The organism is Kluyvera georgiana, assembly GCF_050990895.1.
GTDB lineage: Bacteria > Pseudomonadota > Gammaproteobacteria > Enterobacterales > Enterobacteriaceae > Kluyvera > Kluyvera georgiana.
The window spans coordinates 3,960,574-4,075,916 of sequence record NZ_CP158865.1 but is presented as its reverse complement, the minus strand read 5'-3'; the positions used below and the strand labels follow the sequence as shown (position 1 = coordinate 4,075,916).

At 55.6% G+C, this 115,343-nt stretch carries 99 protein-coding genes, 2 tRNA genes and 1 rRNA gene (1 of these 102 running past the window's edge); 60 read left to right on the top strand and 42 right to left on the bottom strand.

What is annotated here, in order from left to right; genetic code table 11:
- From lpxC to mutT, 4 genes are all read left to right on the top strand, one after another.
- Positions 1 to 309, top strand: partial view of a UDP-3-O-acyl-N-acetylglucosamine deacetylase gene (lpxC, locus tag ABTW00_RS19400; RefSeq protein WP_064547446.1) — the 3' end only. It extends 609 nt beyond the left edge of the window; only the last 309 of its 918 coding nucleotides appear in the window; its start codon lies beyond the left edge, outside the window; its stop codon occupies positions 307 to 309.
- A gap of 408 nt (positions 310 to 717) precedes the next feature.
- A complete protein-coding gene (gene secM, locus ABTW00_RS19395) occupies positions 718 to 1,224 on the top strand; it encodes a secA translation cis-regulator SecM (protein WP_433636994.1) in 507 nt (168 codons plus the stop codon).
- A gap of 64 nt (positions 1,225 to 1,288) precedes the next feature.
- Positions 1,289 to 3,994 (top strand): preprotein translocase subunit SecA, encoded by a 2,706-nt coding sequence (gene secA / locus ABTW00_RS19390; RefSeq protein WP_065356517.1) that lies wholly within the window; start codon positions 1,289 to 1,291, stop codon positions 3,992 to 3,994.
- A 59-nt stretch (positions 3,995 to 4,053) separates the two neighbouring features.
- Positions 4,054 to 4,443 carry an 8-oxo-dGTP diphosphatase MutT gene (gene mutT, locus ABTW00_RS19385; RefSeq protein ID WP_064547452.1) on the top strand — a complete coding sequence of 130 codons (390 nt, stop codon included), beginning with the start codon at positions 4,054 to 4,056 and terminating at the stop codon, positions 4,441 to 4,443.
- An 81-nt stretch (positions 4,444 to 4,524) separates the two neighbouring features.
- Here the strand turns inward: mutT and yacG are convergent, their stop codons facing one another.
- Genes yacG through coaE form a run of 3 tightly spaced genes read right to left on the bottom strand, consistent with a single transcriptional unit; the run spans position 4,525 to position 6,092 of the window.
- Positions 4,525 to 4,719 carry a DNA gyrase inhibitor YacG gene (gene yacG, locus ABTW00_RS19380; RefSeq protein WP_065356518.1) on the bottom strand — a complete coding sequence of 65 codons (195 nt, stop codon included), beginning with the start codon at positions 4,717 to 4,719 and terminating at the stop codon, positions 4,525 to 4,527.
- 9 nt (positions 4,720 to 4,728) lie between these two features.
- Complete coding sequence (gene zapD / locus ABTW00_RS19375) at positions 4,729 to 5,472, bottom strand: cell division protein ZapD (protein WP_064547456.1); 744 nt, start codon at positions 5,470 to 5,472, stop codon at positions 4,729 to 4,731.
- Entirely contained in the window at positions 5,472 to 6,092 is a 621-nt protein-coding gene (coaE, locus tag ABTW00_RS19370; protein ID WP_433636990.1) for a dephospho-CoA kinase, read from the bottom strand. The genes zapD and coaE overlap by 1 nt, the downstream gene beginning before the upstream one ends.
- Positions 6,093 to 6,316: 224 nt before the next feature.
- Between coaE and ABTW00_RS19365 the strand changes: the two genes are divergently transcribed.
- Entirely contained in the window at positions 6,317 to 7,360 is a 1,044-nt protein-coding gene (locus ABTW00_RS19365) for a GMP reductase (RefSeq protein WP_064547460.1), read from the top strand.
- 32 nt (positions 7,361 to 7,392) lie between these two features.
- Here ABTW00_RS19365 and hofC read toward each other — a convergent pair whose 3' ends face one another.
- The 4 genes from hofC to nadC all read right to left on the bottom strand — a co-directional run bounded on the left by hofC (position 7,393) and on the right by nadC (position 11,490).
- Entirely contained in the window at positions 7,393 to 8,592 is a 1,200-nt protein-coding gene (gene hofC, locus ABTW00_RS19360; protein ID WP_433636987.1) for a protein transport protein HofC, read from the bottom strand.
- Positions 8,585 to 9,970: a type II secretion system protein GspE gene (gene gspE, locus ABTW00_RS19355; RefSeq protein ID WP_433636985.1), complete on the bottom strand. Its 1,386-nt coding sequence runs from the start codon at positions 9,968 to 9,970 to the stop codon at positions 8,585 to 8,587. The genes hofC and gspE overlap by 8 nt, the downstream gene beginning before the upstream one ends.
- A gap of 14 nt (positions 9,971 to 9,984) precedes the next feature.
- Entirely contained in the window at positions 9,985 to 10,422 is a 438-nt protein-coding gene (gene ppdD / locus ABTW00_RS19350) for a prepilin peptidase-dependent pilin (RefSeq protein ID WP_064547467.1), read from the bottom strand.
- A 174-nt stretch (positions 10,423 to 10,596) separates the two neighbouring features.
- Positions 10,597 to 11,490, bottom strand: coding sequence for a carboxylating nicotinate-nucleotide diphosphorylase (gene nadC, locus ABTW00_RS19345; RefSeq protein ID WP_433636983.1), 894 nt, complete (start codon positions 11,488 to 11,490; stop codon positions 10,597 to 10,599).
- Between the two features lie 87 nt (positions 11,491 to 11,577).
- Here nadC and ampD point away from each other — a divergent pair, with 87 nt between their 5' ends.
- Both ampD and ampE read left to right on the top strand, forming a co-directional pair.
- Entirely contained in the window at positions 11,578 to 12,141 is a 564-nt protein-coding gene (gene ampD, locus ABTW00_RS19340; protein WP_065356523.1) for a 1,6-anhydro-N-acetylmuramyl-L-alanine amidase AmpD, read from the top strand.
- Complete coding sequence (gene ampE / locus ABTW00_RS19335; protein ID WP_064547475.1) at positions 12,138 to 12,992, top strand: beta-lactamase regulator AmpE; 855 nt, start codon at positions 12,138 to 12,140, stop codon at positions 12,990 to 12,992. Before ampD ends, ampE begins: the two co-directional genes overlap by 4 nt.
- 86 nt (positions 12,993 to 13,078) lie before the next feature.
- Here the strand turns inward: ampE and ABTW00_RS19330 are convergent, their stop codons facing one another.
- The 3 genes from ABTW00_RS19330 to aroP all read right to left on the bottom strand — a co-directional run bounded on the left by ABTW00_RS19330 (position 13,079) and on the right by aroP (position 16,974).
- Positions 13,079 to 14,029, bottom strand: a complete 951-nt coding sequence (locus tag ABTW00_RS19330) for a glycoside hydrolase family 43 protein (protein WP_433636980.1) — start codon at positions 14,027 to 14,029, stop codon at positions 13,079 to 13,081.
- A complete protein-coding gene (locus tag ABTW00_RS19325) occupies positions 14,029 to 15,438 on the bottom strand; it encodes a glycoside-pentoside-hexuronide (GPH):cation symporter (RefSeq protein ID WP_433636978.1) in 1,410 nt (469 codons plus the stop codon). Before ABTW00_RS19325 ends, ABTW00_RS19330 begins: the two co-directional genes overlap by 1 nt.
- Positions 15,439 to 15,603: 165 nt before the next feature.
- Positions 15,604 to 16,974, bottom strand: a complete 1,371-nt coding sequence (aroP, locus tag ABTW00_RS19320) for an aromatic amino acid transporter AroP (protein WP_433636976.1) — start codon at positions 16,972 to 16,974, stop codon at positions 15,604 to 15,606.
- Positions 16,975 to 17,511: 537 nt separating this feature from the next.
- Here aroP and pdhR point away from each other — a divergent pair.
- From pdhR to ABTW00_RS19295, 5 genes are all read left to right on the top strand, one after another.
- Entirely contained in the window at positions 17,512 to 18,276 is a 765-nt protein-coding gene (gene pdhR / locus ABTW00_RS19315) for a pyruvate dehydrogenase complex transcriptional repressor PdhR (protein ID WP_064547482.1), read from the top strand.
- Between the two features lie 156 nt (positions 18,277 to 18,432).
- Positions 18,433 to 21,096 (top strand): pyruvate dehydrogenase (acetyl-transferring), homodimeric type, encoded by a 2,664-nt coding sequence (gene aceE, locus ABTW00_RS19310; RefSeq protein WP_433636974.1) that lies wholly within the window; start codon positions 18,433 to 18,435, stop codon positions 21,094 to 21,096.
- Between the two features lie 14 nt (positions 21,097 to 21,110).
- Positions 21,111 to 23,003, top strand: a complete 1,893-nt coding sequence (gene aceF, locus ABTW00_RS19305; protein ID WP_065356528.1) for a pyruvate dehydrogenase complex dihydrolipoyllysine-residue acetyltransferase — start codon at positions 21,111 to 21,113, stop codon at positions 23,001 to 23,003.
- Positions 23,004 to 23,209: 206 nt separating this feature from the next.
- On the top strand, positions 23,210 to 24,634 hold the full coding sequence (lpdA, locus tag ABTW00_RS19300; protein ID WP_064547498.1) for a dihydrolipoyl dehydrogenase: 1,425 nt from the start codon (positions 23,210 to 23,212) through the stop codon (positions 24,632 to 24,634).
- A gap of 276 nt (positions 24,635 to 24,910) precedes the next feature.
- Positions 24,911 to 25,195, top strand: a complete 285-nt coding sequence (locus ABTW00_RS19295) for a hypothetical protein (protein WP_163448039.1) — start codon at positions 24,911 to 24,913, stop codon at positions 25,193 to 25,195.
- Positions 25,196 to 25,250: 55 nt separating this feature from the next.
- Here the strand turns inward: ABTW00_RS19295 and ABTW00_RS19290 are convergent, their stop codons facing one another.
- Together ABTW00_RS19290 and ABTW00_RS19285 are read right to left on the bottom strand one after the other, a co-directional pair.
- Positions 25,251 to 26,057 carry a DUF2950 family protein gene (locus tag ABTW00_RS19290; protein WP_065356537.1) on the bottom strand — a complete coding sequence of 269 codons (807 nt, stop codon included), beginning with the start codon at positions 26,055 to 26,057 and terminating at the stop codon, positions 25,251 to 25,253.
- A gap of 11 nt (positions 26,058 to 26,068) precedes the next feature.
- A complete protein-coding gene (locus ABTW00_RS19285) occupies positions 26,069 to 27,724 on the bottom strand; it encodes a DUF3300 domain-containing protein (protein WP_433636970.1) in 1,656 nt (551 codons plus the stop codon).
- A 439-nt stretch (positions 27,725 to 28,163) separates the two neighbouring features.
- Between ABTW00_RS19285 and acnB the strand changes: the two genes are divergently transcribed.
- Both acnB and yacL read left to right on the top strand, forming a co-directional pair.
- Complete coding sequence (acnB, locus tag ABTW00_RS19280; protein ID WP_433636968.1) at positions 28,164 to 30,761, top strand: bifunctional aconitate hydratase 2/2-methylisocitrate dehydratase; 2,598 nt, start codon at positions 28,164 to 28,166, stop codon at positions 30,759 to 30,761.
- A gap of 214 nt (positions 30,762 to 30,975) precedes the next feature.
- Complete coding sequence (gene yacL / locus ABTW00_RS19275; RefSeq protein WP_064547505.1) at positions 30,976 to 31,338, top strand: protein YacL; 363 nt, start codon at positions 30,976 to 30,978, stop codon at positions 31,336 to 31,338.
- Between the two features lie 83 nt (positions 31,339 to 31,421).
- Here the strand turns inward: yacL and ABTW00_RS19270 are convergent, their stop codons facing one another.
- Positions 31,422 to 33,473, bottom strand: a complete 2,052-nt coding sequence (locus ABTW00_RS19270) for a glycoside hydrolase family 36 protein (RefSeq protein ID WP_433636966.1) — start codon at positions 33,471 to 33,473, stop codon at positions 31,422 to 31,424.
- A gap of 18 nt (positions 33,474 to 33,491) precedes the next feature.
- Positions 33,492 to 34,895, bottom strand: a complete 1,404-nt coding sequence (locus ABTW00_RS19265) for a sugar porter family MFS transporter (RefSeq protein ID WP_433636964.1) — start codon at positions 34,893 to 34,895, stop codon at positions 33,492 to 33,494.
- 240 nt (positions 34,896 to 35,135) lie between these two features.
- Between ABTW00_RS19265 and ABTW00_RS19260 the strand changes: the two genes are divergently transcribed.
- Positions 35,136 to 36,131 carry a LacI family DNA-binding transcriptional regulator gene (locus tag ABTW00_RS19260; RefSeq protein WP_433636962.1) on the top strand — a complete coding sequence of 332 codons (996 nt, stop codon included), beginning with the start codon at positions 35,136 to 35,138 and terminating at the stop codon, positions 36,129 to 36,131.
- 27 nt (positions 36,132 to 36,158) lie between these two features.
- Here ABTW00_RS19260 and ABTW00_RS19255 read toward each other — a convergent pair whose 3' ends face one another.
- Positions 36,159 to 36,506: a YacC family pilotin-like protein gene (locus ABTW00_RS19255; protein ID WP_062772020.1), complete on the bottom strand. Its 348-nt coding sequence runs from the start codon at positions 36,504 to 36,506 to the stop codon at positions 36,159 to 36,161.
- Positions 36,507 to 36,650: 144 nt separating this feature from the next.
- Here ABTW00_RS19255 and cueO point away from each other — a divergent pair, with 144 nt between their 5' ends.
- Both cueO and ABTW00_RS19245 read left to right on the top strand, forming a co-directional pair.
- Positions 36,651 to 38,216, top strand: a complete 1,566-nt coding sequence (gene cueO / locus ABTW00_RS19250) for a multicopper oxidase CueO (RefSeq protein WP_433636959.1) — start codon at positions 36,651 to 36,653, stop codon at positions 38,214 to 38,216.
- A 121-nt stretch (positions 38,217 to 38,337) separates the two neighbouring features.
- Positions 38,338 to 38,862, top strand: a complete 525-nt coding sequence (locus tag ABTW00_RS19245; RefSeq protein WP_064547508.1) for a hypothetical protein — start codon at positions 38,338 to 38,340, stop codon at positions 38,860 to 38,862.
- A 76-nt stretch (positions 38,863 to 38,938) separates the two neighbouring features.
- Here ABTW00_RS19245 and ABTW00_RS19240 read toward each other — a convergent pair whose 3' ends face one another.
- Positions 38,939 to 41,329, bottom strand: a complete 2,391-nt coding sequence (locus ABTW00_RS19240; protein ID WP_433636957.1) for a glucose/quinate/shikimate family membrane-bound PQQ-dependent dehydrogenase — start codon at positions 41,327 to 41,329, stop codon at positions 38,939 to 38,941.
- 204 nt (positions 41,330 to 41,533) lie between these two features.
- Here ABTW00_RS19240 and hpt point away from each other — a divergent pair, with 204 nt between their 5' ends.
- On the top strand, positions 41,534 to 42,070 hold the full coding sequence (gene hpt / locus ABTW00_RS19235; RefSeq protein WP_064547513.1) for a hypoxanthine phosphoribosyltransferase: 537 nt from the start codon (positions 41,534 to 41,536) through the stop codon (positions 42,068 to 42,070).
- A 93-nt stretch (positions 42,071 to 42,163) separates the two neighbouring features.
- On the opposite strand, the gene can is transcribed toward hpt, so the two are convergent.
- A complete protein-coding gene (gene can, locus ABTW00_RS19230; protein WP_065356543.1) occupies positions 42,164 to 42,826 on the bottom strand; it encodes a carbonate dehydratase in 663 nt (220 codons plus the stop codon).
- 101 nt (positions 42,827 to 42,927) lie between these two features.
- Here can and ABTW00_RS19225 point away from each other — a divergent pair, with 101 nt between their 5' ends.
- From ABTW00_RS19225 to ABTW00_RS19210, 4 genes are all read left to right on the top strand, one after another.
- Positions 42,928 to 43,854 carry an ABC transporter ATP-binding protein gene (locus ABTW00_RS19225; RefSeq protein ID WP_064547516.1) on the top strand — a complete coding sequence of 309 codons (927 nt, stop codon included), beginning with the start codon at positions 42,928 to 42,930 and terminating at the stop codon, positions 43,852 to 43,854.
- Positions 43,851 to 44,621, top strand: a complete 771-nt coding sequence (locus tag ABTW00_RS19220) for an ABC transporter permease (protein WP_064547518.1) — start codon at positions 43,851 to 43,853, stop codon at positions 44,619 to 44,621. The genes ABTW00_RS19225 and ABTW00_RS19220 overlap by 4 nt, the downstream gene beginning before the upstream one ends.
- A gap of 111 nt (positions 44,622 to 44,732) precedes the next feature.
- Positions 44,733 to 45,173, top strand: a complete 441-nt coding sequence (locus ABTW00_RS19215) for a PTS sugar transporter subunit IIA (protein WP_064547520.1) — start codon at positions 44,733 to 44,735, stop codon at positions 45,171 to 45,173.
- A 63-nt stretch (positions 45,174 to 45,236) separates the two neighbouring features.
- Positions 45,237 to 46,466, top strand: coding sequence for a polysaccharide deacetylase family protein (locus ABTW00_RS19210; RefSeq protein ID WP_433636953.1), 1,230 nt, complete (start codon positions 45,237 to 45,239; stop codon positions 46,464 to 46,466).
- 35 nt (positions 46,467 to 46,501) lie between these two features.
- Here the strand turns inward: ABTW00_RS19210 and panD are convergent, their stop codons facing one another.
- The 9 genes from panD to thpR all read right to left on the bottom strand — a co-directional run bounded on the left by panD (position 46,502) and on the right by thpR (position 53,808).
- On the bottom strand, positions 46,502 to 46,882 hold the full coding sequence (panD, locus tag ABTW00_RS19205; protein WP_035891933.1) for an aspartate 1-decarboxylase: 381 nt from the start codon (positions 46,880 to 46,882) through the stop codon (positions 46,502 to 46,504).
- A 255-nt stretch (positions 46,883 to 47,137) separates the two neighbouring features.
- Entirely contained in the window at positions 47,138 to 47,986 is an 849-nt protein-coding gene (gene panC / locus ABTW00_RS19200) for a pantoate--beta-alanine ligase (protein WP_065356546.1), read from the bottom strand.
- Positions 47,987 to 47,997: 11 nt separating this feature from the next.
- Positions 47,998 to 48,789 carry a 3-methyl-2-oxobutanoate hydroxymethyltransferase gene (panB, locus tag ABTW00_RS19195; RefSeq protein ID WP_064547526.1) on the bottom strand — a complete coding sequence of 264 codons (792 nt, stop codon included), beginning with the start codon at positions 48,787 to 48,789 and terminating at the stop codon, positions 47,998 to 48,000.
- A gap of 121 nt (positions 48,790 to 48,910) precedes the next feature.
- Positions 48,911 to 49,390, bottom strand: coding sequence for a 2-amino-4-hydroxy-6-hydroxymethyldihydropteridine diphosphokinase (gene folK / locus ABTW00_RS19190; protein WP_433636950.1), 480 nt, complete (start codon positions 49,388 to 49,390; stop codon positions 48,911 to 48,913).
- Positions 49,387 to 50,784 (bottom strand): polynucleotide adenylyltransferase PcnB, encoded by a 1,398-nt coding sequence (gene pcnB, locus ABTW00_RS19185; protein WP_206063134.1) that lies wholly within the window; start codon positions 50,782 to 50,784, stop codon positions 49,387 to 49,389. Before pcnB ends, folK begins: the two co-directional genes overlap by 4 nt.
- Positions 50,785 to 50,964: 180 nt before the next feature.
- Positions 50,965 to 51,861: a tRNA glutamyl-Q(34) synthetase GluQRS gene (gene gluQRS / locus ABTW00_RS19180; RefSeq protein WP_433636948.1), complete on the bottom strand. Its 897-nt coding sequence runs from the start codon at positions 51,859 to 51,861 to the stop codon at positions 50,965 to 50,967.
- A gap of 68 nt (positions 51,862 to 51,929) precedes the next feature.
- Positions 51,930 to 52,385, bottom strand: a complete 456-nt coding sequence (gene dksA / locus ABTW00_RS19175; protein ID WP_001155227.1) for an RNA polymerase-binding protein DksA — start codon at positions 52,383 to 52,385, stop codon at positions 51,930 to 51,932.
- Between the two features lie 156 nt (positions 52,386 to 52,541).
- Positions 52,542 to 53,264: a DNA/RNA nuclease SfsA gene (sfsA, locus tag ABTW00_RS19170; protein WP_065356549.1), complete on the bottom strand. Its 723-nt coding sequence runs from the start codon at positions 53,262 to 53,264 to the stop codon at positions 52,542 to 52,544.
- Positions 53,265 to 53,277: 13 nt separating this feature from the next.
- Positions 53,278 to 53,808: an RNA 2',3'-cyclic phosphodiesterase gene (gene thpR / locus ABTW00_RS19165; protein WP_433636936.1), complete on the bottom strand. Its 531-nt coding sequence runs from the start codon at positions 53,806 to 53,808 to the stop codon at positions 53,278 to 53,280.
- 73 nt (positions 53,809 to 53,881) lie between these two features.
- Between thpR and hrpB the strand changes: the two genes are divergently transcribed.
- The 6 genes from hrpB to fhuB all read left to right on the top strand — a co-directional run bounded on the left by hrpB (position 53,882) and on the right by fhuB (position 65,187).
- On the top strand, positions 53,882 to 56,314 hold the full coding sequence (gene hrpB / locus ABTW00_RS19160; protein WP_433636934.1) for an ATP-dependent helicase HrpB: 2,433 nt from the start codon (positions 53,882 to 53,884) through the stop codon (positions 56,312 to 56,314).
- Positions 56,315 to 56,476: 162 nt separating this feature from the next.
- Positions 56,477 to 59,011 (top strand): bifunctional glycosyl transferase/transpeptidase, encoded by a 2,535-nt coding sequence (gene mrcB / locus ABTW00_RS19155; protein ID WP_433636932.1) that lies wholly within the window; start codon positions 56,477 to 56,479, stop codon positions 59,009 to 59,011.
- 226 nt (positions 59,012 to 59,237) lie between these two features.
- On the top strand, positions 59,238 to 61,472 hold the full coding sequence (fhuA, locus tag ABTW00_RS19150) for a ferrichrome porin FhuA (protein ID WP_433636930.1): 2,235 nt from the start codon (positions 59,238 to 59,240) through the stop codon (positions 61,470 to 61,472).
- 48 nt (positions 61,473 to 61,520) lie between these two features.
- A complete protein-coding gene (gene fhuC, locus ABTW00_RS19145) occupies positions 61,521 to 62,318 on the top strand; it encodes a Fe3+-hydroxamate ABC transporter ATP-binding protein FhuC (RefSeq protein ID WP_064547545.1) in 798 nt (265 codons plus the stop codon).
- Positions 62,318 to 63,208, top strand: a complete 891-nt coding sequence (fhuD, locus tag ABTW00_RS19140) for a Fe(3+)-hydroxamate ABC transporter substrate-binding protein FhuD (RefSeq protein WP_433636926.1) — start codon at positions 62,318 to 62,320, stop codon at positions 63,206 to 63,208. Before fhuC ends, fhuD begins: the two co-directional genes overlap by 1 nt.
- Positions 63,205 to 65,187 carry a Fe(3+)-hydroxamate ABC transporter permease FhuB gene (gene fhuB, locus ABTW00_RS19135; RefSeq protein WP_433636923.1) on the top strand — a complete coding sequence of 661 codons (1,983 nt, stop codon included), beginning with the start codon at positions 63,205 to 63,207 and terminating at the stop codon, positions 65,185 to 65,187. The genes fhuD and fhuB overlap by 4 nt, the downstream gene beginning before the upstream one ends.
- A 96-nt stretch (positions 65,188 to 65,283) precedes the next feature.
- Here fhuB and hemL read toward each other — a convergent pair whose 3' ends face one another.
- Complete coding sequence (gene hemL / locus ABTW00_RS19130) at positions 65,284 to 66,564, bottom strand: glutamate-1-semialdehyde 2,1-aminomutase (RefSeq protein WP_163447253.1); 1,281 nt, start codon at positions 66,562 to 66,564, stop codon at positions 65,284 to 65,286.
- Positions 66,565 to 66,745: 181 nt separating this feature from the next.
- On the opposite strand from hemL, the gene clcA reads away from it, so the two are divergent.
- Both clcA and erpA read left to right on the top strand, forming a co-directional pair.
- Entirely contained in the window at positions 66,746 to 68,164 is a 1,419-nt protein-coding gene (gene clcA / locus ABTW00_RS19125; protein ID WP_077248564.1) for a H(+)/Cl(-) exchange transporter ClcA, read from the top strand.
- An 82-nt stretch (positions 68,165 to 68,246) separates the two neighbouring features.
- On the top strand, positions 68,247 to 68,591 hold the full coding sequence (erpA, locus tag ABTW00_RS19120; protein WP_064547553.1) for an iron-sulfur cluster insertion protein ErpA: 345 nt from the start codon (positions 68,247 to 68,249) through the stop codon (positions 68,589 to 68,591).
- A gap of 141 nt (positions 68,592 to 68,732) precedes the next feature.
- Here erpA and ABTW00_RS19115 read toward each other — a convergent pair whose 3' ends face one another.
- The 3 genes from ABTW00_RS19115 to mtnN are packed head-to-tail and all read right to left on the bottom strand — an operon-like array spanning position 68,733 to position 70,862.
- Positions 68,733 to 69,356, bottom strand: a complete 624-nt coding sequence (locus tag ABTW00_RS19115; RefSeq protein ID WP_064547555.1) for a TRIC cation channel family protein — start codon at positions 69,354 to 69,356, stop codon at positions 68,733 to 68,735.
- Positions 69,357 to 69,370: 14 nt separating this feature from the next.
- Positions 69,371 to 70,171, bottom strand: a complete 801-nt coding sequence (gene btuF / locus ABTW00_RS19110; protein ID WP_433636919.1) for a vitamin B12 ABC transporter substrate-binding protein BtuF — start codon at positions 70,169 to 70,171, stop codon at positions 69,371 to 69,373.
- Positions 70,164 to 70,862 (bottom strand): 5'-methylthioadenosine/S-adenosylhomocysteine nucleosidase, encoded by a 699-nt coding sequence (gene mtnN / locus ABTW00_RS19105; RefSeq protein WP_065356557.1) that lies wholly within the window; start codon positions 70,860 to 70,862, stop codon positions 70,164 to 70,166. The genes btuF and mtnN overlap by 8 nt, the downstream gene beginning before the upstream one ends.
- Positions 70,863 to 70,945: 83 nt before the next feature.
- Here mtnN and dgt point away from each other — a divergent pair, with 83 nt between their 5' ends.
- The 3 genes from dgt (at position 70,946) to cdaR (ending at position 75,357) form a co-directional block, all read left to right on the top strand.
- On the top strand, positions 70,946 to 72,460 hold the full coding sequence (gene dgt / locus ABTW00_RS19100; RefSeq protein WP_433636915.1) for a dGTPase: 1,515 nt from the start codon (positions 70,946 to 70,948) through the stop codon (positions 72,458 to 72,460).
- Positions 72,461 to 72,595: 135 nt separating this feature from the next.
- The gene (gene degP / locus ABTW00_RS19095) at positions 72,596 to 74,041 is read left to right on the top strand and encodes a serine endoprotease DegP (protein WP_065356559.1); all 1,446 of its coding nucleotides are present in this window, start codon (positions 72,596 to 72,598) and stop codon (positions 74,039 to 74,041) included.
- Positions 74,042 to 74,199: 158 nt separating this feature from the next.
- Positions 74,200 to 75,357 (top strand): DNA-binding transcriptional regulator CdaR, encoded by a 1,158-nt coding sequence (gene cdaR / locus ABTW00_RS19090; RefSeq protein WP_035891956.1) that lies wholly within the window; start codon positions 74,200 to 74,202, stop codon positions 75,355 to 75,357.
- Positions 75,358 to 75,467: 110 nt separating this feature from the next.
- Here cdaR and ABTW00_RS19085 read toward each other — a convergent pair whose 3' ends face one another.
- From ABTW00_RS19085 to map, 4 genes are all read right to left on the bottom strand, one after another.
- A complete protein-coding gene (locus ABTW00_RS19085; protein ID WP_065356560.1) occupies positions 75,468 to 75,848 on the bottom strand; it encodes a DUF3461 family protein in 381 nt (126 codons plus the stop codon).
- A gap of 108 nt (positions 75,849 to 75,956) precedes the next feature.
- The gene (dapD, locus tag ABTW00_RS19080) at positions 75,957 to 76,781 is read right to left on the bottom strand and encodes a 2,3,4,5-tetrahydropyridine-2,6-dicarboxylate N-succinyltransferase (RefSeq protein ID WP_052285401.1); all 825 of its coding nucleotides are present in this window, start codon (positions 76,779 to 76,781) and stop codon (positions 75,957 to 75,959) included.
- Between the two features lie 33 nt (positions 76,782 to 76,814).
- A complete protein-coding gene (gene glnD / locus ABTW00_RS19075) occupies positions 76,815 to 79,487 on the bottom strand; it encodes a bifunctional uridylyltransferase/uridylyl-removing protein GlnD (protein WP_433636910.1) in 2,673 nt (890 codons plus the stop codon).
- A gap of 59 nt (positions 79,488 to 79,546) precedes the next feature.
- Positions 79,547 to 80,341 (bottom strand): type I methionyl aminopeptidase, encoded by a 795-nt coding sequence (gene map, locus ABTW00_RS19070; protein WP_163447268.1) that lies wholly within the window; start codon positions 80,339 to 80,341, stop codon positions 79,547 to 79,549.
- 332 nt (positions 80,342 to 80,673) lie between these two features.
- On the opposite strand from map, the gene rpsB reads away from it, so the two are divergent.
- The 20 genes from rpsB (at position 80,674) to tilS (ending at position 104,229) form a co-directional block, all read left to right on the top strand.
- A complete protein-coding gene (gene rpsB / locus ABTW00_RS19065) occupies positions 80,674 to 81,399 on the top strand; it encodes a 30S ribosomal protein S2 (protein WP_064547569.1) in 726 nt (241 codons plus the stop codon).
- A gap of 135 nt (positions 81,400 to 81,534) precedes the next feature.
- Positions 81,535 to 82,386, top strand: coding sequence for a translation elongation factor Ts (gene tsf / locus ABTW00_RS19060; RefSeq protein WP_064547572.1), 852 nt, complete (start codon positions 81,535 to 81,537; stop codon positions 82,384 to 82,386).
- A gap of 169 nt (positions 82,387 to 82,555) precedes the next feature.
- The gene (gene pyrH, locus ABTW00_RS19055; RefSeq protein ID WP_000224567.1) at positions 82,556 to 83,281 is read left to right on the top strand and encodes a UMP kinase; all 726 of its coding nucleotides are present in this window, start codon (positions 82,556 to 82,558) and stop codon (positions 83,279 to 83,281) included.
- A 151-nt stretch (positions 83,282 to 83,432) separates the two neighbouring features.
- Positions 83,433 to 83,990 carry a ribosome recycling factor gene (frr, locus tag ABTW00_RS19050; RefSeq protein ID WP_064547574.1) on the top strand — a complete coding sequence of 186 codons (558 nt, stop codon included), beginning with the start codon at positions 83,433 to 83,435 and terminating at the stop codon, positions 83,988 to 83,990.
- Between the two features lie 86 nt (positions 83,991 to 84,076).
- Entirely contained in the window at positions 84,077 to 85,273 is a 1,197-nt protein-coding gene (gene ispC / locus ABTW00_RS19045) for a 1-deoxy-D-xylulose-5-phosphate reductoisomerase (protein ID WP_433636885.1), read from the top strand.
- A gap of 237 nt (positions 85,274 to 85,510) precedes the next feature.
- Entirely contained in the window at positions 85,511 to 86,269 is a 759-nt protein-coding gene (gene ispU, locus ABTW00_RS19040; protein WP_064547625.1) for a (2E,6E)-farnesyl-diphosphate-specific ditrans,polycis-undecaprenyl-diphosphate synthase, read from the top strand.
- A gap of 12 nt (positions 86,270 to 86,281) precedes the next feature.
- Positions 86,282 to 87,139: a phosphatidate cytidylyltransferase gene (cdsA, locus tag ABTW00_RS19035; protein WP_064547578.1), complete on the top strand. Its 858-nt coding sequence runs from the start codon at positions 86,282 to 86,284 to the stop codon at positions 87,137 to 87,139.
- 11 nt (positions 87,140 to 87,150) lie between these two features.
- Positions 87,151 to 88,503 (top strand): sigma E protease regulator RseP, encoded by a 1,353-nt coding sequence (rseP, locus tag ABTW00_RS19030; protein WP_064547580.1) that lies wholly within the window; start codon positions 87,151 to 87,153, stop codon positions 88,501 to 88,503.
- Positions 88,504 to 88,534: 31 nt separating this feature from the next.
- Positions 88,535 to 90,946, top strand: coding sequence for an outer membrane protein assembly factor BamA (bamA, locus tag ABTW00_RS19025; RefSeq protein ID WP_064547582.1), 2,412 nt, complete (start codon positions 88,535 to 88,537; stop codon positions 90,944 to 90,946).
- Positions 90,947 to 91,070: 124 nt separating this feature from the next.
- Complete coding sequence (skp, locus tag ABTW00_RS19020) at positions 91,071 to 91,556, top strand: molecular chaperone Skp (protein WP_064547584.1); 486 nt, start codon at positions 91,071 to 91,073, stop codon at positions 91,554 to 91,556.
- 3 nt (positions 91,557 to 91,559) lie between these two features.
- The gene (gene lpxD, locus ABTW00_RS19015) at positions 91,560 to 92,585 is read left to right on the top strand and encodes a UDP-3-O-(3-hydroxymyristoyl)glucosamine N-acyltransferase (protein ID WP_064547586.1); all 1,026 of its coding nucleotides are present in this window, start codon (positions 91,560 to 91,562) and stop codon (positions 92,583 to 92,585) included.
- A 103-nt stretch (positions 92,586 to 92,688) separates the two neighbouring features.
- Positions 92,689 to 93,144, top strand: coding sequence for a 3-hydroxyacyl-ACP dehydratase FabZ (gene fabZ, locus ABTW00_RS19010; protein ID WP_052285413.1), 456 nt, complete (start codon positions 92,689 to 92,691; stop codon positions 93,142 to 93,144).
- Between the two features lie 3 nt (positions 93,145 to 93,147).
- A complete protein-coding gene (gene lpxA, locus ABTW00_RS19005; protein WP_064547588.1) occupies positions 93,148 to 93,936 on the top strand; it encodes an acyl-ACP--UDP-N-acetylglucosamine O-acyltransferase in 789 nt (262 codons plus the stop codon).
- Positions 93,936 to 95,084 carry a lipid-A-disaccharide synthase gene (gene lpxB / locus ABTW00_RS19000; protein WP_433636880.1) on the top strand — a complete coding sequence of 383 codons (1,149 nt, stop codon included), beginning with the start codon at positions 93,936 to 93,938 and terminating at the stop codon, positions 95,082 to 95,084. Before lpxA ends, lpxB begins: the two co-directional genes overlap by 1 nt.
- Positions 95,081 to 95,677 (top strand): ribonuclease HII, encoded by a 597-nt coding sequence (rnhB, locus tag ABTW00_RS18995; protein WP_065356566.1) that lies wholly within the window; start codon positions 95,081 to 95,083, stop codon positions 95,675 to 95,677. Before lpxB ends, rnhB begins: the two co-directional genes overlap by 4 nt.
- Positions 95,678 to 95,713: 36 nt before the next feature.
- Positions 95,714 to 99,196, top strand: a complete 3,483-nt coding sequence (gene dnaE / locus ABTW00_RS18990) for a DNA polymerase III subunit alpha (protein WP_433636877.1) — start codon at positions 95,714 to 95,716, stop codon at positions 99,194 to 99,196.
- Between the two features lie 12 nt (positions 99,197 to 99,208).
- Positions 99,209 to 100,168 (top strand): acetyl-CoA carboxylase carboxyl transferase subunit alpha, encoded by a 960-nt coding sequence (accA, locus tag ABTW00_RS18985; RefSeq protein ID WP_064547595.1) that lies wholly within the window; start codon positions 99,209 to 99,211, stop codon positions 100,166 to 100,168.
- Positions 100,169 to 100,273: 105 nt separating this feature from the next.
- On the top strand, positions 100,274 to 102,412 hold the full coding sequence (gene ldcC, locus ABTW00_RS18980; protein WP_065356568.1) for a lysine decarboxylase LdcC: 2,139 nt from the start codon (positions 100,274 to 100,276) through the stop codon (positions 102,410 to 102,412).
- A gap of 62 nt (positions 102,413 to 102,474) precedes the next feature.
- Positions 102,475 to 102,864 (top strand): VOC family protein, encoded by a 390-nt coding sequence (locus tag ABTW00_RS18975; protein WP_064547599.1) that lies wholly within the window; start codon positions 102,475 to 102,477, stop codon positions 102,862 to 102,864.
- 57 nt (positions 102,865 to 102,921) lie between these two features.
- Positions 102,922 to 104,229 carry a tRNA lysidine(34) synthetase TilS gene (tilS, locus tag ABTW00_RS18970; protein WP_433641093.1) on the top strand — a complete coding sequence of 436 codons (1,308 nt, stop codon included), beginning with the start codon at positions 102,922 to 102,924 and terminating at the stop codon, positions 104,227 to 104,229.
- Positions 104,230 to 104,245: 16 nt separating this feature from the next.
- Here the strand turns inward: tilS and rof are convergent, their stop codons facing one another.
- Together rof and ABTW00_RS18960 are read right to left on the bottom strand one after the other, a co-directional pair.
- Positions 104,246 to 104,506, bottom strand: coding sequence for a Rho-binding antiterminator (gene rof, locus ABTW00_RS18965; RefSeq protein ID WP_064547601.1), 261 nt, complete (start codon positions 104,504 to 104,506; stop codon positions 104,246 to 104,248).
- Positions 104,493 to 104,693: a YaeP family protein gene (locus ABTW00_RS18960; RefSeq protein ID WP_064547602.1), complete on the bottom strand. Its 201-nt coding sequence runs from the start codon at positions 104,691 to 104,693 to the stop codon at positions 104,493 to 104,495. The genes rof and ABTW00_RS18960 overlap by 14 nt, the downstream gene beginning before the upstream one ends.
- Before the next feature lie 166 nt (positions 104,694 to 104,859).
- Here ABTW00_RS18960 and ABTW00_RS18955 point away from each other — a divergent pair, with 166 nt between their 5' ends.
- The 3 genes from ABTW00_RS18955 (at position 104,860) to nlpE (ending at position 106,553) form a co-directional block, all read left to right on the top strand.
- Entirely contained in the window at positions 104,860 to 105,405 is a 546-nt protein-coding gene (locus ABTW00_RS18955; RefSeq protein ID WP_064547604.1) for a YaeQ family protein, read from the top strand.
- The gene (arfB, locus tag ABTW00_RS18950; RefSeq protein ID WP_065356570.1) at positions 105,402 to 105,815 is read left to right on the top strand and encodes an alternative ribosome rescue aminoacyl-tRNA hydrolase ArfB; all 414 of its coding nucleotides are present in this window, start codon (positions 105,402 to 105,404) and stop codon (positions 105,813 to 105,815) included. The genes ABTW00_RS18955 and arfB overlap by 4 nt, the downstream gene beginning before the upstream one ends.
- A 72-nt stretch (positions 105,816 to 105,887) precedes the next feature.
- Positions 105,888 to 106,553, top strand: a complete 666-nt coding sequence (gene nlpE / locus ABTW00_RS18945) for an envelope stress response activation lipoprotein NlpE (protein ID WP_433641091.1) — start codon at positions 105,888 to 105,890, stop codon at positions 106,551 to 106,553.
- 192 nt (positions 106,554 to 106,745) lie between these two features.
- Here nlpE and proS read toward each other — a convergent pair whose 3' ends face one another.
- From proS to metN, 6 genes are all read right to left on the bottom strand, one after another.
- Entirely contained in the window at positions 106,746 to 108,464 is a 1,719-nt protein-coding gene (gene proS / locus ABTW00_RS18940; protein WP_433636870.1) for a proline--tRNA ligase, read from the bottom strand.
- Positions 108,465 to 108,577: 113 nt separating this feature from the next.
- Positions 108,578 to 109,285, bottom strand: coding sequence for a tRNA (N6-threonylcarbamoyladenosine(37)-N6)-methyltransferase TrmO (tsaA, locus tag ABTW00_RS18935; RefSeq protein WP_433636868.1), 708 nt, complete (start codon positions 109,283 to 109,285; stop codon positions 108,578 to 108,580).
- Positions 109,285 to 109,689, bottom strand: coding sequence for an Rcs stress response system protein RcsF (gene rcsF, locus ABTW00_RS18930; RefSeq protein WP_064547614.1), 405 nt, complete (start codon positions 109,687 to 109,689; stop codon positions 109,285 to 109,287). Before rcsF ends, tsaA begins: the two co-directional genes overlap by 1 nt.
- A gap of 110 nt (positions 109,690 to 109,799) precedes the next feature.
- Positions 109,800 to 110,615, bottom strand: coding sequence for a methionine ABC transporter substrate-binding lipoprotein MetQ (metQ, locus tag ABTW00_RS18925; protein WP_064547616.1), 816 nt, complete (start codon positions 110,613 to 110,615; stop codon positions 109,800 to 109,802).
- A gap of 40 nt (positions 110,616 to 110,655) precedes the next feature.
- On the bottom strand, positions 110,656 to 111,309 hold the full coding sequence (locus tag ABTW00_RS18920) for a methionine ABC transporter permease MetI (RefSeq protein ID WP_064547618.1): 654 nt from the start codon (positions 111,307 to 111,309) through the stop codon (positions 110,656 to 110,658).
- A complete protein-coding gene (gene metN, locus ABTW00_RS18915) occupies positions 111,302 to 112,333 on the bottom strand; it encodes a methionine ABC transporter ATP-binding protein MetN (protein ID WP_064547620.1) in 1,032 nt (343 codons plus the stop codon). The genes ABTW00_RS18920 and metN overlap by 8 nt, the downstream gene beginning before the upstream one ends.
- A gap of 188 nt (positions 112,334 to 112,521) precedes the next feature.
- On the opposite strand from metN, the gene gmhB reads away from it, so the two are divergent.
- From gmhB to ABTW00_RS18895, 4 genes are all read left to right on the top strand, one after another.
- Complete coding sequence (gmhB, locus tag ABTW00_RS18910) at positions 112,522 to 113,085, top strand: D-glycero-beta-D-manno-heptose 1,7-bisphosphate 7-phosphatase (protein ID WP_433636864.1); 564 nt, start codon at positions 112,522 to 112,524, stop codon at positions 113,083 to 113,085.
- 378 nt (positions 113,086 to 113,463) lie between these two features.
- A 16S ribosomal RNA gene (locus ABTW00_RS18905) occupies positions 113,464 to 115,003 on the top strand.
- Positions 115,004 to 115,073: 70 nt separating this feature from the next.
- Positions 115,074 to 115,150: transfer RNA gene (locus ABTW00_RS18900), tRNA-Ile, on the top strand.
- A 39-nt stretch (positions 115,151 to 115,189) separates the two neighbouring features.
- Positions 115,190 to 115,265, top strand: a tRNA-Ala gene (locus ABTW00_RS18895).
- Positions 115,266 to 115,343: the final 78 nt, after the last annotated feature.

Here is a 115,343-nt window from a genome sequence, read left to right as displayed (position 1 = left end):
CGTGGCTTGTGCCTGGGCGGCAGCTTCGATTGTGCCATCGTTGTTGACGATTATCGCGTACTGAACGAAGACGGCCTGCGTTTTGAAGATGAATTCGTTCGTCATAAAATGCTCGATGCCATCGGTGACTTGTTCATGTGTGGTCACAACATTATTGGTGCATTTACCGCGTACAAATCCGGTCATGCGCTGAATAACAAACTTCTGCAGGCGGTCCTGGCAAAACAGGAAGCCTGGGAATTTGTGACCTTCGAAGACGACGCAGAACTGCCTCTGGCGTTCAAAGCACCGACAATGGTTCTGGCATAAGCCTGACCGTTTCGTAAATTCGACTGGCAACCTGGCACTCTCTCCGGTCAGGGAACCAGTCGTTTTTTCTTTTTGCCCTCAACACTCCGTTTTCCTGCCGTTGCCCTCTCTTAAAGATCACACTCCTGCGCAACCGCTGCTTTCTTAACCCGTTTTTAGCTGCGGTTTTCGTCATTCCTGCTGCTGTAGCGCGGCATTAATGGTAATATTCTCGGGCTAAAATAGAATAACGGTACTCAGAGCCTATCCCAGTAGGCGTAATTGTTGAAGCCAGTTTGGGGCCGGACAGCGCGCAGAAACCGGAGCGTACACGTAGTACGTGAGGATTTCGAGCACACTGCCCGGCCCCAAAATGGCGAATAAAATAGCCTAATGGGATAGGCACTTAAACCGAAGGTGGAACTTTACGTGAGTGGAATGCTGACGCGTTGGCGACAGTTTGGTAGACGCTACTTCTGGCCGCATCTCCTGTTGGGGATGGTTGCTGCCGGTTTTGGTCTGCCTGCGCTTGCGAATAACGCCGAGCCAGCTTCCCCCGCCCGCGCAACAACCAGTAACCATAATCCGGCGCAGAGAATCGATTTCTCGCAGCTGGCGCGGCTGGAAAATAACCGTCGTCCCTCCTTCAGCGTCGACTACTGGCATCAGCACGCCATTCGCACCGTTATTCGCCATCTTTCTTTTGCCATGGCGCCTACCGCATCGCCGGTTGCCGAGCCAACATCTCCGCTGCAGGCGGCACAGCATCTGGCGCTGCTGGATACGCTGAATGCGTTACTGAACGTTGAAAGCCAGCCGTCTATCGTCATTGCGCAAGGCGCGGTGTTACCCGCGCTTTCTCCTCCCGCCTTTAGTGTTCCTGACTGGGTCAGTCAGGTGCAGGGTATTCGCGCCGGGCCGCAGCGCCTCGTCTGAAAGTAATTGTTTTAATTCCTTTATTTTTCTGACTCCGCAATGGCGGGGCGTTTGAGATTTTATTATGTTAATCAAATTGTTGACCAAAGTTTTTGGTAGTCGTAACGATCGTACCCTGCGCCGTATGCGCAAAGTTGTCGCTATTATTAACGCGATGGAACCGGAGATGGAAAAACTCTCCGATGAAGAGCTGAAAGCGAAAACCAATGAATTCCGCGCGCGTATCGAAAAAGGCGAAACCGTAGAGAGCCTGATTCCAGAAGCGTTTGCCGTGGTGCGTGAAGCGAGCAAGCGTGTATTCGGCATGCGTCACTTCGACGTGCAGCTGCTCGGCGGTATGGTGCTGAACGACCGTTGCATCGCAGAGATGCGTACCGGTGAAGGTAAAACTCTGACCGCAACGCTGCCGGCTTACCTGAACGCGCTGTCCGGCAAGGGCGTGCACGTGGTCACCGTCAACGACTATCTGGCCCAGCGTGACGCCGAAAACAACCGTCCGCTGTTCGAATTCCTCGGCATGACCGTCGGTATTAACATGTCTGGCCTGCCAGCGCCTGCGAAGCGCGAAGCCTACAACGCCGACATCACCTACGGTACCAACAACGAATACGGTTTTGACTACCTGCGCGACAACATGGCGTTCAGCCCGGAAGAGCGCGTACAGCGTAAACTGCACTATGCGCTGGTCGATGAAGTCGACTCCATCCTGATCGATGAAGCGCGTACGCCGCTTATCATCTCCGGCCCGGCTGAAGACAGCTCGGAAATGTATAAAAAAGTGAACAAAATCATTCCTCACCTGGTTCGCCAGGAGAAGGAAGATTCCGACACCTTCCAGGGTGAAGGTCACTTCTCCGTGGATGAAAAAGCGCGTCAGGTTAACCTGACCGAACGCGGCCTGGTGCTGATTGAAGAGCTGTTGGTGAAAGAAGGCATTATGGAAGAAGGCGAGTCGCTGTACTCTCCGGGCAACATTATGCTGATGCATCACGTAACCGCCGCGCTGCGCGCCCACGTCCTGTTCACCCGCGACGTTGACTACATCGTCAAAGATGGCGAAGTCATTATCGTCGACGAACATACCGGTCGTACCATGCAGGGCCGTCGCTGGTCCGATGGTCTGCACCAGGCCGTCGAAGCCAAAGAAGGCGTAGAGATTCAGAACGAGAACCAGACGCTGGCGTCCATCACCTTCCAGAACTACTTCCGTCTGTACGAAAAACTGGCCGGTATGACCGGTACGGCGGACACCGAAGCGTTTGAATTCAGCTCTATCTACAAGCTGGATACCGTGGTGGTGCCGACCAACCGTCCGATGATCCGTAAAGATATGCCGGATCTGGTCTACATGACCGAAGCGGAAAAAATTCAGGCGATTATTGAAGATATCAAAGAACGTACCGCGAAAGGCCAGCCGGTGCTGGTGGGGACCATCTCCATCGAGAAATCCGAAGTGGTCTCCCACGAGCTCACCAAAGCGGGCATCAAGCATAACGTTCTGAACGCCAAATTCCACGCCAGCGAAGCAGACATCGTCGCGCAGGCGGGTTACCCGGCAGCGGTCACCATCGCTACCAACATGGCGGGTCGTGGTACCGATATTATGCTCGGCGGTAGCTGGCAGGCAGAGGTTGCGCACCTTGAAGATCCGACGCCGGAACAGATTGCGCAAATCAAAGCCGACTGGCAGGTGCGTCACGACGCCGTGCTGGCGGCAGGTGGTCTGCACATCATTGGTACCGAACGTCACGAATCTCGTCGTATCGATAACCAGCTGCGCGGTCGTTCCGGTCGTCAGGGTGATGCGGGTTCCTCCCGTTTCTACCTGTCGATGGAAGATGCCCTGATGCGTATCTTCGCCTCTGACCGCGTGTCCGGCATGATGCGTAAGCTGGGGATGAAGCCGGGCGAAGCCATTGAGCACCCGTGGGTCACCAAAGCGATTGCTAACGCGCAGCGTAAAGTGGAAAGCCGCAACTTTGATATTCGTAAACAGCTGCTGGAATACGATGACGTTGCTAACGACCAGCGTCGTGCTATCTACACCCAGCGTAACGAACTGCTGGATGTCACAGACGTTAGCGAAACCATCAACAGCATTCGTGAAGACGTGTTCAAAGCGACTATCGATGCGCACATTCCGCCGCAATCGCTGGAAGAAATGTGGGATATCCCGGGTCTGCAGGAACGTCTGAAAAACGACTTTGACCTCGAACTGCCGATTGCGGAATGGCTGGATAAAGAGCCGGAGCTGCATGAAGAGACGCTACGTGAGCGTATTCTGGAAAGCGCGGTTGAAGTCTACAAGCGTAAAGAAGAGGTGGTTGGCGCTGAAATGATGCGTCACTTCGAAAAAGGCGTGATGCTGCAAACCCTCGATTCCCTGTGGAAAGAGCACCTGGCGGCGATGGACTACCTGCGTCAGGGCATCCACCTGCGTGGCTATGCGCAGAAGGATCCTAAGCAAGAGTACAAGCGTGAATCCTTCTCCATGTTTGCTGCAATGCTGGAATCTCTGAAGTATGAAGTGATCAGCACCCTGAGCAAGGTGCAGGTACGCATGCCGGAAGAAGTTGAAGCCATGGAACAACAGCGTCGTGAAGAAGCCGAGCGCCTGGCCCAAATGCAGCAGCTAAGCCATCAGAGCGATGATGAAGCCGTCGCACAGGATCTGGCCGCACAGACCGGCGATCGCAAAGTGGGTCGTAACGATCCGTGCCCTTGCGGTTCCGGTAAAAAATACAAACAGTGTCATGGCCGTCTGAGCTAAGATCATAATAAGAAAACAAAAGGCGCAGAGTTCTGCGCCTTTTTTATGGATAAGACAAAATGAAAATACTGCAAATCTCCGTCGGCATCATTCGTAATGCTGCAGGCGAAATCTATATTACCCAGCGTGCTGCTGATGCGCATATGGCGCATAAATGGGAATTCCCCGGCGGTAAAATTGAAGCGGGAGAATCTCCGCAGGAAGCGGTTATTCGTGAGCTGCAGGAAGAGGTTGGGATCGTGACCACCTCGTTACAACCATTTGATAAGCTGGAGTATCAGTTCCCCGATCGCCACATCACACTGTGGTTCTGGCTGGTGGATAGCTGGGAAGGCGAGCCGTGGGGCAAGGAAGGGCAACCGGGGCGCTGGGTTGCGCAACAGGATCTCGTCGCGGACGAATTTCCGCCAGCGAACGTACCGGTGATTGAAAAGCTGATTGCGGGGTAGACCTGATAAGCAGAGCGCCATCAGGTCAAATGACGCAGATTGCCGGATAGCGGCGCATCGTCTTATCCGGCCTACGCTAAATTACTGCTGCTCTTCGCTCCAGTCATCGCTGTCGGAGAGATCGCCGCTGCTTGGGATTCGCTTTTCCTCCGCAGCCCACTCGCCGAGGTCAATCAGCTGGCAGCGCTTGGAGCAAAAAGGACGATAGGGGCTTTGTTCACCCCACACAACCGGTTTGTTGCAGGTGGGGCAGTTTACCGTAATGACGTCAGACATCTTCTCTCCTTAGCAGCACGCCAGTTCAAAATCCAGACGCTCTGGCACCACGCCATGCTCGCTGTCCAGCGGCATAAAGCGGATGGCAAAGCGGCTCTTGTGCCCGGAGATCTGCGGGTAAAGCTGCGAGGCGAGCTCGAGCTTCAGGCGCAGCAGGTCGGCATCTTCGCCGTTGTCCTGATAAAAACCGTTCAGGCTGGTTTGTTTGCGGAACAGGGCTGAGTTACGTACCAGATCGAGAATTAACGTCAGTGCCTGATTCAGCGGCTCCAGGCTAGCCAGCCAGGTTTCGACGAGCGCATCACGCTGATGCTGTCTGGCGTTCAGCCAGATATGCAGCGTCGGCAGGTCGAAGCTGCAGCAACCGCCCGGAATGCTCAGACGCTGGCGAACCAGCGCAATCAGGCGATCTTCACGCAGGAATTGCCCGATGCGCGGCGCGGCCATCAGGATGCTACTGCTGTTTTTCAACTGCTGGCGTAGAGCGTCGATACGGCTGAGGTCAACGCCCGGGACTTCGCTCCAGGCGTTCAGTTTACGCTGCTGGCGCTCCAGCTCTTTGAGCAGTTCTGTGCGGATATCGCCGCGTTCGAACACATCCAGTAAATCCCCGACGTTGCGAAAAAAGTGCAGCGCGCTGGCGTGATCTCTGATGGGTAAATTAGCATTCAATTGCTCAGTCAGAAATTCAATACGCAGCCAGGTACGCATTTTTTCGTTTAGCGGATGCTCAAAAAGGATGTGGGTGTGCATTACGATTTTTCCTGTGAAACAGCCTGTGCCGCGAGCTCAAGATAGTGCGCGTGAAGGCGAGCAACATCCGATGCAATGGCATCTGGTGTGCCGTTGTTATTAATAACGTCGTCAGCCACGGCCAGACGCGCTTCGCGCGTGGCCTGGGCAGCAAGAATATTTTCCGCATGCTCTCGCGACACATTGTCGCGCTGCATGGTACGAAGAAGCTGGGTTTCGCGCGATACGTCAATGACCAGCACGCGATCGGCCCGCTCATACAGTTTGTTTTCCACCAGCAGAGGAACGACCCAAAGCACGTAAGGCGAGGTGGCCTGACGAAGCTGACGCTGCGTTTCCTGCTGAATCAAAGGGTGCAGAAGGGCATTGAGCCAGGCTTTTTCCTCCGGGTTGGCGAAAATACGTTCGCGTAGCGCCCGGCGATTGAGCGCCCCTTCCTCGGTCAGAATGTGGTGACCGAAATGTTCGGTAATGGCTGCCAGCGCTGGCGTGCCGGGTTCGACAACCTGACGGGCAAGAATATCGGCATCAATCACGTTAATTCCCAGGCAAGAAAACGCATCTGCGACCGTGCTTTTGCCGCTACCGATGCCGCCCGTTAACGCCACTGTGTAAGTCATACCGCTTAGCCCTGGAATTTTAGTATGAAAATCATTTGGTTAAAAAACTGGCGCTCAAAGTATGCGAATCAAAGAAGCACGGTACAATTCGCCAGGTAAATTTATGGGATTGTAGCTTAAAAAAAGTGAAAATCGCAGTCTTGCGAAGACCTGATTAGTGCGTATGATTGCATTACTGGAGTTGTGCTCTCAATTTAATTGCCATTAACCCCAGGAATTCGCACATGCGTATCGAAGAAGATCTGAAGTTAGGTTTCAAAGACGTTCTTATCCGCCCTAAACGCTCTACTCTTAAAAGCCGTTCCGATGTTGAACTGGAACGCGAATTCACCTTTAAACACTCAGGCCAACGCTGGTCAGGCGTACCGATTATTGCTGCGAATATGGACTCCGTGGGGACTTTCGGGATGGCAAAAGCACTCGCCTCTTTCGATATCCTGACTGCCGTACACAAACACTACTCTGTTGAAGAGTGGAAAGCCTTTGTGCAGGCCGAATCTGAAGACGTGCTCAAACACGTGATGGTCTCTACCGGGACCTCCGATGCTGACTTCGAAAAAACGCAGCAGATCCTCAAGCTGAACTCAGCGCTGAACTTTGTGTGTATTGACGTAGCTAATGGTTACTCTGAGCACTTTGTACAGTTTGTGGCGAAAGCGCGTGAAGCATGGCCGACGAAAACGATCTGTGCAGGCAACGTCGTAACCGGCGAGATGTGCGAAGAGCTGATTCTGTCCGGCGCGGACATTGTGAAAGTAGGGATTGGTCCGGGTTCCGTCTGCACAACCCGCGTGAAAACCGGCGTCGGCTATCCGCAGCTGTCCGCAGTCATTGAATGTGCTGATGCGGCACACGGCCTTGGCGGCCAGATCGTCAGCGACGGCGGCTGCACCATGCCGGGTGATGTGGCGAAAGCTTTCGGCGGCGGTGCCGACTTCGTGATGCTGGGCGGCATGTTGGCTGGCCACGACGAAAGCGGCGGCGTGATCGTTGAAGAGAACGGCGAGAAATTTATGCTGTTCTACGGCATGAGCTCCGAGTCGGCGATGAAGCGCCACGTCGGCGGCGTGGCCCAGTATCGCGCGGCAGAAGGCAAAACCGTGAAGCTACCGCTGCGTGGCCCGGTCGATAACACCGCGCGTGATATCCTTGGCGGCCTGCGTTCAGCGTGCACCTACGTCGGGGCATCTCGTCTGAAAGAGTTGACCAAACGCACCACCTTTATTCGGGTACAGGAACAAGAGAACCGCGTGTTCAACAGCCTGTAACCCCTTCAACGCTGGCACCGTATGTGCCAGCGTTATCCCGCTCCGCTGATGGCATCTCCCAGATGAAAAATGGGCAGGTACATGGCGACGACCAGCGTTCCAATGATTAACCCCGTGACGATAAGCAGCAACGGCTCCAGCATCGACGTCAGGTTTTCCGCCAGATTCTGGGTGCTCTCATTGTGATGCCGCGCCAGATTCTCCAGCATTTCATCCAGCGCCCCGGACGCTTCCCCCGTTCTCACCAGCTGTAAGCACAGTGGTGTAAACACGTGACTATTTTCCATGGCCTGCCAGATGGTACAACCCTGCGCCACATCGTGATGCAGCCTGGCGATAACCTCACGCCACCACGGACAGGTGAGCGTCTCTTCAACGGTTTCCAGCCCCTGCAAAAAGGCGATGCCTGCGCGTTGCGTCAGTGACAGAACGGTAAAAATCTGGCTAAGCATCTGGCCGCGCCTGAGCTTGCCCATAATTGGCAGTGCGAGCAGTATTTGTTGGCGGACACGTTGCCATGGCGGATGATTTTTTAACGCTACGCCGAGCGCCGCAGGCAACAGCAAAGAAACAAAAAGGGGAATGCACCATCGTTCAATAAAGGCGGTGCTTGCGATGACGGCCTGCGTCAGCGCGGGCAACGGCGTGTTGAAGGTACGATAGATGGCGGTAAATTCCGGCAGGACGAAACTCACCATCGCCACCACCACCAGCACGGCCAGCGACAGGATAATCAGCGGATAGCGCAGCGCCTTTTTCACTTTTGCCGTGAGCAGCCGTTGCGCTTTCTGCTGTTGAGAAAGTGCCAGACAGCACTGTTCCAGCTTACCGGTGATTTCACCGGTGCGAATCATCGCCAGATAGAGTGGCGGAAAAGCCTGTGGCCATGACTTCAATCCTTCCGATAATGTGACACCTTGTGCCAGGCGGTTAGCCAGCGAGTTGAGGAGGGCGCGCCACTGCGCTACGGGGTGTTGCTGGGCGAGGAGCGTCAGGCTGTCTGATAAGGTAAGACCGGCCTGCAAAAGCGTTGCTAACTGACCGATCACTGCACAGCTATGCTGCGATCGCCAGAGTGATGGGTTCACCGCACGGCGTTTCAACGATAAGGCGATAATGTTTTGCTGCGCGAGCGCCATTAGCGCGGCAGGCCGATGGCTGGCCCAGAGCGTACCGCGATGCTCGATGCCGTTGGGGTCAAGCCCACGCCAGTACCAAAGCTGTTCACGCATCCTGTGGGAGTCCTAGTACGCGCAGCAGTTCTTCCTGCGTGGTTAGCCCTTGCTCGACGGCCCGGCAGCCGTTTTCAAACAGCGTGGTCATACCCGATTCCCGCGCATGGACCATGAGTTCAGCCGGACTAAAACCACCGGCAATACACTGTCTCAGTGTGGGCGTGAGCGGCAGCAGTTCAAACAGGGCGAGACGGCCCTGATAGCCATGATAACAGTGCTCGCAGCCTGGTGCCGTCCAGTGCGGTAGCGGACGCGGCCACAGTGATGGTGGGAGCGGTTGTGCATTGGGTAACCTCTTTTGACAGTGCGGGCAGAGTCGTCGTACCAACCTCTGAGCGACAACCATTATCAATGCCGATGACACCATCCAGCGCGCCACGCCCATCTGCTCCAGGCGTACCAGCGTTTCGACGGTAGAGTTGGTATGCAGCGTCGAGAGCACCAGATGACCGGTTTGTGCGGCTTTGATAGCGATCTCTGCCGTCTCACCGTCGCGGATTTCACCCACCATCACGATGTCGGGATCCTGACGCAGCAAGGCGCGGAGTACGTTCTGGAAGGTTAATCCCGCGCGGGGACTGATCTGCGTCTGGTTCAGGCCATCAAGCGGAATCTCAATAGGGTCTTCCACACTACAGATATTGACGTCGCTATGGTTGCGACTTTGCAGCGCGCTGTATAGCGTCACCGTTTTTCCGCTGCCCGTCGGCCCGGTAACCAGAATCAGTCCTTGCGGTTGATTCAGCGCGGACTGAAGCTGCGAGTGCTCGCGGTCTGACAACCCCAGTTGCTTAAGGTCCAGCGCCTGTTCAACCTTATGCAGCAGACGCAGCACCGCTTTTTCGCCGTAGCGACAGGGCAGCGTCGAGAGTCTGAATGAGAGCGGCTTATCGGCAATATCTATCGTGAACTGCCCGTCCTGAGGTAATCGACGCTCGGCGATATCCAGGCCGCCGAGCACCTTTAGTCTTGCGATAAGCGGTGCCATTAGCGGGAACGAGACAGGGGCAAGAGGATGCAGTACGCCGTCGACCCGCAGCCGCACGCGTAGGGCATGCTCGGCCGGCTCAAAGTGGATATCGGACGCGCGTTGAATCAGCGCCTGTTTGAGCAGATGGTTGAGTAGGTCAACCGCGTTGTCGCTCTCTTCATGCGGTGTGACATTGGCTAAAGGTGCCGACTGCTGGAGATATTTGTCCATCCTCTCCTGAGTCCAGCATTCAATATCGATACGCTTTTGGCTGGCAAAACGGAGCGAATCCATCAGCTCGCCGGGCGGCGTGCCGACCACCGCGATATTCAGTTCATCGGCCGCATTGCCGAGCAGCACCGCGTGGTGACGCTGGCACAGCGTTAACAACTGTTCCTGTTTCATCGCTGTCACCTCGCTTACTGTGCGTCAAAGCGGAAAACATCTTCACAGGCCTGCTGTAGCGCGCCATCGTTCTGGATATCGCAGGTGCGCTGCCAGCCGGTGATGCCGTTGGCATTATCCCAGCCGGGGACCAGGGTGACGGTCAGACCGTTGAGGCTCTCCTGACCGGTGAGAATAACCGTACCCTGCGCGACGCTCATGGCTGAAACATAGCGCGTCGTGGTCGGTGAGGGGATGCCGTTGCTGCCTGCATTGCAGTTATCCAGCCCGCCACGGTCGAGCGCGCACAGTTCGATGGCGGTGCGGTAGGGGACGAAGGTTTGCAGCATATCGGTTAGCGCTGCTTTGCGTAGGTAGTTCTGGTAGGCCGGGATTCCGATAGCGCTAAGGATAGCGATAATGCCAATAACGACCATCAGCTCGATAAGGGTAAAACCTTGCTGTCTGTTCATGTTCTGCTCCTTGCTGAAACTGGCGCTACTCTGGCAGAGGCTGCGGCGGCCAGCGAGGGGCAAAATGGTGTTCAGGACGCTGCTTCCCAGCGTTTTTGTTAAGGTTGCAGATGTGCAGGGGGAAGTGGAACGAAGATCGAAAAAAGCCCTCGCGGCGGAGGGCATCATCAGCTGTTAGTGAAAGCGCATCGACAGGTCGAGCGCGCGCACATGCTTGGTTAGCGCGCCGACGGAGATGAAGTCGACGCCGGTTTCAGCGAACTCGCGAATGGTATCAAAGGTCACGTTGCCGGAGACCTCCAGTTGAGCCTGACCTTGGGTCATGTTGACCGCTTCACGCATCTGCTCGGTATCAAAGTTATCAAGCATGATGATGTCGGCACCGGCCTTCAGCGCCTCTTGCAGCTCTTGCAGCGTTTCCACTTCAACTTCAACCGGCACGTCCGGATGCAGCCAGAACGCTTTCTCTACCGCCTGACGCACGGAGCCGGAGGCAATAATATGGTTTTCTTTGATCAGGAAGGCGTCGGACAATCCCAGGCGGTGATTGGCGCCGCCGCCGCACAGCACGGCGTATTTTAGCGCGGTGCGTAGGCCCGGCAACGTTTTGCGGGTGTCCAGCAGTTGAGTGTGGGTGCCTTCCAGCAGATTGACGTATTTACGCACTTCAGTGGCGACACCGGAAAGCGTCTGCACAAAGTTCAACGCCGTGCGCTCGCCGGTAAGCAGAACGCGGGACGGGCCATTAATTTCAAACAGCGGTTGGTTAGCGACGACGGTATCGCCATCTTCAACGTGCCAGGTCAGGGTGACGTCATCGCCAGCCAGTTGAATAAAGACCTCTTCAACCCAGCGTTTACCGCAAAATACGCCGTCTTCACGCGTAATCACGATGGCATGAGACTGTGTTTTTTCCGGTAAGAGTTGTGCGGTAATATCGTTCTGGGCATTCACTTCTCCGCCCAGATCTTCACGCAGGGCCTGGGCGACCGCGTCAGGGATATCGAGGTTGATACGTTCAAGCAGCGCGTCACGTCGGTGGTCTGGGTTATAGCGGCGAGGCGGCATAATAAAGCTCCAAATTGGTAACGATGCAAAAGATTGAAACATGCTACTCTGAACCAGCAAGTATCACCATATTTTAGGAGATCCTGAATGCAGTTAGATAAGGGCTGGCTGGTGGGCGTTCGGCAGGTGCCGTCCCCTCATCATGATAGTCGCCCGGAGGATGAGGCCCCCTCGCTGCTGGTTGTGCACAATATTAGCCTGCCGCCCGGTCAGTTTGGCGGCCCGTGGATAGATGCTCTGTTTACCGGTACGCTCGATCCTGACGCCGATCCGTTTTTTGCGGAAATTTGCCATCTGCGGGTATCGGCCCACTGCTTGATCCGTCGCGACGGTGAGATTGTGCAGTACGTTCCCTTTGATAAACGCGCGTGGCACGCAGGCGTTTCCTCCTACCACGGGCGTGAACGGTGTAATGATTTCTCTATCGGTATTGAGCTCGAAGGTACCGATACGCTGGCCTATACCGATGCGCAGTATGCGCAGTTGGCGGCGTTAACACAGCTGCTCATTGCCGAGTATCCCCTCATTGCCGACAATATGACGGGTCACAGCGATATCGCGCCTGTGCGTAAAACCGATCCCGGCCCGGCGTTTGACTGGGCACGTTTTCGCGCGCTGGTCACCCCCTCGTCAGATAAGGAGATGACATGACGTTGTTTACCACGCTTCTGGTTCTGCTGGCCGAACGCCTGTTTAAACTTGGCGAACACTGGCAACTTGACCATCGTCTGGAGGCACTGTTTCGCCGGGTGAAACACTATTCCCTGGCCGCCACGCTGCTGATGACCATCGCGGCGATGGCGGTGGTCGGGATTATTCAGCGTGCGTTGGATGGGCTGCTGTTTAATGTGCCGCAGCTTATTTTCTGGATTCTGCTGGGGCTGCTGTGTATTGGCGCGGGTCGCGTTCGTCTGCACTATCATGCTTACCTGAAGGCGGCATCACGTAATGATGCCCACGCTCGTGAGGCGATGGCCAGCGAACTGACGATGATTCATGGTGTCCCTCCGGGTTGCGATGAGCGTGAGTTCCTGCGTGAATTGCAGAACGCGCTGCTGTGGATCAACTATCGTTTCTACCTCGCTCCGTTGTTCTGGTTTGTCGTCGGGGGCGCCTGGGGGCCGGTGGCGCTTATGGGCTATGCGTTCCTGCGCTCGTGGCAGTCCTACCTCGCGCGCTACCAAACGCCGCACCAGCGTCTACAGTCGGGGATTGACGCGATTCTGCACGTGGTGGATTGGGTCCCTGTACGCCTGGTTGGCGTGGTGTATGCGCTGATTGGTCACGGTGAGAAGGCGCTTCCTGCGTGGTTTGCTTCGCTGGGCGATCGCCATTCTTCACAGTATCAGGTGTTGACGACGCTGGCGCAGTATTCGCTGGCTCGCGAGCCGCATGTTGATAAAGTGGAGACGCCAAAGGCGGCGGTTTCGATGGCGAAGAAGACGTCGTATGCGGTCGTGGTGGTGATGGCGCTGCTGACTATCTATGGGACGCTAGTGTAGTTTTTGGCCGGATGGCGGCCTCGCCTTATCCGGCCTACGATGAGTCCCGAAGGCCCGGTGAGGCGAAGCGCCACCGGGCAATGCTTTTACAGCGTATCGGCTGGCGGAATACCAAAGTCCGGCATCCCATCCTCCCTCCAGTAGACGGTCTTCAATCGGGTATGACGATTCGGGTCATACAGCGGGTCGCCTTCAATTTCCGTGTAGTTCCTCGCATGATAAACCAGCACATCCTCACCTTCCGGCGTCTGCGTGAAACTATTGTGTCCAGGGCCATACTGGCGATTTTCATAGCTGGTGGTGAATACCGGTTCCGGTGACTTATGCCAGTTTTCCACCTTGGTGATATCGGCGTCTTTATCAATCCACAGCAGGCCCATGCAGTAGTTTTCGTCGGTGGCGCTGGCGGAGTAGCTGATAAACAGACGGTTGCCGTGGGTGACGACGGCAGGCCCTTCGTTCACCAGAAAACCGCGGCACTCCCAATCGAACTCAGGTTTGCTGAGCATCACAGGTTCACCTTTCAGGGTCCACGGGTTTTCCAGTTCGGCCAGATACAGGTTGGAGTTACCGGCAATCTCCGGCGACTTTTGCGCCCACAAATACCACAGTTTGCCCTGATGCGCGAAGGTGGTGGCATCGAGGCAGAAGGTGTCGAACGGCGTTTTTACCTGACCTTTCTCAACCCATTTCCCGCTGAGCGGATCGGCGTCGCTGCACTCCAGCACGAACATGCGGTGCTGGAACATCCCCAGACTGTCGAACGCCTGAGTGTGGGCGGCGGCGAAGTAGATATACCATTTGCCGTTAATGTGGTGCAGCTCCGGCGCCCAGATAAGGTTGCTCATCGGGCCGCTGTCCGGCTTGCGCCAGACCACCACCGGTTCCGCAGTGCGCAGGCCGTCGAGATCGTCGGCGCGGCGGATCTCCAGCCGGTCATATTCCGGGACAGAGGCGATAAAGTAGTACGTTCCCTTGTGACGCAGAATAAACGGATCGGCGCGTTGCTCAATAAAGGGGTTAGGCCAGTTCTTCATCAGGCTTTCCTTACGTGTTCAGTCGTTTTCAATTCTTGCTGGTATTCATTCAGCTCGCGGTAGTTATTACGGCGTTTTTCGAGATCTTCCTGAATCTGTTTCATCAGGTTGCGGTCAACTTTCAGCAGACGAACCACGCCTGCGGTAATCAGATAGCCCACGCCAGGAATCACGGTGAATAACAGCATGATACCGTTGAGGGTGGTGTCGCTTTGCGCTTTGGCACCCGCGTCGTAGCCGTACCAGGAGAGCAGGAAGCCGACCATGGCACCGGCCACCGCAAGACCCACCTTCAGGAAGAACAGGTTGCCGGAGAAGCTGATGCCGGTGATACGTTTGCCGGTCTTCCACTCGCCGTAATCATCAACGTCGGCCATCAGCGACCAGTGCAGCGGGGACGGGATCTGGTGCAGTACGTTCAGCAGGAAGTAGAGTACGACAATAAGCACGGTGGCGTGTGGATCGAAGAAATAGAAGGCGATAGAGAATATTGCCAGTACGATGTTGGTCCAGAAGAAAACCTGCAGCTTACACCAGCGGTCGGTTAGTACTTTGGCCAGCATGCTGCCGATCATCATGCCAACCACGCCGAGGCTGATAAAGATAGTGGCGAAATGTGTGCTTTCACCCATTACCCAGGTCACGTAGTACATGGTGGCCGCCATGCGGATAAAACCAGGGCAGACGTTGCACAGCGTCAGCAGCAGAATGCGTACCCACTGATCGTTTTTCCAGACGTCTTTTAAATCTTGCTTCAGTTCATCGTTGGTCTGCACCGCCGGGCGCACGCGTTCACGCACGGTGGAAAAGCAGAACAGGAACATACACATGCCGATAAAGGCCAGCACGGTCATCGCCATCTGGTAGCCTTTGGCTTTGTCTTCACCGCCAAACCAGTCGGCCATCGGCAGCAGCGTCAGCGATAACAGCAGGGTCGCGATACCTACCAACACGAAGCGGTAAGACTGACAGGCGACGCGCTCTTTTGGATCGTTGGTAATGACGCTACCCAGAGAGCAGTAAGGAATATTGATGGCGGTATAGGTGATCGACAGCAGGAAATAGGTGACAAATGCATAGATAACTTTGCTGCTGTAGGTCCATTCTGGCGTGGTGAACATCAGCACGCTGAACAGGGCATAGGGGAAGGCGATCCATAATAGCCATGGACGAAAACGACCGTACTTACTGCGGGTACGGTCGGCCAGCGCGCCCATAATCGGGTCAGTGACGGCGTCAATGACGCGGATTGAGAGCAGCAGTACGCCCACCAATGCCGGCGCCAGACCAAAAATATCGGTATAAAAATAGTTAACGAACAGCATGATAGCGCCGAAGATGATGTTGCATCCAGCATCGCCCATGCCATAACCAATCTTCTCTTTTACTGACAGTTTATTCGCGTCCATCGCCAGATCTCTCTTGGGGAATATGGCGAAGATTATTGCCAGTTAAAGGGGAAAATGCGTAGCAGGATAACGTTGTTGATATGGAGAAAGCTGCTGCGAAAATGAAACTGTGAGGCAGGTAACATCAGGGAAAAAGCCCCCTCCGGGAGGAGAGGGCCTGTCAGATCAGTGCGCTTTTACGGTTTTGGCGCTCTTCTGCTTAAACATAAAGCCAATACCCAGAATGGCGATCCATACCGGAATCAGCCATACGGAGATCGCCATGCCCGGGGTCATGACCATAATGACCAGCACGGCAGCCATGAAGACCAGGCAGATCCAGTTCCCCAGCGGGTAGAACAGCGCCGGGAAGCGCGTGGTGACGCCCTGCTGCTGTTTGGCTTTGCGGAACTTGATGTGCGCCAGGCTAATCATCGCCCAGTTAATCACCAGGGCAGAGACCACCAGCGCCATCAGCAGCCCGAATGCGGACTCTGGTGCCAGGTAGTTGATCAGTACGCACAGCGCAGTCACAACGGCGGAAACCAAAATGGAGCTCACCGGCACGCCGCGTTTGTCGACGTTCAGCAGCGCTTTCGGAGCGTTACCCTGCTGCGCCAGGCCGAAAAGCATACGGCTGTTGCAGTAGACGCAGCTGTTGTACACGGAGAGTGCGGCGGTCAGGACCACGATGTTCAGGGCATTCGCTACGAACGAGTCGCCCAGTTCATGGAAGATAAGTACGAACGGACTGACGTCTGCGGTGACGCGGGTCCACGGCATCAGCGAGAGCAGTACCGCCAGCGAGCCCACATAGAAAATCAGGATACGGTAGATAACCTGGTTGGTGGCTTTAGGAATGCTTTGCTCCGGGTTATCCGCTTCTGCCGCGGTAATCCCAACCAGCTCAAGGCCGCCGAAGGAGAACATGATGATCGCCATCATCATCACCAGTCCGGTCCAGCCGTGAGGCAGGAAGCCGCCTTGTTCCCACAGGTTGCGAACGGTTGCCTGCGGGCCCGCGGTGCCGCTGAACAGTAGCCATGCGCCGAACAGGATCATCGCGATAACCGCGATAACCTTGATGATGGCAAACCAGAACTCCATCTCACCGAACACTTTAACGTTGGTCAGGTTGATGGCGTTGATAATCACAAAGAAGGCTGCCGCAGAAGCCCAGGTTGGGATCTCGGGATACCAGAACTGGATATATTTACCCACGGCCGTGAGTTCCGCCATGGCAACCAGGACGTACAGCACCCAGTAGTTCCAGCCCGAAGCAAAGCCCGCAAAGTTGCCCCAGTACTTGTAGGCAAAGTGGCTGAAGGAGCCAGCTACTGGCTCTTCAACCACCATTTCACCGAGCTGGCGCATGATCATAAAGGCAATAAAACCGGCGATAGCGTAGCCGAGAATAATACCGGGACCTGCGGATTGAATAACGGAGGCGCTGCCAAGAAACAGGCCGGTGCCGATAGCGCCGCCCAGAGCGATCAGCTGGATATGGCGGTTCTTCAGGCCGCGCTTAAGCTGCGTGCCTTGCTGTTGACCTTCCATTGTGAAACCTCGTGTGTGGTTATTATTGTGACGCTGTTGTGCGTATGTACTTAAGAAATTCCGTTTTCTGTATTGTTATGTTTACGAAAAGCTTTTCTTAAAAAGAGGTAAGGCTCTTTCGTCATGAGCAGAATAGTGGTAAGCGCGGAGGAATGCACCTGCTTTATGAAGGGATGATGACGGATTGGATAAAAAGACAACAACGGTCACGCCGCGCTGAAATGGTGATATCACGATAACATTGAATTAATAGTCACTAGATTGAATAAAAATTCATTTATGGCGGAATTGAAACGGTTCAGTTTGCTTAATATTGTTTTGTTTTAGTTAATTATACTTCTTTATAGGTAAAGTCATTTTTTGTGCAAAGTTACATTTCTGAAACATCATTTCTGTAATGTTGTTAAAAAGTGCCGGGTTTACTGATTTCAATCAAAACCTGTATGGACATAAGGTGAATACTTTGTTACTTTAGCGCTACGAACTTGAAATTGGTAAGACCAATTGACTCCGGGCTAATGGCAGAGACAGGGAACAATGGCCTACAGCAAAATCCGCCAACCAAAACTTTCTGATGTGATTGAGCAGCAGTTGGAGTTTTTGATTCTTGAGGGGACGTTACGCCCCGGCGAAAAACTTCCACCTGAACGCGAACTGGCTAAACAGTTCGACGTTTCTCGCCCTTCGCTGCGTGAGGCGATTCAACGCCTTGAAGCCAAAGGGCTCCTGCTTCGTCGCCAGGGCGGCGGGACTTTTGTTCAGAGCAGCCTATGGCAGAGCTTCAGCGATCCGCTGGTTGAGCTTCTGTCCGACCACCCTGAATCCCAGTTTGATCTGCTAGAGACCCGTCACGCGCTGGAAGGTATCGCGGCTTATTACGCGGCACTGCGCAGCACTGATGAAGATCGCGTACGCATTCGCGAACTGCATCAGGCCATCGAACGGGCTCAGCAGTCTGGCGACCTTGACGCTGAATCTGACGCCGTCGTCCAGTATCAAATTGCGGTCACTGAAGCGGCTCACAACGTGGTGCTGCTTCATTTGCTACGGTGTATGGAGCCGATGCTGGCGCAAAACGTTCGTCAAAACTTTGAGTTGCTCTACGCCCGTAGGGAGATGCTCCCGCAGGTTAGCAATCATCGTACCCGTATTTTTGAAGCGATCATGGCTGGCGAACCAGAGCAGGCGCGCGAAGCGTCTCACCGCCACCTGGCCTTCATTGAAGAGATTTTGTTGGACAGAAGTCGTGAACAGAGCCGCCGTGAGCGCTCGTTACGTCGCCTCCAGCAGCGAAAGGATTAAGCTTTTTCCCGGCAGTTGTTTGACCGGGAAATGTGAAAATGCGCCATTCAGAGCGCGGCAACTAAACGCAGAACCTGTCTTATTGCGTTTTCCCACGAAAGCGCAATGGGACAGGTTCCAGACAAATCAACGTACTAGATAGATAAGGAATAACCCATGTCAGAACGTTTACACAATGACGTGGATCCGATCGAAACTCGCGACTGGCTACAGGCGATCGAATCGGTCATCCGTGAAGAAGGTGTTGAGCGCGCTCAGTATCTTATCGACCAACTGCTTTCTGAAGCACGCAAAGGCGGCGTTCAGGTAGCGGCGGGTGCAAGTGCTAGCGGTTACGTCAACACTATTGCCGTTGAAGATGAACCGGAATATCCGGGCAATCTGGAGCTGGAGCGTCGTATTCGTTCTGCTATTCGTTGGAACGCCATCATGACCGTGCTGCGTGCGTCTAAAAAAGACCTCGAGCTGGGCGGCCACATGGCTTCCTTCCAGTCTTCTGCGACCTTCTACGAAGTGTGCTTCAACCACTTCTTCCGCGCACGCAACGAGCAGGATGGCGGCGACCTGGTGTACTTCCAGGGCCACATCTCCCCGGGCGTTTACGCGCGTGCCTTCCTGGAAGGCCGTCTGACCGAAGAGCAGATGGACAACTTCCGTCAGGAAGTTCACGGTAAAGGTCTGTCTTCCTACCCGCACCCGAAACTGATGCCGACCTTCTGGCAGTTCCCGACCGTATCCATGGGTCTGGGCCCGATCGGTGCTATCTATCAGGCTAAGTTCCTGAAATATCTGGAACACCGTGGTCTGAAAGACACGTCCAAACAGACCGTATACGCCTTCCTGGGCGACGGCGAGATGGATGAACCAGAATCTAAAGGTGCGATCACCATCGCGACCCGTGAAAAACTGGACAACCTGGTCTTTGTCATCAACTGTAACCTGCAGCGCCTTGATGGCCCGGTTACCGGTAATGGCAAAATCATTAACGAACTGGAAGGCATCTTCGCGGGCGCTGGCTGGAACGTTATCAAGGTTATCTGGGGCGGTCGTTGGGACGAGCTGCTGCGTAAAGATACCAGCGGTAAACTGATCCAGCTGATGGAAGAAACCGTTGACGGTGACTACCAGACCTTCAAATCCAAAGATGGCGCTTACGTGCGTGAGCACTTCTTCGGCAAATATCCGGAAACCGCAGCGCTGGTGGCCGACTGGACTGACGAGCAGATCTGGGCCCTGAACCGCGGTGGTCACGATCCGAAGAAAGTCTACGCTGCACTGAAAAAAGCGCAGGAAACCAAAGGCAAAGCGACCGTAATCCTCGCCCATACCATTAAAGGTTACGGCATGGGTGACACCGCTGAAGGTAAAAACATCGCGCACCAGGTGAAGAAAATGAACATGGACGGCGTTCGTTACGTCCGCGATCGTTTCAACGTGCCGGTTGCCGATGCGGATATCGAAAAACTGCCGTACATCACCTTCCCGGAAGGTTCTGAAGAGCACACCTATCTGCACGCCCAGCGTCAGAAACTGCACGGCTACCTGCCGAGCCGTCAGCCGAACTTCGATGAGAAGTTAGAGCTGCCGACTCTGGAAGATTTCGCGCCGCTGCTGGAAGAGCAGAACAAAGAGATCTCTACCACTATCGCGTTCGTACGTGCCCTGAACGTGATGCTGAAGAACAAATCTATCAAAGACCGCCTCGTGCCGATCATCGCCGATGAAGCGCGTACCTTTGGTATGGAAGGTCTGTTCCGTCAGATTGGTATCTACAGCCCGAACGGTCAGCAGTACACCCCGCAGGACCGCGAGCAGGTTGCGTACTACAAAGAAGACGAGAAAGGCCAGATTCTGCAGGAAGGTATCAACGAACTGGGTGCTGGCGCATCCTGGCTGGCGGCTGCGACCTCTTACAGCACCAACAACCTGCCGATGATTCCGTTCTACATCTATTACTCCATGTTCGGGTTCCAGCGTATCGGTGACCTGTGCTGGCAGGCTGGCGACCAGCAGGCTCGCGGCTTCCTGGTAGGTGGTACTTCCGGTCGTACGACGCTGAACGGCGAAGGTCTGCAGCACGAAGATGGTCATAGCCATATTCAGTCTCTGACTATCCCGAACTGTATCTCTTACGATCCGTCTTACGCGTACGAAGTTGCGGTCATCATGCACGATGGTCTGGAGCGTATGTACGGTGAGAAACAAGAGAACGTTTACTACTACATCACCACGCTGAACGAAAACTACCACATGCCGGCCATGCCAGCAGGCGCCGAGGAAGGTATCCGTAAAGGTATCTACAAACTCGAAACCGTTGAAGGTAGCAAAGGTAAAGTTCAACTGCTGGGCTCCGGTTCTATCCTGCGTCACGTCCGTGAAGCAGCACAGATCCTGGCGAAAGACTACGGTGTGGGCTCTGACGTGTACTCTGTGACTTCCTTCACTGAACTGGCGCGTGATGGCCAGGATTGTGAGCGCTGGAACATGCTGCACCCGCTGGAAACGCCGCGCGTTCCGTACATCGCTCAGGTGATGAACGACGCTCCGGCTGTCGCCTCTACCGACTATATGAAACTGTTTGCTGAGCAGGTTCGTACTTATGTACCGGCTGATGATTACCGCGTACTGGGTACCGACGGCTTTGGCCGCTCTGATAGCCGTGAAAACCTGCGTCACCACTTCGAAGTTGATGCTTCCTACGTGGTTGTAGCGGCACTGGGCGAACTGGCTAAACGTGGCGAAATCGATAAGAAAGTGGTTGCGGAAGCAATTACCAAATTCAACATCGATGCAGAAAAAGTTAACCCGCGTCTGGCGTAAGAGGTAAAAGAACAATGGCTATCGAAATCAATGTACCGGACATCGGGGCTGATGAAGTTGAAATCACCGAGATCCTGGTCAAAGTGGGCGACAAAGTTGAAGCTGAACAGTCGCTGATCACCGTAGAAGGCGACAAAGCCTCTATGGAAGTTCCGTCTCCTCAGGCTGGTATCGTTAAAGAGATCAAAGTCTCTGTTGGCGACAAAACTGAGACCGGCAAACTGATCATGATTTTCGATTCCGCCGACGGTGCAGCAGCAGCTGCACCTGCCAAGGCAGAAGAGAAGAAAGAAGCGGCTCCGGCAGCAGCACCTGCTGCAGCGGCAGCAAAAGACGTACACGTTCCGGATATCGGCGGTGACGAAGTTGAAGTGACCGAGATTCTGGTGAAAGTGGGCGACACCGTGACCGCTGAGCAGTCGCTGATCACCGTAGAAGGCGATAAAGCCTCTATGGAAGTCCCGGCGCCGTTCGCGGGTACCGTGAAAGAGATCAAAGTGAACACCGGCGACAAAGTGTCTACCGGCTCTCTGATTATGGTCTTCGAAGTTGCGGGCGCGGCACCAGCGGCTGCACCGGCTCAGGCTGCAGCGCCTGCCGCCGCAGCGGCTCCGGCAGCAGCTTCGGGCTCCAAAGAAGTTAACGTACCGGATATCGGCGGTGACGAAGTTGAAGTCACTGAAGTGATGGTTAAAGTCGGCGATAAAATTGCCGCTGAGCAGTCACTGATTACCGTAGAAGGCGACAAAGCCTCTATGGAAGTTCCGGCTCCGTTCGCGGGCACCGTGAAAGAGATCAAAATCAGCACCGGCGACAAAGTGAAAACCGGCTCTCTGATTATGGTCTTCGAAGTGGAAGGCGCAGCGCCTGCGGCCGCTCCGGCTCAGGCAGCAGCTCCGGCTCCGGCCGCCGCGCCTGCCCAGGCAGCAGCGCCTGCTCCGGCGGCAAAAGCGGAAGGCAAATCTGAGTTTGCTGAGAACGACGCTTACGTCCACGCTACTCCGCTGATTCGTCGCCTGGCGCGCGAATTCGGCGTGAACCTGGCGAAAGTGAAAGGGTCTGGCCGTAAAGGTCGTATCCTACGCGAAGACGTTCAGGCTTACGTGAAAGACGCTATCAAGCGTGCGGAAGCGGCTCCGGCTGCAGCAGCTGGCGGCGGTATTCCGGGCATGCTGCCTTGGCCGAAAGTGGACTTCAGCAAGTTTGGTGAAATCGAAGAAGTGGAACTGGGCCGCATCCAGAAAATCTCTGGTGCTAACCTGAGTCGTAACTGGGTGATGATCCCGCACGTTACCCACTTCGACAAGACCGATATCACCGATCTGGAAGCGTTCCGTAAACAGCAGAACGCCGAAGCTGAAAAACGTAAACTGGACGTGAAATTCACCCCAGTGGTCTTCATCATGAAAGCCGTTGCCGCCGCTCTGGAACAGATGCCGCGCTTCAACAGCTCTCTGTCCGAAGATGGTCAGCGTCTGACGCTGAAGAAATACATCAACATCGGCGTTGCGGTAGATACCCCGAATGGTCTGGTTGTTCCGGTCTTCAAAGACGTGAACAAGAAGAGCATTACCGAGCTGTCTCGCGAACTGACCACCATCTCCAAGAAAGCGCGTGATGGCAAGCTGACCGCTGGCGAAATGCAGGGCGGTTGCTTCACCATCTCCAGCATCGGCGGCCTGGGTACCACCCACTTCGCACCGATTGTGAACGCGCCGGAAGTGGCGATCCTCGGTGTCTCCAAGTCCTCTATGGAGCCAGTGTGGAACGGTAAAGAGTTTATGCCGCGTCTGATGATGCCGATTTCGCTCTCCTTCGACCACCGCGTTATCGACGGTGCGGACGGTGCGCGCTTTATCACCATCATCAACAACATGCTGTCTGACATTCGCCGTCTGGTGATGTAATGAAAAAGCCGGCCTGACGGCCGGCTTTTTTCTGGTAACCTCGGAGTGGTTAGGGGTTATCAGCAACAAAGGACAAAATCGTTTGCCGTTTGTTGTTTAAAAATTGTTAACAATTTTGTAAAATACACGCGGATAGAACGTCCCGGTGGATGATGGGCGTAATAACTATAACGTCAGACCGCCGGATACAAATGATAGAGGTCATGATGAGTACTGAAATTAAAACTCAGGTCGTGGTACTTGGGGCGGGCCCGGCGGGTTACTCTGCTGCTTTCCGTTGCGCTGATTTAGGTCTGGAAACCGTAATCGTAGAACGTTACAGCACCCTCGGCGGTGTTTGTCTGAACGTTGGCTGTATCCCTTCTAAAGCGCTGCTGCACGTAGCAAAAGTTATCGAAGAAGCCAAAGCGCTGGCTGAACACGGTATCGTCTTCGGTGAGCCGAAAACGGATATCGACAAGATTCGTACCTGGAAAGAAAAAGTTATCACTCAACTGACCGGCGGTCTGGCTGGTATGGCCAAGGGCCGTAAAGTGAAAGTGGTTAACGGTCTGGGTAAATTCACCGGGGCGAACACCCTGGAAGTGGAAGGCGAAAACGGCAAAACCGTGATCAACTTCGACAACGCGATCATCGCGGCGGGCTCTCGTCCAATTCAGCTGCCGTTCATTCCGCATGAAGATCCGCGCATTTGGGACTCCACAGACGCACTGGAACTGAAAGAAGTGCCAAAACGCCTGCTGGTCATGGGCGGCGGTATCATCGGTCTGGAAATGGGTACCGTGTACCACGCGCTGGGTTCAGAGATTGACGTGGTTGAAATGTTCGACCAGGTTATCCCGGCTGCTGACAAAGATATCGTTAAAGTCTTCACCAAGCGCATCAGCAAGAAATTCAACCTGATGCTGGAAACCAAAGTGACTGCCGTTGAAGCGAAAGAAGACGGTATTTACGTTTCCATGGAAGGCAAAAAAGCGCCGTCTGAAGCGAAACGCTACGACGCGGTGCTGGTCGCTATCGGCCGTGTGCCGAACGGTAAAAACCTCGATGCGGGCAAAGCTGGCGTGGAAGTTGACGACCGTGGCTTCATCCACGTTGACAAACAGCTGCGCACCAACGTGCCGCACATCTTTGCTATCGGCGATATCGTCGGTCAGCCGATGCTGGCGCACAAAGGTGTTCACGAAGGTCACGTGGCTGCCGAAGTTATTTCCGGTAAGAAACACTACTTCGATCCGAAAGTTATCCCGTCCATCGCGTACACTGAGCCAGAAGTTGCATGGGTTGGTCTGACTGAGAAAGAAGCGAAAGAGAAAGGCATCAGCTACGAAACCGCCACCTTCCCGTGGGCTGCTTCTGGCCGTGCTATCGCTTCCGACTGCGCAGACGGTATGACCAAACTGATCTTCGACAAAGAATCTCACCGTGTTATCGGCGGCGCGATTGTCGGCACCAACGGCGGCGAGCTGCTGGGTGAAATCGGTCTGGCGATCGAAATGGGCTGTGATGCAGAAGACATCGCGCTGACCATCCACGCGCACCCGACTCTGCACGAGTCCGTGGGCCTGGCGGCCGAAGTGTTCGAAGGTAGCATCACCGACCTGCCGAACCCGAAAGCGAAGAAGAAGTAATTCTTTTTCCCGGTTATCGGAATGACATAAGCGGCCTGAGGGCCGCTTTTTTTATGCCTTCGGTCACAAAGCTGTGTCGAAGCGTAGCAAAGATTGTGATGCTGGTAACATATTGCCGGCGGTGCTCAATTGGCCAACGTCCGCTGTACGCGACGATCCCGTTATATTGCCCTGTATCAGCTGTCCCTTCGAGAAACGTTCTGTTATATCTTGCCGTCATTTGAATAATAATCACGGTGTAAAATAGTAGCATGCTAATAAATAGAGGTGCGAGATATGAAAACGATTCTGACAACGGCAGCGCTGGCTGCGACGCTGATTTCCGGTATGGCTTTTGCGCAGGACGCTACCATCCCCTGGGCGGATAACAGCGGCGGTACCGAGAGCACGCACATTGCGGCGATGGGCCAGGATCTGAATGCACAGCATCAGCAGGTGACAAAAACGCAGGAAGGCGTCTGGGCGGATAACTCCGGCAGCATCAGTGCGGATGAAGCCGCGTTGACCAGCAGTAAACCGCCGGTGAAAGGCCATCCGGAGCTCATGCCTCATCAGGGGTAATCGCGCATTGCGGTTTTAAAATACCCGGCAGCGTTTCCACGCTGCCGGGTATTTTTTATTCGGCGACGGCCTGCCAGCCGACGCTGGAGTCCGGTGAGAACTGAGTAATCGCCTGCGCTTTTTGCGCCGTCTCTGCGCCTAAGTTCGCTTCGTAAACGCGGTCGGTCTTATCGACCATAAAGCTCATGATGCCCGTCTGCCCCCACTCAACCGGCCAGGCCAGCAGGGCGACTTCGCCTTTATCGCCGTCGGCGATGATGCGGAAATGGTAGCCGTGATAACCTTCACCCGGCACCGAGGGGCTGAAGTTTGGCCCCAGAGGGCTGGGATCTTCTCCCGGCTTGATGGGCCAGTAAAGGCCATCTTTTTTCCCGTCGCTGCTGATAATTTTCTGCGCCCAGGCGTGGTTCAGCTGATAGTAATCTTGCTGTGCATCCACGTAAGCGTGCATGGCTTCAATAGCCGAAAGCTCGTTGCGGCCAATGGCGCGGGTCAGAATCTCATCTTCGCCTGCGGCGATATTAAAGGCCCAGCCTGTGTCGCCTTTCTCCATGGGGATGGGCAGCCGCCAGCCGTCGTTACCCACATCTAACCAGGCGGTGTTGCCCTGTGTGATTATCCGATGACCGAGCCGCCAGTCGCGAAGAAAACGAGCAACGGCCTCCTGGTCAACGCCGTCAGGCGGTAAAAATTGCTGCCAGTTTTCGCCGAAGAGTTTGTCCAGTTTGTTGTCATCTTTGTGGCTGACGGCATCCACCAGCGCGCTGGCCGCCTGCTCTGGCGTGGAGAACGTCTGCTGTGCCCATGCCATTAGCGGCGACATTGCCAGCGCCAGCAGGGCTATCTGTATCTGCTTTTTCATCTTGTTGTCCTTTAGCGTCGACGAAACTCATGATGCTCAGCCAGCCCACCGCTGCGCTGCTCACCGCCGAGGCCGGAAGCACGACGGCTCTCAAGCCCGCGTGACTGCTGTGACTGCCAGGAGGGGGCGCGGCTTTCGTTGCCGCTGAAAACATTACTGCGCGCGCCTTCACGATGTGCCTGTAATGCGCTGCGCTGACCCATCATGTCCTGATTAAGATGCAGTTTTTCGCCATTCTGACGTTCACGCTGGAGGCTTTGCCGTTGGCTATCGTTAAGCTGCGGATGCGACTGCTGGATGCGCTGCGCGGCCTCTCGCGGCTGGGTATTCCGCGTGGCGATATGGCTCGTCGGGGCATCGTAGCCGCGGAAGTTATTGCGCTGCACGGTGTGGTTGAGCTGCTGCGATGCGGCGCGGCGCTGAGCGTCCCGCGAGTCAGTGGCCGCTGGCGTTGTGCCGTTGCTATGCGTGCGCTGGTTAAGCTGCTGCATTGCCGCTTGACGCTGCGCATCGCGGTTCGGCGCAGTATGTTGGATGGCGCTGAGGCCGCCCGCGACATCGGTCTGATGCGGCGCAACTAACGCCGGAGTCTGGTGAGTGGCGCTCAGCCCGCCGGCGACGTTGGTCCGGTGGAACTGATTGGCTACCGTATTATTCGGATAAGGCGTATTACCGCGATAGGCCGGATTATGCTGCCAGTTGCGGGTTTCTCCGCTCAGATTCGCTCCGGTTATCTTGTTGAAATTATTTACATTAATATTGATGTTATCGCCATTATGCTGGTAGCCGCCGTGATCGTAATGATCGTCATCGTGGTGGTGATCATCATCGTGGTGGTGATCGTCATCATCCCAGTCAATGTTGCTGAAAATGGCGTAGGTTGTCGCCACGCCCAGGCTAAAGCCAAAACCGCGTACAAAGCTGTCGGCGAACTGCTCCCCGGGAGGTGGCGGCAGATAAACCGGCGGCGCTGAGGTGTAAGGCCAGCTGTTACCATAAACGACCGTCGGGTTGTAGTTCGGAACGTACACCACCTGCGGATCGCTCGGCTCGATTTTAATCACCGTTGGTGAGCTGCTTGCGCTGCTGGTTGTATGGCTGGAGCCGGTGGATGAGGCCGCACGTTTGGTGGTGGTCACCGTTTGCTGCGGTGTCGATTTCAGCGAGCCAGTCTGCTGCGCCAGCAGTCGAAGTTTTTGCACTGCATCCATCACATCCTGCGGCTGCGCCAGAAAGGCGTTGCCGAGGTTGGTCACCCACTGAGGATCTTCGCCCATCATGCCCGTCAGCTGTGGAAAGGCGACCAGCGATTTCACGCTGGCGTCCCACGGCTGCCCAGCGACGGCTTTTACCGCCGCATCGCCCTGCTGGCCGGGATGATCTTTCGACCACTGCACTGCCTGAGTGACGCTATCCGGGTAGGTGGAGGCCATCAATACCTGCGACAGCAGCGGGTCGGGGTAAAGGGCGATGGGGGCCACCCACTGGGTGATTTGCGCTGTGGAGTAGGTTGGCGTCGCTGCGGCTTCCGGCGCGGCGACGGCGGCAACCGGCGGCGCCTCCGGAGCGGCAGGTTCGCGGCTTTTCACATACAGCGTACCGGCCGCCGCAAGCAGCCCGGCGCTGCACACCAGTGCAATATAGTGGGGCTTAAAGGGCAAGTTCATGGTGGATCTCCAGAGAACTAAACAGTCCGTATGAGGGATCGGATATGCCGCGAGTATAATGAGACTGTTGTTTGTTTTTTGATTAAAGCAGGGATTTCTGCGGATGCAGGGAAAATCTGACAGGAGTTTACACTTGCGCACACTCATGGCCTGAAGTTCGTTGTTACGTATAAGTAATGATTTAATAACAAAACATCTAACATCGCTGCTAACAGTTGGTTTTTTCCTATCTAAAAGGGTGATTTCCTGCTCTCTTATATCAACATTAACGATTCAGCAAATATTTAATGTTGCTTTTTTGTAAACGGATTAACAGTCTCCGGAAATCCTGCTATGCTGGCCCTCGCGGTACCGGGCTTTTACCCTACAAACTGCTGTCTCACAGGAGCGTGAAGAGATCGCCGACCGCATATGACAATGAGAGCGAGGAGATACCGTCGTGCTAAAAGAATACCGTGAGCACGTAGCTGAGCGTGCAGCCATTGGGATTGTTGCCAAACCCTTAGATGCAACCCAAATGGCCGCGCTGGTTGAGCTGCTGAAGAATCCGCCTGTTGGCGAAGAAGAATTCCTGTTAGACCTGTTAATTAATCGCGTACCGCCGGGCGTTGACGAAGCCGCCTACGTAAAAGCGGGTTTCCTCGCCGCCGTTGCGAAAGGTGAAGCCACTTCCCCGCTGGTCTCCCCAGAAAAAGCCATTGAACTGTTAGGCACCATGCAGGGTGGTTACAACATCCATCCGCTGATTGATGCGCTGGACGATGCGAAACTGGCGCCGATTGCTGCCAAAGCGCTGTCCCACACCCTGCTGATGTTCGATAACTTCTACGACGTCGAAGAGAAAGCCAAAGCGGGCAACGCCTACGCGAAGCAGGTTGTTCAGTCCTGGGCCGATGCCGAATGGTTCCTGAGCCGTCCTGCGCTGGCGGACAAAATCACCGTTACCGTCTTCAAAGTGACCGGTGAAACCAACACCGATGACCTGTCTCCGGCGCCGGATGCGTGGTCACGCCCGGATATTCCTCTGCACGCCCTGGCGATGCTGAAAAACGCCCGCGAAGGCATTGACCCGGATCAGCCGGGCAGCGTTGGCCCGATCAAGCAGATCGAAGCCCTGCAGCAGAAAGGTTTCCCGCTGGCCTACGTGGGCGACGTTGTGGGTACCGGCTCTTCCCGTAAATCAGCGACCAACTCCGTACTGTGGTTCATGGGTGACGATATCCCTCATGTACCGAACAAACGCGGCGGCGGCCTGTGCCTTGGCGGCAAAATTGCACCTATCTTCTTCAATACCATGGAAGATGCGGGCGCGCTGCCAATCGAAGTGGACGTAGCCAACCTGAATATGGGCGACGTGATTGACGTCTACCCGTACAAAGGCGAAGTGCGCAACCACGAGACCGATGAACTGCTGGCAACCTTCGAACTGAAAACCGACGTGCTGATCGACGAAGTCCGCGCCGGTGGCCGTATCCCGCTGATTATCGGTCGTGGCCTGACCACCAAAGCGCGTGAAGCGCTGGGCCTGCCGCACAGTGACGTATTCCGTCAGGCAAAAGACGTGGCGGAAAGCAGCCGCGGCTTCTCTCTGGCACAGAAAATGGTTGGCCGCGCCTGCGGCGTGAAAGGTATCCGTCCGGGCGCGTACTGCGAACCGAAGATGACCTCCGTGGGTTCTCAGGATACGACCGGCCCGATGACCCGTGACGAACTGAAAGACCTGGCGTGCCTGGGCTTCTCTTCTGACCTGGTGATGCAGTCCTTCTGTCACACCGCCGCGTATCCGAAGCCGGTTGACGTGACCACGCACCACACGCTGCCAGACTTCATTATGAACCGTGGCGGTGTCTCTCTGCGTCCGGGCGATGGCGTTATCCACTCCTGGCTGAACCGTATGCTGCTGCCGGATACCGTGGGTACCGGCGGTGACTCCCATACCCGTTTCCCGATTGGTATCTCTTTCCCGGCGGGTTCGGGTCTGGTGGCGTTTGCCGCCGCGACCGGCGTGATGCCGCTGGATATGCCGGAATCTGTTCTGGTGCGTTTCAAAGGCAAAATGCAGCCGGGCATCACCCTGCGCGATCTGGTACACGCCATCCCGCTGTACGCCATCAAACAGGGCCTGCTGACCGTTGAGAAGAAGGGTAAGAAAAACATCTTCTCTGGCCGCATCCTGGAAATCGAAGGTCTGCCGGAACTGAAAGTCGAGCAGGCGTTCGAGCTGACCGATGCTTCCGCCGAGCGTTCCGCTGCCGGTTGTACCATCAAGCTGAACAAAGAGCCGATCGTTGAGTATCTGACCTCCAACATCGTCCTGCTGAAGTGGATGATTGCAGAAGGCTACGGCGACCGTCGTACCCTGGAACGTCGCGTGCAGGGCATGGAAAAATGGCTGGCGGATCCGCAGCTGCTGGAAGCCGATGCTGACGCAGAGTACGCGGCGGTGATCGACATCGATCTGGCTGACATTAAAGAGCCAATTCTCTGTGCGCCGAACGATCCGGACGACGCGCGTCTGCTGTCCGACGTGCAGGGCGAGAAGATTGACGAAGTGTTCATCGGTTCCTGCATGACCAACATTGGCCACTTCCGTGCTGCCGGCAAGCTGCTGGACAACCATAAAGGCCAACTGCCGACTCGTCTGTGGGTGGCGCCGCCAACCCGTATGGACGCCGCGCAGCTGACCGAAGAAGGCTACTACAGCGTGTTCGGTAAGAGCGGTGCGCGTATTGAGATCCCAGGCTGTTCCCTGTGTATGGGTAACCAGGCGCGCGTGGCTGACGGTGCAACGGTGGTTTCCACTTCCACCCGTAACTTCCCGAACCGTTTAGGTACCGGTGCGAACGTCTTCCTGGCCTCTGCGGAGCTGGCGGCGGTTGCGGCGCTTATCGGCAAACTGCCGACGCCGGAAGAGTACCAGACCTACGTAGCGCAGGTGGATAAGACGGCGGTGGATACCTACCGTTACCTGAACTTCGACCAGCTCTCTCAGTACACTGAGAAAGCGGACGGCGTGATTTTCCAGACGGCGGTCTAATGGCATAGCCCGGAGGAGGCGCATCAGCGCCGACTCCGCGAGCGTCCCCGGCGTCACGTTGTTTGGCCGGGCAGGAAAGGTGAGAGTTTCGGCTCTCACCTTTTTTATTTTTCTATTCCTCCCGCGGCGACGCTGTTTTTATTCCTCCAGACTGCGATAATTACCCATAGGTACAATGCAGCGGTGACGCATTGCCTTTGTAGAGGAACAGATCATGGATTATGAATTTCTGCGCGACGTTACCGGAGGGGTAAAAGTACGAATGTCGATGGGCCACGAGGTGGTCGGTCACTGGTTTAATGAAGAGGTTAAAGACAACCTCTCGCTACTGGATGAAGTGGAACAGGCTGCACGCACCGTTAAAGGCAGCGAACGCTCATGGCAGCGCGCCGGGCATGAATACACTCTGTGGATGGACGGCGAAGAAGTGATGGTTCGCGCTAATCAGCTGGAATTTTCCGGCGACGAAATGGAAGAGGGAATGAGTTACTACGACGAGGAAAGTTTATCTCTGTGCGGCGTAGAAGACTTTTTACAGGTCGTTGCGGCATATCGCGAGTTCGTGCAACAGCGTTAGTTCAAAAGGTAGCCCGGCCGAACGCAGTGACGCCGGGAACGTCCCCGGAGTCGGCGCTTGCACGCCTCGTCCGGGCTACATGGTTAATTCCCGAAGGTTAGGTGAAATAGCCTTGCCGTCATTTTCTCCGGTAGAGAAACGCTAACGCTTTGCGACTGGCATGTTGGCAGGCAGCGGCACTGCTCGGCCTGTGGATAAACGCAGGTCATGGTTTCGACCGATGCCATTGGCAGCGTCATGGTTGCCTGCTCGCTGTCCATACGCCAGATCGCGACCCACGCCTGCTGCTCATCACGTAGGCCAAATGCCAGCCACGGCGAGGCGAACGAGGGCATTCCCAATGGCCAAAATGGCTGTAAGTGTGGAATTTTCTCGCGAAACGATTTGTACAGTACAATCCCTTCCTTGACCAACGCCAGACGTTCTCCGCTCAACTCGGCCAGATGGCCGCTCTGATGTACGCGAAGCAGCAGGCTGTTGACCATGTTCATCACCACCTCTTCCCGGTCGCCCTCGCGCAGCGGATAGGACCAGATTGCAGCCTGCTCCGGCGTGACGGCAGACGCGGCGGCTGCGGCAATGGCGGCCATCAAACGATAGTCGGTCTGATCGGTTACCGATTGGATGCTGTGTAGCTGCATCATGGCATAATCCATGCGCAGGCCGCCGCTACCGCAGTTCTCAATAACCAGCTGCGGGTAGCGGTCCATTGTTTTAGCCAGCCAGCCAAGATAAGCCCGGTTATGTTGTAAAAGACCGTCACCGCTGCTATCGGCCTGGTAATCCGTGCCGCTTCCGGCGTTGATGTTGTAATCCATTTTGATGTAGCTGATACCGTACTCTTCGACCAGGCGCGTGATGACCCGGTCGGCATGGGCCTGTACCAAAGGATGGCGAAAATCGAGCTGGTAGCGCTGGTGGTCGATAACCCGTTTACCATGACGCTGAAAAAAACAGGCGTCGGGCAACGTTTGCGCCAGCGGACAGGCGATGCCCATGACTTCCAGTTCCAGCCACAGGCCTGATTTCATCCCTTTAGTCGTTATGTAATCGAGAGGTTCGCGGATCCCGCCCGGAAAACGCCGTGGCGAAGGTTGCCATTCACCCACTCCGTCCCACCACTCACCGTCTGAATACCAGCCGCAGTCGATGCAAAAATATTCGCAGCCCGCCTCGGCTGCCGCATCGATCAGAGGTAGCAGTTTGGCGGTGGTAGGATCGCCGGACAGGCAGTTCATATAATCATTGAAAATGACCGGCAGCTGTTTGTTATCGAGTGCTGGGCGCATGATTCGCCGACGGTAGCGGGTTATCTCCTGTAATGCCTCCTGCAGTCCACCTTGAACTTTGCTGACGGCAACCGGCACAGAGGTAAAGGTTTCACCGGAGGCCAGCGGTTTCCACCAGTGGTTTTCATTTTCGGTGGGGCCGCTGACGAGCAGATAAAGGCGGTCGCGGAAATCGCCGATTTCCCACTGCCATGAGCCATTATGCTCAATTTGCCAGAGGAGCGTTGTGCCTGCCGCCTTATCTTCAAAAGCGGCAACGGGCAGATAACCGATACTGGACCACGTACCGGTGCTTTCGATAGCGATGCGATCCAGGGAAAAACGGTTAACTTTATCCAGCCCGAGCTGCGACGGCGTGGCGCTTTTCCACTGTGCTTCGCCGTACCAGTTATTGTGCGGCAGGTGTAAGACGCTGTTGTTTTCCCACGGCAGGCTATCAATGGCGAACAGCGCCAGCGAGCTGACATATTCCAGAGCAATGACTTCAGTGCTGACATTTTCGATCTCGCACCATACTCGGGCTGAGCGTAACTCGCGAAAATGTTGCAAATGCCAGCGAGCATGAATAGCCGGGCCGTGAAGATCGATCTCCAGTTTTTTCCCCTGCGCGTTTTCGCTCTCGCGATGGGCATGGTAGCGCAGGGACGATCCCGGCTCGCTGCCGGTATGCTTGCGAGCATGATGATCATTCTGGTTGTAGCCACTGGCGTGGACCTGAATAAGAGGGAACGCGCCGTGTGCTTCACGCTGCTCGTTAACTAAAAACTGGCTGATATAAATCTGCTGCTCGTCATCAATCTCAAAGATAATATGAAAATTATCTTCATTAAATTCCAGAAAGCTCATTCTTCACTTGTCCTTTTATTATCGGCCAATGCTTCTTAATCTTTTCCCTGCCATCAGGTTTTGCTCAATTTGTTCCAGGGAAATATTTTTTGTTTCCGGAACAAATAGGTAGATAATCACGAGGGCCACGATATTTAATAGCGCATAGAGATAGAAGGTATGCGCGCTGCCTAAGGTATTCAGCAATGACAAGAAGGTGGCACTGACAATCATCCCGGCAATGCGGCAGGTAAAGGTGGAGCACGTAATGCCGAATTCGCGCCCTTTCAGCGGCTGAATTTCAGAACAAAGCAGCCAGATAAGCGGACCTGCCGACATAGAAAAACCGACGATAAACAGCAGTAGCATAGCGACGGTGATTCCCTTCTCCACGGCCGACAGCGCATCGCCGCCGAGCAGCGTCCCCACCACGCTCATGGCGATGCCCATAGTTATAAAGCCGATGTACAGCATCGGTTTTCGACCCCAACGATCGACGAAACCGACGGCGATAAACGTGGCGATGGTCATCACTAAGCCCACGATAACGGTTCCCCACATCTGCTCGGCGGTGGTGGTAAAGCCGATTTCATGAAAAATACGCGGCGCGTAATACATCATCACGTTAACCCCGGAGAACTGTTGCATGATTTGCAGCACGATACCCAGGCCAACGCTGCGGCGAAAGTTTTTGTTTTCCTTGAATAAATGCCATCCCTGCTGCTTAACGTTGAGCTGCTCTTTAATCTCCCGCAGCTCGTTTTCAACCTCCTCGCTGCTATTGCGAAGGCGTAACAGGACGGCGCGGGCCGCTTGTTCGCGGCCATGCATCATTAGCCAGCGCGGGCTGCGCGGCAGAAACAGAGCGCCGAACAAAAAGACCAGCGAAGGGATCGCCACAACCAGCAACATACCGCGCCAGTTGCCGCTATAGCTGAAGGCAGTATTGGTGAGAAAGACCAGTAAAATACCCAGCGCAATCATCAACTGATAGGCGGAAATCATCGCACCGCGAATATTTTTGGGTGTAATCTCAGAAAGATAGAGCGGTGTCGCGTAGGAGGCGACGCCCAATCCCACGCCAAGAATCAACCGCCCGATAATCAGCATCTCAGGGCTGATGGCACAGGTGCAAATGATGGCGCCCAGGCAAAACGAGGCGGCGGCGATGAGCAGTGAGTATTTCCGCCCAAGCCGATAGGCCAGAACGCCGCTACATAGCGTCGCAACGGCCGCGCCGACCATCATTGAGCTGACGATCCACTCCTGCTGGCTATCCAGCAGATGATACTCTTTAGCAATCAGTGGGAGGGCGCCGGAAATGACGCCGATATCCAGACCAAATAGCAGGCCGGCCAGCGCTGCAAGCAGACAAATCCATATCACCTGTGGTCGTGTTTTATTTTTTACAGCTGAAGCAGGAAGTACACTATCTAATTGCATGGTGTAAGTACCTTTGTCATGGTAATTATAATTAAGGGTTCTATTTAAAATACTTAATCGATTTCGTATTATTTTATGCTAGATCTGAAAAATAAGGTTGGCAATGGCTTTAACTACGTAAGTGTGATCGTGACTGCACATTGCGAAGGTGTTAAGACGGTTTTTTATTGTCACATGAAAACGATTGGTTTAGATTGGCAGGAATATCCTTGTTCAGAGCCATTTAATCCATAAATAAATATGAATATAAAAGAATTGGCGGCGTGCCTGAATCTATCGACGGCGACGGTATCAAAGGCGCTGAATAACAAAAGCGATATCAGCAGTCATACGCGGAAAAAAGTACGCGAAGCGGCGGAAAAACTGGGCTACAGGCCAAATGCCTCGGCGAAACATTTGCGCAGCGGTAAAGTGGGCGTGGTTGCGCTGCTCCTGCCGGTTGCCGATGACGGCAATATCCATACTGCTTCGTTTTTTATGGCGATCGCCAGAGGGTTACAGGCCAGCTTAAAAGAGAGCGCCATCGATCCGGTTATCCACATTTCGACCGATCGTGAGAGTGAGCGGCTACTGCTGCGAAAGATCGTAGAACAAAACCGTGCAGACGCCATTATTCTCACCGATACCCGCATTGAAGATGAACGTATTCTGCTGCTGGATGAACTGCAGTTTCCGTTTGTGACGATGGGACAAAGCCGAACGCTAGGGGGCTGCTTTAACTGGGTAGATTTTCATCATGAAGAGATGGGGCGTCAATGTGTGCGCGCGGCGCTGGATAGCGGTGCCCGGCGTATTGCCATTGCTACGCTTGGACCGGAGAGCATGCACGGCCACCAGTTTTTGGCAGGATGTTTAGAGGCGTTGGCGGTGCAGGGAATTCATCAGCCAGATGGGTTGATCTTCTATGGCACCGTTGCGGAGTTTTCTGGTGAAGAGGCGGCGCGCCAGTTTATGCAGCAGCCAGAACCACCTGATTTCGTAATCTTTATCAACGACTTCTTGCTGATGGGGGCGAGCCACTACCTGGCTTCGTTGCCAGCGTGCCCCTTAAATGAAAAAAATATGCTGTGCGCCACGGCAAGCAGTGATTTCTCGGCGAGGGTGATGTCATCATCCTGCTTGTTTACTGTCGATCATGAAGAGGTTGGCCGCCAGTTAGGACAGGCGATATTGCGGGTAACCCAGCAAGAAAGTGCGGTGGAGTCGGTGTTGTTGACGCTACCGGTTAAACGATAAGCGGAGCATCAGGGCTCCGCCATTTCATTATTTGACGTAAGCCAGCAGGCTTAACGAATCACGCGCCAGCGCCTTGCATTTTTTCGCCGTTGGGATGCCGATGCCGCTAAGATCGCGGTAGCTGTCTTCACCCAGCGCCTTCATGTTAAACGTATCATAATTGCTGAGATCCCACTGGTTCTGCTGTGCGAAAAAGACCAGCGCGCGACGGATTTGGGTATTAGGCAGGTTCTGGTAGCCGCAGTCATTTTTCAGGAACACAAATACCGCCGTCAGATCGGCCATATCTTCCGCTTCAGACTCGCTTAAAGCATAACTCGAGCTGGACATCGCCAGCAGCGATCCAAGCAGCACCGTTCGGAAAAACGTCTTCATTTCTTCTACCTTACATCGTCGATATTCCACGTTAACATATTTACCCACAAGACCGGGAGCATTATTCATTGCTTTCCGCTTGACCTTCCTGCAGGGGGAGGGTTTAAGCTCAAATAATCACCACAAGCCGAAAAGGATGTACCGATGCATCGTCGTGATTTTCTCAAATTAAGCGCCGCCGTCGGCGTTGCCAGCGCTTTGCCGCTATGGAGCCGTGCGGTGTTTGCCGCTGAACGTCCTACGCTCGCCATTCCGCCGCTCCTCACCGCCGACGCGAATAACCAGATCCTGCTGACCGTGCAGGCCGGAAAGACGCAGTTTGCGGGGAAAACGGCGACCACCTGGGGCTATAACGGCAACCTGTTGGGGCCGGCTATTCGTCTACAGCAGTGGACCCCGGCCACGATCAAAATCCAGAATGCGCTCCCGGAAGAGACCACCGTGCACTGGCACGGCCTGGAGGTGCCGGGTGAGGTCGACGGCGGGCCGCAGGGGGTCATTCAACCCGGAGCCAGCCGCACGGTGAGCTTTACGCCGATGCAGCGAGCGGCGACCTGCTGGTTCCACCCGCATCAGCACGGTAAAACCGGGCATCAGGTAGCGATGGGGCTGGCTGGACTGGTGCTGATTGAGGATGAAGACAGCCAAAAGCTGATGCTGCCCAAGCAGTGGGGTATCGACGATATTCCGGTGATTATGCAGGACAAAAAATTCACCGCAGCGGGCGAGATTGATTATCAGCTGGATGTGATGAGCGCCGCCGTTGGCTGGTTTGGCGATACGTTGCTGACCAACGGAGCGCCGTTCCCGCAGCACGCGCCGCCGCGCGGCTGGCTGCGTCTGCGCCTGCTCAACGGCTGTAACGCGCGCTCGCTGACGCTTGCTATCAGCGACAAACGCCCGATGTACGTGGTGGCGAGCGACGGCGGGCTGCTGGCCGAGCCGGTGAAAGTGAACGAGCTACCCATGCTGATGGGCGAGCGTTTTGAAGTGCTGGTGGATGCTCGCGATGGCAAAGCGTTCGACCTGGTGACGCTGCCGGTTACCCAGATGGGAATGGCGGTTGCGCCGTTTGATAAGGCTGTGCCGGTGCTACACATCCAGCCGGTCGGAATTCCGGGCTCTGGTACGCTGCCGGATACGCTGGCGAAAATACCCGCGCTGCCGTCGCTGGACGGCCTGACCGAGCGTAAGCTTCAGTTATCAATGGATCCCATGCTCGACATGATGGGCATGCAGGCATTGATGCAGAAATACGGCAATCAGGCGATGGGCGGAATGGATCACGGCAGCATGATGGGCCACGGTGGGATGAAAATGGACCACGGCAACATGGGGCACATGCAGCACGGCGAAGGCGGGTTCGATTTCCACAATGCGAATAAGATCAACGGTAAAGCCTTTGATATGAACCAGCCGATGTTCGCGGCGGAAAAAGGCAAGTTTGAGCGCTGGGTCATTTCCGGCGAGGGCGACATGATGCTGCACCCGTTCCATATTCACGGTACCCAGTTCCGCATTCTACGGGAAAACGGCCAGCCGCCGGCAGCGCATCGCACGGGCTGGAAAGATACGGTGCGCGTGGAAGGCGGCGTTAGCGAAGTGCTGGTGAAGTTCGATCATGAGGCCCCGAAAGATCAGGCCTACATGGCGCACTGTCACCTGCTGGAGCATGAAGATACCGGCATGATGCTTGGCTTTACCGTCTAGCAAAAAACCGGATAGCGGCGACGCTATCCGGTAACACCCTCCAGGCGATACAAATTTTCGCCGTATCAAACGGATAATTAAATATATACTCGTGTGGATAACAATTAATCACGAGGTGAACATGTCTCTCTTTGGTAAGGTTCTGGCCGCATCTTTTGTCATGATGGTGGCGGTGTCAGCACAGGCTGACATGAAGATGGAACGTAAAAACATTCCCGAGCTGAAGTTGAGCATCGAGATCCCGCAGGTCTTCACGCCGATGCCTGACGATATGGCAAAAATCAAATACCCGTCAGAAAACCGTCCGCAGGTTATTTATAGTGATGAACGTGGTAAAGCATCCTTAGGGGTAAGTAACGGACGTCACGCGCTGCCCGCAGACAAACTGGATGTCGCAAAAGACGCGACGCTGAAAATGCTGAGTAACTTTAAGCCGCAGGCGGAGTCCGTGACGGTTGATGGGCATAAAGCGTGGTTGATTACCTTCCGCTCCCAGGCTGCGGATACGGAAATACTGAACATGCTGCTGGTCACGTCTGAAAACGATAAGGCAGTGCAGGCCGCGTTTAATATGACGAAGGACCTGGTGGGGCAGTATCAGGGGGTGGCAAGGGCGTCGCTGCTGTCGATTAAGTTTGATAAATAACAGAGCGTTTCCCCGGGCCACAAAAACGCGTGACCCGGGGGAGAGATTGATGCCGACCTAAGGGGCGGCATTTTGTTTACTTCACGTCGTCAGGTAACGCATAGGCCACAATATAGTCGCCCATTTTTGTGCCAAACGACCCGTGGCCGCCAGCGGAGATAACCACGAACTGCTTACCGTTGACCTCATAGGTCATCGGCGTCGCCTGGCCGCCTGCCGGCAGACGTCCTTGCCACAGTTTCTCACCGTTGCTCATGTTGTATGCGCGCAGGTAGTTATCGGCGGTTGCGGCGATAAACAGCACGTTACCGGCGGTGGAAATCGGGCCGCCCAGCATCGGCATCCCCATATTGAACGGCAATGGAATTGGCAGCGGGAACGGCAGGCTATCCTGCGGCGTACCCAGACGTTTTTTCCACACCACTTCATTGGTTTTCAGATCCAGCGCGGAGATGTAACCCCAGGCCGGCTGTTTGCACGGCAGTCCGAACGGAGAGAGGAACGGGTTCAGCGTAACGCCGTACGGCACGCCGTACTGGGGCTGAATCCCCGCTTCTGTACCGCTACCTTTCGCGTCTTTCGGCTGCTCCATCGGGTTGCCTGGGCCGCGTGGAATCAGTTTAGAGACGAACGGCAGCGCCATCGGGTTGGCAATCGCCACCTGACGATTCGGATCGACAGAGATACCGCCCCACTCAAACATCCCCAGGTTACCCGGGAACACCAGCGTGCCTTGCTCTGACGGCGGGGTGAAGATGCCTTCATAGCGCAGCTGATGGAACATCACGCGGCATACCAGCTGGTCAAACATGGTGGCGCCCCACATGTCTGCACCGCTCAGGTCTTTCTTCGGACGGAAGCTCAGGTCAGAGAACGGTTGGGTTTTGGTGACGTAGTCGCCTTTCGCCGCGCCCTGCGGGACCGGTTTTTCCGGTGCCGGGACGACCAGCTCGCCGTTACGGCGATCCAGCACGAAGATGTTGCCGGTTTTGGCCGGTGCGTAGATAACCGGTACGTTTTTGCCATCGACGGTGATGTCGGCCAGCGTCGGCTGGGACGGCATATCCATGTCCCACAGATCGTGGTGAACGGTCTGGTAGCTCCAGGCCAGTTTACCGGTGGTGGCGTTCAGCGCCACAATGGAGCTGGCAAAGCGTTCCTGTTCCGGTGTACGGTTGCCGCCCCAGATATCCGGGGTGGTGACGCCCATCGGCAGGTAGACCAGGTCCAGCTTCGCATCGTAGGCCGCGGGTGCCCATGAGTTCGGCGAGTTAAAGGTATAGTGCTGGCCGGGTTGCGGAAGGGCGTTAGGATCTTTCGCGCCCGGGTCAAAGGCCCACAGCAGTTTGCCGCTGTTGACGTCGAAGCCGCGAATCACGCCAGACGGCTCGCGGGTAGAGAAGTTGTCGGTAACCGCACCGGCAATCACAATCACTTTATCGGTGATAATCGGCGGTGAAGTCGGTTCATACATTCCCGGCGTGGTGACCGGCATATCGGTTTGCAGGTTCAGAATGCCTTTGTTCGCAAAGGATTCACACAGCTTACCGGTGTCGGCATTGAGGGCAAAAATTCGGCCATCGTTCACCGGCAGAATGATACGGCGCGGACAATCGGACACCACGTCAGGCGAGGCGTTCGCCGCCGTCGCTTCGTGATAAGACACGCCACGGCAGGTCACGTGCTGGAAGCTCGGGTCGGTCCCCAGCTGCGGGTCGAAGTGCCACTTCTCTTTCCCGGTAGCCGCATCCAGCGCGAACAGACGCTGGTGGGCAGTACACAGATAGAGCATGTTGCCAATCTTAATCGGCGTTACTTCATTGGTGATTTCACCCGGATCGTTTGGCTGCTTCAGGTCGCCGGTGCGGAACACCCAGGCTTCCTTCAGGTTGTGCACGTTCTCCGCGTTAATTTGCTTAAGCGGCGAGAAACGCTGGCCTTCCTGGTTACGGCCATAGGCGGGCCAGTCCTGGTCTGCAATCTGCGAGATAGGCTCTGCAGGCATAGCGTCGGCGCTCAGCGTGCCGTTCACTTCTTGCGGGTCATGGAATCCTGCCCACGTCAGAATCGCGGCGCTGATCAACAATGCCACGACCAGCGCGCCCACGGCACCGCTGGACGGCACGATCAGGCGACGCCAGACGAACGGCAGAATCAGCCACACGCCGAAGATCACCAGCACGTCGCTGCGCGGGGTGAGCGCCCAGAAGTCGAAGCCGACTTCCCATACGCCCCAGATCATGGTGGCGACCAGCAGTACCGCATACAGCCACAACGCCGAACGCTTACCGCGCCACAGCAGCGCGGTAACGCCCAGCATCACCAGACCGGCGACCGGGTAATACCAGGAGCCGCCAACGGCGACCAGCCACGCTCCGCCAATCAGAAGATACAAACCACAAAAAGCCGCAAAGAGGGTGGTTAGCCTCGCGAGCAGTCGTGGTTGTTGGTTTTTTGTTTCAGCCATAGAAAGGTGTCCGTTTGTTTGTTAATTATTGCTTTCATTTGATTATAGGATTTAACAAGTGTGATCGAAATCACAAAATGAGCTTTATTATCGAATTAGCCGCATGAATCGTTTTGCTGGTATACTTTCCCGCTTGCTGATCAACCTCGCGGCTCTGGGTTAACAGGTTGAGTGATTTACATTTAAAATCATGTGGTTAGTTAAATGAAACATACTGTTGAAGTGATGATCCCGGAAGCGGAGATCAAAGCGCGTATCGCCGAACTGGGTCGTCAGATTAACGAGCGCTATAAAGATAGCGGCAGCGAAATGGTGTTGGTGGGTTTGCTGCGCGGTTCATTCATGTTCATGGCCGATCTGTGCCGTGAAGTGCAGGTACCGCACGAAGTCGATTTTATGACGGCATCCAGCTATGGCAGCGGTATGTCGACCACCCGCGACGTGAAAATCCTTAAAGACCTGGATGAAGACATTCGCGGTAAAGACGTGCTGATCGTCGAAGACATTATCGACTCGGGCAATACGCTGTCGAAAGTGCGCGAGATACTCGGCCTGCGTGAGCCGAAGTCGCTGGCGATCTGTACGCTGCTGGACAAACCGTCTCGCCGTGAAGTGGACGTGCCGGTTGAGTTCGTCGGTTTCTCCATTCCGGATGAATTCGTCGTCGGTTACGGTATCGACTACGCGCAGCGTTACCGCCATCTGCCGTACGTCGGCAAAGTGGTGCTGTTAGACGAGTAATGCGCGGGTGCCTGATGGCGCTTCGCTTATCAGGCCTACGGCGCAGGCTTGTAGGCCGGGTAAGGCGTTAGCCGTCACCCGGCAATCCCTGCACTACTTATGATTGATATGCTTTAACTTGAGGTTGGAAATCCCGTGGCGGTATCGCTGCTCGAGGGTTTCGCGGCTGGTCGCGGTGACGTCGAGGTCGCGCAACAGGCCGTCATGAATACCGTAGGCCCAACCGTGAATCATCACCTTCTGGCCGCGCTTCCACGCAGACTGCATGATGGTGGAGTGCCCCAGGTTATACACCTGTTCCATCACGTTCAGCTCGCATAACGTATCCAGGCGACGTTCCTGCGGCATCTCGCCCAGCAATGAACTATGTTTGAACCAGATATCGCGGATATGCAGCAGCCAGTTATCGATTAAACCCAGCTCCGGGTTTTCTACCGCCGCCTGTACGCCGCCGCAACCGTAGTGGCCGCAGATAATAATGTGTTCAACTTCCAGTACATCAACGGCATACTGCACTACGGAAAGGCAGTTGAGGTCAGTGTGGATAACCAGGTTTGCCACGTTACGGTGAACAAACAGTTCGCCAGGCTCAAGCCCGGTGAGACGTTCGGCGGGAACGCGGCTGTCGGAACATCCGATCCACAAAAAGCGTGGTTTTTGCGCCTGCGACAGTTTCTCAAAAAAACCGGGATCCTCTTCTATCAGCATCTTTGACCATAGTGCATTGTTGCTGATGAGTGTATCTATGTCGTTCATGGAAGCGGTAACCCAGTAATTTTCGTTGGGTTAATATAGGGCAAGTCCTGATTTATTAAAACCCAATATCAAGTATCGGAATGTAAGGTAAGCAAAAATCTATGACCATTGCACTGGAATTAGAGCAACTGACGAAGACCTATCCGGGCGGTGTGCAAGCGCTGCGCGGGATCGATCTGAAGGTGGAAGCCGGTGATTTTTACGCGCTGTTGGGGCCAAACGGCGCGGGTAAATCCACCACTATCGGTATCATCAGCTCGCTGGTGAATAAAACCTCCGGGCGCGTGAGCGTCTTCGGCTATGACCTGCAAAAAGACGTGGTCAACGCCAAGCGTCAGCTCGGACTGGTGCCGCAGGAGTTCAACTTCAACCCGTTTGAAACCGTGCAGCAAATCGTGGTGAATCAGGCTGGTTACTACGGTGTTGAGCGTAAAGAAGCGGTTATTCGCAGCGAAAAATACCTGAAACAGCTCGATCTGTGGGAAAAACGCAACGAACGCGCGAGAATGCTCTCCGGCGGGATGAAGCGTCGTCTGATGATCGCCCGCGCGCTGATGCATGAGCCGAAGCTGCTGATTCTCGATGAACCGACCGCGGGCGTGGATATCGAACTGCGCCGCTCCATGTGGGGTTTCCTCAAGGATCTCAACGACAAAGGCACCACCATTATTCTCACCACTCACTATCTGGAAGAGGCCGAAATGCTGTGCCGCAATATCGGCATTATCCAGCGCGGCGAGCTGGTGGAAAACACCTCAATGAAGGCGCTACTTTCCAAGCTGAAATCGGAAACCTTTATTCTCGATCTGGCGCCGAAAAGTCCGCTGCCGAAGCTTGAAGGTTATCAGTACAACCTGGTCGATACCTCAACGCTGGAAGTGGAAGTACTGCGCGAGCAGGGGATTAACAGCGTCTTCAGCCAGCTGAGCGCCCAGGGCATTCAGGTGCTGAGTATGCGTAACAAAGCGAACCGTCTGGAAGAGCTGTTTGTTTCGCTGGTTAATGAAAAACAAGGAGATCGCGCATGATGCAGCTTTACTGGGTCGCGCTGAAAAGCATCTGGGCGAAAGAGATCCATCGCTTTATGCGTATCTGGGTACAGACGCTGGTGCCGCCGGTTATCACCATGACGCTGTACTTTATTATCTTCGGCAACCTGATCGGTTCGCGCATCGGTGAAATGCACGGCTTTACCTACATGCAGTTTATCGTGCCGGGTTTGATTATGATGGCGGTCATTACCAACGCTTACGCCAACGTGGCGTCGTCGTTCTTCAGCGCTAAGTTCCAGCGCAATATCGAAGAGCTGCTGGTCGCGCCGGTACCGACGCACGTGATCATCGCCGGTTTTGTCGGCGGTGGGGTCGCTCGCGGCCTGTGCGTGGGCATTCTGGTGACGGCGGTTTCGCTGTTCTTCGTCCCGTTCCAGGTGCACTCCTGGGTCTTTGTGGCTCTGACGCTGATCCTGACGGCGATTCTGTTCTCGTTGGCCGGTTTGCTGAACGCGGTGTTTGCGAAAACCTTTGATGATATCAGCCTGATTCCTACCTTTGTGCTGACACCGCTGACCTACCTTGGCGGCGTGTTCTATTCGCTGACGCTGCTGCCGCCGTTCTGGCAGGGGTTGTCGCACCTGAACCCGATCGTCTACATGATCAGCGGCTTCCGCTACGGCTTCCTCGGCATTAACGATGTGCCGCTGGTTACCACCTTCGGTGTGCTGGTGGTGTTTATCATCGCCTTCTACCTGCTGTGCTGGTATCTCATTCAGCGCGGACGCGGTCTGCGCAGCTGATTGTGCCTAATTTCCCGGCAGACAGCGTCTGCCGGGAAGTATTCTTTGACAGTCATCACTCCCCTTTATCAATCACTCCGCTAAACTACTTGCCTGCTAAGGAGGCAAGCTATGTTAGGTTGGGTTATTTCCTGCCATGACGATCGCGCACAGGAACTGCTGGATCGTCTGGAAAAAAAGTTCGGGCCGCTGCCGCAATGCCGGGCCGTGAACTACTGGCGTGGATTAAGCGCCAATATGCTGAGCCGGATGATGTGTGACGCGCTGCATCAAACCGACTCCGGCGACGGTGTCATTTTTCTGACCGACAATGCCGGGTCGGCACCTTATCGCGTTGCTTCGTTAATGAGCCATAAGCACAGCGGCTGTGAGGTGATTGCGGGGATTCAGTATCCATTGATTGAAAAAATGGTTCCCCTGAGGGACACGCTCAGCAGTAGCGACTTCCGTAACCGTATTGTTGAACAGGGAACGCCCGGTGTGACGAGTCTGTGGCACCAACAGCAAAAAAATCCGCCATTTATACTGCTCCATGATTTGTATAAGCCTTAAACATTGGTATTGATCGCGCTTTTGTTACAATAGCGAAGTCGGTTCCCGCTTCGGTTATTGCTCATGGCTATACGCTCGGTTGTTTTTCTTCTGCTCTTCCTCGCTGGTGGCGTGAGCGCCGCTTTGCCCGCCCGTTATATGCAAACCACTGAGGATGCGACGGTCTGGGCACGCATTGGCAATAAAACGCAGACCGTCGGTAACCTGCGTGCCGGGCAGATTATTGCCATTGAGCCGGGCGCTGAAGATTACTACACCTTTAGCTTTGGCTTCGGGAAAGGATTTATTGATAAAGGTCACCTTGAACCCGTGCAGGGGCGGCAGCGCGTGGAGGATGGGCTAGGAGATCTGAACAAGCCGCTCAGTAACCAGAATGTGATCACCTGGAAAGATACTCCGGTATACAACGCGCCGGATGTGGGGAGCGCGCCGTTCGGTACCCTGGCAGAGAATCTGCGCTATCCGGTGGTCAATAAGCTCAAAGATCGGCTGAATCAGACCTGGTACCAGATCCGTATCGGTGAACGCCTGGCCTATATCAGCGCGCTTGATGCTCAGCCCGATAACGGTATTCCGGTCATCACCTATCACCATATTCTGCGGGATGAAGAGAACACCCGTTTTCGTCATACCTCCACCACCACGTCGGTACGCGCCTTTAGCAACCAGATGACCTGGCTGCGCGATATGGGCTACACCACGCTCACGATGTATCAGCTGGATGACTACGTGCATAACCGCGCGAATCTGCCGGGGCGCGCGGTGGTCATCACCTTTGACGATGGCCTGAAGTCAGTCAGCCGCTACGCCTATCCCATTCTGAAGCAGTACGGCTTTAAGGCCACCGCGTTTATCATCTCGTCGCGTATTAAGCGCCATCCGCAGAAATGGGCGCCGAAGTCGCTACAGTTTATGAGTGTTTCCGAGCTGGAGGAGATTAAGGACGTCTTTGATTTCCAGTCGCACACGCATTTTCTGCATCGTGTCGACGGTTATCGACGGCCCATCCTGCTCAGCCGCAGCTATCACAATATTCTGTTCGATTTTGAACGCTCGCGCCGGGCCCTGGCGCAGTTTAACCCGCACGTGTTGTTCCTTTCCTATCCGTTTGGCGGTTATAACGCGACGGCGGTGAAGGCGGCGAAAGATGCCGGTTTTCATCTGGCGGTGACGACGGTGAAAGGGAAGGTGAAGCCGGGCGATAACCCGATGCTACTGAAACGGCTGTATATTCTGCGGACGGATTCGCTGGAGACCATGTCGCGGTTAATCAGCAACCAACCGCAGGGATAAGCTGGCGCACCGCATGAGCGGCGCGCCAGAGAAGATCAGGCGACCTGAACCGGAATGGCTTTAGCGGTGCGCTTCATCTCGTTGTCGCCTTCGAAATAGGCTACGTTTGGACGCCAGGTACGCGCTTCTTCGTCGCTCATGGTGACGAAGCTGGCGATGATAACGATGTCGCCGACATCGGCGTTATGCGCTGCCGCACCGTTGACGGAGATGATTTTCGAACCACGCTCTGCCGCAATAGCATAGGTGGAGAAGCGCTTGCCGTTGTTCACGTTCCAGATATCAATGGCTTCGTTTTCCAGGATACCGGCTGCGTCGAGGAAGTCCTGGTCAATGGCGCAGGAACCTTCGTAGTGCAGGTCCGCATGCGTCACTTTAACGCGGTGAAGTTTGCCCTGCAGCATAGTGCGAATCATAGCGTCTACCTTTAATTCTTAACGGAAACAAAGCAGTTTTCTGACTGCCTTGAGAAATTTCGCAGGCAGTATTGCCCGATTTATACCAGGTGTCTATATGCGATTAACCTTGCTTACGATTAATTGCGTATCCCCTGTCTGCGCGTTCGATATTGCGTAGGCCTGATAAGCGCAGCGCCATCAGGCGCTACGAAGCAGATGCCGGATGGCGGCGTAACGCCTTATCCGGCCTACCTGTCGATGATCACGCCGCCTTTACAGCTCTACGCTCTGGTTATCAATCAGACGAGCCTGGCCCAGCCACGCCGCCATCAGGATCACCGCGCGTTTGCTGGTGTCAGTGAGATCGAGCAGGGTGTCGGCATCACGAATCTGAATGTCATCCGCGCGGAAGCCTTTCTCGTTCAGCTCCTGCTCGGCGATAGCGATCATCTCTTCCTGGTCGCGTTCGCCGGCCTTCAGCTTCTCGGCCACACGGGTCATCACTTTGTACAGACCCGGGGCGATTTTACGCTGCTCTGCAGTCAGGTAGCCGTTGCGTGAACTTAACGCCAGGCCATCTTTAGCGCGGATAATCGGTACGCCGACGATCTCGATATCGTAGCCCAGGTCGGCGACCATTTTGCGAATCAGCGCCAACTGCTGGAAGTCTTTCTCGCCAAAGCAGGCGATGTCCGGCTGGACAAGGTTAAACAGCTTGCTGACGATGGTCGAGACGCCGCGGAAGTGGCCTGGACGGCTGGCACCTTCCAACATGGTGGAAAGACCGGGAACGTCAACATAGGTTTGGCCTTCCAGTCCCTGCGGATAGATTTCTTTCTCCGACGGGGCGAAGACAAAATCAACCTTACGCTTGTTTAGCTTCTCGCAGTCTTCCTGCAACGTGCGGGGATAGCGCGCCAGATCTTCAGGGCGGTCAAACTGCATCGGGTTGACGAAGATACTGACAACAACCACATCCGCGCGCGTTTTCGCTTCTTCAACCAGCGTCATATGACCATCGTGCAGGTTGCCCATGGTGGGAACCAATGCAACACGCTTGCCTTCCTGACGCAGACGACGGATATGCTGGCGCAGCAGCGGCAGGGTTTCAATAATCAACACAACTTGACTCCTTAATGGAAACTGTGTTCTTCGCCCGGATAAACGCCGGACTCCACTTCAGCAATATACTGCCGCACCGCCGCGCGCATGTCGCCCGCTTCGGCAAGGAAATTTTTCGCGAATTTCGGAATATGGCCGCCGGTGATGCCAAATGCATCGTGCATGACCAGGATCTGCCCATCGGTGACGTTGCCCGCGCCGATACCAATCACCGGAATCGACAGCGCTTCGGTCACGCGTTTCGCCAGCTCAACCGGCACGCACTCCAGCACCAACAGCTGCGCACCTGCCGCTTCCAGCGCCAGCGCGTCATCCAACAGCACCTGGCCTGCGTCGCCGCGGCCCTGCACCTTGTAGCCGCCAAAAATATTGACCGACTGCGGCGTCAGCCCCAGGTGGCCGCAGACCGGTACCGCACGGTCGGTGAGCATTTTCACGGTATCAACCAGCCATGCGCCGCCCTCGATTTTGACCATGTTGGCGCCCGCGCGCATGACCGTGGCAGAGTGCTCAAACGCCAGCTCCGGTGTGGCATAGGCCATAAACGGCAGATCGGAAAGCAGCAGGCAGTTCGGCGCACCGCGACGTACCGCGCGAGTGTGGTAGGCGATGTCTTCAACCGTCACCGGCAGAGTGGAGTCGTGCCCCTGGACGGTCATGCCCAGCGAATCACCGACCAGCATCACGTTGATGCCAACGTCAGCGAACAGTTTGGCAAAGCTGTAGTCGTAGGCGGTAATCGTCGCGAAGCGCTTTTTTTCCTGCTTGCATTTCTGCAATAGGGCAATCGTGGTCGGTTTCATAATTATTCCTGATGGTAAGGTCATATTACCCGGCATTCTAGCAGCCGATTTCAGGGGGGCAATTATTTTAGGCAAGCGATTTCGCGTAAAGCAGGGATCGCTAAAAATGAGGGGGCCAGCGTTACCAGCTGGCGGGTTTTTCCGCGCCCAGGGTATCCAGACGCTGCTGGAGGCTGACGCCGTCAGGGAAGCATAAATTCGGGGCAATTTCGTACAGCGGCCACAGCATAAAGCCGCGGTTGTACATGTCGTAATGCGGAACGGTCAGCTTTTCGGTATGAATCATTTCCTGACCAAACAGCATGATGTCTAAATCGAGGGTGCGGGGCCCCCAGCGTTCGGCTTTACGTTGACGTCCCTGCTGTAGCTCGATGCGCTGAGTATGGCTGAGCAGCGCGTCTGGCGTGAGGGCCGTTTCCAGCGCAACGGCGGCGTTCAGGTAATCGGGCTGATCCTGTGGGCCGAGCGGCGGGGTACGATAAAACGAAGAGACGCGAATAATGCGGCTTTCCGGAATAGCGCCAATAGCCTCAACGGCAGCATTCACCTGCTCCAGCGGAGAGGCGAGGTTGCTGCCGATGGCGATATAAACGACGGTCACGCGCTACCTTCACGGCGCGGTGCGCGTTTACGCGGGCGGCGATGACGACGGCGGGTGTCCGGCTCGTCGCCCAGATCGTTGAGCATCTCTTTCTGCGCCGGTGGCGCAACCACCTGGAATTCGCTCCACCACTGGGTCAGGCGTTGTAATTCGTGGTTGTTTTCCGCTTCGGCACGCAGCGCCAGCAGGTCGTAGGCGGCGCGGAATTTCGGATGCTCCATCAGCTTCCATGCGCGCTTACCCTGACGGCGAGACATACGTAGCTGCAGCTGCCAGATATCGCGTACCAGCGTGGTAATACGTTTTGGAATCGCCAACGAACGGCAGGCTTCATCCAGCACGTCGTTCATCGCCAGCGCGAAAGCGTCGTAATAGGCCAGTCCGCTCTCCTGAGCGATTTTCTGCGCCATTTCCAGCAGCGGATACCAGAACATCGCGGCAAACAGGAACGCCGGGTTAACGCGCATATCGTTACGAATGCGGTTGTCGGTGTTCTTCAGCACCTGGGCGATGATACGCTCCATCGGGCTGTCGCCATCTTCGGTGAAGTAGCGGGTGATGGTCGGGAACAGCGGCTGGAACAGGTTGTATTCGCGCAGCAGCTTGTAGGTTTCAAACCCGTAGCCTGCCTGTAGCAGTTTGAGCGCTTCTTCAAACAGGCGCGCCGGCGGCACGTCGTTCATTAAGGTGGCCAGACGCGGGATCGGCTCAGCGGTTTCCGGGCTGATGCGCATATCCAGTTTGGCGGCAAAGCGCACGGCGCGCAGCATCCGCACCGGATCTTCACGGTAGCGAGTTTCCGGATCGCCGATCAGGCGGATGACGCCGTCAATCAGATCCTGCATGCCGCCAACGTAGTCGCGTACGGTGAAGTCCGCCACGCTGTAATAAAGGCTGTTGATGGTGAAGTCACGGCGCTGAGCGTCTTCTTCGATAGAACCGAAGATGTTGTCGCGCAGCAGCATGCCGTTCTGCCCACGCTGGGAGGTGGTGCGATCGGACTGACCATCTTCGTGGTGACCACGGAAAGTAGCGACTTCAATAATTTCCGGGCCAAACATGACGTGGGCCAGGCGGAAGCGACGACCAACCAGGCGGCAGTTGCGGAACAGCTTACGCACCTGATCGGGGGTGGCGCTGGTGGTCACGTCGAAATCTTTTGGTTTTTTGCCAAGCAGCAGGTCGCGAACGCCGCCGCCGACGAGGTAAGCCTCGTAGCCTGCTTTGTTCAAACGATAAAGAACCTTGAGGGCGTTTTCGCTGATATCTTTGCGGGAAATAGCGTGCTGCTCGCGCGGAATTACGGTCATAGCAGGTTTTGCGACGGCGTTTTCAGCCTCGCTCTCCTCACGGCTCAGCACCTTGCGGCAAAAATTAGCGACTCGGGTAAAAATGGTGCACCTCGGTAGTATCTGACTTTGGGACAAAATGTACTCTATGGATTTTGCGTTGCAGCAAGGCGACAAGTTTGCGATCCCCAGGAGCATAGATAACTATGTGACTGGGGTGAGCAAACGCAGTCAACGTAGCCGCAGCGCGAAAGACGACGAGTAAAAATAGCGGCTAATCATAGCTCAGCACAACGCATTTGAGAATGGCGGATTGATCTTCGCCGTCTCAGGCACCGTCGCCAGCGACCACTGAGCGACCGCATTGTGCAATAAATCCGCCGTGCTGACATCCTGCCATTGTGTCGGAACCGGCTGGCCTAAAAAGCGCAGCGCCTGAATGAGGACCGGACGTGGATCCCCAACAGGCAAAGCAGGTGCATGATTTTGCTTGGAAAGTTTAGCACCTTCTTCATTCAATGCCAGCGGCAGGTGAATATAGTCAGGCGCTGGCCAGCCAAACTGCTGGTACAGCGAGATCTGGCGGACGGTTGGCTCGATCAAATCGGCCCCGCGGACGATTTCCGTCACCCCCTGAAAATGGTCATCGACCACCACGGCGAGATTATAAGCAAATAATCCATCACGACGATGAATAATGAAATCTTCACGAGCCAGACGTTCGTCGGCCTTGATTGTACCGCGCAGCAGGTCGGTGAATTCGGTCACCGGATGCGTCTGACGCAGACGCAGGGCGGCATTTTGCGGGCCGTTCTTCAGGTCGCGACAGTGACCGTCATAGGTGCCGCCGATGCTCTGAATGCGCGCGCGCGTGCAGGAGCAGTAGTAGCACAGGTCCTGTTTTTTCAGCCATGCGAGGGCTTCGCGATAGGCATCGTGACGCTGCGACTGCCAAAGCACGTCGCCGTCCCAGTGCAGGCCGTAATGTTCCAGCTGATGCAAAATGGTGGTTGCAGCACCGGGAACTTCACGCGGGGGATCGATATCTTCAATCCGGATTCGCCAGATACCGCGTTGAGCGCGGGCCTGGAGATAGCTGCCAAGCGCGGCAATCAACGAGCCGAAATGTAGCTCACCGGAAGGGGAAGGGGCAAAGCGCCCTATATAAGGTTGTGTTGACATGTTTATTGCAATAAAAAACAACAAGGCGGGAGAGATTCCCGCCTTGAAGATAGAGTGTGAGCGTTCTCTTAACCTGCCATCTGCTTTTCGCGGATTTCTGCCAGCGTTTTGCAGTCAATGCACAGGTCAGCCGTTGGACGCGCTTCCAGACGACGAATACCAATTTCAACACCGCAGGACTCGCAGTAGCCGAAATCTTCATCTTCGACTTTCTTCAACGTCTTCTCGATCTTTTTGATCAACTTGCGTTCACGATCGCGGTTACGCAGTTCGAGGCTGAACTCTTCTTCCTGTGCGGCACGGTCTACCGGATCCGGGAAGTTTGCAGCTTCGTCCTGCATATGTGTAACGGTGCGATCGACTTCATCCCTAAGTTGATTACGCCATGCTTCAAGAATACGTCTGAAGTGCGCCAGCTGGGCTTCGTTCATATACTCTTCGCCTGGCTTCTCTTGGTACGGCTCCACCCCAGCGATGGCGAGAATACTCAGGGACGATGTTTTACGGTTTTGCCCTTCTTGCATGTTGCTTCTCCTTAACACGCACTATCGATCCCCGTGTTCGGGGGAAAAATCAGGCCGCTATAAATAGCAGATGCTTTTCCGGATGGCAATTATCTAAACGTAACACTTGACAATGCTGTGAGGAAAAGCGTATTTGCGCCGCAGCCCGAACACTTTCTATTCAACTTCACCCCGCGTTAACGAAACGGGTAACGGCGATATCAGAGTCATATTATCGGCAGAAAGTTCCGCTTTATAAGCCAAAATTTCCACCCCCTGTTTTTGCGCTTCTTGCAACAACTGTGCGTATTTAGCATCAATATGGTGTGCTGGAGAGAAATATTCAATGGCTGAGTGCAATATTGCAAACAGCAAAACGGCGCGTTCGCCGCTGGCCACAACGCCCATAAGCTCGCGCAAATGCTTCTGTCCGCGCACGGTGACGGCATCGGGAAAATAGCCGAACTCATTTTCCGCGAGTGTGACTGACTTCACTTCAATATAGCAGTTGGGGCGATCATCTGCCTGTAACATGATGTCAATTCGACTCTTTTCCTCACCATATTTCACCTCGCTTTTCAGCGTGTTGTAGCCGGCCAGTTCGGGAATTCGGCCCGTCAGAATCGCGTCTTTAGCTAAGGTATTTGCGCGTAAGGTGTTCACGCAAATAAAAGCCCCGTTTTGCGTCTGGGTTAATTCCCATGTGTGGGGATATTTACGCTTAGTGTTATCTGATGTGGAATACCACACGGTGTCGCCTGGCGTTGCGCAGCCGGTCATCGCGCCGGTGTTAGGGCAATGCAGGGTAAAGGTTTCACCTTCAGGCGTAATGACATCGGCGAGAAAACGTTTATAACGTTTGATAAGCGTTGCGGAGTGAAGCGCGGGGATAAACTGCATCGGGTTTCCTTCGTTATTCGCTGAGCGTCCAGCGCTGCAATGACGTATATCGCGTACGACCGCCGGTGAAGCGCGATTCGTACAGCGCAAACTCGGTGACCGGGATTTCCCAGTGAAAACCGGGCGCGGGAATCGGCACCGCCTGTCCGGCGTTGCGCAGTAGCGTCAGGTGAGGGTGGAACGGCTGTGGGCTTTGGTAACAGCCGCTGCGTGCGGCCTGGGCGCGCAGCATGTTGGCCAACTGGAGCAGACCGCGTGGCGGCTGGCGCGTGCCCAGCCAGACCACGCGCGAGCGCAGCCACTGACCGGCGTCGTCAAGATGTAGCGTAAAGCCTGGCTGATGGATGCGTCCCGCCATGGCCGCCAGCGCGCGCTGTTTTTCCGCGCTGACTTCGCCCAGAAAGGCCAGCGTCAGATGCATGTTGGCTGCCGCCACCGGCACGCCCGCATCGGCGGGAAAATGATCCGCGCGCCACTGCACCAGTTGCTTCTGGATTTTCGGCGGAATTGCAATGGCGAAAAACAGTCTTTTTGACTCAGACATGGTGGGGACTCGGTTATGAATTGAGGCGATGCTACAATGTCCGCCGTTTAATGTTAACCCTCTGGAGCCATTCGTGTCCCTGTTGCCGGTCGCAAGCGTCCTTCCTGAACTTCTCCGCGCCTTACGGCAAGCCCCGCAGGTGTTGCTCAATGCCCCGACGGGCGCGGGTAAATCCACCTGGCTGCCGCTGCAAATTTTGCATGAGGGCGGAATCGATGGGCGCATCCTGCTGCTGGAACCGCGTAGGCTAGCGGCGCGTAACGTCGCGCAGCGTCTGGCGGAACTGCTCGGCGAGAAGCCGGGAGAAACGGTCGGTTACCGGATGCGCGCCGAGACCTGCGTGGGGCCGAATACCCGGTTAGAAGTGGTGACCGAAGGGATCCTCACCCGCATGATCCAGCACGATCCCGAACTGGCGGGCGTGGGGCTGGTGATCCTCGATGAGTTTCACGAACGCAGTTTACAGGCGGATCTGGCGCTGGCGTTGCTGCTTGACGTTCAGCAGGGGCTACGTGACGATCTCAAGCTGCTGATCATGTCGGCAACGCTTGATAACGAGCGCCTGCAGCGTTTGCTGCCGGACGCGCCGACCGTGGTATCCGAAGGGCGGGCTTATCCCGTCGAACGCCGCTATCAATCGCTGCCCACGCATCAGCGGTTTGATGAAGCCGTGGCGATAGCGGCTGCGGAGCTTCTGCGTCAAGAGCGCGGCTCGCTGCTGCTGTTCTTACCCGGCGTCGGCGAAATTCAGCGAGTGCAGAATCACCTTGCTGAACGCGTTGCCGATGACGTGCTGCTGTGTCCTTTATACGGCGCGCTGCCGCTGAATGAACAGCGCAAGGCGATTTTGCCCGCGCCAGCCGGCAAGCGTAAGGTGGTGCTGGCGACCAATATTGCCGAAACCAGTTTGACCATTGAAGGCATTCGTCTGGTGGTGGACAGCGCCCAGGAGCGCGTGGTGCGCTTTGATGTGCGCACCGGGCTGACCCGTTTGCTCACCCAGCGCGTCAGCCAGGCATCAATGACCCAGCGCGCGGGGCGTGCAGGCCGTCTGGAGCCGGGCGTGTGCGTGCATCTGCTGGCGAAAGAGCAGGCCGAGCGCGCGGCGGCCCAGAGCGATGCGGAGATTTTACAAAGCGATCTCTCCTCGCTGCTGCTGGATCTCATGCAGTGGGGCTGTGCCGACCCAGCGCAACTGAGCTGGCTCGATCGGCCGCCCGCGGTGAACCTGGCGGCGGCCCGTCGCCTGCTGACGCAGCTTCAGGCGCTGGAGGGCGAACGCCTGACGGTGAAAGGGCAAAAGATGGCGGCGCTTGGCATCGATCCGCGTCTGGCGGCGATGCTGCTGGCGGCGCAAAGCGACGACGAAGTGGCGACGGCGGCCCGGTTGGCGGCCATCCTTGAAGAACCGCCGCGCGGTGGCAATAGCGACCTGCTGCAGGCGTTTTCCCGCTCTCATGGGCCATGGCAGCAGCGCAGCCAGCAGCTTTGCAAGCGATTGAACCGTCGCGCCGGGCAGCCGGATGTGGACGCCATTGCGCCGCTGCTGGCGCAGGGGTTCCCCGACCGTATTGCCCGCCGTCGTGGTCAGGAAGGCCGTTATCAGCTTGCGAATGGCATGGGGGCGATGCTCGATGCTGACGATGCGTTAGGCCGTCACGAGTGGCTGATTGCGCCGCTGCTGTTACAGGGCAACGCCTCGCCGGACGCGCGCATTTTGCAGGCCTGCGCGGTGGATATCGACGCGCTGGTCAGCCGCTGCCCGCATCTGCTTCAACAATCTGACACCGTGGAGTGGGATGATACGCAGGGCACGCTGAAAGCGCTACGGCGGAGTCAAATTGGCCTGTTGACGTTGAGTGTGCGCCCGTTGGCCAGGCCGTCCGAAAGTGAATTGCATCGGGCGATGCTCACCGGTATTCGCGAGAAAGGATTAAGCGCGCTGAACTGGACGAACGAAGCGGAACAGCTACGCTTGCGGTTACGGTGTGCGGCGCAGTGGCTGCCGGAAGAGGCATGGCCCGCGGTAGATGACGCGTCGCTGCTGGCGGAACTGGAGAATTGGCTGTTGCCGAAGATGAGCGGTATCCATTCGCTGCGCGGCCTGAAATCGCTGGATATTCACCAGGCGCTACTCGATTGGCTGCCGTGGTCCTTACGACAACGTCTGGTGAGTTCGCTGCCAACTCATTACACTGTGCCCACGGGAAGCCGTATTGTTATTCGCTACCATGAAGATAATCCGCCTGCGCTTGCCGTACGTATGCAGGAGATGTTTGGCGAAGCCAGTACGCCGACCATCGCCGAGGGGCGCGTAGCGCTGGTGCTGGAGCTGCTCTCTCCGGCGCAGCGGCCGCTGCAAATCACGCGTGATTTAAGCGCGTTCTGGCAGGGGGCGTACCGCGAGGTGCAAAAAGAGATGAAAGGGCGCTATCCGAAACACGTCTGGCCGGACGATCCGGCGAATACCGCGCCAACGCGGCGGCCGAAGAAGTATTCTGCCTGATGGCGATACGCTTATCAGGCCTACGTTTAAGCGAGTAGGCCGGATAAGCCGAAGTCGCCATCCGGCCTAAACACAGCGTAAAATTGAGAGATATCTTCTTCTGTCCTGTGACAGAAGAATTGAGAATCAGGCCTTTATGCCTGAATGTTGCGGAGAAAAAGCATGGCGGGGAATGACCGCGAGCCGATTGGACGGAAGGGCAAGCCTGCACGTCCGGCAAAACAAAAGGTAAGCCGTCGACAGCTCAGAGATGATGAGTATGACGACGATTATGATGATGATGGCTACGACGACGAAAAACCACGCGCGCGTAAAGGCGGCAAGGGGAAAAAACCGCGCGGCAAACGCCGCTGGTTCTGGTTCCTGGTCAAACTGGGAATCGTCTTTGCGGTACTGATTGCTATCTATGGCGTCTATCTGGATCAAAAAATCCGTAGCCGCATTGACGGTAAAGTCTGGCAGCTGCCGGCGGCGGTGTATGGCCGCATGGTTAGCCTTGAGCCGGATATGGCCATCAGCAAGAACGAGATGATTCAGCTGCTGACGGCGACCCAGTATCGTCAGGTGACGGCGATGACGCGGCCCGGTGAATTCACCGTGCAGGCGAACAGCATCGAGATGATCCGTCGTCCGTTCGATTTCCCGGACAGCAAAGAGGGGCAGGTGCGTGCGCGTCTGACCTTCGATGGCGCGCGTCTGGATAGCATCGAAAACATGGATAACAACCGTCAGTTCGGCTATTTCCGACTCGATCCGCGGTTGATCACCATGATGTCCTCGCCGAACGGCGAGCAGCGTCTGTTTGTGCCGCGCAGCGGCTTCCCGGACCTGCTTATCGATACGCTGATTGCGACCGAGGACCGCCACTTCTACGAGCATGACGGTATCAGCTTCTACTCCATGGGCCGTGCGGTGCTGGCGAACCTGACCGCCGGACGAACGGTGCAGGGGGCGAGTACGCTGACCCAGCAGCTGGTGAAGAACCTGTTCCTGTCCAGCGAGCGTTCCTACTGGCGTAAGGCCAACGAAGCCTACATGGCGCTGATTATGGACGCCCGCTACAGCAAAGACCGCATTCTTGAGCTGTATATGAACGAGGTGTACCTCGGTCAGAGCGGTGACAACGAAATCCGCGGCTTCCCGCTGGCGAGCCTCTACTACTTTGGCCGTCCGGTGGAAGAGCTGAGCCTCGACCAGCAGGCGCTGCTGGTGGGCATGGTAAAAGGGGCGTCGATTTATAACCCGTGGCGTAACCCGAAGCTGGCGCTGGAACGTCGTAACCTGGTGCTGCGTCTGCTACAGCAGCAGAACGTGATCGACCAGGAGCTGTACGACATGCTAAGCGCGCGTCCGCTGGGCGTGCAGCCGCGCGGCGGGGTGATTTCACCACAGCCGGCGTTTATGCAGATGGTGCGTCAGGAGCTGCAGGCGAAGCTGGGCGATAAGGTGAAAGATCTCTCCGGCGTGAAGATTTTCACCACCTTTGACTCCGTTGCGCAGGATGCGGCTGAAAAAGCGGCCACCGAAGGCATCCCGGCGCTGAAGAAGCAGCGTAAACTGAGCGATCTGGAAACCGCGATGGTGGTCGTTGACCGCTTCAGCGGCGAAGTACGGGCCATGGTCGGCGGCGCGGAGCCGCAGTTTGCCGGCTATAACCGCGCGATGCAGGCGCGTCGTTCCATCGGTTCTCTGGCGAAGCCAGCAACCTACCTGACCGCGCTGAGCCAGCCGAATCAGTACCGTCTGAACACCTGGATCGCCGATGCGCCGATTGCCCTGCGCCAGCCAAATGGCCAGGTGTGGTCGCCGCAGAACGACGATCGCCGCTACAGCGGTCAGGTGATGCTGGTGGATGCGCTGACCCGCTCGATGAACGTGCCGACCGTTAACCTCGGCATGGCGCTTGGGTTACCAGCGGTCACCGATACCTGGCTGAAGCTGGGCGTGTCGAAGGATCAGCTGCACCCCGTTCCGGCGATGCTGCTTGGGGCGCTGAACCTGACGCCGATTGAAGTGGCGCAGGCGTTCCAGACTATTGCCAGCGGCGGTAATCGCGCCACGCTGTCGGCGCTGCGTTCGGTGATTGCGGAAGACGGTACCGTGCTGTACCAGAGCTTCCCGCAGGCCGAGCGTGCGGTTCCGGCACAGGCGGCGTACATGACGCTGTGGACCATGCAGCAGGTGGTTCAGCGCGGCACCGGTCGTCAATTGGGCGCGAAATACCCGAATCTGCATCTGGCAGGGAAAACCGGGACCACCAACAACAACGTCGATACCTGGTTTGCCGGCATCGATGGTCGTGAAGTGGTGATCACCTGGGTAGGCCGCGATAATAACCAGCCGACCAAGCTGTACGGCGCGAGCGGTGCGATGTCTATCTATCAGCGCTATCTGGCAAGCGAGTCGCCGATTGCGCTGGATCTGACGCCGCCGGAAGATGTGGTGAATATGGGCGTCGATGAAGGCGGTAACTTTATCTGCGGCGGTGGCGGCATGCGGATGCTGCCGGTCTGGACGACCGACCCGGATGCGCTGTGTCAGCAAAGCCAGCAGCAGATAGAACAGCAGCAGTCGACGAACCCGTTTGACTCGTCTTCATCGCAGCCGCAGCAGCAACAGCAGCAACCGGCGCAGCAAGAGAAGAAAGAGAGCGACGGCGTCGCCGGCTGGATCAAGGATATGTTCGGCGGAAATTAATCGCGTACTGCACTCACTCAAAGGCCTCTGTTTCTGACAGAGGCTTTTTTATATCCAGGTTTTTTCTTTTTTTTAACCTCATTATTTCATCTGTTGGTTTCTTAACCCCTTAGTTTTTGTAGGGGTGCGTATTGCTTGCTATCACCGCATTTTTTCGCCTATCATGCTGCTCGTTATAATAATAATTCTCGTTTACGTTATCATTCACTTCATCAGAGAAATACCCATGGCACGTCTTAAAACTGCTCAGCCAACCCACTCGCTGCGTAAACTCGCAGTTGTAGTAGCCACAGCGGTTAGCGGCATGTCTGTTTACGCGCAGGCAGCAGAACAACCGAAAGAAGAAACCATCACCGTTACCGCCGCTCCGGCTTCGCAAGAGAGCGCGTGGGGCCCGGCACCGACGATCGCGGCAAAACGTTCCGCGACGGCAACCAAGACGGATACGCCGATTGAGAAGACGCCGCAGTCTATCTCCGTTGTAACCAATGAAGAGATGCAGATTCACCAGTCTCGTTCGGTGAAAGAAGCGTTGGGCTATACGCCTGGTGTTGTTGTAAGCAACCGCGGCGCATCCAATACCTACGACTTCGTCAGTATCCGTGGCTTTACTTCTGTAGGTCTGAGCCAGAACAACTATCTGGATGGACTGAAACTGCAAGGTAACTTCTACAACGATGCAGTTATTGACCCTTACATGTTGGAACGCGTTGAGTTGATGCGCGGACCTACTTCCGTGTTGTATGGCAAGAGCAACCCGGGCGGGATCATCTCTATGGTGAGTAAACGCCCAACGACTGAACCGCTCAAAGAAATCCAGTTCAAAATGGGAACGAATAATCTGTTCCAGACCGGATTTGATTTTAGCGATGTGCTGGATGATAACGGTGAGTTCTCATACCGCTTGACCGGCCTGGCTCGTTCCAATAATGAACAGCAGGATCATGCTGAGCAGCAGCGTTATACTGTTGCACCATCTTTCTCCTGGCGCCCTGACGATAAGACTAACTTCACGTTCCTTTCTTATTTCCAGAATGAGCCTGAAACCGGTTATTACGGCTGGTTACCTAAAGAAGGGACTGTAGAACCTCTGCCTAATGGCTCCCGTCTGTCCAGCAGCTTCAACGAAGGCGCCAAAAATAACAGCTATTCACGTAACCAGAAAATGGTTGGATATAGCTTTGAACACGGCTTTAACGACACCTTTACTGTTCGTCAAAATTTACGTTTTGCTGAAATGAAAACGTCTCAGCAGAGCGTTTATGGCACCGGTATTTGTACAACAAACACCTTCAACGGCCCTTGCCAGGCAATCCCGGCGGCAGACCGAGATCATTATCTGGGTCGTGGTACTGTTGTTGATGATGAGCGTTTGCAGAACTTTAGCGTTGATACGCAATTGCAGAGCAACTTTGCGACCGGGATGGTCGATCATACGTTACTGACAGGTGTTGACTTCATGCGTATGCGTAATGATATCAATGCTAAGTTCGGCACCGCACCGGCTCTCGATCTCTACAATCCGCAGACGCTGAATAGCTTTGATTTCGACTCTGCGGAACCGTATCAGATGAACGAAACCAAACAAACGGGTATCTACGTTCAGGATCAGGCCGAATGGGATAAGTGGGTCTTCACGCTAGGCGGCCGCTATGATTGGTCTCAGCAAGCGACAACAGTCCGCGAAAACTCCACCACACCGGTTGGAGGTTATATCGAACGTAACGATCACCAGTTCACCTGGCGTGGTGGTGTAAATTATCTGTTTGATAACGGTATTTCTCCGTATATCAGCTATAGCCAGTCGTTCGAGCCGAACGCATTCGATCTCTACAGCACTCCACGTATGGCATTTGCGCCGTCCAAAGGTGAGCAGTATGAAGCGGGTGTGAAATATGTGCCGAAAGATATGCCGGTTGTTATTACGGCTGCGGTATACCATCTGACCAAGACAAATACTCTGACGACAGATCCGAATAACTCCAATCTGCAAGTTCCATCGGGGGAAGTTCGTTCCCAGGGCTTCGAGTTTGAGGCTAAAGCTGCTGTTAATGCGAACATTAACGTGACGGCTTCCTACACTTACACTGATGCTGAGTACACCAAAGATACGAATCTGAAAGGGAATAACGTTGAACAGGTTCCTCAAAATATGGCCTCTCTGTGGGGTGATTACACCTTCCATGACGGAATTCTGTCTGGCCTGACGTTGGGAACCGGTGGCCGCTTTATTGGTTCTAGCTATGGTGACCCGGCGAATACGTTCAAAGTGGGTAGTGCAGCCGTGATGGATGCGGTTGTGAAATATGATTTAGCACGTTTCGGCATGGCAGGCTCAAGTCTTGCTGTCAACGTAAACAATCTGCTTGATCGTGAATACGTTTCCAGCTGCTTCCAGACTTATGGCTGCTTCTGGGGCGCAGAGCGTCAGGTTGTTGCGACCGCAACGTTCCGTTTCTAACCACCTCCTGGGCGCGGATTTTCCGCGCCCTTTAACATGTTGACGGTTATGCAGGACAACACAACTCACTCAGATACGACCTTTTCTCTCGAACAGGTCGTTTTTCGCGTTCCAGGCCGTACGTTACTTCATCCTCTCTCCTTAACCTTTCCAGCGGGCAAAGTGACCGGGCTCATCGGCCATAACGGCTCGGGCAAATCGACCCTGCTGAAAATGCTTGGCCGCCATCAGCCGCCGTCGGAAGGGGAGATCCTGCTTGACGGTCAGCCGCTCGAAAGCTGGAACAGCAAAGCGTTTGCCCGCAAGGTCGCCTATCTGCCGCAGCAACTGCCGCCCGCAGAAGGGATGACGGTGCGCGAACTGGTCGCGATTGGCCGCTACCCATGGCACGGTGCGCTAGGTCGTTTTGGCGTTGCCGACCGTGAAAAGGTGGATGAGGCGATTGCGCTAGTGGGGCTGAAGCCGCTGGCGCAGCGTCTGGTCGACAGTCTGTCCGGCGGTGAGCGTCAGCGTGCATGGATCGCCATGCTGGTCGCGCAGGATAGCCGCTGCCTGCTGCTTGATGAACCGACCTCTGCGCTGGACATCGCGCATCAGGTCGATGTGCTGGCATTGGTACATCGCCTGAGCCAGCAGCGCGGCCTGACCGTCGTCGCGGTGTTGCACGATATCAATATGGCGGCGCGTTACTGCGACTATCTGGTGGCGCTGCGCGGCGGCGAAATGATTGCCCAGGGCACGCCGGATGAACTGATGCGCAGCGACACGCTGGAACGCATTTATGGTATCCCGATGGGGATTCTGCCACATCCAGCCGGTGCTGCACCGGTAAGTTTTGTCTATTGATGGCTGACGTAAACCTGATTAGCCGCCGTCGGTTACTGACGGCGATGGCGCTGTCGCCGCTGTTGTGGCGGATGCAAATGGCACAGGCCGCGCCGATGAAAAACGAACGTATTGTGGCGCTGGAATGGTTACCCGTTGAGCTGATGCTGGCGCTGGGCGTCACGCCCTACGGCGTCGCGGATATACCCAACTACCGTATGTGGGTCAACGAGCCGGTGCTGCCGGATTCGGTGATTGATGTTGGCCTGCGCACGGAGCCGAATCTGGAGCTGCTGACGCAAATGAAGCCGTCGATGCTGGTGTGGTCGGCAGGCTACGGCCCTTCGCCGGAGATTCTGGCGCGCATCGCGCCGGGGCGCGGTTTCGCGTTCAGCGACGGTAAACAACCGCTGGCCCAGGCGCGTCGCTCCCTGCTGGAGATGGCCGACCTGCTGGGTAAACAGGCGGCTGCACATCGCCATCTGGCGGAGTTTGATGCCTTTATCGATGGACTGAAGCCGCGTTTCCGCCAGCGTGGGGAGCGCCCGCTGCTGATGATATCGCTGCTCGATTCGCGTCATGTGCTGGCGTTTGGCCCGAACTGCCTGTTCCAGGAGGTTCTCGACCGTCTGGGAGTCAAAAACGCCTGGCAGGGGGAAACCAACTTCTGGGGCAGTACGGTCGTGGGGATTGACCGTCTGGCGGCCTATAAAGATGTCGATGTGATTTGTTTCGATCACGGTAACGCTGCGGAAATGCACCGCTTGGCCGCCACGCCGTTATGGCAGGCGATGCCGTTCGTACGCGCTGGCCGTATGCAGGTCGTACCGGCGGTCTGGTTCTATGGCGCAACGCTATCGGCGATGAATTTCGCCCGCATCCTGGGTAATGCGCTGGGAGGCAATGCGTGAAAACCACTTTCTCTCCCTTTGCAGCACTGCTGCTGGGGCTCTTGTTTATTGCTGCGTTGGCGCTGACCTGGTTTAACTTCAGCACCGCGCTGCCGGGTTCGCTCTGGTTGCAGGCAATGCGCCAGCCGAATATCGACGCCATTGACCAGATGATTTTCCACTACAGCCTGCTGCCGCGTCTGGCGATTGCGCTGCTGGTGGGGGCGGGTCTGGGGCTGGTCGGCGTGCTGTTCCAGCAGGTTTTGCGTAACCCACTGGCAGAACCGACGACGCTAGGCGTGGCCACTGGCGCGCAGCTCGGTATGACTATCACCACCCTGTGGGCGATACCGGGGGTGCTGGCGGCTCAATTTGCCGCGCTGGCGGGAGCCTGCATCGTCGGTGCGCTGGTGTTTGGTGTCGCGTGGGGCAAACGACTTTCGCCGGTCACGCTGATTCTCGCCGGCCTGGTGGTGAGCCTCTATTGCGGCGCCATCAACCAATTGATGGTGATTTTCCACCATGACCAGCTGCAAAGCATGTTCCTGTGGAGCACCGGTACGCTGACGCAGACCGACTGGAGCGTGGTGCAGCGTCTGTGGCCGCAGCTGCTGGGCGGCGTGATGCTGACGCTGCTGCTGCTGCGTCCGCTGACGCTGATGGGGCTGGATGACGGCGTGGCCCGTAACCTCGGGCTGGCGCTGTCGCTGGCTCGTCTGGGGGCGCTGACGCTGGCGATCGTCATCAGCGCCTTGCTGGTTAATGCGGTGGGGATTATTGGCTTTATCGGCCTGTTTGCACCGCTGCTGGCGAAAATGCTGGGCGCGCGACGTCTGCTCTCCCGACTGCTGCTGGCGCCGTTAATTGGTGCGCTCATTCTGTGGCTCTCCGATCAGCTGATTCTGTGGCTGTCGCGAGTCTGGATGGAGGTCTCCACCGGCTCCGTCACCGCGCTGATTGGCGCGCCGCTGTTGCTGTGGCTGTTGCCGCGTTTGCGCAGCATGAGCGCGCCAGCAATGAACGCCAGCGACAGTGTCGCCCGTGAGCGGCAGAACGTCGCGTGGTTTGCGCTGGGCGGGTTAGTCCTCCTGTTCATTGCCGTGTTTGCCGCGCTGTCCCTGGGGCGTGACGCTTATGGCTGGCACTGGGCCAGCGGTTCACTGCTGGATCAGCTGCTCCAGTGGCGCTGGCCGCGTATCGCCTCCGCGCTGATCGCCGGGATAATGCTGGCGGTCGCGGGCTGCATTATTCAGCGTTTGACCGGTAACCCAATGGCCAGCCCGGAAGTGCTGGGTATTAGCTCCGGTGCGGCATTTGGCGTGGTGCTGATGCTGTTTATCGTGCCGGGCAACGCCTTTGGCTGGCTGCTGCCTGCCGGGAGCGTGGGCGCAGCGGTCACGCTGCTGATTATCCTGATTGCAGCCGGGCGCGGCGGCTTCTCGCCGCACCGTATGCTGCTGGCGGGGATGGCGTTGAGCACCGCATTCACCATGTTGCTGATGATGCTACAGGCAAGCGGCGACCCGCGTATGGCGCAGATTTTGACGTGGATTTCCGGCTCGACCTACAACGCTACCGGCAAGCAGGTGATGCAGTCGGCGGCCGCGATGGTGGTTCTACTGCTGCTGGTACCGCTGTGCCGTCGCTGGCTTACCATTCTGCCGCTGGGCGGTGAAACGGCGCGGTCGATCGGTATGGCGCTGGCGCCGACCCGCATCGCGCTGCTGTTGCTGGCGGCGTGCCTGACGGCGGCGGCGACGCTGACTATCGGGCCGTTGAGTTTTGTCGGTCTGATGGCACCGCATATCGCACGGATGATGGGCTTCCGACGGACGATGCCGCATATGGTGATTTCCGCCTTGATGGGCGGCCTGCTGCTGGTGTTCGCGGATTGGTGCGGACGGATGCTTATGTTTCCGTATCAGGTGCCCGCGGGGCTGTTGTCGACCTTTATCGGCGCACCGTACTTTATCTATCTGCTGAGGAAGCAGAGCCGATAAAAAAGCCGGATGGCGCATGCGCTTATCCGGCCTACAGATTGTGCGACTCACATAGGCCGGGTAAGGCGAAACCGCCACCCGGCAAGTGTATTTGTCTTACAGCTGTGCAAACACCCGACGCGCCGCGTCGATGGTGTTATCAATATCTTCTTCGCTGTGGGCAACCGACATAAAGCCCGCCTCAAAGGCCGATGGCGCCAGGTATACGCCTTCTTCCAGCATCAGATGGAAGAAGCGCTTAAAGCGCTCAACGTCGCACTTCAACACATCCTGATAGCAGGTGACTTCTTTGGCATCGGTGAAGAAAATACCGAACATGCCGCCCACATTGTTGACGACTAGCGGGATGCCAGCGTCTTGTGCGGCATCCAGCAGGCCTTGCGCCAGCTGGTTGGTCAGCTCGGTCAGCGTCTCGTGGACGCCCGGCTGCGCCACTTCGGTCAGGCAAGCGTAGCCCGCCGCCATCGCAATCGGGTTACCGGACAGGGTTCCAGCCTGGTAAACCGGACCGGTTGGCGCCAGCGCGTCCATGACGTCGCGACGGCCACCGAAAGCACCTACCGGCATCCCGCCGCCGATGATTTTGCCCAGACAGGTCAGATCCGGCACGACGTCGTAGTAGGACTGTGCGCCCGCCAGCGCGACGCGGAAGCCGGTCATGACCTCGTCGATGATCAGCAGCGCGCCAAACTCATCGCACAGCGCACGCAGGCCCGGCAGGAACTCCGGCTGCGGTGGGATGCAGTTCATGTTGCCGGCGACCGGCTCAACGATAATGCAGGCAATCTCCTGCGGATACTGCTCGAAGGCCGCGCGCACGGAAGCCAGATCGTTATAGGTGCAGGTGAGGGTATGTTTGGCGAAGTCTGCCGGTACACCCGGTGAATTCGGTTGGCCGAGCGTCAGCGCGCCGGAACCGGCTTTCACCAGCAGGCAGTCGGCATGACCGTGGTAGCAGCCTTCAAACTTGATGATTTTGTCGCGGCCCGTGAAGCCGCGGGCCAGGCGGATGGCGCTCATGGTGGCTTCGGTACCGGAGTTGACCATACGGACCATGTCCATGGTGGGCACCAGTTCGGTTACCAGTTTCGCCATGGTCACTTCCATTTCGGTCGGCGCGCCGAAGCTCAGGCCGCGCTCGGCCGCTTCAATGACCGCGTTGCGGATAGCCGGATGGTTATGCCCCAGTACCATTGGCCCCCAGGAGCCGACGTAATCGATATAGGCTTTACCATCGACGTCGTACAGGTAGGCGCCGTCTGCGCGTTCAATAAACAGCGGCGTGCCGCCAACGCCGGTGAAGGCGCGTACCGGCGAGTTGACGCCGCCGGGGATGAGTTCACGCGCTGCGCTATAGAGGTTTTCAGATTTGCTCATTGCCAGGATCCTGGTTCGTGAAAAATGTTTTGTCCGCTATTCTAAATTATTCCGTAGAGGTTATGAAATTTTTGCCTGATTGCAACAAAGCCCTCCTGAAGCAATTTTTTCGCGACGTAGCGCACAGGTGTGGGTAAAATGCTCCCCCTTCCTATTTGTATTACCAATTAGTGATGACGGTATGAAAGCTGAAATACCCCCTTTAGAGGCACAACGGATTGTCCGTTTACGCCGCCGTGACGTGGTGCGTAAATTGTTGAACCGCGATAAAACGCCGCTGATGGTGCTCCTGATGGCCGCCGTGGTTGGCGCGCTGGTGGGTTTAGTCGGCGTGGCGTTTGAGCATGCGGTGAACTGGGTGATGAACGCGCGTATTGGCACGCTGGCGCAGGTGGCTGACCATTGGTTTATCGTCTGGCCGCTGGCCTTTATTCTGTCGGCGCTGCTGGCGATGGTGGGTTACTGGCTGGTGCGTCGCTTTGCGCAGGAGGCCGGTGGCTCGGGGATCCCGGAAATTGAAGGCGCGCTGGAAGAGCTACGTCCGGTGCGCTGGTGGCGCGTGTTGCCGGTGAAATTTATCGGCGGCATGGGCACGCTCGGTGCCGGTATGGTGCTGGGACGCGAAGGGCCGACGGTGCAGATTGGCGGCAACGTGGGGCGCATGGTGAGTGATATCTTCCGCCAGCGCGGCGAAGAAGCGCGCCACACCCTGCTGGCAACCGGCGCGGCGGCGGGCCTGTCGGCGGCTTTTAACGCACCGCTGGCGGGCATACTGTTCATTATTGAAGAGATGCGACCGCAGTTCCGCTACAGCCTGATTTCAATTAAAGCGGTGTTTACCGGCGTTATCATGTCGAGCATCGTGTTCCGTATCTTCAACGGCGAAACGCCGGTGATTGAGGTCGGTAAGCTGAGCAACGCGCCGGTCAATACGCTATGGCTGTATATGGTGCTGGGCATTGTGTTCGGCTGTTTTGGGCCGCTGTTCAACACCATGGTGCTGAAGACTCAGGATATGTTTTTCCGCATCCACGGCGGCAATATTAAAAAATGGGTGCTGATTGGCGGACTGATCGGCGGTTGCTGCGGCGTACTGGGGCTGATTCAACCGGCGGCATCGGGCGGCGGCTTTACCCTGATCCCGATTGCGGCGGCGGGTAACTACACTATCGGCGCGCTGCTGTGCCTGTTTCTGGTTCGTGTGGCGACCACGCTGCTGTGCTTCTCCTCCGGCGCGCCCGGCGGGATTTTCGCACCAATGCTGGCTTTGGGGACGCTGCTGGGGACCGCGTTTGGTACGGCGGCAGCGAGTCTGTTTCCGGCCTACCATCTGGATGCGGGGACCTTCGCTATTGCCGGGATGGGCGCGCTGCTGGCGGCTTCCGTTCGCGCACCGTTAACCGGAATTGTGCTGGTGCTGGAGATGACCGATAACTATCAGCTCATTTTGCCAATGATTATCACCGGGCTCGGTGCCACGCTATTAGCACAATTCCTCGGTGGGCAGCCGCTTTATGCCACTATCCTGGCGCGTACGTTGGCCAAGCAGGAAGCCGAGCAAGAGGCAAAAGCCCGGCAGGTTGCTGGGGAGAATACTTGAACGATTTACCAGGGTATTAGATAATGACCCAAAGAGTCGGGTTACTATTTGCCCAGACTAGCTGTAGTAATGGGAGCATAAAATGAGTGATGACGTAGCGCTGCCGCTGGAGTTTACCGACGCCGCAGCCAAAAAAGTAAAAGTCCTGATTGCGGATGAAGAGAATCCAAACCTGAAGCTGCGCGTGTACATCACGGGCGGCGGCTGCAGCGGCTTCCAGTACGGTTTTACCTTTGACGATCAGGTCAACGAAGGCGATATGACCATTGAAAAACAGGGCGTTGGCCTGGTGGTTGATCCAATGAGCCTGCAGTATCTGGTAGGCGGTTCCGTTGACTATACCGAAGGTCTGGAAGGTTCACGTTTTATCGTGACCAACCCGAACGCGACCAGCACCTGCGGCTGCGGTTCTTCCTTCAGCATCTAAGCCTGTTGACCAGATAGTTTAAAAAGCCCACCGAGAGTGGGCTTTTTGTTGTCATCCTGGCTTCCGGGGCTCCCCGGCGGCGCTGCGCGTGGCCGGGCTACACCGGATGGTAGGCCGGATAAGCGCAGCGCCATCCGGTAATCAGCGTCCGTTATCATCCAGTGCAAAGGTCGGCAGCTTGAGGTGCCAGCGAATGGCGGCAAGGCGAATGGCCAGCGTCACCACCATCCCCATCATACTGGCGTTTTCCAGCGGTACCTTGAAGGTGTAATAGGCCGTCGCGTGGACGATGCCGCCAATAATACAGGCGGTGGCGTAGATTTCGGTGCGCAGAATCATCGGCACTTCGCGCGCCAGCACGTCACGAATAATCCCACCGCCGACGCCGGTCACCACGCCCATGCACACCGCGACCAGCGGCCCTGAGTGCGCGATAAACGCTTTATTGACGCCGATACCCACGAACACCGCCAGCCCGACGGCATCGAGCACCGGCAGCACCCACTTTGGCAGGCGGCGCGGTTGGCGCACCAGCACGATGGTCAGCATACAGGTCACCATCGCCACAACCAGGTCGGTGGGGTCTTTTACCCAGAATACCGGGCCGTTGGCGAGCGCCATATCGCGAATCGTTCCGCCACCTACCGCGGTGACGACGCCCAGAACCAGCACGCCGAAGGGATCCATGCGCAATTTCCCCGCCAGCAACACGCCGGAGACGGCGAAAACTATGGTGCCAACAATATCAAGCCAGTAGACAAGCATGACCAATTACCCAATTAATGAACCTGCGACAGCGCAGTACAGAGTTGTTTTGCGGCGAGGATAATACGTGGGCTTGCCCGTTCAAACCAGTCACTATTAAGGGGAATAACCGGGATTGTGAGCTGACTTGCCCAGTAACGCTGAATTTTCGGAATCTGGCTCTCGTCACCGGCGGCGACAATGGCCTGCGGCTGACGCGTCAGTACCTGCTCACGGCTCACCTGCGGCCAGGCGACGCGGCTGTCGGCAAAGATGTTCTGACCGCCACAAATCTCCAGCACCTGGTTTTGAATTGCGCTTTTGTTACTGGTGAAAATGGGGTTGAAACCGAACTGCATAAACACGCGCTTTTTCGGCGCGTTGGCGTACTGCGCCTTCAGTTGAGTGTAGTCGTGCATCAGCGCGGCGGCGGCCTGCTCGGCTTTTTCCGGCTGCGGGCTCCACTGTGCCAGCTTGCGCAGCGCGGCGGCGATATCTTCAATACTGTGTGAGTCAATCCACAGCACGGTAATCCCAAGCGACTGCAGCTGGTTAACCTGGCGCTCGGCGTTGCCTTCCTTCCACGCCAGCACGACGTCCGGATGCAGCGCCACGATGCGCTCAAGGTTGATGCCTTGCCAGGAGGCGACCTGCTCGATAGCTTTGGCAGCGGCGGGATAGTCGGACCAGGCGCTAACGCCAACGGGCGTGATCCCGGCGGCAAAGGCCAGTTCGGTATTGGCAGGGGAGAGGGAGATAACCCGCGGCGCGGCATAGAGCCACGCCGGGGCGCTAAACAGCAGGGCCAGCAGCCCTGTCATCAAGCGCTTAGCCATGTGCGAGTTTCTGCACCAGCGTTTCAACCATCAGCGTCGACTGCTTCGCGGCAACCGCCAGGAATTCGTCAAAGCTCAGGTGGGATTCTTTGTCGGCAACGTCGGAGATGGCGCGCACCACCACGAACGGCACGGCAAAGCTGTGGCAAACGTGGGCAATGGCGGTGGCTTCCATCTCAACGGCAATGGCCTGCGGGAAGTTGCGACGAATTTTCGCCAGCCCTTCGGCGCCGTTAATGAAGGCGTCGCCGCTGACGATCAGGCCGCGTACCGCGTTCAGATCCAGCGCCTTGATGCAGGTTTCGGCTGCGGCAATGAGCTTATCGTCGGCTTTGAACGCCGCCGGGCAGCCGGCCATCTGGCCGATTTCGTAGCCGAAAGCGGTGACGTCGGCATCGTGATAGCGCGCTTCATCGGAGACCACGATATCACCGACTTTCAGCGTCGGCGCCAGACCACCCGCGGAACCGGTGTTGATGATAACGTCCGGCTGGCAGCGCTCCAGCAGCAGGGCTGCGCCCATCGCGGCCGCAACTTTACCAATGCCTGACTTCAGCAGAGCAACGTCAACGCCGTTCAACTGGCCGGTGTAGATTTCACTGCCGCCGAGGGTGATGGTCTGACGATTTTCGATTTTGTCACGCAGCAGCGTAACTTCTTCTTCCATTGCGCCAATAATGCCGATTTTCATAGATTTACTCGCGATGTGCCATGTTTAAAGGCATAGTCTATCATGCGGTTCAGGGGAAGCGCATTTCTCGCGACGGAGAGGCTATGGCTAAGATTGATTTTCGCAACAAAATTAACTGGCGTCGGCGCTATCGTTCACCGCAAGGCGTCAGCTCGGAGCATGAGATCCTGCGCATTTTTGAGAGTGACCGCGGGCGCATCATCAACTCGCCGGCGATTCGCCGTTTGCAGCAGAAAACCCAGGTGTTTCCGCTGGAGCGTAACGCCGCCGTCCGCACGCGCCTTACTCACTCGATGGAGGTCCAGCAGGTAGGCCGCTATATTGCCAAAGAGATTTTAAGCCGCCTGAAAGAGAAAAAGCTGCTGGTAGCCTACGGGCTGGATGAGCTGACCGGGCCGTTTGAAAGCATCGTTGAGATGGCCTGCCTGATGCATGATATCGGCAATCCGCCGTTTGGTCACTTTGGTGAAGCGGCAATCAATGACTGGTTCAGCCAGCGCCTGGCACCGAAGGATGCGCTGCGCCAGCCTCTGAGCCACGACCGCTGTGAAGTGGTGAGCCTCCAGTTGCGTGAAGGTGAAGAAACGCTGAATGAATTGCGCCGTAAGGTGCGTCAGGACCTGTGCCACTTTGAAGGTAATGCGCAAGGGGTTCGGATGGTGCATACGCTGATGCGTATGAACCTGACCTGGGCGCAGGTAGGGTGCATCCTGAAATATACGCGCCCGGCCTGGTGGGTGGGTGAGACGCCGGTGACCCACAGCTATTTAATGAAAAAACCGGGCTACTATCTGGCCGAAGAAGGTTATATTTCGCGCTTACGTAAAGAACTGGATTTAGCACCTTACAATCGTTTTCCATTAACCTGGATTATGGAGGCTGCCGATGATATCTCTTATTGCGTGGCGGATCTTGAGGATGCCGTTGAAAAACGTATCTTCAGCGTTGAGCAGCTGTATCAGCATTTATACGATTCCTGGCCGGAGCATACAAAAGGTTCACTGTTCGCGCAGGTCGTGGAAAATGCCTGGGATAAATCTCGCGCTAATTCGTTAAGCCGCAGTACTGAAGATCAGTTCTTTATGTATTTACGCGTGAATACATTAAATAAACTGGTGCCTTATGCGGCACAGCGGTTTATTGAGAATCTACCACAAATTTATGCGGGTGACTTTAATCACGCGCTGCTGGAAGATGAAAGCAGCTATAGTCAGCTGCTTAATCTTTATAAAAATGTGGCAATAAAACATGTGTTTAGTCATCATGAAGTTGAACAGCTGGAATTGCAGGGCTACCGGGTTATTGGTGGCCTACTGGATATCTACGCACCGTTGCTTAAATTATCCTTAAGCGATTTCAGCGAGCTGGTGGAACACGAACGGGTACGTCGGTTACCTATCGAATCCCGTCTTTTTTGCAAGCTCTCAACGCGACATCGTTTAGCTTATGTTGAGGCTATTAATAAAATTTCACGCGATGCCCTTGAATTTCCGGTGATGGAATATTATTACCGTTGTCGTCTGCTTCAGGATTATATCAGCGGAATGACCGACCTCTACGCGTGGGATGAATATCGACGGCTGATGGCCGTGGAATAATCAGAAGTTTTGTAAAGACGCTCAATAAATTTTTACTTTTCCCACGTGCGGTTGAATGGAACTTAGTGTCATAAAGTGAATCTGATAGTCACGAACACAGCAATTTTGCGTAATCTGATATTGAGATTGAAACACATGAAAAAAACCACGTTAGCAATGAGTGCTCTGGCTCTTAGTTTAAGTCTGGCTCTGTCTCCGTTGTCCGCTAGCGCGGCCGAGACGGCATCTTCTACCGCATCCGCTGCTCAGCCTATGCCTAGCCTGGCGCCGATGCTGGAAAAAGTGATGCCGTCTGTCGTCAGCATTAATGTTGAGGGCAGCACAACGGTAAACACGCCGCGTATGGGCCGTAATTTCCAGCAGTTCTTCGGCGACAACTCGCCGTTCTGCCAGGACGGTTCACCGTTCCAGAGCTCGCCTTTCTGCCAGGGGGCTGGCCCGAACGGCGGTAACGGTGGCGCCCAGCCGCAGCAGCAACAGAAATTTATGGCACTGGGTTCTGGCGTGGTGATTGACGCCGCCAAAGGCTACGTCGTCACCAACAACCACGTGGTTGATAACGCCAACGTGATTAAGGTACAGCTGAGCGATGGACGTAAGTTCGACGCCAAAGTGGTCGGTAAAGACCCGCGCTCGGATATCGCGCTGATTCAGATTCAGGATCCGAAAAACCTGACGGCAATTAAGCTGGCGGACTCCGACGCTCTGCGCGTGGGCGACTACACCGTGGCGATTGGTAACCCGTTCGGCCTGGGCGAAACCGTCACTTCCGGTATCGTTTCGGCGCTGGGTCGTAGCGGCCTGAACGTCGAAAACTACGAAAACTTTATCCAGACCGATGCGGCGATCAACCGCGGTAACTCCGGCGGCGCGCTGGTGAACCTGAACGGTGAATTGATTGGTATCAACACCGCGATCCTTGCACCGGACGGTGGCAACATCGGTATCGGCTTCGCCATTCCAAGCAACATGGTGAAAAACCTGACCGATCAGATGGTGAAATTTGGCCAGGTAAAACGCGGTGAACTGGGCATTATGGGCACCGAGCTGAACTCTGAGCTGGCGAAAGCAATGAAAGTTGACGCGCAGCGCGGCGCTTTCGTGAGCCAGGTCATGCCGAACTCCTCTGCGGCGAAAGCGGGCATTAAAGCCGGTGACGTGATTACCGCCCTGAACGGTAAGCCGATCAGCAGCTTCGCGGCGCTGCGTGCCCAGGTGGGCACCATGCCGGTGGGCAGCAAAATTACCCTCGGTCTGCTGCGCGACGGCAAGCCGGTCACGGTGAATCTGGAACTGCAGCAGAGCAGCCAGACTCAGGTAGAGTCCAGCAGTATCTTCAATGGGATTGAAGGTGCCGAAATGAGCAACAAAGGCCAGGATAAAGGCGTGGTGGTTAACGCGGTGAAAGCCGGGACCCCGGCCGCGCAGATTGGCCTGAAGAAAGGCGACATTATCGTGGGCGCGAACCAGCAGGCAGTGAAAAACATCGCCGAGCTGCGCAAAATCCTCGACAGCAAGCCGTCCGTTCTGGCGCTGAACATTCAGCGTGGTGATAGCTCTATCTACCTGCTGATGCAGTAATCATGACCTCAACCCTTTCTCCTGGCGGGAAAGGGTTTCTTCCTTTCGTAATGTGAAGTACCCCACAACTCCATAGATCTTGACCATGCTTTGTGCATTTGCACAGTGCAGGCTTTTCTCATCTTTCTTATCATGTAACCTGCTCACAGGAGGGGTTCATGGCTAGCTGGCATCTCGATACTAAAATGGCGCAGGATATCGTGGCGCGCACCATGCGCATCATTGATACCAATATTAACGTGATGGATGCCCGTGGACGCATTATCGGCAGCGGCGATCGCGAGCGTATTGGGGAATTGCACGAAGGTGCGCTGCTGGTGCTGTCGCAGGGCAGGGTAGTAGACATCGACGATGCGGTGGCGCGCCATCTGCACGGTGTGCGTCAGGGGATCAACCTGCCGCTGCGTCTGGAAGGCGAAATTGTCGGCGTCATCGGCCTGACCGGCGAACCGGAGACGCTGCGTAAATATGGCGAACTGGTGTGCATGACGGCGGAGATGATGCTGGAGCAGTCGCGTCTGATGCATCTGCTGGCGCAGGACAGCCGCCTGCGGGAAGAGCTGGTCATGAATCTGATTCAGGCCGAGGAGAATACCCCTGCGTTGACCGAATGGGCGCAGCGTTTGGGGATCGACCTGAACCAGCCGCGTGTGGCGGCGGTGGTCGAAGTTGATAGCGGACAGCTTGGCGTCGACAGCGCCATGGCCGAGTTACAGCAGTTGCAAAACGCGCTGACCACGCCGGAGCGTAACAACCTGATTGCTATCGTCTCTTTGACTGAAATGGTGGTGCTGAAACCGGCGCTCAATCAGTTTGGCCGCTGGGATGCTGAAGACCACCAGAAGCGCGTGGAGCAGTTGATTTCCCGCATGAAAGAGAACGGTCATCTGCGTTTTCGCGTAGCGTTGGGCAACTACTTTACCGGGCCGGGTAGTATTGCCCGTTCGTACCGTACCGCCCGTACCACCATGATGGTGGGCAAACAGCGCATGCCCGAGAGCCGCAGCTATTTTTACCAGGATTTGATGCTGCCGGTGCTGCTCGACAGCCTGCGCGGTGGTTGGCAGGCCAACGAGCTTTCGCGCCCGTTGATGCGCCTGAAGGCAATGGATAACAACGGTCTGCTACGTCGTACGCTGACAGCGTGGTTTCGCAACAATGTTCAGCCGCTGGCAACCTCAAAGGCACTGTTTATTCACCGCAATACGCTGGAGTATCGGCTGAACCGTATCTCAGAGTTAACCGGGTTGGATTTGGGGAATTTTGACGACAGGCTGCTGCTGTATATTGCGCTGCAATTAGATGAGCAGCGATGATAAAACCGTAGAGCGTGCGGTCTGTGTCGGCCTGATAAGCGTCGCGCCATCAGGCAAAACGCCGGGTGGCGGCTTCGCCTTACCCGGCCTACGAATACATCCACATGCTGCTATTTACGCGTCAACTTCTCCAGATCGGCCTCAATTTCGCTGATCTTATTGGTCACGACGCTTTCCAGGTGGCGCAGATCGTCAAGGATCTTACGTTTCAGGTCGACTTCGCTGCGATCGCGCTGGCAAATCTGGTCCAGCTCATCAATCACGTAACGCAGGTTCGGGCTAATTTCCTGTACTTCTTTGAAGCCCTGACCGTCACCGGCGATGGTTTTACGCTGACGCGGATATTTGAACTTCACGCTCTTGGCGAAAAATTCACCCTTATCCTTCTGGAAATAGATTTTCAGGATATCGTTGTTGGCTTCCTGCCGGAGGCTGTAACGATCGATTTCATCGGGATTGGTAATGCCCAGGCTTTTCAAATTATCGTACATAGCGGTACCCCTGATCTAATTTAACTATTGAATAATTAACGAAAAAATCAAAATCCGCCAGCGTAAGAATAAAAAAAAGCGGGGTTGCCCCCGCTTTTTCGCTTCTTATTAATCGATAGTACGCAGTAGCTCGTTGATACCGACTTTACCGCGGGTCTTCGCGTCGACCTTCTTCACAATCACCGCGCAGTACAGGCTGTACTTGCCATCTTTAGAAGGCAGGTTGCCGGAGACGACAACGGAGCCTGCCGGAACGCGGCCGTAGAACACTTCACCGGTTTCGCGATCGTAGATTTTGGTGCTCTGACCGAGGTAGACGCCCATCGAGATGACGGAGCCTTCTTCCACGATCACACCTTCCACCACTTCAGAACGCGCGCCGATAAAGCAGTTGTCTTCGATGATGGTCGGGTTCGCCTGCAGCGGCTCCAGTACGCCACCGATGCCGACGCCGCCGGACAGGTGAACGTTTTTACCGATCTGCGCGCAGGAACCCACGGTCGCCCAGGTATCCACCATGGAGCCTTCGTCAACGTAGGCGCCGATGTTCACATAGGACGGCATCAGCACGGTGTTGCGGGCGATATAGGCACCCTGACGAACGGCTGCCGGCGGCACCACGCGGAAACCTTCTTTCTGGAAACGCGCTTCGTCGTAATCAGCGAATTTCATCGGGACTTTATCGAAGTAGCGGCTTTCCGCACCGTCGATAACCTGGTTATCGTTAATACGGAAAGAGAGCAGAACCGCTTTCTTCAGCCACTGGTGAGTGACCCACTGGCCGTCGATCTTTTCAGCGACACGCAGCGCGCCGGAATCCAGCAGGGAAATCACCTGGTTAACCGCTTCGCGGGTTACGGTATCCACATTTGCCGGCGTGATGTCGGCGCGACGCTCAAAAGCGGACTCAATAACGTTCTGTAATTGCTGCATTGTTTACTCTTTCCATTCACTAATAAAAATACGTCACCCTTTATCGTTTGGATTGAGGGCTGCTGTCAACCGTTGTTGCACTTCTTGTTGCAGCTCATTATTAAGGGCACGCCGGTCGGCGGTGGCGATTATAAATAAATCTTCTACTCGTTCACCAATTGTCGTAATTCTGGCCCCGTGTAGCGAAATACCGAGGTCGGCAAACACCTGACCGACGCGCGCAAGCAGGCCCGGCTGGTCGAGGGCGATCAGCTCAAGGAATGAGCGGCGGTCGGTATGGGTCGGCAGGAAATTGACCTCGGTATCGACAGAGAAGTGGCGCAGTTTGGCCGCCTGACGACGCGGCTGCGGCGGCTGCCAGCTACGCTGGGTAATCGCCTGTTCCAGCCCTAAGCGGATGGCTTCGTGGCGATCGCTGGAGAGGGGGCTACCATCGGGCTCAAGCACGATAAAGGAGTCCATCGCCATACCGTCGCGGGTGGTAAAGATCTGTGCGTCGTGGACGCTCAGGTTGCGGCGGTCCAGCTCGGCGCAGACGGCGGCAAACAGGTACGGGCGGTCCGGACTCCAGATAAAGATCTCGGTGCCGCCGCGCGTTGCCTGCGGGCTCAGCAGGATCATCGGCTGACTGAGATCGTGTTTAAGCAGGTGACGAGCGTGCCACGCCAGCTGGTTCGGCGTGTGGCGAACAAAGTAGTTGGCGCGGCAGCGGTTCCAGATCTGGTGCAGCGCCTCTTCATTGATGTTGTCCATGCGCAGCAGCGCCAGCGCCTGCATCTGGTGATGACGTACGCGCTCGCGCATATCCGGCGTGTTTTGCATCCCGCGGCGCAGCTGTTTTTCGGTGGCGAAGTACAGCTCGCGTAGCAGGCTCTGTTTCCAGCTGTTCCACAAGGTTTCGTTGGTCGCGCAAATATCGGCGACCGTCAGGCACACCAGGAAGCGTAGACGATGTTCGGTCTGTACCTCTTCGGCGAACTGCTTGATGACTTCCGGATCCTGAATGTCGCGGCGCTGGGCGGTGACCGACATCAGCAGATGCTGGCGCACCAGCCACGCGACCAGCTGGGTTTCGCGCGAATTCAGACCATGCAATTCGGCGAATTTCAGCACGTCCTGCGCGCCGAGGATCGAGTGGTCGCCGCCGCGCCCTTTGGCGATATCGTGGAACAGGGCGGCAATCAGAATCAATTCCGGATGGTTGAGCCGCGGCCAGAGATCGACGCACAGCGGGTGGCGCGAACGCGTCTCCTCATGGGCAAAGCTTTCCAGCTTCAGCAGCACGCGAATGGTGTGCTCGTCGACGGTGTAGGCGTGGAACAGATCGAACTGCATCTGGCCGACGATATACGACCACTGTGGCATATAGGCCCACAGCACGCTGTGGCGGTGCATCGGCAGCAGGCCACGACTTACCGCGCCGGGGTGGCGCAGCATGTTGAGGAACAGCGCGCGTGCTTCCGGGATATAGCACAGCGGCTCGGTCAGGTGACGTCTGGCGTGGCGCAGATGGCGCAGCGTAGTGGAATAGATGCCAGTGATGTTACTGTTACGTACCATCATATAGAACATCCGCAAAATGGCCTGCGGTTCGCGGATAAACAGCGTATCGTCGCGCAGATCGATCAGCGTCCCGCGCAGCTGGAAGTCGTCGTCGATAGCCCGTGGTTTTTCATCTTCCGTCAGGGCGAGAATCGCCTCATCGAACAGCTGCAATAGCATGTGGTTCAGCTCACCGACGCGGCGGGTGACGCGATAGAAATCCTTCATCATGTGTTCGATCGGCTGATTGCCTTCGCCGGCATATTTCAGCCGCTGGGCGACGCTGAGCTGACGATCGAACAGCAGGCGGTTATCGTAGCGGTTGAGCTCAAGATGCAGGGCAAAGCGAATACGCCACAGCAGATGCAGACACTCGTTAAGCTCGTTACGCTCGGCCTCAGTGAGGAAGCCAAAGCTGACCATCTCGTCGAGAGACGTGGCGCCAAAGTGGCGGCGGGCGACCCACTGAATGGTGTGGATGTCGCGCAGGCCGCCGGGGCTGCTTTTGATGTCCGGTTCCAGATTGTAGCTGGTACCGTGGTAGCGCTGGTGGCGCGCCTCCTGCTCGGCGACTTTCGCCGGGAAGAAGTTTTCCGACGGCCAGAAGCCTTCGCTGAAAATATGTTTTTGCAGTTCGAGAAACAGCGCAACGTCGCCGATCAGCAGACGCGATTCAATCAGGTTGGTGGCGACGGTTAAATCGGATAACCCTTCCAGCAGGCACTCTTCCAGCGTACGCACGCTGTGGCCGACTTCCAGCTTGATATCCCACAGCAGCGTCAGCAATTCACCGATTTTCTGCGCCTGCTCGTCGGAGAGCTTTTTGCGGCTGAGAATTAGCAGGTCGACGTCGGAAAGCGGATGCAGTTCGCCGCGACCATAGCCGCCGACGGCGACCAGCGCCGCGTCCTCAACCTCGCCAAAACCGTAGTGCAGCCACAGGCGCTGGAGCATCTGGTCGATAAATTCGGTGCGCGCCTCTATGAGCTGTTCAGCGCTGACGCCTTCGTCGAACGCGGCTCCGAGCCAGCGCTGGAAGGCGTCCAGCCGGCTTTTTATATCGGCGCAGTTCAGGCTGTCCTCGGGCCAGTATACCGGGTTGTCCGGCTGGCCGGGCAGAGCGGGGAGGGGGGTACAAGCCAGTTCAGGTATGGAGTTACTCATTGCGCCACCCATAAGAAAAAACGATTACCAAAAAAAAGCCGGCGTGCGCCGGCTTTTCATTATTCGTTGTGCGAGATTATCGCCGGGATGGTGTCATCCGAGCGTAACGTCAGTATTTCGCAGCCGTTGTCTGTCACCACAATAGTATGCTCGTACTGTGCAGACAAGCTCCGGTCTTTGGTTTTTACCGTCCAGCCGTCCTTCATGGTACGAATCTCTTTCTTCCCGGCGTTGACCATCGGTTCGATGGTGAAGGTCATGCCTTGCTTGAGGACCACGTCGGTTTCACGAGAGTCATAGTGCAGCACCTGCGGTTCCTCGTGGAAGCCGCGGCCAATGCCGTGACCGCAGTATTCGCGCACCACGGAGAAACCTTCCGCTTCAACGAATTTTTGAATCGCCGCGCCAATTTCGCGCAGGTTCACGCCCGGCTTCACCATTTTGAGCGCCAGGTACAGGCTCTCCTGGGTAACGCGGCACAGACGTTCGCCGAGAATGGTCGGTTTGCCAACGATGAACATTTTTGAGGTATCGCCGTGGAACTCGTCTTTAATCACGGTCACGTCGATGTTGACGATATCGCCATCTTTCAGATGTTTTTCGTCATCCGGAATGCCGTGGCACACCACTTCATTGATAGAGATACAGACCGATTTCGGATACCCGTGGTAGCCGAGGCAGGCGGAGATTGCTTTCTGTTCGTTGACAATATAGTCGTTGCAAATGCGATCCAGCTCGCCGGTGGTCACGCCAGGCTTGACGTGCGGGGCGATCATTTCCAGCACTTCAGCGGCCAGACGGCCAGCAACGCGCATTTTTTCAATATCTTCTGGAGTCTTAATAGAAATAGCCATGGAATATGTCCATCAGTGTCGATTTTTTCGACAATAATTGAGTATTAGTGATGTCAATGTTAACAGCCAGGAGTACCCCCTGCCAAATTGAGAATCATTCTGAACTTCGCCTTTCGTGCCCCGCGTCGGCGATAACAACTGTTGGTATCTGTATCGGTTTTATGGTATAAAGCGCGCCGAACTTCCGCTCATTGTTTTGTCCGGAAGCGACAAATCTCACTTTGTGTAAATAACACACACGTATCGGCACATATTCCGGGGTGCCCTTTGGGGTCGGTAATATGGGATACGTGGAGGCATAACCCCAACTTTATCTATAGAGGTTTTAAACCATGGCAACTGTTTCCATGCGCGACATGCTCAAGGCTGGTGTTCACTTCGGTCACCAGACCCGTTACTGGAACCCGAAAATGAAGCCTTTCATCTTCGGCGCACGTAACAAAGTTCACATCATCAACCTTGAGAAAACTGTACCGATGTTCAACGAAGCTCTGGCTGAACTGAACAAGATCTCTTCTCGTAAAGGTAAAATCCTTTTCGTTGGTACTAAACGCGCTGCAAGCGAAGCTGTGAAAGAAGCTGCTCTGAGCTGCGACCAGTTCTTCGTGAACCATCGCTGGCTGGGCGGTATGCTGACTAACTGGAAAACCGTTCGTCAGTCCATCAAACGTCTGAAAGATCTGGAAACTCAGTCTCAGGACGGTACTTTCGACAAGCTGACCAAGAAAGAAGCGCTGATGCGTACTCGTGAGCTTGAGAAACTGGAAAACAGCCTGGGCGGTATCAAAGACATGGGCGGCCTGCCGGACGCACTGTTCGTTATCGATGCTGACCACGAGCACATTGCTATCAAAGAAGCGAACAACCTGGGTATCCCGGTATTCTCTATCGTTGATACCAACTCTGATCCAGATGGCGTTGATTTCGTTATCCCGGGTAACGACGATGCAATCCGTGCTGTGACCCTGTACCTGAGCGCTGTAGCTGCTACCGTTCGTGAAGGCCGTTCTTCCGATCTGGCTTCCCAGGCGGAAGAAAGCTTCGTAGAAGCTGAGTAATAAGGCACGCTCGTTAGAGCCCTTATAAACCAGGTAGTAACACGTTTGGTTAGGGGGCCTGTTTATGGCCCCCTTTTTCACTTTTAAATCTGTGCGGTTTTTGCCGGGCAGATCAAATCTTCCGAGGATTTTAGAATGGCTGAAATTACCGCTTCCCTGGTAAAAGAGCTGCGTGAACGTACTGGCGCAGGCATGATGGATTGCAAAAAAGCCCTGACTGAAGCTAATGGCGACATCGAGCTGGCAATCGAAAACATGCGTAAATCTGGCGCGATCAAAGCGGCGAAAAAAGCAGGCAACGTTGCTGCTGACGGCGTGATCAAAACCAAAATCAACGGCAACATCGCGTTCATTCTGGAAGTTAACTGCCAGACTGACTTCGTTGCTAAAGATGCGGGTTTCCAGGCTTTCGCTGACAAAGTGCTGGACGCTGCCGTTGCTGGCAACATCACCGACGTTGAAGTTCTGAAAGCACAGTTCGAAGAAGAACGCGTTGCGCTGGTTGCTAAAATCGGTGAGAACATCAACATCCGTCGCGTGGCTTCCCTGGAAGGCGAAGTACTGGGCAACTACCAGCACGGTGCGCGCATCGGCGTTCTGGTTGCGGCAACTGGTGCTGACGAAGAGCTGGTTAAACAGCTGGCAATGCACGTTGCTGCAAGCAAGCCGGAATTCGTTAAGCCGGAAGACGTTTCCGCTGAAGTGGTAGAGAAAGAATACCAGGTACAGCTGGATATCGCGATGCAGTCCGGTAAGCCGAAAGAAATCGCAGAGAAAATGGTTGAAGGCCGCATGAAGAAATTCACCGGCGAAGTTTCTCTGACCGGTCAGCCGTTCGTTATGGATCCGAGCAAGTCTGTTGGCCAGCTGCTGAAAGAGCACAACGCTGACGTGACTGGCTTCATCCGCTTCGAAGTGGGCGAAGGCATCGAGAAAGTTGAGACTGACTTCGCAGCAGAAGTTGCTGCTATGTCCAAGCAGTCTTAATTGCAGTAAAGGAGCCGCCTGAGGGCGGCTCTCTTTTGTGTAGTAAAGCATCTGTAGTAAAGAACATCGTCATGTGGAAATCAGCCAGCTCCTATAGGGTTCAGGTGGCAAGGAACGCATGATGTCACTTGAATTAAACCATCCCATTCGTGACACCTCAGGAAAGAAAATGGCTACCAACGCAAAACCTGTCTACAAACGTATTCTGCTCAAGCTTAGCGGCGAAGCCTTGCAGGGCACTGAAGGCTTCGGTATTGACGCAAGTATTCTTGACCGTATGGCGCAAGAGATTAAAGAACTTGTTGAGCTGGGCATCCAGGTGGGGGTCGTTATTGGTGGTGGCAACCTGTTCCGTGGTGCGGGTCTGGCGAAAGCCGGTATGAACCGCGTTGTGGGCGACCACATGGGCATGCTGGCAACGGTAATGAACGGCCTGGCAATGCGTGACGCACTGCATCGCGCCTATGTGAACGCCCGCCTGATGTCGGCAATTCCGCTGAACGGTGTTTGCGACAACTACAGCTGGGCAGAGGCGATCAGCCTGCTGCGTAATAACCGCGTCGTGATTCTGTCCGCCGGTACCGGTAACCCGTTCTTTACCACCGACTCCGCAGCCTGCCTGCGCGGCATCGAAATCGAAGCCGACGTGGTACTGAAAGCAACTAAGGTTGATGGCGTCTTCACCGCTGACCCGGCGAAAGACCCGTCTGCCACCATGTACGATCAGCTGACCTACAGCGAAGTACTGGATAAAGAACTGAAAGTCATGGATCTGGCGGCCTTTACGCTGGCTCGTGACCATAAACTGCCGATTCGCGTATTCAACATGAACAAACCGGGCGCGCTGCGCCGCGTGGTGATGGGCGAAAAAGAAGGCACTTTGATTACGGAATAATTTCCGTGACGGCCAATTCCGGGTAAGATTTGTCTTTACCCGGCAGAATGACATTATTCTGTGGCATGATTTAAACGAGACTATACTTAGCGCATTCATAGCAATGTGCCATTGTCTGGTCGACTGAGACTAGTTTTCAAGGATTCGTAACGTGATTAGCGATATCAGAAAAGATGCTGAAGTACGCATGGAAAAATGCGTAGAAGCGTTCAAAAACCAAATCAGCAAAATTCGCACGGGTCGTGCTTCTCCCAGCCTGCTGGACGGCATTGTCGTTGAGTATTACGGCACCGCAACCCCGCTGCGTCAGCTGGCAAGCGTCACCGTAGAAGATACCCGTACGCTGAAAATCAACGTATTTGACCGTTCTATGGGCCCGGCCGTTGAAAAAGCGATCATGGCGTCTGACCTCGGTCTGAACCCAAGCTCTGCGGGCACCGATATCCGCGTTCCGCTGCCTCCGCTGACCGAAGAACGTCGTAAAGACCTGACCAAAATCGTTCGTGGCGAAGCAGAACAAGCGCGCGTTTCCGTGCGTAACGTTCGTCGCGATGCGAACGACAAAGTGAAGGCGCTGCTGAAAGACAAAGAGATCAGCGAAGACGACGATCGCCGCTCTCAGGAAGAAGTTCAGAAACTGACCGACGCTGCTATCAAGAAAGTGGAAGCGGCGCTGGCAGAGAAAGAAGCGGAACTGATGCAGTTCTAAGCTGTGTAAGTTGTGCGATTAACGCCGTACAGGGAGCATGATTGCTTCGCTGGCGGCGTTTTGCTTTTTACTATCCTGGAACACTCATGAAGCGATTAACTGTCCTGGGCTCAACAGGCTCGATTGGCTGCAACACGCTGGACGTGGTGCGTCATAACCCTGAAGATTTTACCGTAACGGCGCTGGTAGCAGGTAAAAACGTCGATCGCATGGTCGAACAGTGCCTCGAGTTTGCCCCTCGCTATGCGGTGATGGATAACGCGAAAAGCGCTGACGCGGTAAGGCTTGCACTGCGAGAACACGGTAGCTGTACCGAGGTGCTGAGCGGGCAACAGGCGGCGTGTGACGTCGCGGCGCTCGACGAGGTGGATCTGGTCATGGCCGCAATCGTCGGTGCGGCAGGGCTGGTACCGACGCTGGCGGCCATCCGCGCGGGGAAAACCATTCTGCTGGCGAACAAAGAGTCGCTGGTGACCTGCGGGCGGCTGTTCCTCGAAGCGGTAAAACAGCACGGCGCACAGCTTCTTCCGGTCGACAGTGAACATAACGCTATCTTTCAGAGTTTACCGCAAAGTTTTCAGTCCGACTTAGGGTACGCTGACCTGTCGCAGCATGGAGTCTCCTCCATACTGCTAACCGGGTCTGGTGGCCCGTTCCGTGAGACGCCGATTGCAGAACTGAGCGCAATGACGCCGGATCAGGCATGCCGTCATCCGAACTGGTCGATGGGTCGCAAGATTTCCGTCGACTCGGCCACCATGATGAATAAAGGTCTGGAATACATCGAAGCCCGCTGGCTGTTCAATGCATCAGCGCAGCAGATGGAAGTACTGATTCATCCGCAGTCGGTGATCCACTCGATGGTGCGTTATCAGGACGGTAGCGTGCTGGCGCAGTTGGGTGAGCCTGATATGCGGACGCCGATTGCCAATACCATGGCCTGGCCGCAACGTGTTGTCTCCGGAGCGAAGCCGCTGGACTTCTGTAAGATGGGGGCACTGAGCTTCTCTGAGCCGGATTACGGGCGCTACCCTTGCCTGAAGCTGGCGATGGACGCGTTCGAACAGGGGCAGGCGGCGACCACCGCGCTGAATGCGGCCAACGAAATCTCCGTGGCGGCATTCCTCGAGGGGCAGATCCGCTTTACCGATATTGCGGCGCTCAATCTGGCCGTGCTGGAACAGCTCGATCTCAGCGAACCACAGAGCGTGGATGAGGTGCTGATTATCGATGCCAGTGCACGTGAAGCGGCCACCCTGCAGACGAAATATTTCGTCAGGTAATGAGAGCAGAATCAGCATACTGGCCGTCATGGCATTTGTTAGCATCTGGCTTCAGTGATATAGTCTGCGCCACCCTATCGCAGTGCGTTTTGGCTGGCCGATAGGGAGAGCCGTGATTTAGCACGGCTTTTTTGCGAGACAAAGATACGTAAAATCAATCGGGCTTGCCCGAGCGATAAAGTGTATAGCTGTATTCCGGGGTACCGCTCATCCCTTTTCATGGATTATAAACGCGTTATGTTGTCTGCTAATCAACCAACCAGTGAGAATTCGCCAGCCCACGGTTGCCGCCATGTGGCAATCATTATGGATGGCAACGGCCGCTGGGCGAAGAAGCAAGGTAAGATTCGCGCCTTTGGGCACAAAGCCGGGGCGAAATCCGTGCGTCGTGCTGTCGCCTACGCCGCGAGTAACGGTATTGAGGCATTGACGCTATACGCGTTCAGCAGTGAAAACTGGAACCGCCCTGAGCAAGAGGTGAGCGCTCTGATGGAGCTGTTCGTCTGGGCGCTGGATAGCGAAGTGAAAAGCCTGCACCGCCATAACGTTCGGCTGCGGATTATTGGCGATACCCGTCGGTTTAACTCACGCCTGCAAGAGCGGATCCGTAAAGCGGAAGCGCTGACGGAAAATAATACGGGGTTAACATTGAACATTGCCGCCAACTACGGCGGACGATGGGATATTGTTCAGGGAGTTCAGCGCTTAGCCGAACAGGTTCAGGAGGGGAAACTCCGCCCCGATCAAATCAATGAAGAACTGCTGAGTCAGCAGGTCTGCATGCATGAACTGGCTCCCGTAGATTTAGTGATTAGGACCGGGGGAGAGCATCGAATCAGTAATTTTCTTATCTGGCAAATTGCCTATGCTGAACTTTACTTTACAGATGTTCTTTGGCCCGATTTCGATGAACAAGACTTTGAGGGTGCACTGCATGCGTTTGCCAATCGCGAACGGCGTTTCGGTGGCACCGAGCCTGGTGGCGACAAGGCCTGATGGGGGTAGCTTTTGCTGAAGTATCGCCTGATTTCTGCATTAATTTTAATACCGGTTGTCATTGCAGCCCTGTTTTTGCTGCCTCCTGGCGGCTTCGCTATTGTTACGCTGGTCGTTTGTATGCTGGCGGCATGGGAATGGGGGCAATTAAGCGGTTTCACCTCGCGCACCCAACGCGTGTGGCTGGCGGTACTGTGTGGCCTGTTGCTGGCAGTGATGCTCTTTATGATCCCGGAGTATCATCATAATATTCACCAGCCGGTGGTGGAAACATCGCTGTGGGCTTCGCTGGTCTGGTGGGTTGTGGCGCTGGTTTTAGTCCTCTTTTATCCTGCCTCTGCGGCGTTCTGGCGCCAGTCGAAGACCTTACGCCTGATTTTCGGCATCGTGACGATTGTGCCGTTCTTCTGGGGCATGCTGGCGCTGCGCGCCTGGCATTATGATGAAAACCATTACAGCGGTGCGCTGTGGCTGCTTTACGTCATGATCCTGGTCTGGGGGGCAGATTCCGGCGCTTATATGTTTGGCAAACTCTTTGGCAAACATAAGCTGGCACCTAAGGTGTCGCCGGGTAAAACCTGGCAAGGGTTTATCGGTGGTCTGGTGACGGCAGCGATTATCTCCTGGGCCTATGGCCTGTGGGCAAATCTGGACGTTGCACCATCCATACTGTTAACCTGTTCCATCGTGGCTGCGCTGGCTTCCGTTCTGGGCGATCTCACCGAGAGTATGTTCAAGCGTGAAGCGGGTATTAAAGACAGCGGTCATTTGATTCCCGGTCATGGCGGGATCCTTGACCGAATCGACAGCCTGACGGCGGCGGTACCGGTCTTTGCCTGCCTGCTGTTGCTGGTTTTCAGGACGATTTAACGGATGGACTTATGCTGAGCATTCTCTGGAACCTGGCCGCGTTTATTATTGCGCTAGGGGTATTGATCACCGTACACGAATTTGGTCATTTCTGGGTTGCTCGGCGCTGCGGAATCCGTGTAGAGCGCTTTTCTATCGGCTTTGGTAAAGCGCTGTGGCGCCGCGTTGATAAGCGCGGCACCGAATTTGTTGTTGCCCTTATCCCGCTGGGCGGCTACGTCAAGATGCTCGACGAACGCGTTGATGCGGTGGCGCCAGAAATGCGCCATATGGCATTCAACAATAAAACGGTAGGCCAGCGCGCCGCCGTTATCGCTGCGGGCCCCATCGCCAACTTCCTTTTCGCCATCTTCGCCTATTGGCTGGTGTTTATCATCGGTGTCCCTGGTATTCGTCCGGTTGTTGGTGAAATAACCGCCAATTCCATCGCAGCGACCGCACAAATTGCACCAGGCACGGAACTAAAAGCCGTAGATGGTATCGAAACGCCTGACTGGGATGCTGTGCGCATGGCGCTGGTGGCCAAAATTGGTGATGAAAGCACCACTCTCACCGTGGCCCCTTTCGGCAGCGAGCAGCGTCAGGATAAAATCCTCAACCTGCGGAACTGGGCGTTCGAGCCGGATAAAGAAGATCCGGTCACTTCGCTCGGTATACGTCCGCGCGGTGCGCAAATTGAGCCGGTGCTGGCAGAGGTGCAATCTGACTCTGCGGCACGTAAAGCCGGTTTACAAGCAGGGGATCGGATCGTTACAGTCAACGGTCAACCGCTGACGCAATGGATGACGTTTGTTACGCTGGTGCGTGATAACCCCGGCAAAGCGTTACAGCTGGAGATCGAAAGGCAGGGCAGTCTCTTGTCTTTAACTCTGATACCGGATACAAAACACGGTAGCGGAAAAGCGGAAGGGTTCGCAGGGGTAGTACCGAAGATTATCCCGCTGCCTGAGGAATACAAAACAGTGCGCCAGTATGGGCCGTTCAGCGCCATCGTCGAAGCCACGGAGAAAACCGGGCAGTTGATGAAGCTGACGGTCAGTATGCTGGGAAAATTGATCACCGGTGACGTCAAACTGAACAACCTCAGTGGGCCGATTTCAATCGCCCAGGGGGCTGGGATGTCTGCGGAATATGGGCTGATTTACTACCTGATGTTTCTTGCACTCATCAGCGTGAATTTAGGCATAATCAACCTGTTCCCGCTCCCTGTATTAGATGGGGGACATTTGCTGTTTTTGGCGATTGAGAAGCTGAAAGGCGGCCCGGTATCCGAGCGAGTTCAAGACTTTAGTTACCGCATCGGCTCGATTCTGCTGATGCTGTTAATGGGGCTTGCACTTTTCAATGATTTCTCTCGGTTGTAAGAGAGTTAGTTAGGAAGAACGCATAATAACGATGGCGATGAAAAAGTTGCTTATAGCGTCGCTGCTGTTTAGCAGCGCGACCGTATACGGTGCTGACGGGTTCGTGGTGAAGGACATTCATTTCGAAGGCTTGCAGCGTGTCGCTGTTGGTGCGGCCCTTCTCAGTATGCCAGTACGTCCTGGCGATACCGTCACTGATGACGACATCAGTAACACCATTCGCGCCCTGTTTGCGACGGGCAACTTTGAGGACGTTCGCGTTCTGAGAGACGGCGATGTGTTGCTGGTGCAGGTCAAAGAGCGTCCAACCATTGCCAGCATCACCTTCTCCGGCAACAAGTCGGTGAAAGATGACATGCTCAAGCAAAACCTGGAAGCCTCTGGCGTTCGCGTCGGTGAATCTCTCGACCGTACCACGCTCTCCGATATCGAGAAAGGGCTGGAAGATTTCTACTACAGCGTCGGTAAATACAGCGCCAGCGTGAAGGCGGTTGTGACACCGCTGCCGCGTAACCGCGTCGACCTGAAGCTGGTCTTCCAGGAAGGGGTCTCTGCGAAGATCCAGCAGATCAACATCGTCGGTAACCATGCGTTCAAGACCGAAGATCTGATCTCCACTTTCCAGCTGCGTGATGAAGTTCCATGGTGGAACGTCGTTGGCGATCGTAAATATCAGAAACAGAAGCTGTCTGGCGACCTTGAAACCCTGCGCAGCTACTATCTGGATCGCGGCTATGCGCGTTTCAACATCGATTCCACTCAGGTGAGTCTGACGCCGGATAAAAAAGGCATCTATATCACCATTAACATCACCGAAGGCGACCAGTACAAACTGTCTGGCGTCCAGGTGACCGGTAACCTGGCGGGTCATTCGGCTGAAATTGAAAGCCTGACCAAAATTGAGCCGGGCGAGCTGTATAACGGCGCGAAAGTGACCAAAATGGAAGATAACATTAAGAAACTTCTAGGTCGCTACGGTTATGCATACCCACGCGTACAGTCTCAGCCGGAAATCAACGACACTGATAAAACCGTTAAGCTGCACATCAACGTTGATGCCGGCAACCGTTTCTACGTGCGTAACATTCGCTTCGTCGGTAACGACACGTCGAAAGATTCCGTTCTGCGCCGTGAAATGCGCCAGATGGAAGGGGCATGGCTCGGCGGCGACCTGGTTGACCAGGGGAAAGATCGTCTGAACCGTCTGGGCTTCTTCGAAACGGTTGATACGGAAACGCAGCGCGTACCGGGTAGCCCGGACCAGGTAGACGTGGTCTACAAGGTCAAAGAGCGTAATACCGGTAGCTTCAACTTCGGTATCGGTTACGGTACAGAAAGCGGCGTGAGCTTCCAGGCGGGCGTTCAGCAGGATAACTGGTTAGGTACCGGTTACTCTGTCGGTATCAACGGTACCAAGAACGACTACCAGACCTATACCGAGCTTTCTGTGACCAACCCGTACTTTACGGTTGATGGCGTTAGCCTTGGCGGTCGTGTCTTCTACAATGACTTTAAAGCGGATGATGCTGACCTGTCGTCCTACACCAACAAAAGTTATGGTGTAGACGGTACGCTGGGCTTCCCGATTAACGAATACAACTCACTGCGTGCGGGTCTGGGCTACGTCCATAACGACCTGTCCAATATGGAACCGCAGGTGGCGATGTGGCGTTATCTGGACTCTATCGGCCAGTCAGCTGGCAAAACCAGCGATGACAACGGTTTCTCGGCAAACGACTTCACCTTCAACTACGGTTGGACATATAACAAACTCGACCGCGGCTACTTCCCGACGGACGGTTCACGTGTCAACCTGAACGGTAAAGTGACGATTCCGGGCTCTGATAACGAGTTCTACAAAATCACGCTGGATACGGCGTCTTACTTCCCGATTGATGATGACCATCAGTGGGTGGTGCTGGGTCGTACCAAGTGGGGTTACGGTGACGGTCTGGGCGGTAAAGAACTGCCGTTCTATGAGAACTTCTATGCCGGTGGCTCCAGCACCGTGCGTGGCTTCCAGTCCAACACCATCGGCCCGAAAGCGGTCTACTATGGTGCATCCGGTCTGGATAACTGCGACCAGTCTGGTGGTTACTGTAAGTCTGATGATGCCGTCGGCGGTAACGCCATGGGCGTGGCCAGCCTTGAGCTGATCGTCCCGACGCCGTTTATCAGCGATAAGTACGCGAACTCGGTCCGTACGTCGTTCTTCTGGGATATGGGTACCGTTTGGGATACCAACTGGGAGAATACGGCGGCAATGAAGGCTGCTGGCGTTCCTGACTACAGCGACCCGAGCAATATCCGTATGTCCGCGGGCATCGCATTACAATGGATGTCACCATTGGGGCCGTTGGTCTTCTCCTACGCCCAACCGTACAAGAAATACGATGGAGACAAGTCCGAGCAGTTCCAGTTTAACATTGGTAAAACCTGGTAATTGCTCTTTGCAAAGGAATGCGGGTTCAGTGTAGTTTGCTGGCATTAGGCGATAGCGTCAGGTGGCTTCGGCCACCAAAAGAACAGTACCTTCGGGTACGTATGGGATGGTAAGGAGTATTATTGTGAAAAAGTGGTTAGTCGCTGCAGGTCTGGGTTTAGCAATGGCGGCGTCTGCTCAGGCAGCAGACAAGATTGCAATTGTTAACATGGGTAGCCTGTTCCAGCAAGTTGCACAGAAGACGGGCGTTTCCAGCACCCTGGAAAACGAATTCAAAGGCCGTGCTGGCGAACTTCAGCGCATGGAAGGTGACCTGCAGTCTAAAATGCAGCGTCTGCAGTCTATGAAAGCAGGTAGCGATCGCACCAAACTGGAAAAAGACATCGCTTCCCAGCGTCAGACTTTCTCCCAGAAAGCGCAGTCGTTTGAGCAGGATCGTGCTCGTCGTACCAACGAAGAACGTGGCAAACTGGTTACACGTATCCAGACTGCTGTGAAATCCGTTGCTGCAAGCCAGAGCATCGACCTGGTGGTTGACGCTAACGCCGTTGCATTCAACAGCAGCGATGTCAAAGACATCACCGCTGATGTACTGAAACAGGTTAAATAAGTAATGCCTTCAATTCGACTGGCTGACTTAGCTCAGCAGTTGGATGCGGAATTACACGGTGATGGCGATATCGTCATCACCGCTGTCGCGTCCATGCAATCCGCTAAGGCGGGTCATATCACGTTCCTGGTTAACCCCAAGTATCGTGAACACCTGTCCGCTTGCGAAGCGTCGGCGATTGTCCTGACGCAAGATTTACTGCCTTTTGCCAAAGGCGCTGCGCTGGTAGTGAAGAACCCCTACCTCACTTACGCACGCATGGCACAAATTTTAGATACCACGCCACAGCCGGCGCAGGATATCGCCCCGAGCGCGGTCATTAGTCCAACCGCAACCCTCGGTAACAACGTCTCTATCGGTGCGAACGCGGTGATTGAGTCTGACGTTGTGCTTGGCGATAACGTCGTGATTGGGGCGGGGTGCTTCGTTGGCAAAAAAACGAAAATTGGCGCGGGTTCTCGCCTGTGGGCGAATGTAACCATTTACCACGAAGTCGAGATCGGCGAAAATTGCCTGATCCAGTCCAGTACCGTCATCGGTTCTGACGGCTTTGGTTATGCCAACGATCGCGGCAACTGGGTGAAGATCCCTCAGTTAGGGCGGGTGATCATTGGCGATCGCGTCGAGATTGGCGCCTGCACGACGATCGACCGCGGCGCGCTGGACGACACGCAAATTGGCAACGGTGTTATCATTGATAACCAGTGCCAGATTGCGCACAACGTAGTGATTGGCGACAATACTGCGGTCGCAGGCGGCGTGATTATGGCCGGTAGCCTGAAAATTGGTCGTTACTGCATGATTGGCGGTGCCAGCGTGATTAACGGCCACATGGAAATCTGCGACAAAGTCACCGTTACCGGTATGGGCATGGTAATGCGCCCGATTACCGAACCTGGCGTATACTCGTCCGGTATTCCGCTCCAGCCTAACAAGACCTGGCGCAAAACGGCTGCACTGGTGATGAATATTGATGAAATGAGCAAGCGTCTCAAAGCAGTTGAACGCAAGCTTGATAATCAAGACTAATTTTCATCGGTATCGCATGATACTTTCCGGCCTGTCGGCATTCTTGTAATCCGGCAGGCCGTGTTATTATTGCCCCTTAGTATATTTTGACAGGAAGAGTATTTTGACAACTGACACTCATACTCTGCACATTGAAGAGATTTTAGAACTTCTGCCGCACCGTTACCCGTTCTTACTGGTAGACCGCGTGCTGGATTTTGAAGAAGGTCGTTTTCTGCGCGCAGTGAAAAATGTTTCCGTAAATGAGCCGTTTTTCCAGGGCCACTTCCCTGGCAAGCCGATTTTACCGGGCGTGCTGATTCTGGAAGCTATGGCGCAGGCCACGGGTATTCTGGCGTTTAAAAGCGTCGGTAAACTGGAGCCAGGCGAGCTGTACTATTTTGCAGGCATTGATGAAGCGCGCTTCAAGCGTCCTGTCGTGCCTGGCGATCAGATGATTATGGAAGTTACCTTCGAGAAAACCCGCCGTGGCCTGACTCGCTTTAAAGGCGTTGCGCTGGTCGATGGTAAAGTGGTTTGCGAAGCAACAATGATGTGCGCGCGTAGCCGGGAGTCCTGATCCGTGATTGATAAAACCGCCTTTATCCATCCTACCGCCATTGTGGAAGACGGTGCCGTTATCGGCGCTAACGCCCACATTGGCCCGTTTTGTATTGTGGGGCCTAACGTCGAAATCGGCGAAGGTACCGTACTGAAGTCTCATGTTGTGGTTAACGGCCATACCAAAATTGGCCGTGATAACGAGATCTATCAGTTCGCCTCTATCGGGGAAGTTAACCAGGATCTGAAATATGCTGGTGAGCCGACTCGCGTGGAAATTGGCGATCGCAACCGCATTCGCGAAAGCGTCACCATTCACCGTGGCACAGTACAGGGCGGTGGATTGACGAAGGTGGGCAGCGATAACCTGCTGATGATCAACGCCCACGTGGCGCACGATTGTACGGTAGGCGACCGCTGCATCCTGGCCAATAACGCCACCCTCGCTGGACACGTTTCGCTGGATGATTTCGTTATCATCGGCGGTATGACCGCGGTGCATCAGTTCTGCATCATCGGCGCGCACGTGATGGTTGGCGGCTGTTCTGGCGTTGCTCAGGACGTTCCGCCGTACGTTATTGCTCAGGGCAACCACGCGACGCCGTTTGGCGTCAACATCGAAGGTCTGAAGCGCCGTGGCTTTAGCCGCGAAGCGATCACCGCGATTCGCAATGCTTATAAAGCGTTGTACCGCAGCGGCAAAACGCTGGAAGAAGTGAAACCGGAAATCGCCGAACTGGCGAAGCAGTATCCGGAAGTTCAACCCTTTAGCGATTTCTTTGCCCGCTCCACGCGCGGCCTGATTCGTTAATGGCTGAACAGCGTCCCCTGACGATTGCCGTGGTCGCCGGAGAAACCTCCGGCGATATTCTTGGTGCAGGCCTCATTCGCGCCCTCAAGGCACGCGTACCCAACGCGCGCTTTGTCGGCGTGGCCGGTCCGCGTATGCAGGCCGAAGGCTGCGAAGCCTGGTACGAGATGGAAGAGCTGGCGGTGATGGGCATCGTCGAAGTGCTGGGGCGACTGCGTCGTCTGCTGCATATCCGCGCCGATCTCACCCAACGCTTTACCGATCTGAAGCCTGATGTTTTTGTCGGTATTGATGCTCCTGACTTCAATATCACGCTGGAAGGCAACCTCAAAAAACAGGGGATCAAGACGATCCACTACGTCAGCCCGTCCGTGTGGGCCTGGCGACAGAAACGCGTCTTCAAAATTGGCAGAGCCACCAACATGGTGCTCGCATTTCTGCCTTTTGAAAAAGCGTTTTATGACAAATTTAACGTCCCGTGCCGCTTTATCGGACACACCATGGCTGACGCCATGCCGTTGGATCCGGATAAAAACGCCGCGCGGGATACGCTGGGTATCGCCCACGATGTCCACTGTCTGGCGATGCTGCCGGGTAGCCGTGGGGCAGAAGTGGAGATGCTCAGCGCCGACTTTTTAAAAACCGCGCAGCTGTTGCGCCAGCAGTACCCCGATCTTGAAGTGGTGGTACCGTTGGTAAACGCAAAGCGTCGCGAGCAGTTCGAACGTATCAAAGCTGAAGTGGCGCCGGATCTCCACGTACATATGCTAGACGGCATGGCGCGCGAGGCGATGATCGCCAGCGACGCGGCGCTGCTGGCCTCCGGTACGGCGGCGCTGGAGTGCATGCTGGCCAAGTGTCCGATGGTGGTGGGCTATCGCATGAAACCGTTCACTTTCTGGCTGGCAAAACGGCTGGTGAAAACCGAGTATGTTTCGCTGCCGAACCTGTTGGCCGGCCGCGAGCTGGTTAAAGAGCTGCTGCAGGATGAGTGTGAGCCGCAGCGGCTGGCCGAGGCGTTACAGCCACTTCTGGCCAACGGTAAAACCAGCCACGCGATGCACGATACCTTCCGTGAACTGCACCTGCAAATTCGCTGTAACGCAGACGAACAGGCGGCAGACGCGGTGCTGGAGCTAGCACAATGATTGAATTTGAATATCCCCATACCCATCTTGTGGCGGGTGTGGATGAAGTCGGACGTGGCCCGCTGGTTGGCGCGGTCGTCACGGCGGCGGTGATCCTCGATCCTGCCCGTCCGATTGTCGGGCTGAATGACTCTAAAAAACTCAGCGAAAAGCGCCGACTGGCGCTGTTTGACGAGATTAAAGAGAAAGCGCTGTGCTGGAGCCTTGGTCGCGCCGAGCCGCATGAAATCGACGAGCTCAATATTCTGCATGCCACCATGCTGGCGATGCAGCGCGCGGTGGCGGGGCTGTCTATTGTGCCGGAATACGTGCTGATTGACGGCAATCGCTGTCCCAAACTGCCGATGCCGTCGCTGGCGGTAGTAAAGGGCGATAGCCGGGTGGCAGAAATCAGCGCAGCGTCTATTCTCGCTAAAGTCACGCGCGATGCGGAAATGGCCGAACTGGACACGGTGTTTCCGCAGTACGGTTTTGCCCAGCACAAGGGCTACCCAACCGCTTTTCATCTGGAAAAGTTAGCGCAATATGGCGCAACCGAACATCACCGACGCAGCTTTGCTCCCGTCAAACGCGCACTGGGACTGGCGTCCTGATTCGTGTGTCGAGAATAAGTAAACCGGAATCTAAAGATGGCTGAACCACGTTTCGTGCACCTGCGGGTGCATAGCGACTACTCCATGATTGATGGGCTGGCGAAAACCGGGCCGCTGGTGAAAAAGGCGGCCTCTTTGGGCATGCCTGCGCTGGCGATCACCGATTTTACCAACCTTTGCGGTCTGGTGAAGTTCTACGGAGCGGGCCACGGTGCCGGGATTAAACCGATTGTCGGTGCCGATTTCCATGTCCAGAGCGACCTGCTCGGCGATGAACTCACCCATTTAACGGTGCTGGCAGCGAACAACCAGGGCTACCAGAACCTGACGCTGCTGATCTCCAAAGCCTATCAACGCGGCTACGGCGCTGCGGGCCCCATTATCGACCGTGAGTGGCTGGTTGAGCTGAAAGAGGGCTTGATCCTGCTCTCCGGCGGCCGTATGGGGGATGTGGGGCGCAGCTTGCTGCGCGGTAATATGGCGCTGGTGGATCAGTGCGTTGATTTTTATGAACAACATTTCCCGAATAACTATTTTCTCGAGCTGATTCGTACCGGTCGCCCAGATGAAGAGCCTTATCTGCACGCGGCCGTTGAGCTGGCGGAAAGACGGGGTCTTCCGGTGGTGGCGACCAACGACGTGCGTTTTCTCGAACCGGGGGATTTCGACGCGCATGAGATTCGCGTCGCCATTCACGATGGTTTTACCCTCGACGACCCGAAACGCCCGCGCAACTACTCTGCGCAGCAGTATATGCGCAGCGAAGACGAGATGTGCGAGCTGTTTTCCGATATCCCGGAAGCGTTGGAAAATAGCGTCGAAATTGCCAAACGCTGTAACGTCACGGTGCGTCTTGGCGAATACTTCCTGCCGCAGTTCCCGACCGGCGATATGACCACCGAGGATTTCCTCGTGGCCAAGTCGAAAGAGGGTCTGGAAGAGCGTCTTGAATTCCTGTTCCCGGATCCGGAAGTGCGCGCTAAGCGTCGTCCGGAATATGATGAGCGTCTGGATGTTGAACTTCAGGTTATCAACCAGATGGGCTTCCCGGGGTACTTCCTGATCGTCATGGAGTTTATCCAGTGGTCGAAGGATAACGGCGTGCCGGTGGGGCCGGGCCGTGGTTCCGGTGCAGGTTCGCTGGTCGCTTATGCGCTAAAAATTACCGACCTCGATCCGCTGGAACTTGACCTGCTGTTCGAACGTTTCCTTAACCCGGAACGTGTCTCGATGCCCGACTTCGACGTCGACTTCTGCATGGAGAAACGCGACCAGGTTATCGAGCACGTTGCGGAAATGTATGGCCGCGATGCGGTATCGCAGATTATTACCTTCGGTACCATGGCGGCAAAAGCGGTTATCCGCGATGTAGGCCGCGTACTGGGTCACCCGTACGGCTTCGTGGACCGCATCTCCAAGCTGGTGCCGCCCGATCCGGGTATGACGCTGGCGAAAGCGTTTGAGGCTGAACCGCAGCTGCCGGAAATTTACGAGGCGGATGAAGAGGTGCGCGCGCTGATCGATATGGCGCGCAAACTGGAAGGTGTGACCCGAAACGCCGGTAAACACGCCGGTGGCGTGGTGATTGCGCCAACCAAAATTACCGATTTTGCACCGTTGTACTGCGACGAGCAGGGCCTGCACCCGGTTACCCAGTTCGATAAGAACGACGTGGAATATGCCGGGCTGGTGAAGTTCGACTTCCTCGGCCTGCGTACGCTCACCATCATCAACTGGGCGCTGGAGATGATCAACGCCCGCCGCGAACGTAACGGCGAGCCGCCGCTGGATATCGCGGCCATCCCGCTCGACGATAAGAAAAGCTTCGACATGCTGCAGCGCTCGGAGACCACCGCGGTCTTCCAGCTTGAATCCCGTGGCATGAAAGACCTGATTAAACGTCTGCAGCCTGACTGCTTCGAAGATATGATCGCGCTGGTGGCTCTGTTCCGTCCGGGCCCGCTGCAATCGGGGATGGTAGATAACTTTATCGACCGTAAGCACGGGCGTGAAGAGATCTCATATCCTGACGTGCAGTGGCAGCACGAAAGTCTGAAACCGGTACTGGAGCCGACCTACGGCATCATCCTGTACCAGGAACAGGTTATGCAGATTGCCCAGGTACTCTCTGGCTACACCCTCGGCGGCGCGGATATGCTGCGTCGAGCGATGGGTAAGAAAAAGCCGGAAGAGATGGCCAAGCAGCGCGGTGCGTTCGAAGAAGGGGCGAAAAAGAACGGCATCGACGGCGAGCTGGCGATGAAAATCTTTGACCTGGTGGAAAAATTCGCTGGTTACGGGTTTAACAAATCGCACTCTGCGGCCTATGCGCTGGTCTCTTACCAGACGCTGTGGCTGAAGGCCCACTATCCGGCTGAGTTTATGGCGGCGGTGATGACCGCCGATATGGATAACACCGAGAAGGTGGTGGGGCTGGTGGATGAATGCTGGCGCATGGGGCTAAAAATATTGCCGCCAGATATCAATTCCGGTTTATATCATTTCCACGTGAATCATGACGGGGAAATCGTGTATGGTATCGGCGCCATTAAGGGCGTCGGCGAAGGTCCGATTGAAGCGATCATCGAAGCGCGTAATAACGGCGGCTACTTCCGTGAGCTGTTCGACCTGTGCGCGCGTACCGATACCAAAAAACTAAACCGCCGGGTGCTGGAAAAGTTGATTATGTCCGGGGCGTTCGATCGCCTTGGCCCGCACCGCGCCGCGCTGATGAATTCGCTGGGCGATGCGTTGAAGGCGGCCGATCAGCATGCAAAAGCCGAAGCGATTGGCCAGGCCGATATGTTCGGCGTGCTGGCGGAAGAGCCGGAGCAAATAGAACAATCATATGCCAACTGTCTGCCGTGGCCGGAGCAGGTGGTATTAGATGGGGAGCGCGAAACGTTAGGTCTGTACCTGACGGGGCACCCGATCAACCAGTATATAAAAGAAATTGAGCGCTATGTCGGCGGGTATCGACTCAAAGACATGCATCCGACGGAACGTGGTAAAGTGACCACGGCCGCGGGGCTCGTGATTGCGGCGCGGGTTATGGTCACCAAGCGCGGCAATCGTATCGGCATCTGTACGCTGGATGACCGTTCCGGACGTCTGGAGGTGATGTTGTTCTCCGAGGCGCTGGATAAATACCAGCATCTGCTGGAAAAAGACCGCATACTTATCGTCAGCGGACAGGTCAGCTTTGATGACTTCAGCGGCGGCCTTAAAATGATGGCCCGCGAAGTGATGGACATTGACGAAGCCCGGGAAAAATACGCTCGCGGGCTTGCTATCTCGCTGACGGACAGGCAAATTGATGACCAGCTTTTAAACCGACTCCGTCAGTCTCTGGAACCCCATCGTTCGGGAACCATTCCAGTACATCTCTACTATCAGAGGGCGGATGCACGTGCGCGGTTGCGTTTCGGTGCAACCTGGCGTGTCTCTCCGAGCGATCGTTTACTTAACGATCTGCGTGGCCTCATCGGTTCGGAGCAGGTGGAACTGGAGTTTGACTAATACAGGAATACTATGAGTCTGAATTTCCTTGATTTTGAACAGCCGATTGCAGAGCTGGAAGCGAAAATCGATTCTCTGACTGCGGTTAGCCGTCAGGATGAGAAACTGGATATTAATATCGACGAAGAAGTGCATCGTCTACGTGAAAAAAGCGTAGAGCTGACGCGCAAAATCTTTGCCGATCTCGGCGCATGGCAGGTAGCCCAACTGGCGCGCCATCCGCAGCGCCCGTACACCCTGGATTATGTCCGTCTGGCGTTTGATGAATTTGACGAACTGGCGGGCGATCGCGCCTATGCTGACGATAAAGCTATCGTCGGCGGTATCGCACGCCTGGACGGTCGTCCGGTGATGATTATTGGTCATCAGAAAGGTCGCGAAACCAAAGAGAAGATTCGCCGCAACTTCGGCATGCCGGCACCGGAAGGCTACCGCAAGGCCCTGCGTCTGATGGAGATGGCTGAGCGCTTCAACATGCCAATTATCACCTTCATCGACACCCCGGGTGCCTACCCTGGCGTGGGCGCGGAAGAGCGCGGTCAGTCCGAAGCTATCGCACGCAATCTGCGTGAGATGTCTCGTCTGAACGTACCGGTCATCTGCACCGTTATTGGTGAAGGCGGCTCCGGCGGCGCGCTGGCTATCGGCGTGGGCGATAAAGTGAATATGCTGCAGTACAGCACCTATTCCGTTATCTCTCCGGAAGGCTGCGCCTCTATTTTGTGGAAGAGTGCGGACAAAGCGCCGCTGGCGGCTGAAGCCATGGGCATCATCGCGCCGCGTCTGAAAGAGCTGAAGCTTATCGACTCTATCATTCCTGAACCGCTGGGCGGCGCGCACCGCAACCCGGAAGCGATGGCTGCTTCTCTGAAAGCGCAGCTGCTGGCTGACCTGGCCGATCTCGACGTCCTGAGCAAAGAAGATCTGCGCAACCGTCGCTATCAGCGCCTGATGAGCTACGGCTACGCCTAAGCCATCTGTTAAGACGTTCCTGAAAAGGGCCACAGTTTGTGGCCCTTTTTTATTGTCTGCGTTCTACCTGCGCTATGATAGATAAAGAATTTCCAGGAGGAACGCATGAATATTATCGCCATTATGGGGCCGCACGGCGTCTACTACAAAGACGAGCCGATCAAGGAACTGGAAGGGGCGCTGCTGGCGCAAGGCTTCAAAATCATCTGGCCGCAGAACAGTGCCGACCTGCTGAAGTTTATTGAGCACAACCCGCGCATTTGCGGGGTCATTTTTGACTGGGACGAGTACAGCGTCGATCTCTGCGGTGAGATAAATCAGCTCAATGAATATCTGCCGCTTTACGCTTTTATCAATAACCACTCGACGATGGACGTTAGCGCGCACGACATGCGCATGGCGCTGTGGTTCTTCGAATATGCGCTGGGCCAGGCGGACGATATCGCGACGCGTATCCGCCAGTACACCGATGAATACCTTGATAATATTACGCCGCCCTTCACCAAGGCGCTGTTTACCTACGTCAACGAAGGTAAGTATACCTTCTGCACGCCAGGGCATATGGCGGGTACGGCCTACCAGAAAAGCCCGGTTGGCTGCCTGTTTTACGATTTTTTCGGTGCGAATACGCTGAAGGCTGACGTGTCGATTTCGGTCACCGAGCTGGGGTCGCTGCTTGACCATACCGGTCCGCATCTGGAAGCCGAGGAGTATATCGCCCGCACTTTTGGCGCCGAGCAGAGCTATATGGTGACCAACGGTACCTCGACGTCGAATAAAATTGTCGGTATGTATGCGGCGCCGGGCGGCAGTACGCTACTGATTGACCGCAACTGCCATAAGTCGCTGGCGCATCTGCTGATGATGAGTGATGTCGTGCCGCTGTGGCTCAAGCCGACGCGTAACGCGCTGGGCATTCTCGGGGGGATCCCGAAGCGGGAATTTACCCGCGACAGTCTCCAGCAGAAGGTGGATGCTACCGAAGGTGCGCAGTGGCCGGTGCATGCGGTAATCACCAACTCCACCTACGACGGGCTGCTGTACAACACCAACTGGATTAAACAGACCCTTGACGTTCCGTCGATTCACTTTGATTCCGCCTGGGTGCCGTATACCCACTTCCATCCCATTTATCAGGGGAAAAGCGGCATGAGCGGCGAGCGCGTGCCGGGAAAAGTGTTCTTTGAAACCCAGTCGACCCACAAGATGCTGGCGGCGCTGTCGCAGGCATCATTAATCCACATAAAGGGCGACTATGATGAAGACACCTTCAATGAAGCCTTCATGATGCATACCTCAACGTCACCGAGCTATCCGATCGTGGCGTCAATTGAGACCGCTGCGGCCATGCTGCGCGGTAATCCTGGACGTCGGCTGATCAATCGCTCGGTAGAGCGTGCGCTGCATTTCCGCAAAGAAGTACAGCGGCTGCGAGAAGAGTCGGACAGCTGGTTCTTTGATATCTGGCAGCCGGAAGAGATTGATGAAGCCGAGTGCTGGCCGGTATCACCGGGAGAGGACTGGCACGGTTTCAGCGACGCCGATGCCGATCATATGTTCCTCGATCCGGTGAAGGTTACGATCCTCACGCCGGGTATGGACGAGCAGGGCAATATGAGCGACGAAGGGATCCCGGCGGCGCTGGTGGCGAAATATCTCGACGAGCACGGCGTGGTAGTCGAGAAAACCGGGCCCTATAACCTGCTGTTCCTGTTCAGCATCGGTATTGATAAAACCCGTGCGATGGGGCTACTGCGCGGACTGACGGAGTTTAAGCGCGCCTACGATTTGAACCTGCGGGTCAAGAACATGCTGCCGGATCTCTATGCGGAGGATCCCGACTTCTATCGCCATATGCGTATTCAGGATCTGGCGCAAGGGATCCACCGTCTGATTCGCCAGCACGATCTTCCGCGATTGATGCTGCGGGCTTTTGACGTGCTGCCGGAGATGAAGCTGACGCCGCATCGTGCGTGGCAGCGGCAGATTAAAGGCGAGGTGGAAACCGTGGCGCTTGAAGAGCTGGTTGGGCGTGTTTCGGCGAACATGATTCTGCCGTATCCGCCGGGAGTACCGCTGCTGATGCCGGGGGAAATGATCACCGAGGAGAGCCGCTCCGTGCTCGATTTCCTGCTAATGCTGTGTTCTATCGGGCGACATTATCCGGGCTTTGAAACCGATATCCACGGCGCAAAACGCGATGAAAACGGCGTCTACCGCGTTAGAGTCCTAAAAAACGGCTGAGGGGTTGCGTGATAACGGCCTGCGCGGGTAACGTGCTGAGAAACGGTTAACGGAGTAAAACCATGCTGGGATTAAAACAGATTCACCATGTTGCCATTATCGCTACCGACTACGCGAAAAGTAAGGCTTTCTACTGCGATATTCTGGGCTTTACGCTGCAAAGCGAAGTTTATCGCGAAGCGCGCGATTCGTGGAAGGGGGACCTGGCGCTGAACGGGCAGTATGTGATTGAACTGTTTTCCTTCCCGTTTCCGCCTGAGCGCCCCAGCCGCCCGGAAGCGTGTGGATTGCGCCACCTGGCGTTCAGCGTAGAGAATATCGATGCTGCTGTGGCGCATCTGGAAGCTCGCGGCGTCGCCTGTGAGGCGATTCGCATCGATCCGTACACCGACAAGCGATTCACCTTTTTCAACGATCCTGACGGCCTGCCGCTGGAACTTTACCAGCAGTAAGGCTTGTCATGAGTCGCCCGGCCGGGTAACGTGCCGGGCGATATCTTTCACGACGATATGACGATGACGCCTTCTTCACTTATGCAGCAACTCCAACAGCACCGCCAGTTTCTGGTGGCGTTTAGCGGCGGTCTCGACTCGACGGTTCTGTTGCATCAACTGGTTTGCTGGCGGCGACAGGAGCCGGGCATTTCTCTACGGGCTATCCACATTCATCATGGCATCAGCCAGAATGCTGACCGCTGGGTTGAGCACTGCCAGCAGCTGTGCGCAGAGTGGCAGGTGCCGCTGGTCGTCGAACGCGTTACGCTGATGCCGGGTGGGGCAGGGCTCGAAGCTGAGGCCCGAGCTGCGCGCTATCAGGCTTTTCGTGAAGCGCTGTTGCCCGGTGAAGTATTGTTGACGGCACAGCATCTGGATGACCAGAGCGAGACGCTGCTGCTGGCGCTGAAGCGCGGTAGCGGGCCTGCCGGGCTATCAGCGATGCCGGTCAGCGCGACGTTTGCCGATACGCAGCTGATCCGCCCTTTGTTGCATGAAACTCGCGCAACGCTGCAGCTGTGGGCGCAGCGTTACGGACTGCGCTGGATTGAAGATGAGAGCAATCAGGACGATGCCTACGACCGCAACTTCCTGCGTCTGCGCGTCTTGCCGCTGCTGAACGCCCGTTGGCCTCATTTTGCCGAGGCGGCAGCACGTAGTGCGGCGCTGTGCGGGGAACAAGAACAACTGCTGGATGAGCTGCTGGCCGACGAGCTGTCGCGGCTGCTTGACGTAAACGGCTCGCTGGCGATAGACCCTCTGGTCAGCATGAGCGGGCCGAAACGTGCCGCGTTGCTGCGCCGCTGGTTGGCCGCAATGGGGGCAACGATGCCGTCGCGGGAAATGCTAACGCGGCTGTGGCAGGAGGTAGCGCTCGCGCGCGAAGATGCCTCGCCGTGTCTACGCCTCGGTGATTTTGACGTTCGTCGCTTTCAGCAGCGGTTGTGGTGGGTAAAAGCGCTGCCTGGACAAACGGATCGCCAAATCGAGTGGCAAAATCTGCACGCGCCGCTGGTGTTGCCCGATGGTCTTGGGCAGGTGTCACTGTTGCCGGGAGGGAATATTCATCTACCACGCGCCGACGAGCCGGTCACTATCCGTTTTAAAGCCCCCGGGATGCTGCATATCGTAGGCCGTCACGGTGGGCGCAAACTGAAGAAAATCTGGCAGGAGCTAGGCGTGCCGCCATGGTTGCGCGACACCACACCGCTACTGTTTTATGGCGATACGCTTATCGCCGCCGCGGGACGGTTTGTGACGCAAGAGGGTGGGTGTGAAGCGGGAGCAGGCGTACAGCTTAGCTGGCAGAAAACGGGCAGCTAAGCTGCCCGTCTCTCAATTATGATTCACTGACCACCACGGTGCCGATTTGTGGGTGGCTGAAGCTGGTTATCCGGTCAAGTCGCAGCTCGCGCAGAGCGCCCGCGCTGTCGACAACCAGATATTCCACGTTCTTGCGTGATAACAGGTCGTGAGCTTTGGCTTGCAGCACTTCGCCGTCTTTCAGCTCCAGCGAGAGGACGAGGTGGTGCTGGCAGGCAAGCTCAAGATTGTCATAGTCATCACAGTTGATGGGTTGATAAGTATCATTCATTGACATAATCGCTCACCAGTAAGTTTGCCGCCGCATACGCGGCTTTTTCCCTGACTGACTCAGAAATGGCGTCGTCCGCCGCAACTTCGTTTAAAACTTTCAGTACACAGCCTAGCGCATCCGGGATATACCCTAAATCACCGCTCGCAATTTCCGCATAGCGTTGACGAATCAACTCACAATAGTTGCCCACATGCCCTCCTGTCAGCGCTTCAATTAAGCCTATGAAGATAATCTCTGTTTAGCAAGGTGACTATATCATACTCATTTAAGCATTATCAGCGGGATGAGTGGCGGTAGACGGGCCTTTTGGCGTTGATTTCGTTACAATGACCTCCATTTTTTGCAGGAGTTTAGCCATGGCGCTGAAAGCAACGATTTATAAAGCAGTGGTCAACGTCGCCGATCTCGACCGTAGCCAGTTTCTGGACGCGTCCTTAACCCTCGCGCGCCACCCGTCTGAAACCCAGGAGCGCATGATGCTACGCCTGCTGGCGTGGATGAAGTATGCCGACGAACGTCTGCAGTTTACCCGCGGTCTCTCTTCGGACGACGAGCCGGAGGTGTGGCTGCGCAACGATCATCTGGGTATCGATCTGTGGATTGAGCTGGGGCTGCCGGACGATCGGCGGATCAAAAAAGCCTGCAGCCTGGCGCAGGAGGTGGCGCTGTTCACCTATAATAGTCGTGCTGCAGAGATTTGGTGGCAGCAGAATCAGAGCAAAATGGCAGGCTTTAAAAACCTGAGTATCTGGTATCTCGACGATGAGCAGTTGGCGAAGCTTAGCGCGTTTGCCGAGCGCACCATGACGCTGCAAGCGACGATTCAGGAAGGGGCAATCTGGTTATCGGATGCTCAGAATAATCTGGAAATTCATCTGACGCCGTGGCAGACGCGGGCATGATTACGCTCTCCCGGCAGGTGAGCATCCCGGATGATGAGCTGACGATTACAGCCATCCGGGCGCAGGGCGCGGGCGGTCAGCATGTGAATAAGACCTCCACAGCGATTCACCTGCGCTTTGACATTCGCGCCTCCAGCCTGCCAGAGTATTACAAAGAACGCCTGCTCGCCGCCAGCCACCACTTAATTTCTGCTGACGGTGTGATTATCATTAAGGCGCAGGAATACCGTAGCCAGGAGATGAATCGCGAAGCGGCGATTGCCCGGCTGGTGGCGGTGATCCAGACGTTAACGACAGAACAAAAAAGCCGACGCCCTACGCGCCCAACCCGCGCGTCGAAAGAGCGGCGGTTGAATTCAAAAGCGCAGAAATCTTCAGTGAAGTCCATGCGCGGGAAAGTTCGCTATTAAGCCGGACGTGGATGTAATAAGAATAAGGAATTGAGGGTGAAAAAAGCGATATTAGCCATTGCGGCCACGGGGATGCTGTTTGGGTTATTCGGATGCAACCATTCTGACGTGACCGCCATCAAGCCGACGCAGCCAGCAGAATTAACCCCTATGCAGCAAAGCTGGCGCGGTGTTCTGCCGTGCGCAGATTGCGAAGGTATTGAGACTTCGCTGTTCCTCGAGAAGGACGGTACCTGGGTGATGAACGAGCGCTATCAGGGTGTCAGTCGTGAGCCGTCATCATTTGGCTCGTACGGTACCTGGGCGCGCACCGCCGATAAGCTGGTGCTGACCGACAGCCAGGGGGAGAAGTCATACTACCGGGCGAAGGGCGAGAAGCTGGAGATGCTCGACCGCGAGGGTAACCCCATCGAATCGACGCTGAACTATACGCTGGAACCGGTTAAAGCGAGCCTGCCAACCACGCCGATGGCAATGCGTGGGATGTATTTCTACATGGCAGACGCGGCCACCTTTACCGACTGTGCTACCGGGCAGCGCGTGGCAGTCGTGAATAACGCCCAGCTGGAGCGTGATTATGCGGCTGCAAAAGGCGGCGAGAACAAACCGATTCTGCTGGTGGTTGAAGGGCACTTTACCGTTGAGGCGAATCCCGATACCGGCGCGATGGTGAAAACGCTGGCGACCGATAAAGCCGGGACGTTTGCTCCGGGCAAAGACTGTACCAGCGCGAAGTAACGGTGTTTGTAGGCCAGATAAGCGCAGCGCCATCAGGCAATTCGGAGCCGATTGCCGGATGGCGGCGTAAATGCTTTATCCGGCTTACAGAGGATGGCGCTCGTACAAGGTGTTGATATAAAAAAGCCTCGCAAATGCGAGGCTTTTTTGTCGCCCGGACGAGGCGTAAACGCCGGGAGGGCATCGAACGGATTAGCCCTTAATCGCTTTCACCAGATAATCAACGATGTCGCCGGTTTTAATCAGCTGCTTCTCGCCGTTACGACGGTATTTGTATTCGATATCGTCGTTGTCGAGGTTACGGTCGCCAAGCACGATGGTATGCGGAATACCAATAAGCTCCATGTCGGCGAACATCACGCCCGGACGCTCTTTACGGTCATCCATCAGCACTTCGATACCCTGCGCACGCAGTTCAGCGTACAGCTTCTCCGCCAGTTCCTGCACGCGGTAGGATTTGTGCATGTTCATCGGCAGAATCGCTACCTGGAACGGCGCGATGGCGTCTGGCCATACGATGCCGCGATCGTCAAAGTTCTGCTCGATAGCCGCAGCCACGACGCGAGTGACCCCGATACCGTAGCAGCCCATGGTCAGGATCTGGTTACGGCCATCTTCGCCCTGTACGGAGGCTTTCATCGCTTCTGAGTACTTGGTACCCAGCTGGAAGATGTGGCCCACTTCGATACCGCGTTTGATCATCAGCGTGCCTTTGCCATCCGGGCTCGGATCGCCAGCGACCACGTTACGGATGTCTGCTACTTCCGGAGTCGCGACGTCACGATCCCAGTTGATACCGAAGTAGTGCTTACCGTCGATGTTAGCGCCGGCAGCGAAATCGCTCATGACGGCAACGGTACGGTCAATAATTACCGGAATCGGCATATTGACCGGGCCGAGAGAACCTGGACCTGCTTTCACCAGTGCGCGAATCTCTTCTTCGGTGGCAAAGGTGAGCGGAGCTGCAACCTGTGGCAGTTTTTCCGCTTTCACTTCGTTCAGCTCGTGATCGCCGCGAACCAGCAGGGCAATCAGCGGAGACTTGCTGCCTTCCACCGTTTTCACCAGCAGGGTTTTTACGGTTTTCTCGATTGGCAGATTGAACTGCTCAACCAGCTCGGCGATGGTTTTCGCATTCGGCGTATCAACCAGCGTCATCTCCTGGGTTGCTGCCGCGCGCGGCTCTTTCGGGGCAAGCGCTTCTGCGAACTCAATGTTTGCCGCGTAGTCGGAAGAGTCAGAGAAGATCACATCATCTTCGCCGCTCTGGGCCAGCACCTGGAATTCGTGGGAAGCGCTGCCGCCGATAGAACCGGTGTCAGCCTGTACAGCACGGAAATCCAGGCCCATGCGGCTGAAGATTTTGCTGTATGCCGCGTACATCGCGTCGTAAGTCTCTTGCAGGGATTCCTGAGAAGTATGGAAAGAGTAGGCATCTTTCATCAGGAACTCACGGGAGCGCATGACGCCAAAACGCGGACGGACTTCGTCACGGAATTTGGTCTGGATCTGATAGAAGTTCAGCGGCAGCTGTTTGTAAGAGCTCAGCTCATTACGAATCAGGTCGGTGATGACTTCTTCGTGCGTCGGACCGAGGACGAACGAACGATCGCCACGATCGGCAATACGCAGCAGTTCCGGGCCATACTGTTCCCAACGGCCGCTCTCTTCCCACAGTTCGGAAGGCTGAACTACCGGCATCAACACCTCGATCGCACCGGCGTTGTTCATCTCTTCACGCACGATGTTTTCGACTTTTTTCAGGACGCGCACGCCGGTCGGCAGCCAGGTGTATAACCCGGAGGCCAGCTTGCGGATCATCCCGGCGCGCAGCATCAGCTGATGGCTGATGACTTCGGCGTCGGCAGGTGTCTCCTTCAGAGTGGAGAGCAGATATTGGCTAGTACGCATGTTGTTACGGTTCCAGTTGAACGATCGAACAGGCTCAAGACGAGCCTGGCACAAAACAAAAGTGGTTTAGTTTACCAGCGAGAAAGGGATGTCAAAAGAGTGCGCGGCGCAAATTACCGGGCTTCGAGGGCAAAGACCTCAAATCCTGACGCAGTCACGCGCCAGCGGACGTTAAAGTCCAGCAGCCAGACCGCGTAGGTTTTGCCTTCTTCCTCGTTTTTACGGTAGGCAGGACGCGGATCCTGCGCCAGCACTTCGGCAATAAATTGACGTAGGCGCGGGTAACGTTTTTCTAACCCGAGCAACTGCCGGGCAATTTCCTCGCTGAAGGTGACGTTCACGTCGGCCTGTGGCGCGTCCTGCGCATAGCTGGCGCGCGCTTCGGGCAGCGACTCGGCAAAGGGCAGATACGGTTTGATATCAACCACGGGCGTGCCGTCGACGAGATCCAATCCGCCTAACTCAAGGATCACCTGCTCTTTATGGCAGCGGATGCCGCGCAGTTCGACCAACGACATCCCAATTGGGTTAGGACGGAAGGTTGAGCGAGTCGCAAAAACGCCCATTCTCGCGTTGCCGCCCAGCCGAGGAGGGCGAACGGTGGGGCGCCAGCCGCCCTCCATCGTTTGATGGAAGACGAACAGTACCCACAGATGGCTGAATGCCTCCAGGCCGCGCACCGCGTCAGCCTGGTTGTAGGGCGCGAGCAGATGTAACTCACCGCTACAGCTTTTTACCAGCCCCGGCTGGCGAGGGACGGCAAACTTCTCTTTATAGGGAGAACGGATAACGCCTATCTGCGCAAATGAGAATGTGCTCATTACTTCGCGGAAACGTTGAGCGCAGACCCGACGCACACTGCCTGACGGTAGCAGCCCGGTGTGCCGCTTGTCACTTCACAGCTGTGCAGCAGTACCGCATTCGCTTTCATTTTAGAGGCGTTAATTTGCATGCGTTTGCGCGCGGTTGGGATATTGGGTGGTGAATCCTGATTGGTGGCCTGGCAAGATTCGCCCGACACTTCGCCCAGATCGCGGAACGGCTTACCGACCAGATCTTCAGCGTTGGTAATAATTCGTACCGGCGTCGCGCGAGGCGCCTTCGGTTTCGCGGTCTCCGTTTTGACGGGGGTCGCAGTGCTTTGAACGGGTTCAACGGGGGATCTGTTTAGCATGGAGCAGCCGCCTAACAGGAGCGCTAATAAACAGACCGGTAAAGCACGCATAATAATTCCTCTATAAAGGGTAGACCAGGGGGCTATTGAATCAGGTGCTTGCATAAATGACAAGACGGGCATGCGCCCGTCTTGAAAGATACTGCTTAGCGGTAATGCGATTACCAGCCTTTAACAGCGCCGCCGTTAAAGATTTTGTTCGCCGCTTCGTACACTTCGTCAGACTGGTAAGCCTGAACGAATTTCTTCACGTTTTCCGCGTCTTTGTTGTCTTCGCGAGTCACGATCAGGTTCACATACGGAGAATCTTTGCCTTCAACGAAGATACCGTCTTTCGCCGGAGTCAGATTGATCTGGCTGGCGTAGGTGGTGTTAATAACGGCCAGAGCAATCTGTGCATCGTCCAGGGAGCGCGGCAGCTGCGGTGCTTCCAGTTCAACAATCTTCAGATTTTTTGGGTTCTCTACGATATCCAGAGAAGTCGGCAGAAGGCCAACGCCGTCTTTCAGTTTAATCAAACCTTCTTTCTGCAGCAGCAGCAGGGAACGGCCCAGGTTAGTTGGATCGTTCGGCACGGCAATCTGGTCGCCCGCTTTCAGTTCATCCAGAGATTTGATTTTCTTGGAGTAACCAGCGATTGGGTAAACGAAGGTGTTACCTACGGAGACCAGTTTGTAACCGCGATCTTTGATCTGCTGATCGAGGTACGGTTTGTGCTGGAAGGCGTTGGCGTCGATATCGCCTTTGCTCAGCGCTTCGTTCGGCAGAACGTAGTCGTTAAAGGTGACCAGCTCAACGTCCAGGCCGTATTTCTCTTTTGCTACTTTCTGCGCAACTTCAGCAACCTGCTGTTCTGCGCCGACAATCACGCCGACTTTAATGTGGTTGGGATCTTTTTCGTCCTGGCCGCAACCAACAAGTGCCAGAGAACCAATCAGGGCCCCAACTGCCGCAAAGGTTTTAAAATTGAACGCCATGCTTATTTCCTTAAACTTTTAAGTTGTGTTGTGTGTAACGCTATTTATGAGTCACTGCCCGGACGATACGATCGCCAGATAGTTGAATTAAATAAACCAGAACGACCAGCAATACCAGCACTGTATTCATCACGACCGCATTATAACCAATGTAGCCGTACTGATAGCCAATCTGGCCCAGGCCGCCAGCGCCCACGGCACCGCCCATCGCGGAGTAGCCAACCAGCGTAATCAGGGTAATGGTTGCCGCATTCACCAGGCCCGGCAGGGCTTCCGGCAGCAGAACTTTACGGATGATTTGCATCGGCGTGGCACCCATTGCGCGGGAAGCTTCAATCAGCCCGGTCGGGATCTCCAGCAGGGCATTTTCCACCATACGGGCGATAAACGGCGCGGCGCCCACGGTCAACGGAACAATCGCCGCCTGCAGACCAATAGACGTGCCCACAATCACGCGGGTAAATGGAATCATCCACACCAGCAGGATAATGAACGGAATGGAGCGGAAGATATTCACCAGCGCAGAGAGAATGCGGTAAAGCTTGCCGTTCTCAATGATTTGCCCCGGGCGTGTCGTATAAAGAAGTACGCCAACCGGCAAACCAATCACGAAACCGAAAAAGCCTGACACAAACGTCATGGCCAGCGTTTCCCAGACGCCGCGCGCCAGTAACCACATCATGGCCTCAGACATAACCCAATACCTCTACTTTTACATGGTGTTGCTGCAGCCAGGCGATGGCCGCTTGCGTATCTTCAGGTGTACCGTGCATTTCGGTCAGCATGATGCCGAACTTCACGCCGCCCGCGTAATCCATCTGCGCGCTGATAATGTTGTTATTCACGTTAAAGCGACGCGCGGTTTCTGACAGCAGCGGGGCGTCTACCGAATGTCCGGTAAACTCCATGCGCAGCATTGGGACGCTATCAGCGAACTGAGAGCCTTTCAGACGTGCCTGGTAGTCTTCTGGAATATCCAGATGCAGCGTGGACTGAATGAACTGCTGCGCCAGCGGCGTCTTAGGATGAGAGAAGACTTCACTTACCGTATCCTGTTCGATCAGCTCACCGTTGCTGATCACGGCGACGCAGTCACAGATACGCTTAACGACATCCATCTCATGGGTGATGAGCAGAATAGTCAGGCCCAGACGACGGTTAATGTCTTTCAGCAGTTCGAGAATAGAACGCGTGGTGGCCGGATCCAGCGCGCTGGTGGCCTCATCACACAACAGTACCTTGGGGTTGCTGGCCAGAGCGCGGGCAATCGCCACACGCTGTTTCTGCCCGCCGGACAGGTTTGCCGGATAGCTGTCGTGCTTATCGCCCAGACCGACGAGATCCAGCAGCTCGGTGACCCGGCGTTTGATTTCTTCTTTCGGCGTATTGTCGAGCTCCAGAGGCAGCGCGACGTTGCCAAATACGGTGCGAGACGAGAGCAGGTTAAAGTGCTGGAAGATCATACCAATCTGGCGGCGAGCTTTGGTCAGCGCCGACTCAGATAAGGACGTCAGTTCCTGGCCGCCGACCTGGACGCTGCCTTCAGTCGGACGTTCAAGCAGGTTGACGCAGCGAATCAGCGTGCTTTTACCTGCGCCGGATGCGCCAATGACGCCGTAAATTTGTCCCGCAGGCACGTGCAGGCTAACGTTGTTTAGCGCCTGAATTGTGCGGTGGCCCTGCTGGAACACCTTGGTGATATTCGAAAGTTTAATCATTAGATTTTTTATTATCAGTTAGGAGTTATCCGCGGCATTTTCTTCTGCCCTGGACGGGCGATGACCGTCAACAAAACGGATGTTAAGGCATCTAGACGTCTAAATCAATCTGATTTATGCGATCGACGCTTTCTTGCCTGGCGAAACATGCGATACTAAGGACACATGCCTTATTCAGGAGCAACACGGTGGCAAAGTCCGTACCCGCTATTTTTCTCGATCGTGATGGCACGATTAATGTCGATCATGGCTACGTTCATGAAATAGATGAGTTTGAGTTTATCGATGGCGTCATTGACGCGATGCGTGAATTAAAAGAAATGGGCTATGCCCTGGTGGTGGTGACCAACCAGTCGGGTATTGCTCGCGGGAAGTTTACTGAAGCGCAGTTTGAAACGCTGACGGAATGGATGGACTGGTCGCTGGCCGACCGTGGTGTCGATCTGGATGGTATCTACTATTGTCCGCACCATCCGCAGGGAACGGTAGAAGAGTACCGTCAGGTGTGCGACTGCCGTAAACCGCATCCCGGTATGTTGAAGTCGGCGCAGGACTATCTGCACATTGATATGGCTTCTTCTTATATGGTTGGCGATAAAATTGAAGATATGCAGGCAGCCGCGGCGGCGAATGTCGGCACAAAAGTGCTGGTGCGCACCGGTAAGCCGGTAACTGAAGAAGCGGAGAAAGCGGCGAATTGGGTGATTAATAGCCTGGCAGACCTGCCTGCGGCCATCAAAAAGCAGAAATAATCGACGAAAAGGCGAAAAGGTGAGCGGTTGAAAGAAAAATGCATTTTCCCTCTTGTCAGCCAGAAATAACTCCCTATAATGCGCTCCCACTGACACGGAACAACGGCAAACAAGCCGCCGGGTCAGCGAGGTTCTCCTGAGGATCTCGACGGAGAAAAGCGAAATTAAACGCTTGACTCTGAAAGAGGAAAGCGTAGTATACGCCACCTCGCAACGGTGAGCGAAAGCCGCGTTGCACTGCTCTTTAACAATTTATCAGACAATCTGTGTGGGCACTCGAAGATACGGATTCTTAACGTCGCAAGACGAAAAATGAATACCAAGTCTCTGAGTGAACACGTAATTCATTACGAAGTTTAATTCACGAGCATCAAACTTAAATTGAAGAGTTTGATCATGGCTCAGATTGAACGCTGGCGGCAGGCCTAACACATGCAAGTCGAACGGTAGCACAGAGAGCTTGCTCTCGGGTGACGAGTGGCGGACGGGTGAGTAATGTCTGGGAAACTGCCCGATGGAGGGGGATAACTACTGGAAACGGTAGCTAATACCGCATAACGTCGCAAGACCAAAGTGGGGGACCTTCGGGCCTCACACCATCGGATGTGCCCAGATGGGATTAGCTAGTAGGTGGGGTAACGGCTCACCTAGGCGACGATCCCTAGCTGGTCTGAGAGGATGACCAGCCACACTGGAACTGAGACACGGTCCAGACTCCTACGGGAGGCAGCAGTGGGGAATATTGCACAATGGGCGCAAGCCTGATGCAGCCATGCCGCGTGTATGAAGAAGGCCTTCGGGTTGTAAAGTACTTTCAGCGAGGAGGAAGGCGTTGTGGTTAATAACCACAGCGATTGACGTTACTCGCAGAAGAAGCACCGGCTAACTCCGTGCCAGCAGCCGCGGTAATACGGAGGGTGCAAGCGTTAATCGGAATTACTGGGCGTAAAGCGCACGCAGGCGGTTTGTTAAGTCAGATGTGAAATCCCCGGGCTCAACCTGGGAACTGCATTTGAAACTGGCAAGCTTGAGTCTCGTAGAGGGGGGTAGAATTCCAGGTGTAGCGGTGAAATGCGTAGAGATCTGGAGGAATACCGGTGGCGAAGGCGGCCCCCTGGACGAAGACTGACGCTCAGGTGCGAAAGCGTGGGGAGCAAACAGGATTAGATACCCTGGTAGTCCACGCCGTAAACGATGTCTATTTGGAGGTTGTTCCCTTGAGGAGTGGCTTCCGGAGCTAACGCGTTAAATAGACCGCCTGGGGAGTACGGCCGCAAGGTTAAAACTCAAATGAATTGACGGGGGCCCGCACAAGCGGTGGAGCATGTGGTTTAATTCGATGCAACGCGAAGAACCTTACCTACTCTTGACATCCAGAGAACTTAGCAGAGATGCTTTGGTGCCTTCGGGAACTCTGAGACAGGTGCTGCATGGCTGTCGTCAGCTCGTGTTGTGAAATGTTGGGTTAAGTCCCGCAACGAGCGCAACCCTTATCCTTTGTTGCCAGCGGTTCGGCCGGGAACTCAAAGGAGACTGCCAGTGATAAACTGGAGGAAGGTGGGGATGACGTCAAGTCATCATGGCCCTTACGAGTAGGGCTACACACGTGCTACAATGGCATATACAAAGAGAAGCGACCTCGCGAGAGCAAGCGGACCTCATAAAGTATGTCGTAGTCCGGATTGGAGTCTGCAACTCGACTCCATGAAGTCGGAATCGCTAGTAATCGTAGATCAGAATGCTACGGTGAATACGTTCCCGGGCCTTGTACACACCGCCCGTCACACCATGGGAGTGGGTTGCAAAAGAAGTAGGTAGCTTAACCTTCGGGAGGGCGCTTACCACTTTGTGATTCATGACTGGGGTGAAGTCGTAACAAGGTAACCGTAGGGGAACCTGCGGTTGGATCACCTCCTTACCTTAAAGAAACGTTCTTTGAAGTGCTCACACAGATTGTCTGATGAAAAATAGCAGTAAAGAATCTCTGCAGGCTTGTAGCTCAGGTGGTTAGAGCGCACCCCTGATAAGGGTGAGGTCGGTGGTTCAAGTCCACTCAGGCCTACCAAATTCGTCCCGCGGATTTGAGGGAGATTCACTATACGATGGGGCTATAGCTCAGCTGGGAGAGCGCCTGCTTTGCACGCAGGAGGTCTGCGGTTCGATCCCGCATAGCTCCACCATCTTTACTGCAACAACCCAAGAAAACTTCAGAGTGTACCTGAAAAGGTTCACTGCGAAGTTTTGCTCTTTAAAAATCT

Bases quoted from the DNA above. Each gene is read 5' to 3' on its own strand.
- clcA (WP_077248564.1), top strand. From the start codon at position 66,746: ATGAAAGCTGAAATACCCCCTTTAGAGGCACAACGGATTGTCCGTTTA.
- panB (WP_064547526.1), bottom strand. From the start codon at position 48,789: ATGAAACCGACCACGATTGCCCTATTGCAGAAATGCAAGCAGGAAAAA.
- mrcB (WP_433636932.1), top strand. From the start codon at position 56,477: ATGGCGGGGAATGACCGCGAGCCGATTGGACGGAAGGGCAAGCCTGCA.
- cueO (WP_433636959.1), top strand. From the start codon at position 36,651: ATGCATCGTCGTGATTTTCTCAAATTAAGCGCCGCCGTCGGCGTTGCC.
- lpxD (WP_064547586.1), top strand. From the start codon at position 91,560: ATGCCTTCAATTCGACTGGCTGACTTAGCTCAGCAGTTGGATGCGGAA.
- fhuA (WP_433636930.1), top strand. From the start codon at position 59,238: ATGGCACGTCTTAAAACTGCTCAGCCAACCCACTCGCTGCGTAAACTC.
- rpsB (WP_064547569.1), top strand. From the start codon at position 80,674: ATGGCAACTGTTTCCATGCGCGACATGCTCAAGGCTGGTGTTCACTTC.
- ABTW00_RS19330 (WP_433636980.1), bottom strand. From the start codon at position 14,029: ATGAAGAACTGGCCTAACCCCTTTATTGAGCAACGCGCCGATCCGTTT.
- coaE (WP_433636990.1), bottom strand. From the start codon at position 6,092: ATGACTTACACAGTGGCGTTAACGGGCGGCATCGGTAGCGGCAAAAGC.
- arfB (WP_065356570.1), top strand. From the start codon at position 105,402: ATGATTACGCTCTCCCGGCAGGTGAGCATCCCGGATGATGAGCTGACG.
- cdaR (WP_035891956.1), top strand. From the start codon at position 74,200: ATGGCTAGCTGGCATCTCGATACTAAAATGGCGCAGGATATCGTGGCG.
- ABTW00_RS19245 (WP_064547508.1), top strand. From the start codon at position 38,338: ATGTCTCTCTTTGGTAAGGTTCTGGCCGCATCTTTTGTCATGATGGTG.
- sfsA (WP_065356549.1), bottom strand. From the start codon at position 53,264: ATGCAGTTTATCCCCGCGCTTCACTCCGCAACGCTTATCAAACGTTAT.
- yacG (WP_065356518.1), bottom strand. From the start codon at position 4,719: ATGTCTGACGTCATTACGGTAAACTGCCCCACCTGCAACAAACCGGTT.
- ABTW00_RS19240 (WP_433636957.1), bottom strand. From the start codon at position 41,329: ATGGCTGAAACAAAAAACCAACAACCACGACTGCTCGCGAGGCTAACC.
- ispC (WP_433636885.1), top strand. From the start codon at position 84,077: ATGAAGCGATTAACTGTCCTGGGCTCAACAGGCTCGATTGGCTGCAAC.
- tsaA (WP_433636868.1), bottom strand. From the start codon at position 109,285: ATGAGCACATTCTCATTTGCGCAGATAGGCGTTATCCGTTCTCCCTAT.
- ABTW00_RS19210 (WP_433636953.1), top strand. From the start codon at position 45,237: ATGGCTATACGCTCGGTTGTTTTTCTTCTGCTCTTCCTCGCTGGTGGC.
- rcsF (WP_064547614.1), bottom strand. From the start codon at position 109,689: ATGCGTGCTTTACCGGTCTGTTTATTAGCGCTCCTGTTAGGCGGCTGC.
- hpt (WP_064547513.1), top strand. From the start codon at position 41,534: ATGAAACATACTGTTGAAGTGATGATCCCGGAAGCGGAGATCAAAGCG.
- bamA (WP_064547582.1), top strand. From the start codon at position 88,535: ATGGCGATGAAAAAGTTGCTTATAGCGTCGCTGCTGTTTAGCAGCGCG.
- mutT (WP_064547452.1), top strand. From the start codon at position 4,054: ATGAAAATACTGCAAATCTCCGTCGGCATCATTCGTAATGCTGCAGGC.
- metN (WP_064547620.1), bottom strand. From the start codon at position 112,333: ATGATTAAACTTTCGAATATCACCAAGGTGTTCCAGCAGGGCCACCGC.
- ABTW00_RS19225 (WP_064547516.1), top strand. From the start codon at position 42,928: ATGACCATTGCACTGGAATTAGAGCAACTGACGAAGACCTATCCGGGC.
- ABTW00_RS19365 (WP_064547460.1), top strand. From the start codon at position 6,317: ATGCGTATCGAAGAAGATCTGAAGTTAGGTTTCAAAGACGTTCTTATC.
- btuF (WP_433636919.1), bottom strand. From the start codon at position 70,171: ATGGCTAAGCGCTTGATGACAGGGCTGCTGGCCCTGCTGTTTAGCGCC.
- aroP (WP_433636976.1), bottom strand. From the start codon at position 16,974: ATGGAAGGTCAACAGCAAGGCACGCAGCTTAAGCGCGGCCTGAAGAAC.
- dapD (WP_052285401.1), bottom strand. From the start codon at position 76,781: ATGCAGCAATTACAGAACGTTATTGAGTCCGCTTTTGAGCGTCGCGCC.
- degP (WP_065356559.1), top strand. From the start codon at position 72,596: ATGAAAAAAACCACGTTAGCAATGAGTGCTCTGGCTCTTAGTTTAAGT.
- dksA (WP_001155227.1), bottom strand. From the start codon at position 52,385: ATGCAAGAAGGGCAAAACCGTAAAACATCGTCCCTGAGTATTCTCGCC.
- ABTW00_RS19270 (WP_433636966.1), bottom strand. From the start codon at position 33,473: ATGAGCTTTCTGGAATTTAATGAAGATAATTTTCATATTATCTTTGAG.
- lpdA (WP_064547498.1), top strand. From the start codon at position 23,210: ATGAGTACTGAAATTAAAACTCAGGTCGTGGTACTTGGGGCGGGCCCG.
- hofC (WP_433636987.1), bottom strand. From the start codon at position 8,592: ATGCGTGAACAGCTTTGGTACTGGCGTGGGCTTGACCCCAACGGCATC.
- thpR (WP_433636936.1), bottom strand. From the start codon at position 53,808: ATGTCTGAGTCAAAAAGACTGTTTTTCGCCATTGCAATTCCGCCGAAA.
- rseP (WP_064547580.1), top strand. From the start codon at position 87,151: ATGCTGAGCATTCTCTGGAACCTGGCCGCGTTTATTATTGCGCTAGGG.
- map (WP_163447268.1), bottom strand. From the start codon at position 80,341: ATGGCTATTTCTATTAAGACTCCAGAAGATATTGAAAAAATGCGCGTT.
- rof (WP_064547601.1), bottom strand. From the start codon at position 104,506: ATGTCAATGAATGATACTTATCAACCCATCAACTGTGATGACTATGAC.
- metQ (WP_064547616.1), bottom strand. From the start codon at position 110,615: ATGGCGTTCAATTTTAAAACCTTTGCGGCAGTTGGGGCCCTGATTGGT.
- proS (WP_433636870.1), bottom strand. From the start codon at position 108,464: ATGCGTACTAGCCAATATCTGCTCTCCACTCTGAAGGAGACACCTGCC.
- ABTW00_RS18955 (WP_064547604.1), top strand. From the start codon at position 104,860: ATGGCGCTGAAAGCAACGATTTATAAAGCAGTGGTCAACGTCGCCGAT.
- accA (WP_064547595.1), top strand. From the start codon at position 99,209: ATGAGTCTGAATTTCCTTGATTTTGAACAGCCGATTGCAGAGCTGGAA.
- rnhB (WP_065356566.1), top strand. From the start codon at position 95,081: ATGATTGAATTTGAATATCCCCATACCCATCTTGTGGCGGGTGTGGAT.
- ABTW00_RS19290 (WP_065356537.1), bottom strand. From the start codon at position 26,057: ATGAAAAAGCAGATACAGATAGCCCTGCTGGCGCTGGCAATGTCGCCG.
- ABTW00_RS19215 (WP_064547520.1), top strand. From the start codon at position 44,733: ATGTTAGGTTGGGTTATTTCCTGCCATGACGATCGCGCACAGGAACTG.
- ldcC (WP_065356568.1), top strand. From the start codon at position 100,274: ATGAATATTATCGCCATTATGGGGCCGCACGGCGTCTACTACAAAGAC.
- gluQRS (WP_433636948.1), bottom strand. From the start codon at position 51,861: ATGTCAACACAACCTTATATAGGGCGCTTTGCCCCTTCCCCTTCCGGT.
- ABTW00_RS19255 (WP_062772020.1), bottom strand. From the start codon at position 36,506: ATGAAGACGTTTTTCCGAACGGTGCTGCTTGGATCGCTGCTGGCGATG.
- ampD (WP_065356523.1), top strand. From the start codon at position 11,578: ATGCAGTTAGATAAGGGCTGGCTGGTGGGCGTTCGGCAGGTGCCGTCC.
- ABTW00_RS19115 (WP_064547555.1), bottom strand. From the start codon at position 69,356: ATGCTTGTCTACTGGCTTGATATTGTTGGCACCATAGTTTTCGCCGTC.
- aceF (WP_065356528.1), top strand. From the start codon at position 21,111: ATGGCTATCGAAATCAATGTACCGGACATCGGGGCTGATGAAGTTGAA.
- nadC (WP_433636983.1), bottom strand. From the start codon at position 11,490: ATGCCGCCTCGCCGCTATAACCCAGACCACCGACGTGACGCGCTGCTT.
- pyrH (WP_000224567.1), top strand. From the start codon at position 82,556: ATGGCTACCAACGCAAAACCTGTCTACAAACGTATTCTGCTCAAGCTT.
- ABTW00_RS18975 (WP_064547599.1), top strand. From the start codon at position 102,475: ATGCTGGGATTAAAACAGATTCACCATGTTGCCATTATCGCTACCGAC.
- tsf (WP_064547572.1), top strand. From the start codon at position 81,535: ATGGCTGAAATTACCGCTTCCCTGGTAAAAGAGCTGCGTGAACGTACT.
- zapD (WP_064547456.1), bottom strand. From the start codon at position 5,472: ATGCACACCCACATCCTTTTTGAGCATCCGCTAAACGAAAAAATGCGT.
- tilS (WP_433641093.1), top strand. From the start codon at position 102,922: ATGACGATGACGCCTTCTTCACTTATGCAGCAACTCCAACAGCACCGC.
- nlpE (WP_433641091.1), top strand. From the start codon at position 105,888: ATGCTGTTTGGGTTATTCGGATGCAACCATTCTGACGTGACCGCCATC.
- gspE (WP_433636985.1), bottom strand. From the start codon at position 9,970: ATGAAACAGGAACAGTTGTTAACGCTGTGCCAGCGTCACCACGCGGTG.
- aceE (WP_433636974.1), top strand. From the start codon at position 18,433: ATGTCAGAACGTTTACACAATGACGTGGATCCGATCGAAACTCGCGAC.
- ppdD (WP_064547467.1), bottom strand. From the start codon at position 10,422: ATGAACAGACAGCAAGGTTTTACCCTTATCGAGCTGATGGTCGTTATT.
- ABTW00_RS19265 (WP_433636964.1), bottom strand. From the start codon at position 34,895: ATGCAATTAGATAGTGTACTTCCTGCTTCAGCTGTAAAAAATAAAACA.
- fhuC (WP_064547545.1), top strand. From the start codon at position 61,521: ATGCAGGACAACACAACTCACTCAGATACGACCTTTTCTCTCGAACAG.
- ampE (WP_064547475.1), top strand. From the start codon at position 12,138: ATGACGTTGTTTACCACGCTTCTGGTTCTGCTGGCCGAACGCCTGTTT.
- fhuD (WP_433636926.1), top strand. From the start codon at position 62,318: ATGGCTGACGTAAACCTGATTAGCCGCCGTCGGTTACTGACGGCGATG.
- yacL (WP_064547505.1), top strand. From the start codon at position 30,976: ATGGATTATGAATTTCTGCGCGACGTTACCGGAGGGGTAAAAGTACGA.
- hemL (WP_163447253.1), bottom strand. From the start codon at position 66,564: ATGAGCAAATCTGAAAACCTCTATAGCGCAGCGCGTGAACTCATCCCC.
- glnD (WP_433636910.1), bottom strand. From the start codon at position 79,487: ATGAGTAACTCCATACCTGAACTGGCTTGTACCCCCCTCCCCGCTCTG.
- ABTW00_RS18920 (WP_064547618.1), bottom strand. From the start codon at position 111,309: ATGTCTGAGGCCATGATGTGGTTACTGGCGCGCGGCGTCTGGGAAACG.
- pdhR (WP_064547482.1), top strand. From the start codon at position 17,512: ATGGCCTACAGCAAAATCCGCCAACCAAAACTTTCTGATGTGATTGAG.
- ABTW00_RS19285 (WP_433636970.1), bottom strand. From the start codon at position 27,724: ATGAACTTGCCCTTTAAGCCCCACTATATTGCACTGGTGTGCAGCGCC.
- ABTW00_RS19295 (WP_163448039.1), top strand. From the start codon at position 24,911: ATGAAAACGATTCTGACAACGGCAGCGCTGGCTGCGACGCTGATTTCC.
- ABTW00_RS19220 (WP_064547518.1), top strand. From the start codon at position 43,851: ATGATGCAGCTTTACTGGGTCGCGCTGAAAAGCATCTGGGCGAAAGAG.
- dgt (WP_433636915.1), top strand. From the start codon at position 70,946: ATGGCTAAGATTGATTTTCGCAACAAAATTAACTGGCGTCGGCGCTAT.
- panD (WP_035891933.1), bottom strand. From the start codon at position 46,882: ATGATTCGCACTATGCTGCAGGGCAAACTTCACCGCGTTAAAGTGACG.
- dnaE (WP_433636877.1), top strand. From the start codon at position 95,714: ATGGCTGAACCACGTTTCGTGCACCTGCGGGTGCATAGCGACTACTCC.
- erpA (WP_064547553.1), top strand. From the start codon at position 68,247: ATGAGTGATGACGTAGCGCTGCCGCTGGAGTTTACCGACGCCGCAGCC.
- ABTW00_RS19260 (WP_433636962.1), top strand. From the start codon at position 35,136: ATGAATATAAAAGAATTGGCGGCGTGCCTGAATCTATCGACGGCGACG.
- ABTW00_RS19085 (WP_065356560.1), bottom strand. From the start codon at position 75,848: ATGTACGATAATTTGAAAAGCCTGGGCATTACCAATCCCGATGAAATC.
- lpxB (WP_433636880.1), top strand. From the start codon at position 93,936: ATGGCTGAACAGCGTCCCCTGACGATTGCCGTGGTCGCCGGAGAAACC.
- ABTW00_RS19325 (WP_433636978.1), bottom strand. From the start codon at position 15,438: ATGGACGCGAATAAACTGTCAGTAAAAGAGAAGATTGGTTATGGCATG.
- mtnN (WP_065356557.1), bottom strand. From the start codon at position 70,862: ATGAAAATCGGCATTATTGGCGCAATGGAAGAAGAAGTTACGCTGCTG.
- can (WP_065356543.1), bottom strand. From the start codon at position 42,826: ATGAACGACATAGATACACTCATCAGCAACAATGCACTATGGTCAAAG.
- ispU (WP_064547625.1), top strand. From the start codon at position 85,511: ATGTTGTCTGCTAATCAACCAACCAGTGAGAATTCGCCAGCCCACGGT.
- secA (WP_065356517.1), top strand. From the start codon at position 1,289: ATGTTAATCAAATTGTTGACCAAAGTTTTTGGTAGTCGTAACGATCGT.